At 71.1% G+C, this 113,687-nt stretch carries 102 protein-coding genes and 7 pseudogenes (1 of these 109 running past the window's edge); 69 read left to right on the plus strand and 40 right to left on the minus strand.

Annotated elements, in window-relative coordinates; genetic code table 11:
- The first annotated feature begins 580 nt into the window (after window positions 1-580).
- The 8 genes from PZB77_RS00005 (at window position 581) to PZB77_RS00040 (ending at window position 8,888) form a co-directional block, all read left to right on the plus strand.
- Complete coding sequence (locus PZB77_RS00005; protein WP_275490425.1) at window positions 581-3,109, plus strand: DEAD/DEAH box helicase; 2,529 nt, start codon at window positions 581-583, stop codon at window positions 3,107-3,109.
- A 50-nt stretch (window positions 3,110-3,159) separates the two neighbouring features.
- Window positions 3,160-3,522: a hypothetical protein gene (locus PZB77_RS00010; protein WP_275490426.1), complete on the plus strand. Its 363-nt coding sequence runs from the start codon at window positions 3,160-3,162 to the stop codon at window positions 3,520-3,522.
- Between the two features lie 143 nt (window positions 3,523-3,665).
- Entirely contained in the window at window positions 3,666-3,842 is a 177-nt protein-coding gene (locus PZB77_RS00015; protein ID WP_275490427.1) for a hypothetical protein, read from the plus strand.
- 338 nt (window positions 3,843-4,180) lie between these two features.
- A complete protein-coding gene (locus PZB77_RS00020) occupies window positions 4,181-4,624 on the plus strand; it encodes a lactococcin 972 family bacteriocin (RefSeq protein WP_275490428.1) in 444 nt (147 codons plus the stop codon).
- A 172-nt stretch (window positions 4,625-4,796) separates the two neighbouring features.
- A complete protein-coding gene (locus PZB77_RS00025; protein ID WP_275490429.1) occupies window positions 4,797-5,411 on the plus strand; it encodes a DUF6518 family protein in 615 nt (204 codons plus the stop codon).
- A 1,948-nt stretch (window positions 5,412-7,359) separates the two neighbouring features.
- Entirely contained in the window at window positions 7,360-7,509 is a 150-nt protein-coding gene (locus PZB77_RS00030) for a hypothetical protein (RefSeq protein WP_275490430.1), read from the plus strand.
- A gap of 369 nt (window positions 7,510-7,878) precedes the next feature.
- On the plus strand, window positions 7,879-8,061 hold the full coding sequence (locus PZB77_RS00035; RefSeq protein WP_275490431.1) for a hypothetical protein: 183 nt from the start codon (window positions 7,879-7,881) through the stop codon (window positions 8,059-8,061).
- Window positions 8,062-8,642: 581 nt separating this feature from the next.
- Entirely contained in the window at window positions 8,643-8,888 is a 246-nt protein-coding gene (locus PZB77_RS00040) for a helicase associated domain-containing protein (RefSeq protein WP_275490432.1), read from the plus strand.
- Window positions 8,889-9,377: 489 nt separating this feature from the next.
- Here PZB77_RS00040 and PZB77_RS00045 read toward each other — a convergent pair whose 3' ends face one another.
- The gene (locus tag PZB77_RS00045; RefSeq protein WP_275490433.1) at window positions 9,378-9,722 is read right to left on the minus strand and encodes a DUF2750 domain-containing protein; all 345 of its coding nucleotides are present in this window, start codon (window positions 9,720-9,722) and stop codon (window positions 9,378-9,380) included.
- Window positions 9,723-9,842: 120 nt separating this feature from the next.
- Entirely contained in the window at window positions 9,843-10,142 is a 300-nt protein-coding gene (locus PZB77_RS00050; protein WP_275490434.1) for a DUF6221 family protein, read from the minus strand.
- 40 nt (window positions 10,143-10,182) lie between these two features.
- Between PZB77_RS00050 and PZB77_RS00055 the strand changes: the two are divergent.
- The 5 genes and pseudogenes from PZB77_RS00055 to PZB77_RS00075 all read left to right on the plus strand — a co-directional run.
- Window positions 10,183-10,461: pseudogene (locus PZB77_RS00055) on the plus strand (transposase family protein); the annotation flags it as partial.
- A gap of 62 nt (window positions 10,462-10,523) precedes the next feature.
- Window positions 10,524-10,649, plus strand: a complete 126-nt coding sequence (locus PZB77_RS00060; protein ID WP_275496289.1) for a hypothetical protein — start codon at window positions 10,524-10,526, stop codon at window positions 10,647-10,649.
- 141 nt (window positions 10,650-10,790) lie between these two features.
- Window positions 10,791-11,697: pseudogene (locus PZB77_RS00065) on the plus strand (NAD-dependent epimerase/dehydratase family protein); the annotation flags it as partial.
- A 1,609-nt stretch (window positions 11,698-13,306) separates the two neighbouring features.
- Window positions 13,307-14,908, plus strand: a complete 1,602-nt coding sequence (locus PZB77_RS00070; protein WP_275490435.1) for an ISL3 family transposase — start codon at window positions 13,307-13,309, stop codon at window positions 14,906-14,908.
- Window positions 14,909-14,962: 54 nt separating this feature from the next.
- Window positions 14,963-15,400 (plus strand): DUF4259 domain-containing protein, encoded by a 438-nt coding sequence (locus PZB77_RS00075; RefSeq protein WP_275490436.1) that lies wholly within the window; start codon window positions 14,963-14,965, stop codon window positions 15,398-15,400.
- 92 nt (window positions 15,401-15,492) lie between these two features.
- On the opposite strand, the pseudogene PZB77_RS00080 reads toward PZB77_RS00075, so the two are convergent.
- Together PZB77_RS00080 and PZB77_RS00085 are read right to left on the minus strand one after the other, a co-directional pair.
- Window positions 15,493-16,261, minus strand: a pseudogene (locus PZB77_RS00080) (sulfite exporter TauE/SafE family protein).
- Between the two features lie 256 nt (window positions 16,262-16,517).
- A complete protein-coding gene (locus tag PZB77_RS00085) occupies window positions 16,518-16,973 on the minus strand; it encodes a hypothetical protein (protein ID WP_275490437.1) in 456 nt (151 codons plus the stop codon).
- Between the two features lie 522 nt (window positions 16,974-17,495).
- Between PZB77_RS00085 and PZB77_RS00090 the strand changes: the two genes are divergently transcribed.
- On the plus strand, window positions 17,496-17,702 hold the full coding sequence (locus PZB77_RS00090; RefSeq protein ID WP_275495851.1) for a hypothetical protein: 207 nt from the start codon (window positions 17,496-17,498) through the stop codon (window positions 17,700-17,702).
- Window positions 17,703-18,138: 436 nt separating this feature from the next.
- Here PZB77_RS00090 and PZB77_RS31200 read toward each other — a convergent pair whose 3' ends face one another.
- Window positions 18,139-18,867, minus strand: a complete 729-nt coding sequence (locus tag PZB77_RS31200) for an MFS transporter (protein WP_343299895.1) — start codon at window positions 18,865-18,867, stop codon at window positions 18,139-18,141.
- Here PZB77_RS31200 and PZB77_RS00100 point away from each other — a divergent pair.
- On the plus strand, window positions 18,772-19,023 hold the full coding sequence (locus PZB77_RS00100; protein ID WP_275496290.1) for a hypothetical protein: 252 nt from the start codon (window positions 18,772-18,774) through the stop codon (window positions 19,021-19,023). The genes PZB77_RS31200 and PZB77_RS00100 overlap by 96 nt on opposite strands.
- On the opposite strand, the gene PZB77_RS00105 is transcribed toward PZB77_RS00100, so the two are convergent.
- Both PZB77_RS00105 and PZB77_RS00110 read right to left on the minus strand, forming a co-directional pair.
- Window positions 19,010-19,303 carry an MFS transporter gene (locus tag PZB77_RS00105; protein ID WP_343299896.1) on the minus strand — a complete coding sequence of 98 codons (294 nt, stop codon included), beginning with the start codon at window positions 19,301-19,303 and terminating at the stop codon, window positions 19,010-19,012. The two genes, PZB77_RS00100 and PZB77_RS00105, sit on opposite strands and share 14 nt — an antisense overlap.
- Before the next feature lie 220 nt (window positions 19,304-19,523).
- Window positions 19,524-20,707: pseudogene (locus PZB77_RS00110) on the minus strand (M20 family metallopeptidase); the annotation flags it as partial.
- A 59-nt stretch (window positions 20,708-20,766) separates the two neighbouring features.
- Here PZB77_RS00110 and PZB77_RS00115 point away from each other — a divergent pair.
- Entirely contained in the window at window positions 20,767-21,921 is a 1,155-nt protein-coding gene (locus PZB77_RS00115) for an Lrp/AsnC family transcriptional regulator (RefSeq protein WP_275490439.1), read from the plus strand.
- 1,014 nt (window positions 21,922-22,935) lie between these two features.
- Window positions 22,936-23,181 carry a hypothetical protein gene (locus PZB77_RS00120; RefSeq protein WP_275490440.1) on the plus strand — a complete coding sequence of 82 codons (246 nt, stop codon included), beginning with the start codon at window positions 22,936-22,938 and terminating at the stop codon, window positions 23,179-23,181.
- A gap of 157 nt (window positions 23,182-23,338) precedes the next feature.
- Here PZB77_RS00120 and PZB77_RS00125 read toward each other — a convergent pair whose 3' ends face one another.
- Window positions 23,339-23,671, minus strand: coding sequence for an ankyrin repeat domain-containing protein (locus PZB77_RS00125; RefSeq protein ID WP_275495853.1), 333 nt, complete (start codon window positions 23,669-23,671; stop codon window positions 23,339-23,341).
- Window positions 23,672-24,353: 682 nt separating this feature from the next.
- Between PZB77_RS00125 and PZB77_RS00130 the strand changes: the two genes are divergently transcribed.
- Entirely contained in the window at window positions 24,354-25,037 is a 684-nt protein-coding gene (locus PZB77_RS00130) for a DUF1963 domain-containing protein (RefSeq protein WP_275490441.1), read from the plus strand.
- A 310-nt stretch (window positions 25,038-25,347) separates the two neighbouring features.
- On the opposite strand, the gene PZB77_RS00135 is transcribed toward PZB77_RS00130, so the two are convergent.
- Complete coding sequence (locus tag PZB77_RS00135) at window positions 25,348-25,872, minus strand: hypothetical protein (protein ID WP_275490442.1); 525 nt, start codon at window positions 25,870-25,872, stop codon at window positions 25,348-25,350.
- A 398-nt stretch (window positions 25,873-26,270) separates the two neighbouring features.
- Here PZB77_RS00135 and PZB77_RS00140 point away from each other — a divergent pair, with 398 nt between their 5' ends.
- Window positions 26,271-27,599 (plus strand): helix-turn-helix transcriptional regulator, encoded by a 1,329-nt coding sequence (locus PZB77_RS00140; protein ID WP_275495854.1) that lies wholly within the window; start codon window positions 26,271-26,273, stop codon window positions 27,597-27,599.
- A 295-nt stretch (window positions 27,600-27,894) separates the two neighbouring features.
- Here PZB77_RS00140 and PZB77_RS00145 read toward each other — a convergent pair whose 3' ends face one another.
- Entirely contained in the window at window positions 27,895-28,527 is a 633-nt protein-coding gene (locus PZB77_RS00145) for a TetR/AcrR family transcriptional regulator (protein WP_275490443.1), read from the minus strand.
- A gap of 101 nt (window positions 28,528-28,628) precedes the next feature.
- On the opposite strand from PZB77_RS00145, the gene PZB77_RS00150 reads away from it, so the two are divergent.
- The gene (locus PZB77_RS00150; protein ID WP_275490444.1) at window positions 28,629-29,537 is read left to right on the plus strand and encodes an NmrA/HSCARG family protein; all 909 of its coding nucleotides are present in this window, start codon (window positions 28,629-28,631) and stop codon (window positions 29,535-29,537) included.
- 281 nt (window positions 29,538-29,818) lie between these two features.
- Here PZB77_RS00150 and PZB77_RS00155 read toward each other — a convergent pair whose 3' ends face one another.
- From PZB77_RS00155 to PZB77_RS00165, 3 genes are all read right to left on the minus strand, one after another.
- Window positions 29,819-30,100: a hypothetical protein gene (locus PZB77_RS00155; protein WP_275490445.1), complete on the minus strand. Its 282-nt coding sequence runs from the start codon at window positions 30,098-30,100 to the stop codon at window positions 29,819-29,821.
- A gap of 562 nt (window positions 30,101-30,662) precedes the next feature.
- Window positions 30,663-31,196 (minus strand): hypothetical protein, encoded by a 534-nt coding sequence (locus PZB77_RS00160; protein ID WP_275490446.1) that lies wholly within the window; start codon window positions 31,194-31,196, stop codon window positions 30,663-30,665.
- Between the two features lie 284 nt (window positions 31,197-31,480).
- Entirely contained in the window at window positions 31,481-32,407 is a 927-nt protein-coding gene (locus tag PZB77_RS00165) for a DMT family transporter (protein WP_275490447.1), read from the minus strand.
- Between the two features lie 73 nt (window positions 32,408-32,480).
- Between PZB77_RS00165 and PZB77_RS00170 the strand changes: the two genes are divergently transcribed.
- From PZB77_RS00170 to PZB77_RS00190, 5 genes and pseudogenes are all read left to right on the plus strand, one after another.
- Window positions 32,481-33,434, plus strand: a complete 954-nt coding sequence (locus PZB77_RS00170; protein WP_275490448.1) for a LysR family transcriptional regulator — start codon at window positions 32,481-32,483, stop codon at window positions 33,432-33,434.
- A 308-nt stretch (window positions 33,435-33,742) separates the two neighbouring features.
- Window positions 33,743-33,904, plus strand: coding sequence for a hypothetical protein (locus tag PZB77_RS00175; RefSeq protein ID WP_275490449.1), 162 nt, complete (start codon window positions 33,743-33,745; stop codon window positions 33,902-33,904).
- Between the two features lie 449 nt (window positions 33,905-34,353).
- Window positions 34,354-34,623, plus strand: a complete 270-nt coding sequence (locus PZB77_RS00180; RefSeq protein WP_275490450.1) for a GlsB/YeaQ/YmgE family stress response membrane protein — start codon at window positions 34,354-34,356, stop codon at window positions 34,621-34,623.
- 905 nt (window positions 34,624-35,528) lie between these two features.
- Window positions 35,529-36,302: a TipAS antibiotic-recognition domain-containing protein gene (locus PZB77_RS00185; protein WP_275490451.1), complete on the plus strand. Its 774-nt coding sequence runs from the start codon at window positions 35,529-35,531 to the stop codon at window positions 36,300-36,302.
- Between the two features lie 160 nt (window positions 36,303-36,462).
- Window positions 36,463-36,591, plus strand: a pseudogene (locus PZB77_RS00190) (IS5/IS1182 family transposase); the annotation flags it as partial.
- 173 nt (window positions 36,592-36,764) lie between these two features.
- Here PZB77_RS00190 and PZB77_RS00195 read toward each other — a convergent pair.
- From PZB77_RS00195 to PZB77_RS00210, 4 genes and pseudogenes are all read right to left on the minus strand, one after another.
- Window positions 36,765-37,631, minus strand: coding sequence for a DUF3592 domain-containing protein (locus PZB77_RS00195; RefSeq protein ID WP_275490452.1), 867 nt, complete (start codon window positions 37,629-37,631; stop codon window positions 36,765-36,767).
- Between the two features lie 234 nt (window positions 37,632-37,865).
- A complete protein-coding gene (locus PZB77_RS00200) occupies window positions 37,866-38,975 on the minus strand; it encodes a hypothetical protein (RefSeq protein WP_275490453.1) in 1,110 nt (369 codons plus the stop codon).
- 364 nt (window positions 38,976-39,339) lie between these two features.
- Window positions 39,340-39,786 (minus strand): annotated as a pseudogene (locus tag PZB77_RS00205) (transposase family protein); the annotation flags it as partial.
- A gap of 325 nt (window positions 39,787-40,111) precedes the next feature.
- Window positions 40,112-41,359: an MFS transporter gene (locus PZB77_RS00210; protein ID WP_275490454.1), complete on the minus strand. Its 1,248-nt coding sequence runs from the start codon at window positions 41,357-41,359 to the stop codon at window positions 40,112-40,114.
- Between the two features lie 83 nt (window positions 41,360-41,442).
- Between PZB77_RS00210 and PZB77_RS00215 the strand changes: the two genes are divergently transcribed.
- Complete coding sequence (locus PZB77_RS00215; protein ID WP_275490455.1) at window positions 41,443-41,901, plus strand: helix-turn-helix domain-containing protein; 459 nt, start codon at window positions 41,443-41,445, stop codon at window positions 41,899-41,901.
- A 166-nt stretch (window positions 41,902-42,067) separates the two neighbouring features.
- Here PZB77_RS00215 and PZB77_RS00220 read toward each other — a convergent pair whose 3' ends face one another.
- Entirely contained in the window at window positions 42,068-42,946 is an 879-nt protein-coding gene (locus tag PZB77_RS00220; protein ID WP_275490456.1) for a helix-turn-helix transcriptional regulator, read from the minus strand.
- A 213-nt stretch (window positions 42,947-43,159) separates the two neighbouring features.
- Between PZB77_RS00220 and PZB77_RS00225 the strand changes: the two genes are divergently transcribed.
- The 4 genes from PZB77_RS00225 to PZB77_RS00240 all read left to right on the plus strand — a co-directional run bounded on the left by PZB77_RS00225 (window position 43,160) and on the right by PZB77_RS00240 (window position 46,465).
- Window positions 43,160-44,176, plus strand: coding sequence for a zinc-dependent alcohol dehydrogenase family protein (locus PZB77_RS00225; protein ID WP_275490457.1), 1,017 nt, complete (start codon window positions 43,160-43,162; stop codon window positions 44,174-44,176).
- Between the two features lie 26 nt (window positions 44,177-44,202).
- Entirely contained in the window at window positions 44,203-44,613 is a 411-nt protein-coding gene (locus PZB77_RS00230; RefSeq protein WP_275490458.1) for a cupin domain-containing protein, read from the plus strand.
- Window positions 44,614-44,979: 366 nt separating this feature from the next.
- Window positions 44,980-45,639, plus strand: a complete 660-nt coding sequence (locus PZB77_RS00235) for an SDR family oxidoreductase (protein ID WP_275490459.1) — start codon at window positions 44,980-44,982, stop codon at window positions 45,637-45,639.
- Window positions 45,640-45,697: 58 nt separating this feature from the next.
- Window positions 45,698-46,465 carry a glucose 1-dehydrogenase gene (locus PZB77_RS00240; RefSeq protein ID WP_275490460.1) on the plus strand — a complete coding sequence of 256 codons (768 nt, stop codon included), beginning with the start codon at window positions 45,698-45,700 and terminating at the stop codon, window positions 46,463-46,465.
- A 165-nt stretch (window positions 46,466-46,630) separates the two neighbouring features.
- On the opposite strand, the gene PZB77_RS00245 is transcribed toward PZB77_RS00240, so the two are convergent.
- Window positions 46,631-47,410, minus strand: coding sequence for an IclR family transcriptional regulator (locus PZB77_RS00245; protein ID WP_275490461.1), 780 nt, complete (start codon window positions 47,408-47,410; stop codon window positions 46,631-46,633).
- 110 nt (window positions 47,411-47,520) lie between these two features.
- Between PZB77_RS00245 and PZB77_RS00250 the strand changes: the two genes are divergently transcribed.
- The 7 genes from PZB77_RS00250 (at window position 47,521) to PZB77_RS00280 (ending at window position 53,519) form a co-directional block, all read left to right on the plus strand.
- Window positions 47,521-47,724, plus strand: a complete 204-nt coding sequence (locus PZB77_RS00250) for a putative leader peptide (RefSeq protein ID WP_275490462.1) — start codon at window positions 47,521-47,523, stop codon at window positions 47,722-47,724.
- A gap of 149 nt (window positions 47,725-47,873) precedes the next feature.
- On the plus strand, window positions 47,874-48,878 hold the full coding sequence (locus PZB77_RS00255; protein ID WP_275490463.1) for an ABC transporter substrate-binding protein: 1,005 nt from the start codon (window positions 47,874-47,876) through the stop codon (window positions 48,876-48,878).
- A 19-nt stretch (window positions 48,879-48,897) separates the two neighbouring features.
- A complete protein-coding gene (locus PZB77_RS00260) occupies window positions 48,898-49,920 on the plus strand; it encodes an NrtA/SsuA/CpmA family ABC transporter substrate-binding protein (RefSeq protein WP_275490464.1) in 1,023 nt (340 codons plus the stop codon).
- The gene (locus tag PZB77_RS00265) at window positions 49,917-50,801 is read left to right on the plus strand and encodes an ABC transporter permease (protein ID WP_275490465.1); all 885 of its coding nucleotides are present in this window, start codon (window positions 49,917-49,919) and stop codon (window positions 50,799-50,801) included. The genes PZB77_RS00260 and PZB77_RS00265 overlap by 4 nt, the downstream gene beginning before the upstream one ends.
- Complete coding sequence (locus PZB77_RS00270) at window positions 50,798-51,553, plus strand: ABC transporter ATP-binding protein (protein WP_275490466.1); 756 nt, start codon at window positions 50,798-50,800, stop codon at window positions 51,551-51,553. The genes PZB77_RS00265 and PZB77_RS00270 overlap by 4 nt, the downstream gene beginning before the upstream one ends.
- Window positions 51,554-52,441 (plus strand): ABC transporter substrate-binding protein, encoded by an 888-nt coding sequence (locus tag PZB77_RS00275; RefSeq protein WP_275490467.1) that lies wholly within the window; start codon window positions 51,554-51,556, stop codon window positions 52,439-52,441.
- A gap of 4 nt (window positions 52,442-52,445) precedes the next feature.
- Entirely contained in the window at window positions 52,446-53,519 is a 1,074-nt protein-coding gene (locus PZB77_RS00280; protein ID WP_275490468.1) for an LLM class flavin-dependent oxidoreductase, read from the plus strand.
- Between the two features lie 672 nt (window positions 53,520-54,191).
- Here the strand turns inward: PZB77_RS00280 and PZB77_RS00285 are convergent.
- Window positions 54,192-55,394, minus strand: coding sequence for an oxygenase MpaB family protein (locus PZB77_RS00285; protein WP_275490469.1), 1,203 nt, complete (start codon window positions 55,392-55,394; stop codon window positions 54,192-54,194).
- A gap of 259 nt (window positions 55,395-55,653) precedes the next feature.
- Window positions 55,654-56,601: an SDR family NAD(P)-dependent oxidoreductase gene (locus PZB77_RS00290; protein WP_275490470.1), complete on the minus strand. Its 948-nt coding sequence runs from the start codon at window positions 56,599-56,601 to the stop codon at window positions 55,654-55,656.
- Between the two features lie 108 nt (window positions 56,602-56,709).
- On the opposite strand from PZB77_RS00290, the gene PZB77_RS00295 reads away from it, so the two are divergent.
- Window positions 56,710-57,375: a TetR/AcrR family transcriptional regulator gene (locus PZB77_RS00295; protein WP_275495855.1), complete on the plus strand. Its 666-nt coding sequence runs from the start codon at window positions 56,710-56,712 to the stop codon at window positions 57,373-57,375.
- A gap of 825 nt (window positions 57,376-58,200) precedes the next feature.
- Here PZB77_RS00295 and PZB77_RS00300 read toward each other — a convergent pair.
- A complete protein-coding gene (locus PZB77_RS00300; protein WP_275495856.1) occupies window positions 58,201-58,959 on the minus strand; it encodes a hypothetical protein in 759 nt (252 codons plus the stop codon).
- Entirely contained in the window at window positions 58,916-59,779 is an 864-nt protein-coding gene (locus PZB77_RS00305; RefSeq protein ID WP_275490471.1) for a YncE family protein, read from the minus strand. The genes PZB77_RS00300 and PZB77_RS00305 overlap by 44 nt, the downstream gene beginning before the upstream one ends.
- A 2,146-nt stretch (window positions 59,780-61,925) precedes the next feature.
- Here PZB77_RS00305 and PZB77_RS00310 point away from each other — a divergent pair.
- Window positions 61,926-62,078, plus strand: a complete 153-nt coding sequence (locus tag PZB77_RS00310; protein ID WP_275490472.1) for a hypothetical protein — start codon at window positions 61,926-61,928, stop codon at window positions 62,076-62,078.
- Window positions 62,079-63,263: 1,185 nt separating this feature from the next.
- A complete protein-coding gene (locus PZB77_RS00315; protein ID WP_275490473.1) occupies window positions 63,264-63,488 on the plus strand; it encodes a hypothetical protein in 225 nt (74 codons plus the stop codon).
- A gap of 384 nt (window positions 63,489-63,872) precedes the next feature.
- Here the strand turns inward: PZB77_RS00315 and PZB77_RS00320 are convergent, their stop codons facing one another.
- Window positions 63,873-65,096, minus strand: coding sequence for an acyl-CoA dehydrogenase family protein (locus PZB77_RS00320; protein ID WP_275490474.1), 1,224 nt, complete (start codon window positions 65,094-65,096; stop codon window positions 63,873-63,875).
- Between the two features lie 28 nt (window positions 65,097-65,124).
- A complete protein-coding gene (locus PZB77_RS00325; RefSeq protein WP_275490475.1) occupies window positions 65,125-66,309 on the minus strand; it encodes an acyl-CoA dehydrogenase family protein in 1,185 nt (394 codons plus the stop codon).
- A 405-nt stretch (window positions 66,310-66,714) separates the two neighbouring features.
- Between PZB77_RS00325 and PZB77_RS00330 the strand changes: the two genes are divergently transcribed.
- The 9 genes from PZB77_RS00330 (at window position 66,715) to PZB77_RS00370 (ending at window position 74,093) form a co-directional block, all read left to right on the plus strand.
- A complete protein-coding gene (locus PZB77_RS00330) occupies window positions 66,715-67,869 on the plus strand; it encodes an isopropylmalate synthase (protein WP_275490476.1) in 1,155 nt (384 codons plus the stop codon).
- Between the two features lie 79 nt (window positions 67,870-67,948).
- Window positions 67,949-68,134, plus strand: coding sequence for a lysine biosynthesis protein LysW (locus tag PZB77_RS00335; RefSeq protein ID WP_275490477.1), 186 nt, complete (start codon window positions 67,949-67,951; stop codon window positions 68,132-68,134).
- 1 nt (window position 68,135) lies between these two features.
- A complete protein-coding gene (locus tag PZB77_RS00340) occupies window positions 68,136-68,987 on the plus strand; it encodes a RimK family alpha-L-glutamate ligase (protein WP_275490478.1) in 852 nt (283 codons plus the stop codon).
- Window positions 68,984-69,157 (plus strand): hypothetical protein, encoded by a 174-nt coding sequence (locus PZB77_RS00345; protein WP_275490479.1) that lies wholly within the window; start codon window positions 68,984-68,986, stop codon window positions 69,155-69,157. The genes PZB77_RS00340 and PZB77_RS00345 overlap by 4 nt, the downstream gene beginning before the upstream one ends.
- Window positions 69,154-69,276: a hypothetical protein gene (locus PZB77_RS00350; protein ID WP_275490480.1), complete on the plus strand. Its 123-nt coding sequence runs from the start codon at window positions 69,154-69,156 to the stop codon at window positions 69,274-69,276. The genes PZB77_RS00345 and PZB77_RS00350 overlap by 4 nt, the downstream gene beginning before the upstream one ends.
- Window positions 69,277-69,832: 556 nt before the next feature.
- A complete protein-coding gene (locus PZB77_RS00355) occupies window positions 69,833-70,042 on the plus strand; it encodes a hypothetical protein (protein WP_275490481.1) in 210 nt (69 codons plus the stop codon).
- Between the two features lie 954 nt (window positions 70,043-70,996).
- Window positions 70,997-71,464, plus strand: a complete 468-nt coding sequence (locus tag PZB77_RS00360) for a gamma-glutamyl-gamma-aminobutyrate hydrolase family protein (RefSeq protein WP_275490482.1) — start codon at window positions 70,997-70,999, stop codon at window positions 71,462-71,464.
- A gap of 59 nt (window positions 71,465-71,523) precedes the next feature.
- Entirely contained in the window at window positions 71,524-72,645 is a 1,122-nt protein-coding gene (locus PZB77_RS00365; protein WP_275490483.1) for a Glu/Leu/Phe/Val dehydrogenase dimerization domain-containing protein, read from the plus strand.
- A 1,097-nt stretch (window positions 72,646-73,742) separates the two neighbouring features.
- On the plus strand, window positions 73,743-74,093 hold the full coding sequence (locus tag PZB77_RS00370) for an AMP-binding protein (RefSeq protein WP_275490484.1): 351 nt from the start codon (window positions 73,743-73,745) through the stop codon (window positions 74,091-74,093).
- A 22-nt stretch (window positions 74,094-74,115) separates the two neighbouring features.
- Here PZB77_RS00370 and PZB77_RS00375 read toward each other — a convergent pair whose 3' ends face one another.
- Window positions 74,116-74,424 carry a hypothetical protein gene (locus PZB77_RS00375; RefSeq protein WP_275490485.1) on the minus strand — a complete coding sequence of 103 codons (309 nt, stop codon included), beginning with the start codon at window positions 74,422-74,424 and terminating at the stop codon, window positions 74,116-74,118.
- 61 nt (window positions 74,425-74,485) lie between these two features.
- On the opposite strand from PZB77_RS00375, the gene PZB77_RS00380 reads away from it, so the two are divergent.
- From PZB77_RS00380 to PZB77_RS00395, 4 genes are all read left to right on the plus strand, one after another.
- Window positions 74,486-74,680, plus strand: a complete 195-nt coding sequence (locus PZB77_RS00380; RefSeq protein WP_275490486.1) for a hypothetical protein — start codon at window positions 74,486-74,488, stop codon at window positions 74,678-74,680.
- A 130-nt stretch (window positions 74,681-74,810) separates the two neighbouring features.
- Entirely contained in the window at window positions 74,811-74,990 is a 180-nt protein-coding gene (locus tag PZB77_RS00385) for a hypothetical protein (protein WP_275490487.1), read from the plus strand.
- A gap of 777 nt (window positions 74,991-75,767) precedes the next feature.
- Window positions 75,768-76,019 (plus strand): hypothetical protein, encoded by a 252-nt coding sequence (locus PZB77_RS00390; RefSeq protein WP_275490488.1) that lies wholly within the window; start codon window positions 75,768-75,770, stop codon window positions 76,017-76,019.
- Window positions 76,020-76,195: 176 nt separating this feature from the next.
- Window positions 76,196-76,714 carry a hypothetical protein gene (locus PZB77_RS00395; protein ID WP_275490489.1) on the plus strand — a complete coding sequence of 173 codons (519 nt, stop codon included), beginning with the start codon at window positions 76,196-76,198 and terminating at the stop codon, window positions 76,712-76,714.
- Here the strand turns inward: PZB77_RS00395 and PZB77_RS00400 are convergent.
- Complete coding sequence (locus PZB77_RS00400) at window positions 76,678-77,103, minus strand: MerR family transcriptional regulator (RefSeq protein ID WP_275490490.1); 426 nt, start codon at window positions 77,101-77,103, stop codon at window positions 76,678-76,680. The genes PZB77_RS00395 and PZB77_RS00400 overlap by 37 nt on opposite strands.
- A 66-nt stretch (window positions 77,104-77,169) precedes the next feature.
- Here PZB77_RS00400 and PZB77_RS00405 point away from each other — a divergent pair, with 66 nt between their 5' ends.
- The gene (locus PZB77_RS00405) at window positions 77,170-78,384 is read left to right on the plus strand and encodes an MFS transporter (RefSeq protein ID WP_275490491.1); all 1,215 of its coding nucleotides are present in this window, start codon (window positions 77,170-77,172) and stop codon (window positions 78,382-78,384) included.
- A gap of 1,045 nt (window positions 78,385-79,429) precedes the next feature.
- On the opposite strand, the gene PZB77_RS00410 is transcribed toward PZB77_RS00405, so the two are convergent.
- On the minus strand, window positions 79,430-80,185 hold the full coding sequence (locus PZB77_RS00410) for a ScbR family autoregulator-binding transcription factor (RefSeq protein WP_275490492.1): 756 nt from the start codon (window positions 80,183-80,185) through the stop codon (window positions 79,430-79,432).
- Between the two features lie 294 nt (window positions 80,186-80,479).
- Here PZB77_RS00410 and PZB77_RS00415 point away from each other — a divergent pair, with 294 nt between their 5' ends.
- Window positions 80,480-81,388 carry a ScbA/BarX family gamma-butyrolactone biosynthesis protein gene (locus tag PZB77_RS00415; RefSeq protein ID WP_275490493.1) on the plus strand — a complete coding sequence of 303 codons (909 nt, stop codon included), beginning with the start codon at window positions 80,480-80,482 and terminating at the stop codon, window positions 81,386-81,388.
- The gene (locus tag PZB77_RS00420; protein WP_275490494.1) at window positions 81,385-82,311 is read left to right on the plus strand and encodes an NAD(P)H-binding protein; all 927 of its coding nucleotides are present in this window, start codon (window positions 81,385-81,387) and stop codon (window positions 82,309-82,311) included. Before PZB77_RS00415 ends, PZB77_RS00420 begins: the two co-directional genes overlap by 4 nt.
- Window positions 82,312-83,846: 1,535 nt before the next feature.
- On the opposite strand, the gene PZB77_RS00425 is transcribed toward PZB77_RS00420, so the two are convergent.
- Both PZB77_RS00425 and PZB77_RS00430 read right to left on the minus strand, forming a co-directional pair.
- Window positions 83,847-84,992 carry a cytochrome P450 gene (locus PZB77_RS00425; RefSeq protein WP_275490495.1) on the minus strand — a complete coding sequence of 382 codons (1,146 nt, stop codon included), beginning with the start codon at window positions 84,990-84,992 and terminating at the stop codon, window positions 83,847-83,849.
- 1,943 nt (window positions 84,993-86,935) lie between these two features.
- The gene (locus tag PZB77_RS00430) at window positions 86,936-87,592 is read right to left on the minus strand and encodes a winged helix-turn-helix domain-containing protein (protein WP_343299828.1); all 657 of its coding nucleotides are present in this window, start codon (window positions 87,590-87,592) and stop codon (window positions 86,936-86,938) included.
- Between the two features lie 419 nt (window positions 87,593-88,011).
- On the opposite strand from PZB77_RS00430, the gene PZB77_RS00435 reads away from it, so the two are divergent.
- Entirely contained in the window at window positions 88,012-88,695 is a 684-nt protein-coding gene (locus PZB77_RS00435; RefSeq protein ID WP_275490496.1) for a ScbR family autoregulator-binding transcription factor, read from the plus strand.
- Between the two features lie 958 nt (window positions 88,696-89,653).
- On the opposite strand, the gene PZB77_RS00440 is transcribed toward PZB77_RS00435, so the two are convergent.
- The gene (locus PZB77_RS00440) at window positions 89,654-90,457 is read right to left on the minus strand and encodes an MBL fold metallo-hydrolase (protein WP_275490497.1); all 804 of its coding nucleotides are present in this window, start codon (window positions 90,455-90,457) and stop codon (window positions 89,654-89,656) included.
- Between the two features lie 580 nt (window positions 90,458-91,037).
- Between PZB77_RS00440 and PZB77_RS00445 the strand changes: the two genes are divergently transcribed.
- The 3 genes from PZB77_RS00445 (at window position 91,038) to PZB77_RS00455 (ending at window position 93,870) form a co-directional block, all read left to right on the plus strand.
- A complete protein-coding gene (locus PZB77_RS00445; RefSeq protein WP_275490498.1) occupies window positions 91,038-91,406 on the plus strand; it encodes a hypothetical protein in 369 nt (122 codons plus the stop codon).
- Between the two features lie 465 nt (window positions 91,407-91,871).
- Window positions 91,872-92,216, plus strand: a complete 345-nt coding sequence (locus tag PZB77_RS00450) for an STAS domain-containing protein (RefSeq protein WP_275490499.1) — start codon at window positions 91,872-91,874, stop codon at window positions 92,214-92,216.
- A 748-nt stretch (window positions 92,217-92,964) separates the two neighbouring features.
- Window positions 92,965-93,870: an NAD-dependent protein deacetylase gene (locus PZB77_RS00455; protein WP_275490500.1), complete on the plus strand. Its 906-nt coding sequence runs from the start codon at window positions 92,965-92,967 to the stop codon at window positions 93,868-93,870.
- A 412-nt stretch (window positions 93,871-94,282) separates the two neighbouring features.
- Here PZB77_RS00455 and PZB77_RS00460 read toward each other — a convergent pair whose 3' ends face one another.
- A complete protein-coding gene (locus PZB77_RS00460) occupies window positions 94,283-94,672 on the minus strand; it encodes a cytidine deaminase (protein WP_275490501.1) in 390 nt (129 codons plus the stop codon).
- 17 nt (window positions 94,673-94,689) lie between these two features.
- Window positions 94,690-96,315, minus strand: a complete 1,626-nt coding sequence (locus tag PZB77_RS00465; protein ID WP_275490502.1) for a family 43 glycosylhydrolase — start codon at window positions 96,313-96,315, stop codon at window positions 94,690-94,692.
- Window positions 96,316-96,714: 399 nt separating this feature from the next.
- Here PZB77_RS00465 and PZB77_RS00470 point away from each other — a divergent pair, with 399 nt between their 5' ends.
- The 3 genes from PZB77_RS00470 to PZB77_RS00480 all read left to right on the plus strand — a co-directional run bounded on the left by PZB77_RS00470 (window position 96,715) and on the right by PZB77_RS00480 (window position 100,086).
- The gene (locus PZB77_RS00470; RefSeq protein ID WP_275490503.1) at window positions 96,715-97,977 is read left to right on the plus strand and encodes an amidohydrolase family protein; all 1,263 of its coding nucleotides are present in this window, start codon (window positions 96,715-96,717) and stop codon (window positions 97,975-97,977) included.
- Window positions 97,978-98,180: 203 nt separating this feature from the next.
- Window positions 98,181-99,017, plus strand: a complete 837-nt coding sequence (locus PZB77_RS00475; RefSeq protein ID WP_275490504.1) for a PP2C family protein-serine/threonine phosphatase — start codon at window positions 98,181-98,183, stop codon at window positions 99,015-99,017.
- A 58-nt stretch (window positions 99,018-99,075) separates the two neighbouring features.
- On the plus strand, window positions 99,076-100,086 hold the full coding sequence (locus PZB77_RS00480; RefSeq protein ID WP_275495858.1) for an MASE1 domain-containing protein: 1,011 nt from the start codon (window positions 99,076-99,078) through the stop codon (window positions 100,084-100,086).
- Window positions 100,087-100,102: 16 nt separating this feature from the next.
- Here PZB77_RS00480 and PZB77_RS00485 read toward each other — a convergent pair whose 3' ends face one another.
- Window positions 100,103-101,371: a D-arabinono-1,4-lactone oxidase gene (locus PZB77_RS00485; protein ID WP_275490505.1), complete on the minus strand. Its 1,269-nt coding sequence runs from the start codon at window positions 101,369-101,371 to the stop codon at window positions 100,103-100,105.
- Window positions 101,372-101,917: 546 nt separating this feature from the next.
- Between PZB77_RS00485 and PZB77_RS00490 the strand changes: the two genes are divergently transcribed.
- Complete coding sequence (locus tag PZB77_RS00490; protein ID WP_275490506.1) at window positions 101,918-102,118, plus strand: antitoxin; 201 nt, start codon at window positions 101,918-101,920, stop codon at window positions 102,116-102,118.
- A 311-nt stretch (window positions 102,119-102,429) separates the two neighbouring features.
- Window positions 102,430-104,250 carry an FUSC family protein gene (locus PZB77_RS00495; protein ID WP_275490507.1) on the plus strand — a complete coding sequence of 607 codons (1,821 nt, stop codon included), beginning with the start codon at window positions 102,430-102,432 and terminating at the stop codon, window positions 104,248-104,250.
- A gap of 63 nt (window positions 104,251-104,313) precedes the next feature.
- Here the strand turns inward: PZB77_RS00495 and PZB77_RS00500 are convergent, their stop codons facing one another.
- The 4 genes from PZB77_RS00500 to PZB77_RS00515 all read right to left on the minus strand — a co-directional run bounded on the left by PZB77_RS00500 (window position 104,314) and on the right by PZB77_RS00515 (window position 108,344).
- Window positions 104,314-104,655 (minus strand): hypothetical protein, encoded by a 342-nt coding sequence (locus tag PZB77_RS00500; protein WP_275490508.1) that lies wholly within the window; start codon window positions 104,653-104,655, stop codon window positions 104,314-104,316.
- 51 nt (window positions 104,656-104,706) lie between these two features.
- Window positions 104,707-106,434 carry a cytochrome c oxidase subunit I gene (gene ctaD / locus PZB77_RS00505; RefSeq protein WP_275490509.1) on the minus strand — a complete coding sequence of 576 codons (1,728 nt, stop codon included), beginning with the start codon at window positions 106,432-106,434 and terminating at the stop codon, window positions 104,707-104,709.
- Window positions 106,435-106,591: 157 nt separating this feature from the next.
- The gene (gene adhP, locus PZB77_RS00510; protein ID WP_275490510.1) at window positions 106,592-107,605 is read right to left on the minus strand and encodes an alcohol dehydrogenase AdhP; all 1,014 of its coding nucleotides are present in this window, start codon (window positions 107,603-107,605) and stop codon (window positions 106,592-106,594) included.
- A gap of 187 nt (window positions 107,606-107,792) precedes the next feature.
- Window positions 107,793-108,344: a glycoside hydrolase family 25 protein gene (locus tag PZB77_RS00515; protein ID WP_275490511.1), complete on the minus strand. Its 552-nt coding sequence runs from the start codon at window positions 108,342-108,344 to the stop codon at window positions 107,793-107,795.
- Window positions 108,345-108,509: 165 nt separating this feature from the next.
- Between PZB77_RS00515 and PZB77_RS00520 the strand changes: the two are divergent.
- Window positions 108,510-109,190: pseudogene (locus PZB77_RS00520) on the plus strand (NAD(P)-binding domain-containing protein); the annotation flags it as partial.
- A gap of 57 nt (window positions 109,191-109,247) precedes the next feature.
- Here the strand turns inward: PZB77_RS00520 and PZB77_RS00525 are convergent.
- Window positions 109,248-110,096: a pentapeptide repeat-containing protein gene (locus tag PZB77_RS00525; protein WP_275490512.1), complete on the minus strand. Its 849-nt coding sequence runs from the start codon at window positions 110,094-110,096 to the stop codon at window positions 109,248-109,250.
- 204 nt (window positions 110,097-110,300) lie between these two features.
- Between PZB77_RS00525 and PZB77_RS00530 the strand changes: the two genes are divergently transcribed.
- Window positions 110,301-110,795: a hypothetical protein gene (locus PZB77_RS00530; RefSeq protein WP_275490513.1), complete on the plus strand. Its 495-nt coding sequence runs from the start codon at window positions 110,301-110,303 to the stop codon at window positions 110,793-110,795.
- 92 nt (window positions 110,796-110,887) lie between these two features.
- Window positions 110,888-111,115 (plus strand): hypothetical protein, encoded by a 228-nt coding sequence (locus tag PZB77_RS00535; RefSeq protein WP_275490514.1) that lies wholly within the window; start codon window positions 110,888-110,890, stop codon window positions 111,113-111,115.
- Between the two features lie 38 nt (window positions 111,116-111,153).
- Here PZB77_RS00535 and PZB77_RS00540 read toward each other — a convergent pair whose 3' ends face one another.
- On the minus strand, window positions 111,154-112,224 hold the full coding sequence (locus tag PZB77_RS00540; protein ID WP_275490515.1) for an enoyl-CoA hydratase/isomerase family protein: 1,071 nt from the start codon (window positions 112,222-112,224) through the stop codon (window positions 111,154-111,156).
- A gap of 225 nt (window positions 112,225-112,449) precedes the next feature.
- Here PZB77_RS00540 and PZB77_RS00545 point away from each other — a divergent pair, with 225 nt between their 5' ends.
- Window positions 112,450-113,687 carry the 5' portion of a SpoIIE family protein phosphatase gene (locus PZB77_RS00545; RefSeq protein WP_275490516.1) on the plus strand. It continues 874 nt past the right edge of the window, so only the first 1,238 of its 2,112 coding nucleotides appear in the window; it begins with the start codon at window positions 112,450-112,452; its stop codon lies beyond the right edge, outside the window.

Raw genomic sequence — 113,687 nt, forward strand, 5'->3', positions numbered from 1 at the left:
CCCGCGGAGCGGGTACCTCGGCGCTGGCGCGCCGAGGAGCGGGAATTCGCTGCGCGAATTCTAAAAGGCGCTGCGCGCCTTTTGATAAACCGCTGCGCGGTTTATGAAGAATTCCCGCATGCGGGAATTCGGATTACCGCTGCGCGGTAATCGAGGGCGCCTCTCCGCTGCGCTGTGAGGCGGGGCGTCCGCTGCGCTCCCGCCCGACCGGCTTCGCCGGGCTGGCTACGGCACGGGGTGGCGGTGCATCAACTGTGCCTGCGGGTAGGATCCCGAATCGGTGAGTATTACCTACCGGGGCCGGCTCCGGGGTCCGGTACCACGAGGAGGTCGGGGCCGAGGGCTGGAAAGTCTCGTCCTGACGGGAAGTCAGGCCAGGGCCACGCTCGCACTCGGGAAGGGGTGTGATGCGCACTGCTCCCGCAATGTAGCACACTGATTGGCCACGGTGGGGCCGGAACAGGCCAATCGTCAGTCTATGTGATGCATCGTGCTGCATCAGATTCGTGCATCTCGTGATGCACGGGTAGCATCACGAGGGAACGGCTACCCCATTCCCCCGGATTTGGAGCGTCTCGTCATGACTGGTGGAATTCCGCTCTATCCGCATCAGGCGGAAGCGGTGGACGCTATCGTTGCCGGGCTGGGAATTCGGCCCGGGCAGCAGATTCCGAAGAATGGGCTGCGCGGTCAGGTGCACGCGGCGTGCGGCACGGGAAAGACGTTCATTGCCGCCGGCGCGGCGCAGCGTATTTCTCCGCATGGGCGGGTTCTGGTTCTTCTTCCGACGCTGGAGTTGCTTGCGCAGACGGTGCGGGAGTGGCGGTCTTTCGGGCGTTCGGGCTCGATGGTGGCGGTGTGCTCGATGGATGACGATCCGCGTCTGTACGACTTGCGGGTGCCGTCGACGACGAATCCCCAGCAGTTGGCGTTGTACTACGGCAGCGGGCCGGTGACGGTGTTCGCGACGTACGCGTCCCTGCCAGTTCTGGTGGAGGCTCACGAGGGCGCGTACGGGTTGCCGATGGACGTGTGGGACCTGGTCTGTGTGGACGAGGCGCACCGGACCAGTGGGTCGCTGGGTAAGGCGTGGGCGGTCGTCCACGACCAGGAGCAGCTTCCGGCGATGCGCCGGCTGTATCTGACGGCGACGCCGCGGATCTGGATGGAGCGGCCGCGTCCGCGCTGGCGGTCGGAGTTTCCGAAGGAGAGCGGGGCGGCGGGTCGCCGGGCGCCGGTGGACCGGTTGCCGAAGGAGATGGCCTGCTCGATGTCGGACGAGCGGATCTTTGGGCCGGTTCTGTGGGTCCTGGATCTGTCGGACGCGATCGGGCGGGGGCTTTTGGCGCGGTATCAGATTGTGGTGGTGGAGCTGCGGGATGAGCGGCTGACGCTGGAGAAGCTGTACGGCGAGGAGCGGTTCGAGGAGCACGTACGGGGCGAGCGGCTCGCCGTGCTCCAGGCGGCGCTGCTGGAGACGATGGCAGAGCACGGGCTTCAGCGGTGCATCACCTTCCACCACCGGACGGTCGAGGCGAACGCGTTCTCCGCCGGGCTGGGGCGGGTGGCGGCCCGGCTGCATGTGGCTGACCCGGACCGGCATCCGGCGGAGGTGTGGTCGGGGTGGCTGTCGGGCGAGCACGAGCCGGAGACGCGGGTCCGGGATCTCCACCGGTTCGGGGGACGGGCGGGACGGGCGGTGATGTCGAATTGCCGGGTTCTCGGCGAGGGTGTCGACTGCCCGAGTGTGGACTCCGTCGCTCTTATCGACCCGAAGGGGTCGGCGGTCGATATCGTCCAGGCTATTGGCCGGGCGCTTCGACAAAAGCCCGGTCAGGATAAAATGGCGACGCTGATCGTGCCGGTATTTCTCGGTCCGGATGAAACTCCGGAAGACATGCCGTATTCGGCGTCGTATCGGCCTTTGTTGAAGGTTCTTTCCGGGTTGCGTGCGCATGATGAGCGTGCGGTGGAAATGCTTGCTGCTCCGCAGGAGGACCTGCATCGGACGAAGCCGGTGTCGTCGTGGCTCGGTGAGGCACCGGAGGGTGACGACGCGGAGGAGCAGCGGTTGCTGCTGCGGTTCGGGGTGCACCGGGATCCGGCGTTGGTGGCCAGGATGGTGGAGTACAACCTGATCGAGCCGGAGCACGCGAACTGGCGGGCGGGGCACCGGGCGGCGGTCGCGTACCGGGAGCGGGAGGGGGACCTCGCGGTTCCGTACGGTCATGTCGAGGGCGGGAGCGGAGAGTTCGGCTCCGGTGAGGGTGGGAACGGCGAGTTCGGCATCGGGGAGGGCGGGGGCGGGGGCGGGTTTCCGCTGGGGCGGTGGCTGTCCGATCAGCGGAGGGCGATGCGGGCCGGGACGATGCTGCCCGGGCGGGCGGAGGATCTGGAGGCGCTCGGCGTCGTGTGGGACCCGGTGGACGCGGCGTGGGAGGAGAACCTCGGCGCGGCGAAGGCCTACTTCGCGGCGTACGGGACACTGGCCGCACCGGTCACCGCGATGATCATGGACCGGCCCATCGGGCAGTGGCTGGCCAACGCGCGGAAGAAGAACGGGCTCGGGAAGGACCCGGGGCGGGCGTCGCGGCGTGCGGCGGTGCTGGCGGCGATCGACCCGGACTGGGCGCCGGACTGGCCCGTCGACTGGCAGCGGCACTACGCCGCCCTGAAGGGCATCGTGGCGTCGGGGAGCATGGTCGGGGACGTGGAGCCCGGGGCGATGGTGAACGGGCTGGACGTGGGCCGGTGGCTCGGCGTTCAGCGGAACGGGTGGGAGGCCTTGCCCGGAGGGCAGCGCGAGCGCCTGGTCGAGCTCGGCGTCCGGCCGCCGGAGCCGGCCGCCGCGGTTCCGGCGCGGCCGCGGCGGGCGTTGGGTGGTGCGCGGGCCGGGGCGTTCGAGCGGGGCCTGGCCGCGCTGGCCCAGTACGCCGAGCGGGAGTCCACGGTGGTGGTGGCGAGGTCTTGGTCCGAGGAGTTGCCGGACGGGACGTCGGTGCGGCTGGGGGTGTGGCTGTCGAACGTGAAGAGCCGACGGGCGACGCTCACGGTTGAGCAGCTTCAGCGGCTGGCCATTCTGGGGCTGGAGTGGGCGAAGGCCGCATGAATGGGCGAGGTCGCTGAGGGGCGGGTCCGTGCGGCGGTCACCGTCCATGCTTGTCGGCGGGCGTGGGCGGAGTCAAGGCGGTGTTCACCGCGGTGCTGGGCGACTCGGCGGTACAGCGGATCGGAGCCTTGGTCGAGGAAGAGGAGGAGGAGTGCCGGGGTGGAGCTGACGAGTTTCAAGCACCAGCCTTCGGCAAGGTCTCTGCATCGGGCCGCACCGCAACAGGAATCCATTACCGCCTGCAGTCCGCCCATAGAAAGCAACACAGCAGCGCCCGTCCCCCCACCACAGCCCTGACCAGCGACAGGACAACCCACGCTGTAACGACCGGCAACCAGCTGATCTACACCATCACTATCAGCACCAAATCGACATTTCTGTCCCCATTCGAATCCCTAACCGCAGCAAGCTGAACAGCAGAAACCCGATCAATACCGCACTGACATCACGATGCGAACTTCCATCGACAAAAACCCGCAGATCATCACACGTGCTTGTGAGGCAGGGCGCCTGCGGTTTCCGAGCTGGGAAGCCCCTGAGAGGAGCTCAGGGGTGGATGTCGGACATGCTCGATGTCGGTGTACTCGACGAGGAGACCGGCGGCCCGGGGGCCGCAGTCCTTGAATTACCGCTTCTAGAGGATCTCGGCGATGACGGCCTGGAGCTGCGCGTCGGAAGCGCCGGCGACCTGGGCGGTGAAGAGGTGAGCCGCGTACTAGATGCCTGTTTCTGAACACAAGGTCGTCTGCCGTGCAACCGAACTTTTCACGGGCAGAAAAAATACGCCAAATTATGGCTTGAATCGTTCGGGGTGACCATATCTACAGCCCCGCTAATTCTGTTGCGGCATTCCCGAAAAATCTTCATATTTCCACCCTAGAGAACCATAAAGAAACCCGTGTCAGTTACACTTATATCGGACTTAGCGGGCACCCCATCAAACCCTGACCGCGTGCAGGGTTGCCTCCAAATGCCTTTACAGAAGCGTCCCAACTATGAAAGATGATCACACCGTCCACACTAAGTTGTCAGTCGATAAAAAATCGCACTGCAATCTCGAAGGAGTTTTTTATGAAGAAGCCCGGAAAATTCGCCCTCGCTGCCGTATCGCTGGCCACCGCTGCTGGCGCCCTTGCGGTCGCCGCCCCGGCCCACGCCACCGCGGCCCCGCAGGTACACGTCTACTCCGTGGCGAATGGCGACACGCCCCCCGATGTGCTCACCCTCCCGAACGGCGACAAGCCGACCGAGTGGGGAGCGGTTTCGTTCCAGGAGGGCTCCGGCCCGCTGACGAGGGCTTCCGTCGGTGGCGGCACTTGGAACTACGGAACTTCGGCCGCCGCGACGGGGAAGCACTGCTACTCCAACTACATTCACCCCAGCGTGAAGCACTCGGCCAGCGTCGCCATGGCGCAGCTCACCGACAAGGACATCCAGAACGCGGATGTCTGGGCCAAGGCTGTCGTCACGGCCGGCGTCGCCTACACCTGCAACGCGTACTGGGGCAAGTACTAAAGAATCGGCCTAGCCTTCTTGGCTGAAGTCTGGCCTCCAGTGACCGAAGACCTAACTTTCACCCAATTATGAGCAATAGTTAGGTTTTCGGTCACTGGGGAACCCCACGACATCCCGGGTGGTGCAGTAGGGTGAAGCCTGAACATCCCTCCCCCGCAAAGAGGTTGTACGCGTGCGCTCATCACTTTCGACTGTCACACTCCCGCTTGCGGTTGGGTTGTTCGTTGGGGTGGCTGGGCCACTCTTGGAATCGATGGACGGACAGCTGAGTCATGCTGTGAGCGTCACTTTAGTCGCTGGCTGGATGTACAGCCTATTGGCGTTCTTTGCGGGACTGATGGCTAAATCCATGAAGCAATCTGGCGTTATGGGTTTCGCGTCACTATTCGTCACCGTACTTGCCTACTACGTAACAAAGGCGATTCAAGGCGATTTCGTGGCGCCAGATTTTAGTGATCCAACTGGAAAGGCCACTCATTTTGCGTGGCAGGATTTCCTTTCTATGCTCGTATTGTGGTGGGCCTTCGCTCTTCTTTTTGGCTCTCTTTGCGGATTCGCTGGCTATTACTCGCGTAAGGCTTACCACCTGGGCCTCCGCCTGGCCTGTCAACTCGTAGTCCCAGTGGTAATTGTTTGTGAGACCACTATGCGGTTGTCTGTAGAAGCCAGCAGGCAGGACGCTTTGGTCGGTAATACTTGGGACATCACCCGCATGCTGGCCGTAGCTGCAATTGTGGCCCTAGCGGGTGGAACAGCCTTCAGTGCCCGTCGCCGACGTGCTTGCTGACGCCTCTAACACCCCTACCTGATCGACCATCACTGCCACCAGCCCACTGAAATGAAGCCGACACATCGCACTGGGTGACCCGGAGGTGCGGCGGATCGGGGCCTTTATCTTCCTGGCGTGCACGACTGTGGCGCCTCCCACACGGGAGGCGCCACAGTCGTTCTGCCCCGTCACCGGAGGCATCACGTCATGCTGCCCGCAGTACTTCCTAGATGCGCAGCGGGTAACCGGGGCGAGCGTCTCCTTCTTGGCCTTGCGGGCCATGTCCCCCTGGGCCCTGACCCACTGGCTGACATCCCTCCGCTGCAGTACCTGCGGCAGCTGGCCGGAGGGCCGGACCGATGTGTGCTCGGCGCGCTCCGCAGCGGGCCGGGAGAGAGGCCGCCGCAGCGGCGTACGCGTTCCCCGACGCCGTGTCACCGCCTCCACCGCCCACCTCCCAGTAGCCAGCCCCAGGGGAACAAGGGGAAGTCCGCGGCGGGGGCGCCACCGGCAGGTCGCGCCTCTGGTCGCGCTTCTCGTCGTACTCTGATCGCTCCCCTGGTCGCACCGGCCGGGCAGCCGCGGACCTGGTAAACACCAGGTCAGACCGCGTTTTCCGGGGCGCGGCGGCCGGCGACTACTTGCCTGGGGAGCCCGGCCGGCACTGGGCGAGTGCCTTCCGGCCTGTTGCCGGTCCGCTGGCGCGGGCCGGGCGGGCTGTGAGGGCTACGGCTGTGCTTGCGGCTGTCGGTGGCGTGCGGACCGATTGGCTGCGCGCCGCGGGCAGCGCTCCCCGGGCCCGGAAAGGGCTGCTGCGCGACCACCAGCTCGCTCCTCCGGGTGCCGGGCCGGCCGCCCGGGGCACCGTCACCCAGCACCGCCCAGCCCCGCCCGGCCACCGCCACCCGGTTCGGAGTGACCGCCACCCGCCACCCCGGGAGGCGGGTAGCCGAGCGGTCCCGGGTGGCGGTCCTGAACTGCACACACGCTGAAAACCCGCCCATGGTGGATTTCACGGCCGAACCCCGTTCCCTGGCGCATCCCCCGACATCCGTCCAGACATCCGCTGGGAAACCCACGGCCGGGCCCGGAGCAGGCCGAGGGCGTAGGAGCGGCGCCGGGGGCTGCTGTCCCAACCGTCCAGCACCTCAGCAGCCGCGCGGCCGCCGGCCGCCTGCGCCCTTGAGGACCCCCACCCGAAACCAAACATCCCGGCACACCAGAGGCGAACCAGAGGGAAACGGACCCCGTGGCCTCCCAGCTACCGCGCTGACCCTCTCACGATGCCGAACCGCCACCGAAGAAACCCGCAGGTCATCACTGATCGGCCAGGGGCTGCCACAGGTGCTGCCGCACCGACACCAGGGGCGGGGGCCGAGGGGGTCCGGTCCAGGTCAGCACCCATGGCAGCAACCCTGCGGGAGCACCTGCGGCAGCACCTGTGGCACCAGCTGCGGCAGGGGCGCGGGCGGTCCGCCAGGGGCCCGCGCGTGCTCGTGCACGGGTGCACGCCGAACGCGCAGGAGGGACTCCGCCGGTCTCCGGTCGGCCCACCTCCTCGAACGGCCGGGCGACCCAGTCGACGGACACCCCGGGAGCGCCGTACGCCGATCCGACGGGCCAAACAGCGCCACGGAAAGTAGCGGCGAAGCGAGGTTTTGCAGCAGCGGATCCCTTGAGCTGTCCCTGAGGGGCAGGGGGTCGAGGGGTTTCGTGCTCGTCTCGCCGCTGCCGTGCGTGACGGGCTGCTGAAGGCCGCGCCACCGGGATGGCCCGCGAGGGGCCGTCCGGTGCGCTTCCCCTGGCGCCTCAACGGCACGGCCACGACGGGGAAACGTCCACGTCACCGGCCTGGTCGAGGGTGGGGCCATGCCGACTACTTCTCCTACGGGGTGTCCGCTCCCTCCGCAACCTCGAAGGCGTCCGGGGGCGGGGCGTCGGCCGGCTCGACGGGCCGCTGCGCTTGGTGGTGCTCAACCAATCCGGGCCGGAGCTACTGCCGGGGCAGTCGTCGCCCTCCGTCGTCGTCGACCCCACGAACCTGCACACGTTCAGCCACGTGATCATTCTGATCGCCCAGTTCCAGACCACGGCAGGCCGCAGACCTGGCTGCTGACGAACTGCAAGGGGGAAAGGCAAATGGAGATCATGGATGCTGGACTCGCCGCACTGCTCGGCGCCACCGTAGGATCCCTCGCCACCATCGGCGCGGCGATGGTGAACGGGCGCGCGACCGCACGCTCGCAGTTCGGCCAGTGGCGCAGGCAGCACCGCAGGGACGCCTACGCGAACTACCTCGGTGCTCTTCACGCAATCGGGACATCGCCATGGACGCCGTGTTGGGCGCACTCCAGCCGGAGATTCCCGACCTGCGGGATGGACGAGAAGGTCCACCATTTCGTCGCACTGGCTCGGCAGGTCCACCGTGCCGTTGAAGTCGTCATCCTTGAAGGTCCGCTCTTCGATAGGGGAAGAAGCCGATCGTGTGGCTCACGCATCCGGCGACCTCTCCAACGTGATGCGGCGGATGCAGAAGAACGCCCATGCAGGAGACTCCTCCCAGAAGGCGGCGGACACCGCTCTCGCCGCCGAACGAGAGCGCGCCCTTTACCAGGCCGTGAAGGGTTTCCGCAGGGCAGCCGGTGATGTCCTCGGCAACACGAACTGACCACTCCGCCATTGCACCTGGGGAGTTGACCGCCTCATCGCGGTGTCGTTCGGCATAGTCCGGTCATCAGGTCGGTGCTGCCCACCACGGCAACCGTAGCTTCTCCGAGGACCTGGAGGCGCCCGGCGTCGTGTGGGACCCGGTGGACGCGGCGTGGGAGGAGAACCTCGGCGCCGCCCATGCGTACTTCGCTGTGTACGGGACTCTGGCCGCACCGGTCACGGCGATGATCGCGGACCGGCCGGTGGGGCAGTCACAATACAATGCGCGGAGAAGAAGAACGGGCTCGGGATGCGACCCGGGGCGGGCGTCGCGGCGTGCATCGGTGCCGGCAAGGACCGACCCTGACCGGGCGCCGGACTGGCCTGTCGACTGGCAGCGGCACTACGCCGCTCTGAAGGGAATTGTCGCCCCGGGGAGCGTGCTCGGGCATGTGGAGCCCGGGGCGATGGTGAACGGGCTGGACGTGGGCCGGTGGCTGGTCGCCCAGCGGGACGGGTGGGGGGAGCTGGTCGGGGGGGCCGCGCGAGCGCCTGGTCGCGCTCGGCGTCCGGCCACCGGAGAAGCCGGCTGGTGGTCTGGTGAAGGCGCGGCCACGACGGGCGGGCGGGGCGCGGACCGGCGCGTTCGAACGAGGGCTCGCCGCGCTCGCCCAGTACGCCCAGCGGGAGTCCACGGTGGTGGCGAGGTCCTGGTCCGAGGAGTTGCCGGACGGGACATCGGTGCGGCTGGGGGTGTGGCTGTCGAACGTGAAGAGCCGACGGGCGACGCTCACGGTTGAGCAGCTTCAGCGGCTGGCAGGCCTCGGACTGGAATGGGCCGCATGAGCGTCGGTCAGCACGACGTGGACGCGTACGGCCCCGAGGGAGGCTCCGGCGGGTGAGTCGGTCGTGGCCTCTGTGTGGGACGTGAAGGCCGTCCTGGCGGCGGCGTGGCGGTGGACGTGGGCGTTGGCCGATCCGAGCGGGTTCCTCGTCCTGACGCGTCGGAGGAGATCGCTGCCGTGGCGCTCAGCGCCGTACTCGAGGACGAGCGCGCCGGGTATGCGAGCGCCTGGAGGCATTCGAAGCGGCGGTGGTGGAGGCCTCGAAACGTCGGGGGCGCAGCTTCTCCGCGGCCTCAGGTCGGCCTTGAGCCGCCGGGCGGCCGCTGTGCGCGCCGCCTGGACGGAGCGGATCTGCTCCCTGCTGTACTGGTTCCGCCGGCTACGGATCCGCTGGGAGATCCGCGACGACGTCCACCGAAGCCTTCCTCACCCTCGGATGCGTACTCATGCGCCGGCGGCGCCTGCGCGCTCCGGTGACCGATGCTGTGAGCTAGCTGGCATCCGCCAGCCGGTTAAGGACTTCCCTGGGAGTGAAGCTCCAGCCGACCAGACGCGGCCCACTCCAGTTGATGCCGATCACGAGTCCGTCCCGGGCAGCATCGGGCAGTACAAGATCGCACCAGGTGTCCACGGGCATGGAATCGACGCGGAGCCCACGACCCCAAATATTCGCCGCCCTCTGAGCCCGGAGCGAGGTAGACCAGAAGGGAAAACTTCGCGTGCCGTCCGCGGAGAGGTGAGTCGGGCTTCCGTCGTCATCCCGGACAAGCCAGACCACTCCGTTTCCACGGACATCTCGGAAGAATGCCGCCGCCTGCGAACCGCTCTGACTCATGGCCACCGAGCCTAAGACCTGTCCCGTAAATGATCTTTAGTGGGTGTGGTTCGGTTCAACACGCGGCCTCGCTGGGCACCCTGTCCGTGGGCTGCGCCGCTTCAGGTCCGTGAGGGAAAGTCAGGGTGGCCGGTGTAGGGCGAGGCAAGGTCTCGCAGGTCGTGGCACGGCCATGGGTCGCGGGCGGGCCAGTATGCGCCGTTTGGCTTCGACCTCGCGCAGGACGCGGGCCGGGTCGTGCAGAGCCACATGCAGAGCAATCGTGGGGTGGAATCCGGAGAGGTCAACCTGACAGAAGTCGACCGTGTGTCCGTGGGCAGACCACTCCCCGCATCCGTCGCCGTCGCCGTCGCAGCGTCGTGCCAAGTCGGCCTCCTCGTCCAGCCGCGCCTTGAGAAACTTCACCAGCTCTTCAGTCATAGGAGCATTCTCGACGTTGTGTCGGCACCATGAAACGATCTTGTCTGGTGTGATCACGGCGTCGGAGTCGTCCTGGATAGCCCCGTTCACGGGGCTGAGCCCGGGTGTCTTCGGCAAGTTGGTGACTGCGCTGCGCCGTGAGGGTGCGGATCCGGTCCGCAAGGGCCGCCCATGGTCCCTTCCGCTGGAAGACCGGGTGCTGCTGGTGGCGGCGCACTGGCGCACGAACCTCACGTTGCGCCAGCTTGCCCCGCTCTTCGGCATCTCGAAGTCCGCGGCCGACCGCATCATCGATGATCTCGGCCCGTCGCTCGCGCTGTACGTGACACCGCCTGGACTGAGGACGCCTCCCGTGTGCGCACCGGCACCGCCCCTCGGGCCATGGCCAGCCTGCGCAACCTCGCCCTCGGGTCCCTCCGCCTGTCAGGGCACCGGAGTATCGCCGCCGGCCTCCGCCACCACGCGCGCAACGCCACCCGCCCCCTGACCACCCTCGGCATCACGTGATCAAACCGGACAACGCTCCCAACTGACGTCCAGCGCCCCGTGCCGCACGGCGAGGCTGACTGAAATCGCGGATCGTACCCTAGTTTTGAACATGTTCAACTCTTTGGTCTAGGCTCATCCAAGACGAAGGAGGGGTAGCCGATGAAGATTGTGATTCCTGGGGGCACCGGACAGGTCGGCGCGATCCTGAAGCGCGCACTCGACGCCGCCGGCCACGAGGTCGTGATTCTCACCAGACGCCCCAGGCGCGAGGGCGAGGTCCAATGGAACGGCCAGACCCTGGGGCCATGGACGGCGGCGGTGGACGGCAGCGATGTCGTCATCAATCTGGCCGGACGCACTGTGAGTTGCCGATACACGGCGGCCAATCTGCAGGAAATGATGGACTCCCGGGTCGACTCCACCCGGGTCGTGGGCGCCGCGATTGCGGGAGCTGCCCGACCGCCACGGCTCTGGCTGCAGATGAGCACCGCCACGGTGTACGCGCACCGCTTCGACGCCGCCAACGACGAGGCCACCGGTGTGATCGGCGGTACCGAACCGGGCGTGCCCAACTACTGGGCGTACAGCGTCGAGATCGCCAAGGCCTGGGAGCAGGCTCAGCAGCAGGCCGAAACGCCGGCCACGCGCAAGGTCGCTCTGCGCTCGGCCATGGTGATGAGCCCGGACCCCGGCGGGGTCTTCGCCGTCCTGCCCCAGGACTGGCCCGCCTGGTCTCGGCGGCCCGGTCGCCGGTGGAGCACGGTACGTGTCGTGGATCCACGTTTGCGGCTACGTGCGCGCGGTGGAGTTCTTGATCGACCGGGAGGACATCGCAGGGCCGGTGAACCTGGCTGCTCCCCATCCCCTGCCGCAGCGCGCATTCATGCGCACCCTGCGCTCCGCCTGGGAGGTGTTCCGGTGGAGGTTCCCTGAGGCCAAGTGGATGGCCGAGGTCGGCGCGTTCGCTCTGCGCTCCGACTGCACCGAACTGCTGCTGAAGAGCCGCCGTGTCGTCCCGGGCCGACGGGCCGAGGCAGGCTTCGACTTTCAGTACGCACAGTGGCCGCGGGGCGCGGATGAAGCTGGTGCGTCGGGTGCGCAAGCGGGTCGGAGACGGTTCCGCGGCACGCCGGTGAACGGATCCGGCACGGCGGCCGATCTGGCCGCTGCGCGCCGTCGGGCCCTGGGCAGCTTGCGCTGCACCGGCCACCATGCGCGCTGCGGCGCCTCGCCCTGGCCAGGCTTGGCCTCCTGTGCTCAAACCAGACAGACCCACTGAACGACGCCGCCCTGGGCAGCGGGCGCGGGAGGTTCAGGAGGCCCGCGCGCAGCTCAGCACCCGTGGCGGCAACAACGCGGCGAACCCTCCAGCAGGGGCTGCGGCAAGTAGACGGGCGGCCGCCGGCCCGGGGAGGCTGCCGGGGTGCTCCAGGCGGGTCCCGCCTCTGGTCGCATCCTGAGTCGCGCGCTGAGGCGTGCCCCGGGTCACGTCCTCCGGTGAAGACCGGTGTGCGTCCTCAGGCCTAGACGTTGCCGGTCAGGCCGCTCCCTCCAGGACGCGGCGGACGCCGACTACTTACCTGGGGAGCCCGTGCGTGCGTACCGGCCCGGTTCCGCCGGGTACCGGGGCCGCTCCGCTCGGACTCACCCCGTGGCCAGCGGCGAGGGCCACCGCCGGGAGCACCGGGTCGAGCAGCGCCGGGAGGCGGTGCGGCGTTGTGAGCGCCCGTCCCCTCGCATGAACATGAGCACGAGGACCGAAAAGTGGCTAGCGCAGCCGGGCCGCTCGGCGGCCTGTTCCGAGCACCGCCACCCGGCACCGCCCAGCCACCGCCCCGGCATCACCACCCGGGCCGTGGTGACCTCCACCACCGCCACGCACCCGGGGTGGCGGTGTCCGGGCGGTGGCGGGTGGCGGTCACGATTTCTACACCTGCCGGGAAACCCGCTCATGGTGAGTTCCGGGCCGAATGCGGATTCGCCAGGGCGTTCCGCGCACATCCGTCGAGACAGCCGCTGGGCATCCGCTGGCATCCGTCCGGCAGCCGCTGGTATCCGTCCGCCGGGCAGGTACCGGACGGATGCCAGCGGATCTTCGGCCGGACGTCCAGCTTATGGGTCACCGGTCTTGTGCCGGTGGCGCAGGTGCTGCCGCAGCACCTGCGGCGGGGCCTGCCGCGAGTACATTGCATCAGGCCGGGGGGGGGGGGGGGGGGGGGGGGGGGGGGGGGGGGGGGGGGGGGGGGGGGGGGGGGGGGGGGGGGGGGGGGGCAGCGCGCCCGGTCCCGCCATGCCTGATCAGCAGCTGCGGCAGGGGGCGCGGCACCCCGGTGCGGTCCGTACCGCGTCCGGCTGCTCGCCCCGTGTGCACCCGTGTGCCCGTGCATGGGTGCACGCCGAACGTGCGCGAGGGACTCCGCCGGTCTCCGGCCGGCCTACCTCTCGAACGGCCGGGCGGCCCGGTTGGCTTTGTCCACGGGCTCGGACAGCACTTCGACACCGAGTTGGGAGGCGGGAAGCCTACGAGACCCAAGGTGGAATGGTCACGAGATTCGGCTCTGGCTCAACTTCTGTGGAACGGCCACTCTCTGCGACTACTGGGCCTCTTCGAGCTGGGGGTGAAGTTGCCTGAAAATGATCCCTGGGTAACGCACTCGGGCTGAATGTTCAGGGCCGTGGAAGAGGTCCTGCTCCGGCTGAAGGAGTTGTTGTTCCCGTCGATCGCCGACGTCGCGGTGCTGTCGGTAGACGTGAACATCGCGATCGTGCGCGTTGATGCGCAATGTACGGCCGACGGCGCCGCGTGCCCGGTCTGTGGCACCTGGTCGAACCGGTTTCACGGTTCCTACCTGCGGTTTCCCGCTGATGTTCCCAGCGGAGGCCGACGGGTTGTCCTTCAATTGAAGGTCCGACGGTTCACCTGTGGAAACTCGGACTGCGCACGCCGTACCTTCGTCGAGCAGATACCGGGCCTGACGCGCCGGCACAGTCAGCGGACCGAACGGTTGCGCTCGACCCTGGTGTCGGTCGGCTTGGCGCTCGCGGGCCGGGCCGGGGCCCGTATCGCCGACGTTCTCGGCGTTTCCGCCAGCCGCAGCACGGTGCTTCGTCTGGTGGACGCGCTTCCCGAGCCCGAGGTGGCCGCACCACGGGTTATCCGCGTTGACGAGTACGCGGCCCGGAAGAGCCGCCACTACGGCACCGTCCTCATCGACATCGAGACCCGCCGCCCCATCGACCTGCTGCCCGACCGGGAGGCGTCCAGCCTGGCGGCCTGGCTCGCCACGCGGCCGAGCGTTGAGGTGATCTGCCGTGACCGGGCGCCGTTCTTCGCCGAAGGTGCCACCGTCGGCGCTCCACAGGCGGTCCAGGTCGCGGACCGCTGGCACCTCTGGCACAACGTGAGCGAGGCTGCCGAACGGGCCGTCGCTCAGCACCGCCGCTGCCTCCGCGCCCTTGTCACGCCCGCCCCCGATCCCGATCCGGAGCCTGCGCCGGAGAGAGATCCCTCTGGCTCGCCATGGCCGACCGGCCATCGTTTCGCCGACCGCACCAGGGCCCGGCACGCCGACGTCCACGCACTGCTGGAAGCCGGGCACAGCCGTCGCTCGGTCCAGCGGCAGCTCGGAATGACCTGGCGGACCGTCAAGCAGCTCGCCGAGGCCAAGGCTCCGGAGGAGCTGTTCACCGGCCAGTGGCAGAACCGGCCCTCGGTCCTCGATGATTACAAGCCCTACCTGGACGACCGGTGGAACGAGGGCTGCACCAACGCCTGGAAGCTGTGGGAAGAGATCGTGCCGCTCGGCTACAAGGGCAGCTACCAGCGCGTCCGCGCCTACCTGCACAAGAAGCGCACTTCCCCACGACCGGTAGTCGCCCGGCCGCCCTCACCCCGAACGGTCGCCGGATGGATTCTCCGGCGACCGGAAACCCTTCCCGAGCCCGAACAACTGCTGCTCAAAACCGTGCGCACCCACTGCCCCGAGATCGACGCGCTCACCAGACACGTCCGCGCTTTCGCCGTCATGCTGACCGAGCGCCAGGGCGAGCGTCTTCCGGACTGGCTCGTCGCCGTCCGGCAGGACGATCTGCCCAGTCTCCACACCCTTGCCGCCGGCATCGACGGCGACCGCGATGCCGTCATCGCCGGTCTCACCCTGCCCTGGAGCTCGGGCGCAGTTGAAGGCCATGTCAACCGCATCAAAATGATCAAGCGGCAGATGTACGGACGCGCTGGCTTCAACCTCCTGCGCAAGCGGGTGCTGCTTGACTCCTGAGCGCACTGTCAGTGGCCAGTGCGACGATCCCCAGCCGACCGCGCGAGGAGAGACATGGGCACCTGGGACATCGGCCCCTTCGACAACGACACCGCCGCCGACTTCGCCGGTGACCTGGACGAGGCAGCACTGGAAGAGCGCGAAGCCATGATCCGCGGCGTGCTCAAGCGTGCCGCCGGGCCCCCGGACTTCCTGGGTATCTACGACGGCGAGCGAGCCGTGGGCGCGGCGGCTCTGGTCGTTGCCCAGCATTCTGACTGCGATCGGCCGTGTTCGAACTATGGCCCTTCGGAGCCGCTACCGGAGTTGCCTGCAGACCTTCGAATGCTCGCCGTCGACGCCCTGGATCAAGTGGTTTCCAACCGGTCTGAACTCGCCGAGCTGTGGGCCGAAGCCGCGAACTGGTCGAAGTGGCGCCAGGACATCACCCGCCTCCGCGACGTCCTCGACCCTCCGATCCCGCCACAAGAGGAAGCCCTGTTCGAGATCTAATCGGTGACCCGCAGTCACGGACCACAGAACCTGAGCCAGAACCCGAGTTCCGACAGCACCCCGGTACCCCGGAACGGCTGGGTACTGCACGGTCACCGAAGGATCTGAACTGCGTAGAGCGCGCCGATTGCGGTGGTGAGGGTACCAAGCTGAGCCGGAGGGCCGTCTCGGGCAGGTGCGGCTGGAGGCGTGCGCCGAGGTATCCGCCCAGGAGGCCACCAGCACCGCGGGACAGGCCCAGTAGCCAGTTGGGGGCGACGTCGCCGGTGACGGCGAGGGAGAGCAGCGCGTAGGTGGCCGCGCCGACGATGGAGGTCACGAAGGTGGAGGCCAGGGCGGCGGGTGCAACGGTGGCGACCGGTGTTCCGCGGCCGACGAGGATCGGGCCGAGTAGCGAGCCGCCCCCGATTCCGTAGATGCCACCGACCACGCCGACGGCCAGGGCCAGCGGCGTCGTCGCGCGAGGCGAAGGATGGTCGCGGGTGCGGGGTGGGGCCGGGCGTACGGTCCGCAGCCACAGCCACAGCCCGAGCGGCAGGAGCAGCACCGCAATCAGGAGCCGGAAGATGCGCGGGCCAGGGACGGCATAGACACGGATCAGGGCGCCGACGACGACGCCGGGTACAGTGCCCGCGATCAAGAGCCTGGTCAGCGGGCCACCGAGCTGTCCGGTCCGCCAGTAGCGCAGAGGGCACCGGGGCCGGCCGCGACGTTGTAGAGCAGGTTCGTGGGTGTCACCGCTGGGCTGGGCACTCCCAGCACACTGACCTGTACGGGCAACAGGAAGACCGCTCCGGAGACGCCCACAGGAGCCGTGGTGACGGATATCAGGAACCCGGCGGCGAACCCGAGCGTCCCCATCAACCAGTCCACGACGTCCCCCTCGGCACTCTCCAATGGACACCCGGGACAGGCTCCGGATCAGGCGACGGCACGGCGGTGCGGGATGCGGAACAACCTCAAGGGCCCGTAGAGGGCGGCACGGTGGCGGGGAACACGGCGGGGTCCCGGGGCGAGTTGAGCGCCTCGGGGCCCCTTCTGTGTGGCGTGTGTGCCGGTCAGGCACACGCCGTCCCCGGCGCAGGCCGGGGTGACGTGGGCCGTCAGCCGGGACGAATCAGATGTGGCTCACCTTGTAGGCGGTGCCTACCTTGTCTTCCTGGGGTGAGTCCGCCTGGATCGCGAGACTCGGCCCGGCCGTGGTGAAGTCGAACCCGCTCGTCATCGGTTGCGTGCAGTCGACGCGCTGGGCTGTCTTGGCGGTGCCCGAGACGACCGTGAAGGTGACCGTGCCCTCCCCCGCGCACGCCACCTCGACCCGAAGGGCCGTGCCTGACTCGATGGTCTCGTCCAGGTTCTGTCCGGGCACCGCGAGGGAACCGGACGAGACGAAGCCCTCCTCGTCCAACGACGGGGGGTCGGTCAGGTGGAGCAAGTCGCGGGCTTCCTGGTCCAACCGCTCCGGGCCGGGCGGGGAGGACGGCTGAGCCGTGGGGGCCGCGGTGGAGCCGGCCGCCTTCCCGGACTGCGGAGGCTTGGGCGCCGCAGATGAGTCGGTACATGCCGATGCCATGCCGGTAATCAGCGCGACGGCGCTCAGAGCAGCGCCCGTGCGGCGGGTGAAGCAGTACGAGAGGTCCCAAAAGTACAGTCAGAAACCAAGCAGACGTGCCGAGCAAGGTGATCATCCCGTGTGGACACCCCGTCACTCCCGCTGTCAGAGTACTGGCACCAATTCGGTACACGGATGCGACGCGCTTCCCCGTGCGGGGCTGTTCGAGTGACGCAGATGTCCCGGCCGGGACATCTGCGTACCGGGGCAACCTACGAGAGCGCGTCGCATCAATTGCCGATTGGTGCGACAGCGCCGGGTGACGGGCCTGGCCAATTCGGTACACGGATGCGACGCGCTTCCCCCGTGCGGGGCTGTTCCTGGTGGCCGCAGATGTCCCGGCCGGGACGCTGCACCACCCCGGTCGGGGTGCGGCGATCTGCCGCCGCGACCACCTCGTGGGCCTGATCGCCGCCGACGCCCCGCTCGGACCTGAGCGAGCCGCCGCCCCGGCTGAGGATGCGCCGGGTCGGCGTGGACCACATGGTCCGGCTCCGGCCGGCTCCGCCCCCGCAGTCCGTCGAGGTCCGTTTCGGCTTCGGCCGGGCCGGAGCCGTCGGCGTACCGCTCCCTACCACGGCGTCCGTCGACGCGGTCATCCCCGCCCGCCCCGAAGTCGACAGGAAGCAGCTGCGCAGGGTGCGGAAGCGTCCCCCGGTCGCGGCGCTGCGACAGACGGCCCCGGCCTGACCCCGGGGACGCGGTCGAGGCGGTGAGCGGCCGGGCCGGTGTGACGGCTGTGCGGACAGGTCGTCAAGGCGCGGCGATGACGGGGGCGGCGATGGCGCCCTCGTCGCGCGGCCCAGGTCAGCGGCTGGTGGCGCAGGGCGCGGGCGGCGGCCGGGGGGACGCGGGGCGGTCGGGGTTTGTATTGCCGGCGGGGTGGTGCGGGTGTGGGGGTCGTGGTGAACATGCGTTCGGTGAGCTGGGACGGGGCGGGTGTGCCGAGGGCGGTGCCGGGGCGGGCTCCCGCCTCATGGGACGCCCCGCCCTTCCCTCCTCCCTCCGCCGAGAGAAGGCCGCGTGGGCCACCGCGCCCAGTCCGCACGCGGCGCAGACCAGCCAGACCGCCGTGTAGCTCGCCCTCGCCGGGCTCGTCGGCGCCGGTGAAGGTCAGCGCGCCGAGCTAGGAGGCGACAACACCGCCCGCGACAGCTCCGCCTAGTGTCTTCACGTTGTTGTAGAGGGCCGCCGAGATGCCGGTGCGGGTCAGGTCGGACGCCTCCACGATCACCGTGGGCATTGCGCCCAGCGCCAGCCCGATGCCGAGGCCGAGGAAGGTCGAGTCGGCCGCCATCTGCCACAACGCGCCGTGCGCGAGGGCGAATTGCAGGAAGGTGAGCGCCACCAGGCCGAAGGCGGTCATCAGGGTCGCCCGGTAGCCGATCCGCCGCGCCACCACCGCCGTGGCCAGCGAGCCGACGACGCTGCCGACGGCGCCGGGCAGCGAGGCGAGGGAGATAGCCCAGGGCGGTGAAGTCGAAACCGTAGCCGGTGGCCTCCGGGTCGGCCGCGTAGAAGGTGGCGTTGGGCGTCTGGCTGCCGAAGTAGAAGACGCCGAAGAGGAACGCCGCCAGGTGGAAGGGGGCGGTGGTGCGTGCCGCCAGGGCCCGTATGTCCACCAGGGGTTCCACGTTCCGCAGCTCGACCACCGCCCAGCAGGCGAGCAGCGCGAGGCCGAGCAGGAGCGGGCCGAGCAGCCGCGCCGAGCCCCACAGGCCGTCCGCCAGCGCCGGACACCCCGCCCAGCAGGGCGATCATGGCGGTGCTCAGCAGCGCCACCCCCACCCAGTCGACCCGCCCGGCCGCCCAGGTGCGCGGTTCCAGTACCGCCACGAAGGAGACGGGGACGCACACCACCGCGAGCAGGGCGGGCACCGGCGGCGTCAGCCGCAGGGAGCCGGAGGCGGAGTCGACCAGCCCCATGACCAGGCCGCCCGCCAGCGCTCCGGCGGTCAGCGCGCCGACGAGCCAGGCGATGGCCCGGCGGGCGTCGGTCACCGGCAGCTGATCGCGCACCAGGGCGATCTCCAGCGGCAGCAACGCGGCGATCGGCCCCTGGAGGACGCGGCCCGGCCGAGCAGCACCCCGTAATCGGGTGCGAGGAAGACGATCAGGGTGCCAGCGGCGATCACCGCGAGGGCGATCCGCTGTACCCTGCAGTGGCCGTAGAGGTCGCCGAGCCGGCCGAACAGCGGGACGCAGACGGCGGCGGCCAGCAACTGCACGGAGACGACCCAGTTCAGCGCGGCGGAGCCGGTAAAGAGGTGGTCGGCGAGGTCCGGCGGCAGCGGGGGCCAGGCCGACCTCCCGGAAACCGCTGGTCTTCTCGAAGAAGACGAGCAGTCCCACGACGGCGGTGACGGACGCGGCGGGCGGCTTCCGCCCGGTGGTGGTGTCGGCGGCGGGGTGGCGGTGTCGGTCGCAGCAGGGTCTCCCTCCTGACGGGCGGGCGCGGGGACGGCCCGGAGAGGGTCCGTGGGGGCGTCCGGGGCTGTTGAGCGGGCCGCCGAGGCGGCGCAGCGCCAGCCCGGCGAGCAGGGGGGCGGCGTGCGGCAGGGCGCCGTCGTCGTAGACCGCCCGAGCCGAGTGGTTCATCGGGGCGGTGGCCGGGTCCGTGCCAGGCGGGCAGGCGCCGAAGGCCACGAACGCGCCGAGAGCACCTCCTCCGGGACGAAGGAGAAGTCCTCGGCCCCGGCCATGGGGTGCGGGGCCTCGAAGGCGTGGTCCTCGCCGAGCACGGCGCGGGCGGTCTCCAGCGCGAACGCGGCCTCGCCGGCGTGGTTGACGGTGGCCGGGTACTGCTCGACGTAGTCGATCTCGGCGGTGACGCCGTGCGCCCGCGCCACCCCGTGCACGGTCCGTTCGAAGGCCGAGCGGACGGTGGCCCGCGCGGCGGCGGAGAAGGTACGCACGGTCGCGTCGAACCGGGCGGTGTCCGCGATGACGTTGGCGGCGGTGCCCGCCTCGATCCTGCCGACAGTGATCACTGCCGGGTCGAAGACGTCGATCTCACGGGTCACCGCCGTCTGGAGGGCGGTGACCGCCGCGCACAGCGCGGGCACCGGGTCGGTGGCGGAGTGCGGGGAGGAGCCGTGGCCGCCCCGGCCGCGCACCGTGACGTGCACGGCGTCGGAGGCGGCGAGCATCGGGCCGGGGCGGGTGGCGGCGTAGCCGGTGGGCGCTCCGGTGGACACGACGTGCAGGGCGTACGCGGCGACCACCCGCTCCCCGGCGGCGTGCAGCACCCCCTCGTCGATCATGATCCGGGCACCACCCATGCCCTCCTCGCCGGGCTGGAACATGAAGACCACGTCCCCCGCCAGTTCCCCGCGCCGCGCCGCGAGCAGCCGGGCGGCCCCGACCAGCCCGGTGACGTGCAGGTCGTGGCCGCAGGCGTGCATCCGCCCGTCGAGCACGGAGGCGTACGGCAGGCCGGTGTCCTCCGTGACGGGAAGGGCGTCCATGTCGGCGCGCAGCAGCACGGCGGGTCCAGGGCGGTTGCCGCGCAGGACGGCGGTGACGGAACTCAGCGCGCGGCCCGACCGGATCTCCAGGCCGAGGCCGTCCAGCGCGTCGAGGATCCGGGCCTGGGTCAGCGGCAGGTCCAGTCCGAGTTCGGGTTCCCGGTGCAGGGCGTGCCGCAGGGCGGTGAGCGAGGGGGCGAGCGCGTGGGCATCGTGGAGCAGAGACATGGGCGTATCGTGCGGAGCGAACCCCTCCGGGCCGGATCATCCGCAGGAAAGCGCCTCCGATGACACCCTCGACGCACGAATCCACCGGGTGGCCCACGCCGCCGGAACCGGCTGGCGCCGGGGCCCTGCTGGGCGCCGCTCACCCGCCGCTGTTGGACGAGCTGGACTACCTCCTGATCACCGCCCTGCAGACCTCGCCGCGCGCCGAGTGGGCCCAGATCGGCAAGGCGCTCGGAGTGGACGCCTCCACGGCGGCCCGCCGCTGGAACCGGCTCACCGAGGCCGGTCACGCCTGGCTGAGCTGCTACACGGTGGCCGTGGGACCGGCGGTGCCGATCATCGCCTTCATCGAGGTGGACTGTGCGGCGGGTTCGCTGCACGCGGTGGCGGCGGAGATCGCGGACGATCCCCACCTCATCACCATCGAGCACATGAGCGGCTCCAGGGACCTGATCCTGAACGCGGTTTTCCCCGACCAGGCGGCACTCACGCGGTACGTCGGCTTCCGCCTCGGCCGGCTGCCCGGCGTGTCCGCGACCCGGACGCAGCTCGCCACCGTCGTACACACTGAGGGAAGCCGCTGGCGGCTGGACCGGCTTGGGCCGGACAGCAAGGACGCGCTGGTGACGGACCGGCCGCCGGTGGCCGCGCCCCGCCGGGGGCTGGCCGCCCCCGACATGCTCGACACCCGGCTGTACCTGTTGCTCAGCGAGGACTTCCGGCAGCCCGCCGCCCGGCTCGCGGAACGGCTCGGCGTCAGCCCCACCACGGTCCGCCGGCGCCTGGACCGCATGCACCGGCAGGATGCCTTGGTCTACCGCTGCGAGGTGGCGCGTTACCTCTCCGGCTGGCCGATCTCCGTCACCCTCTGGGGCGCCGCACCGGCGGCCGAGACCTCACGGGTCGCCGCCCAACTGATCCGGATGCGCGAGACCCGGCTCTGCGCCTCGCTCTCCGGGCCGCACAACCTGATGCTCACGGTGTGGCTGCGATCCCCCGAGGACATCGCCGCCTTCGAAGCCCGGCTCTCCACGCGTTTCCCCGAACTCGTCGTCGCCGACCGAGCGGTGGCGCTCTGGCAGCTGAAGCTGGCGGGCCATCTGCTCGATCCGCGTGGTCGCCACATCAGGAGCGTGCCGGTCACCTTCTGGGAGGACGACGACGCGGAACGGGCGGAGAACGCCCTGCTGGAACGGCTGCGCGCGGGCCGCTGACACACCCCCCGTGCGTCAGCGGAAGAGATGTCCGCCCGGTCGGCTGCAGCAGATACGTTGCAGGCGCCGCCCCGCCGGAGGGATCCCATGGCCGCGCCCCGGACGGCCGCCCGTGCCGACCGGCGGTGCTCGCCGTCCTCGTCACCGTCCGCGGACGCGTCCGGGTCGCGGAAGGGGCGCGGGCCCTGGCCGGGGCCGCCTGCCTCGATGTCGAGCAAGGGCCCAGGAAGTTGAGGCGCAGGAGCACCTCGGCGAAGAAACGGCGGGGTCGCGGCGGCGCGGCACCGTCCGGGCGAAGGCGGTCGCAGTGATGGAGCAGCGGGCGCAGCGGCGGCGCGTGGCAGGGGGTGCAGGAGGACGGACACGGTTCGGGTGGCCGGGACGGTGCCGCGATGACCGGCACGGCGGGCCCGCAGACGTCTGCCGCCGCGAGGAACTCGCGCGAGCCTGATCGCCGCGCGACGACGACCACGAGCACGATGACGATCAAGGCGAGCGGGGACACGGAGGGTCTCCCGGCAGGTGCGCTCCGGTTGAGCGCGAGGTCTACAGTCCGCGCCGGCCGCCGGTCATTCGACCTCTCGCGAAAATCCGTTCCGCCCCGTCCTGGAGCGGGTTTTGACGGGGCGTGGAGCGGATTCGCGGGGGCTGGTCTACCAGGCGGTCGCGGGCTGTGGCAGCACACTGCGACGGCGTGGGGTTAGCTCCGCAACCCTGGCTACGGCGGGGTGCCCGGGTGGTGGGCGGCCGCGCCGGCACCACAAAGTCCACGGCCCGCCAGGTGGTGCCCGGGTGCACGAGCACGCGGGCACGCCGAAGGCGCGCGACGAGCTCCGGCGGCGAGGCCGGTCCCGGCTTGCCCTACCACGGGCCTTTCCTCTGCCCCCATGGTCGTCGATGTCCTGGGGGAAACCCCTTGACCATGGGGTGTGGTCAAGGGAGTTCATGCGGGTCTTCTATGGTGCGCCTGTCGTCGTCCGGGCCGGTCCCGGGCCGAAGTGAAGGGGTGGGGCCATGGAAAAGACCTGGTTCGAGAGAGTATTCCGCAGGAAAGCGCATCCAGGGTTGCGGCTGCTGGGCAATCTCGTGGGCATCGCGATCCACTGCGCCTGGATGGCCGGCGTGATCACCCACTTCGACACCGCGTGGCGGTGGCTCGCCCTCCCGATCGGACTCCTGGGGCTGCTCAACGAGAGCCGGGGCGCCGCCCTGGCGCGGCGAGACCTCCGCAAGGCCGCCGGCACCCCCGTACTCGACTGAGACACCATCCCGGCGGCCCGGACGGGCCACCGGGAGGTGCGGTTCCCCGCCCCCGCCAGGTCGAGGACGGGGGCGGGGACGCTGCCGGGGCACCACCGCCAGGTCGCACGTCCCGGGGACGCGGACCGAGGACCGTGCGGCATCCCGGAATCCTTCGTCAGAGATCACCCATGGCTTCTCCACGGGCGAGCCAGGCCTCGAAGAGAGCGCAAGCAAGCCAGTGCCGGTTGACGAAGGCCAGGTGATGCGCTGACACCCCCGCCCCACCGTGCGAACGACGAGTGGGATCCGCGCCCTGAGACAGCAGGAGACACGTGGCATCCACGTGAAGAGGTTCCCCGGTCTGAACGTGTCCGTCGATCTCCCCGTCGACGGCACTGTGCAGAAGGGTGAACCCGTTGTACTCCTCGTGGATATCGGCTCCTGCCACCAACAGATCGCGCAGTTCCTCCAGCCGATCCTGTTCGACGGCCAAGTGCGCCGGTGGCATCTGCACTACTGCACCTCCCCCTTCAGCGAAGATCCTCTCAGGCCACGGCATCCGATCCCGCCGACCGGGCAACCGCAGGACTGGTCAGCGCCAGGCCCGAGGGCCTTTTCGGGGGCGGGAGCCGGGCGCGCCGACTACTTCCCTGAGAGACCCCTTGGGCTCTGGGGAAGAGAAGGGTTCCGGGACGGATCCGGCCCGAGGTGGACCGCCGGCCCTTTCGATTCCCGAGGGGACCTCGGGGGTTCCGGACGCCCCGCCCCGGCGGACCGGTTCGGAACGAACGGCCCAGAAGCGCTGTACGCCGATCTCCGGACCCCACGGCCACGCCCCGGCCCCCGGGGGAGACCCGGGGCGGGCAACGGTCGCTCGGATGCCGTTCAGCTGTGCCGTTGTAGTTGGCCCGTCCGGCCAACTACAACGCTCGGGCGCCGTCTGGCAGGGTTCCTCCATGGATGATCATCTGATGGGCTCGGACCTCGGGACAGGCGTGGCGAGACGGCGGACGCCGCCACGTCCCGTGGACGTGGTGAGGTTTGTTCCAGGGCTCGCCGCGTGGGCGCGGGACACAGTGCGTCTGCATCCGAGGCGGGGGGTGCCGTCGAGCACTGAGAGCTCCGTGGGCGGGCCGTTGCTGTGGCCGGTAGACAAGGCCTGGCCGGTCTGTACTCAAACGCACCAAGACTTGGGCAGCGGCCTGCCGGGCAGCTCCAGGGTGCCGATGGTGCCGGTCGTGCAGGCCTTCCGCGCGGACCTGCCGTCCGGCGTGGTGTCTTTCCCCGAGGGCACGGATGTCTTGCAGGTGCTCTGGTGCCCGTTCAACCACGAGTTTCCCGCGTCACCGTGGCCGGTGGTGTTCTGGCACGACTCCGCCGCCGTACGGGCCGTGCTCCCGGCACCGCCAACGGATCCGGCAGCGGCCCGTGGGCATGTTCCGGCGCCGTGCGTGGTCCACCCGGAGCGGGTGACGGAATACCCGAGCTGGGATCTGCCGGAAGACCTGGCCGACGCATGGCAGGAGGACTTCCGCCGACTGCAGGAGGCGATTCCGCTGCTGCCCTTCTCCGGCTTCGCCGAGGCGCCGGGCATCAAAATCGGCGGGTATCCGTCCTGGTTCACAGGTCAGGGATGGGTGGACTGCCAGGGGTGCGGCCGCCGCATGGACCACCTGCTCACCGTGTCGAGCTGGGAATGCGACGGCGCCTCGTGGCGCATCTGGCTGCCCTTGGAGGACCGGGACGAGGACGACGGTCGGGCAGTCCCGGTGGACCCCACCGGGCTTGACGTGGGCAGTGTGGGCTCGGTGTACATCTTCGAGTGCCGTGGCTGCCCGGAGCGCCCCGTCGCTCACTGGTACGACTCGGACTGACCGCCCTCAGTCTCCTTCACGACCACCGTCTCGCCGCCGGCTCACGTTCTGCGGGCTACGGGTGGCAGTGCTTGGAGTCCCCCCTGCCTGCTCACAGTGCAGCTCAGCCCGCACGCTCCGCCTTCGCAGGGCTCCGTACGCCGACTGGCAGAACCGCATGTGGCCGGGCACGTGGGTGTGCCCGGGCGGACACAAGCGCGAGTCACGGCGCCGTGCCGTCGCCGGCTACCCGCGGCGCCGCTCCCACCGGGCCCCGCGTCCCGCCGTCGCTGCGGCGGGGCGCGGTGCCCGGACGGGAGCGGCGCCGCCGTCAGCGGGCGCTCGTGGTGGCGATGTCGGCGATGTGGTCGTACCGCTCCAGCAGTACGAAGAGCCTGGTCTTCTGTGTCGTCTCCCCGCTGCCGTAGGTCAGGGTGATGATGACCTCATGGCCGTTCCCCACGATGCCGTTGTCGGTCACACTCCACCGCGCCGGGATGTTCTGGGCACGCAGGATGCCGTCCGTCGCGTTCTTCTCCTCCCAGGCAGCAAGCCGCTCGGCGAAGTCGGGCGTCAGGTAGTGCCTGCGGAGCGCTGCGGCCAGCGTGACGTCCCGGTCCGTGCCGTCGCCCTTCGCGTCGATGTACGCGCCGTAGAAGTCGGCGACCCGGGTCACCGCTTGGCCGAACGTGCCGCTGACCGACTGTGGTGCGGCGGTGGACGCCGCTGCGGGGGCGCGGACGGACGCCTGCGCCGACATCTGTGTCGACACACCGAGTCCGACGGCCAGGGCGAGGCCGGCGGCGACGGCGGCGCGGCGGGCCGGACGACGGCGTGCCGGGAATTTCATGTTCATGAGCGACTTCTTTCTCTGATCCGTTTGTGGTTGCTCTCGGCCGGTTGCGGCTTTCGTGTCGAAGGCGCACGTGTCGGCATCCCGGCCGTGTCCGGTGCGGGGACAGGACGGCCCGGCTGCCCGATACGGAGACCGGCATCGTGAGGGTGGGTGATGACGCGTCACACCCCGGTGGCTGTGGAGGTAACCGTCGGTGGATGCGTGTCGGATGTCGCCCGACGCCGGCTGGTCCCTCCAGCCCTGGTCGGTGCGACACCAGGAGCATCGGCGGTCGCCGGAGCCCGGCGCAACGGCTGCCGCCCTTGACGCGACGGTGGAACCGTCCCAGCCCATCTGACGTGCAGGTATACGAGCGCCTGGGATACGGGATCGCGGGCGACGACGGGGGCACGGTGTCCATGCGGGACGATGTCGAGGAGTTCGCGGCGCTGCTGCGCGGGCTGAAGGAGCGCACCGACCGGAGCTACGGTTCTCTGGCCCGGCGCGTCCACATGAACACCTCCACGCTGCACAGGTACTGCGCGGGCGAGGCGGTACCGCAGGAATTCGCGCCAGTGGAACGGCTCGCGGTCTTCTGCGGGGCGACACCGCAGGAGCGGCTCGAGCTGCACCGGCTGTGGTTGTCGGCGGTGGTCGATCGGCAGCGTGCACGAACGGCCGGCTCGGCGGGCGCAACGGTACCGGAGCCAGAATCGGAACCGGGGGCAGACCCGGAGCCGGACGGGCCACTCGTCGAGGCAGGCAGCTCCGCAGAACAGCCCGGAGACGATCCCGACCCGCTTTCCCCCGCCCTCGCCGGCGCTCCCCGCCTCCCGAACCGCCGTCGGCGGGCCCTGGCGTCCGCCGCCGTCGCCTGCGCGTTGCTCGCCGCTCTCGGCATCGTGTTCGCCCTGTCGGACGACGGCTCCTCCGAGGCGGACGCCTCCCGCCCGGCGGCCCCCTGGACGACCGCCCCCGGCGCACCCCGGCACTCGGCGAAACCGCCGGCCTCCCCCTCCTCCCCTTCCCGGAGCTCCGCGTCGCCCAGCCCTCGGCAGCGCACCACTCCCCCGTCACCCACCAGCGGCGATCTCACCTCGGCCGTGAAGCCGGCCACCGACTTGCCCCTCACCTGGAGCACCGACTCCCTGGTCTGGGACAAGGGCTGCGGCCACGACTACGTCATCGACAAACCGCCCGCACAGGTGCCTCCGCCGCCGGTGGAGCAGGACGCCGGGGCGTGGGCGTCGACGCAGGGCGCGGTGCACGGGCGGCGGACGATGGTGCAGATCTCGGTGCAGGGGCGTTCATCCACGGCCGTGGTCCTGGAGGCGCTCCGCGTCCGCGTCGTCGGCCGCGGCAACCCGGCCGCCGGGAGCGCGTACTCCATGGAACAGGGCTGCGGCGGCGAGCTCACGCCCCGCCGCTTCACCGTGGACCTCGACGTCGACCGCCCTGTCGCCCGCCCGAAGGACGGTGCCGATCGCGGACGGACCATGCCGGCCGTGCGCTTCCCGTACCGCGTCTCCGCCGAGGACCCGGAGGTGCTGCTGGTCGACGCGACGACACAGACCTGCGACGCCCGCTGGTACCTCGAACTCGACTGGTCCTCCCAGGGCCGCACCGGCACGATCCGCATCGACGACAACGGCCGTCCGTTCCGCACCACCAGCATCAAAGGAATGCCGCGCTACTGGTACGGCACGAACGACGCGGACATGCGCGCCTGGGTTCCGGTGCCCAGCTAGCTGAGCCGATCGCTGCCCCAGCGCCGCCGTTGCCTGCCCAGCGAAGTCGTTGAACGACAAGCTAACGACTCTCCTCTTACGCCTGATCCTTCAGGGGGCCATGCTCCCGCCGGACACCCCGGGAGCCCCGGACCGACACGACCCACCCCGGAAGCCCTGTACGCCGATCTGACGGCCCAATCGCCGCGTCCCGGTTAAGCCGAAGCTCGGGAGTTGTCACCGGCGACGCCGGATGAGCCGGCGGAGAGGACCGGTCGAGGCACGTCGGTTGTCACCGATAAGGGCATCCCGCTTGTCACAAGCGCCCGTTCGGCAGACTTTCTGTCACCAGTACCGAAGAGTCTGAGTTCCCGGCTGCCCCAGCGATGCCGTGCTCGGGGCTGATTCCTTCCACAGCGAGGCGGAAGAGGCGGTCGGCCTGGGTCTCGGGGTCCTTGTGGTGCTCGGTGGCCAGGGCGATGCCGACGGCGAGGGTCAGCAGGTCGTGAAAGGTGACGTGTGGTGCAACCGCCTTGTCGCGAATGGCCCGCTGGAGCAGGGGAGTTGCGGCCGCTGCGATTCTGTTGCCACAGGAGTGCGGGGAGGGTTCCTCGGTGGGGGGCTCGTAGCTGAGGGTGTTGGCGAATCCGCGGGCTGAGACGGCGTAGAGGACGAGGGCGTGGAGCCACTCCAGGAGGGCGGTGCGGCCGTCCTCGGTCGCACTTAGCCGGTGGGCGCGCTCGCACAGGCCCTCGATGCGCTCCTGAAAGACGGCTTCGAGCAGGGCACGGCGGGTGGGGAAGTGACGGCGCACGGTCGCCGAACCGACGCCTGCGGTGCGGGCGATCTGCTCCTGGGATGCCTCGGCGCCGTGCGCGGCGACCTCGGCTTCGGCGACGGCGAGGATGCGCTGGTAGTTGCGTCGGGCGTCCGAGCGCTGACCGGGCATGATCTCCTCATTGCTAAACGGCGGGCACCGCCATATCTTAGCGGCAAGCAAAGCGGCGGGCCCCGCCGTTTTCTTTCTCCGGTCCGTCAGGAGCAGCAACCATGAACAGCGATACCGTCCTGGTCACCGGAGCCACCGGCCAGCAAGGCGGGGCCACGGCCCGCGCACTCCTGGCCGCCGAGGTGCCCGTACGTGCACTCGTACGCGATCCGCGGTCGAAGGCCGCCCAGGCGATCGAGGCGCTGGGCGCCGAACTGGTGCGGGCGGATCTTTCCGACCGGGCCTCCCTCGGCCCAGCGGTCGAGGGAATCCGCGCGGTGTTCTCGGTGCAGATGCCGCCGATGAACGAGACCGGCGTGGACTTCGCGGGCGAGCTCGCCCAAGCCGCCAACCTGGTGGACGCGGCGAAGGCTGGGGGTGTACGGCAGTTCGTGCAGTCCTCGACCAGTGGAGTCGGTGAGCACACCCGGGCCCCCGGCTGGGCCGAGAGCCGCTGGGCGGCGATGGCGGACTACTTCCACACTAAGCAGGCGATCATGGAGGCGGTGCGTGGTGCGGGCTTTGCCCGCTGGACGGTGATCAAGCCCGCCTTCTTCATGGAGAATCTGCCCCTGCTGGCGCCGAGAGGGCCCCGCGGCGGACTGCTGACGGTACTGAAACCGGACACCGAACTGGCCCTGGTGGCCGCGCGGGACATCGGCACGGCTGCGGCGCACGCCCTTCGAGACCCTGACCGGTTCCACGAGGTGGAACTGGAACTGGCCGGTGACCTGCGCACCATGGAGCAGATCGCGCAGACCTTGTCCGCCGCCTGGGGCGTGCCCGTGACCGCGCCCTCCATGAGCCTGGAAGAGGCCCTCGACGCGGGCATGCCGAAGTGGGGAGCCGGACACGAGTGGAACAACGCGGTCCTCCAGCCCGCCCGGCCCGAGTTTGCCCGGGAGTTGGGCATCCCGGTGACCACCTTCGCCGAGTGGGCGGATGAGCAGCTGACACCCGTGTCCGGCTAGGGCGTATCCGGCGCTGCGACGCTCGGCCGCGCCCGCCGGGGCGGACTGGGGCGAGAAGTTGGAGTGGCCCTGCCCCGGCATCCCCGCCGCGGTGGTTGCCGAATTCGCCGGGCACTCGTGGCCGGCCTGCCGTTCTTCGCTCCGGAGACGGTGACGACCGACCACCGATTCGTCTACCGCAACCTGGTCGAAACCAACGGTGACAGCAAGCCTGCCTATGTGACGACCAACGTGCTTCGGCTCACCGGACCTGGGGAGGCCCGGGACGGTTGGTGCGGGGATCAGAGCTGGATGTCGAGGTAGTCGATGTCGGTGAACTGGACGTGGAGGCCGGCGGCGCGGCGGCCGCCGTCCTGGAAGTACTGGTCCTGGAGGCCTTCGGCGATGACGGCCTGGAGGTCTTCGTCGCGGGCGCCGGCGGCCCGGGCGCCGAAGAGGCGGGCGGCGTAGCGGGGTGGCAGGGGCTGGGTGAGGCGGCGGATCCTGCCGTCGTCGCTGGAGCCCGCGGCGGCCGTGAAGCCGAACCGGGCACGGGTCTCGACCCTGATACCGGTGGAGGCCACCGCCCGCTTCCGGGCCCGTTCCCGGCCCCGGGGCTGCCAGTCCTTGCGGACCTCCTCGCCCAGGCGCGCGGCGAGGTCCGGCCGGGGCCGGCGGATCTGGCCCTTGAGGTAGTGGGTCTGCGTGCGCAGCGCGAGGAGCGGCCAGGGGCGGGTGCTGACGAGGAGGGTGGTGTCCTGCCCGGGGCCGAGGACGTCCTGGAGGAGGGGGCGGGGCGGGTGTTCGCGGCCGGGGTCGCGCCGAGTGGGTGCAGGGGGTTGCCCTGTCGATGAGGGTGCGGGCTTTCTTGAAGTGATCGCTGGCGGTGAGGTCCGTGACGCCGCACGTCTGCTCGATGTCGCAGCCGGTGCCGGTGGCGGAGGTCAGGAGCATCCGGCCGACCTTGCGGACCGCGCGCTCGCGGGTCTGGAGGCGGGTGACCTGCGCCCGGAAAGGGGGCGGACATGCAAACGGGGCCGGAGACGTGCTCAGCGCTTCCGGCCCCTTCGTTTCGAGCGCAGGCTGGTGCGGTGGCCTCGTCCCGGTCATGGTTCCCGGCGCGCACCCATGCCGCCAGCATGACGGCTACAGGGAGGTGAGTTCGAGGGTGAAGGTTCCGGTGCGGCTGCTGATCCCGTTGAGGACACAGTTCAGGGTGTCCAGCGTGGGGCCGACGTTGACGACGACCGCGCTGTCACCGGCGAACAGGCCGGTGGTGACCGCGCCCGTGCCGACGGAGACGATCTGGCCGGCGGCGTTGTTGTTGACGTAGTTCACCAGGAGGGTGCTGCTCTGGCCGTTGTTCCAGTTGATCGTCAGGGTGGCGGTCGACGGGGAGGCCACCGTGAGACAGGAACGGGTCGCGTCGAACGAGATGGTCATCGTCCCGGTGGTGATGGCCGGGTTGGTCGACACGCACGGACCGAGCTGCCTGCCCGTGTTGATGTGCACGGTCTGGGGTGTGAGCGTGACGGGTGGGCTGTAGGTCGTGGTCTCGGTGCCGAGCAGGCAGGTCGTGTCCGCGACTCCTGCCGAGGCGGGGGTGGCGAAGAGCAGGCAACTGGCCGCTGAGGTCACAGCGGCTGCCAGCAGGGCCATGGGGCGGTAACGCGGGCGCATCGGGGCCTCCAGTCTCAAGCCCTCGTGCGGAGGGCCACCTCTCCGTTGTGACAGGCACGGCAAGGAAGAGCAATAGCCCCATATGACCGGTTAGTTAAGGCTGAAGACGAGTGCCTGGTCTTCGTAGTCCGTCCAGGTCTGCGGCGCTCAGGGCGCTTTACCGTCCCGATCGAGGCCGGCGGACCCCACGCCGTGGGACCGGTGCACCCATCCTGCGGCGCCGGACGGACTCGAGACCTCAGGGGCGCGGGCGCACCGCCCGTGATCGGGCTGTCGGCCGGGGGTCAGGAGTGGTGGCGTGGGAAGGCGGTCTCTCCCGGTCGCGGTGCGGGGTCCGGCGTTGCGGGCCGCGGGGGCCGGGGGCGCTTGTTGAGGAGCAGAAGGCCGGTGATGGTGATGAGCCCGCCGAGGACGGCGGTGGGGTGGGGTTGTTCGCCGAGCCAGAGGTAGGAGGCGGCGAGTGCGACCGCGGGAACGAGGTAGAGGGCGGCGGTGGCGGTGGTGACGCTGAGCCGGGCGACGGCGTAGCCCCAGACGAAGAACCCGGTGGCCGAGGGGAGGAGGCCGAGGCAGACGGCGGCGGCTGTCGCTCCGAGGGGGGCGTGGGGGACGGCCCGGATGGTGGTGGGGGCGAGGGGGAGCAGAAAGGCGGTTCCGGCCCACATGGTGTAGGCGGCGACTTCCAGTCCGGTGTAGTGCCGGAGCAAGGGCTTGATCGTCAGGTGGTAGAGGGCTTGGCCGCAGGCCGCTGCGAGGACGGTCCATGCGGCCGCCGTGTATCCGCTCTCCGTGCCGGACAGCGCGATGAGTCCCGCGCCGGCGAGAGCGGTCAGTGAACCGCCGGCCTTGGTGGGGGTGAGCCGCTCGCCGAGGAAGCGGGCCGCGAGCAAGGCGCTCATCGCGGGGACGGCGGCCATGATCAGGCTGGCGGTACCGGCGGGGACATGGAGCTCGCCCCAGTTCAGCAGGAGTTGGTAGGCGCTCATCCCGGTGCCGCCGGCGAGGCCGATGCGCCAGAGGTCGTCGCGTGCGGGCCGCCGGATACTCAGCCACGGGGTGACGGCGGCGAGGGCGAGGGAGGCGACGGCGAGGCGGAGAAAGGACAGCTGGGCCGGTCCGTAGCCGTCCAGGGCCACGCGGATCGCGGGGAAGGCGGTGGCCCACAGCAGCACGGTGGCGGCGAGGGCGAGCGGGGTCTTGTCGAGCTTCACCCTGCCGACTCTGCCGGGTAGCATTCATTAGGTCTATTTATCTTTTTCTTATTGATCAGTTAGGAAGTCTTCCTTGTTGGATGTTCGCCGACTGCGGGTGCTGGCCGAGTTCGCCTCGCAGGGCACCGTCGCGGCCACCGCGCAGGCCCTGCACCTCACCGGCCCGGCCGTCTCCCAGCAGCTGGCGGTGCTGGAGAAGGAGGCCGGGGTACGGCTCCTGGAGAAGCGGGGCCGCACCCTTCACCTCACCGGCGCGGGACAGCGCCTGGTGGACCACGCCCACGTGCTCCTCGGCAACCTCGCCGCAGCCGAGTCGGACCTGACAGCACTGCGTCAGGGCGAGCGCGGCACCGTCAGGATCGCGGCGTTCGCCTCCGCCGCCCGCACGATCATCCCCACACTCTGGCCCACGCCCGGCACCGCACCCGCCCCGGAAGCGCCCACCCTGTTCCTGGCCGAACACGAACCCCCGGCCGCCGAGACCGCCCTCGCCCGGCACCAGGTCCATATCGCCGTCACCCACTCCTACAGCCTGCTCCCCCGCCCTCTTCCCGCCGGCTGCGAGCACCTGGCCCTGTTCGACGAACCCGTCCTCCTCGTCCTGCACACCGCCGACGCCACCGAGCGCCACCTGTCACCCGGCGCGCCGGCAGACCTGCGCCGCTTCTCCGACGCCCCCTGGCTCCTCCCGGGCCCCGAGACCGCGTGCCACGAAATGACACAGCGCGCGTGCGGCGCCGCCGGCTTCGTCCCGCGAACCGCGGCGGTGGCCGGCGACTTCACCGTCCTCACAGCCCTGGTCGCCCGCCGCGCGGGCGTCGCCCTCATCCCGCGCATGGCCCTCCCCGCCCCCACACCGGAACTGAGCGTCCACCCCCTGCACGTGCCGGTCCACCGCAGCATCCACGCCCTCTACCGCTCCGGAACCGGCCGGCACCCTGACATCCGATACGTCCTCGACCGCCTCCTCCCGCCCCCGACCACCGAACCCGGACCTCCCGGACGTCCACCAGCACGAACGGCCTGAGGGGAGCAGGACCAGGCCCGACCAGCTCCCCAGAAGCCGCCCGTTGAGCCACCAAGGCGCGGTGCCGCGCAGGCGCTGGCAGGCGGGTACGCAAACGGAGCCCCACCCGGAAGGTCCGAGGGGGCTCCGTCACCACACGGAGAACCGGTCCTGACCGCTGGCCGCCCGGCACCTGCCACTGAACCGCAACCCGGAGCGGCACAGCGTCGTGGGACGATGCCGCTGCCCGCTCGCCGGGGGAACCACCTCATGAAGTGGGCAGACACAGGGCGTAGGCCGTCACGGTCGCCGTTGAGGCACTTGTCGCGTTGAAACTCGGCAGAAGCTCGACCGTCCACGTTCTGGCCGCCGCGTCGGGATACTCGCTGGACACGCCGAGGACATCACTCGGCGTCGCACTCCATCCTCCGCCCGACCGCCTGCTGAAGAGCGGTACGCAGCTCGGCGATCTGCTCATCGCGGGCGTCTGAACGGTCCGGAGTCGAGGTCATGACCCTTCAAAACCCGCCGGGGACCGGAGGAGCGCGCTCGCCGCGATCGGCGTCGGCGGAGCGGCGGCTCTCACCTCGGAGCGGCGGCTCTCACCTCAGTCCGGACGTACAACGCAATGTCCCTCAGGTGTTGTTGTGGTCGCTGGTCACGACGGTGATGGTGAGTCGGCTCTTTGGGGTGCGGCGTGTGCGGACGGCCCGACGAAAAACAGGCCGCGCCCCTGGGCAGCAGGGGACCGGCCGTCACTGCGGGCGAACCACCGGGGGCCCGTCGCGGCGCGGACCGACGTCGCCCGGGATCCCGCGCCCTGGGGTGCCGCCCCGCCGGCCGATGCACAGATGTTTCGTGCGAACAGGGTTTGAAAACACCGGCACGGTAAACACGGCTTCTTGACACCGTCTTTATATGACCAGGTAGGAGAGGCAACATGGGCATCATTGCGTGGATCATCATCGGGTTGCTCGCGGGCCTCATCGCCAAGGCACTCATGCCGGGCAAGGACCCGGGCGGCATCATCATCACGATGCTCATCGGCGTCGCCGGCGGTCTCCTGGGCGGCTGGCTCGGCAAGGTCATCTTCGGCGTCGACTCGATCGACGGCTTCTTCGACCTCTCTACGTGGATCGCTGCCATCGTCGGCTCGCTGATCCTCCTCGTCCTGTACCGGGTCATTACCGGAAACCGTCGTCACGCCTGACCCGCACCCATGACCGCGAAGCGGCCCCGCCCGGGTGGGCGGGGCCGCTTCGCGTATGTCCGCGTATGTCGGAGGGCTTCAGGTCGCGGGCCGGCCCTGTGCGGAGCGGCCCCCTGTTCGGCCGGGAACGCGTCCTGGGCCCCGCCTCGACCACCGGGCCGTCGCCTCGGCACCGGCTCCCCCGCGTGCGCTGCGCCCTCATCGCCGTCATCCGCCCGCAGGCCACTTCGAAAACGCTCAGTGAGCCTCTTTCATCCTGTGCCGGCAGGTGAACGGGCTGGTCAGCAGGCGAGGGTGGCTCGTCCGTCACGCGCGGGCCACCCTCCCACCCGGCCGTGCACCGGCCCACCACGGCGGCGATGTCCGCGCCGTACTTGCGGGCGCGGGCGGTGAGCGTGGCCGGGCCACCCGGTCGGGCCGTCCCGTTGGCGGGCAGCGGGCTTTCGCCCCCGGGATCCGACATCCGCCCTGGTGGCGAAGTGCCCCCGCTGCGAACGACGCACCGGCCCCTCTTCCGGGCGGGTGCCTCGGTAAACAGTGGCCGGAGTCCCGAGTGCGCCGCTCGGGGGCAGGTTCACCAGCGAAACGGCCGGCCGCCAGCACGCCCGCCCCCAGCAGGGAGACGTGCGGCAGAACTCGCGGCCCGCAGAGGACCCGACGGCCGGCAGGGGCCGGCCCATGGAGGGCTGCGGGGGCGGACGGCAACCCGGCGGGCAGCGGCAGCCGGACAGAAACCGGCCTGGCCCGTTCTCCGCCGCAGTCCGGAGGTTTCTGTCTCCGAGGAGAGATGTGACGCAGACCACGATGCCGGCGACGGGATCCGGCTTGCGGTTGCCGCTGCGTCAACTTCTACGGTGATTGATGTCGGCGTGATCCGTCGAGGGTGATGGGCAAGGAAAGAGCAGGTGCACGTGGCTGAAGAGTGGTCGATCACGGCACTGGCGGCGATGTCCGGGCTGACCTCGCGGGCGCTGCGTCATTACGACGCCCTTGGTCTGCTCCCCGCGGACAGGGCCGGCAGTGGCGGTAAGCGCTACTACGGCGAGGCGTCGGTGCTGCGACTGCAGAGCATCCTCCTCCTGCGCGAGCTCGGTCTCGGCCTGGCCGAGATCGCCGAGGTCGTGGACGAGGAGAAGGACGCCGTCACGGCCCTGCGCGGGCACCTCGTCAAGCTCCTCGCCGAACGTGAACGGTTCGACCAACTGGCCAAGACGGTCGCCAACACCCTCGCTCACCTGGAAGGAACGACCCCCATGAACCCGGCAGAGCTGTTCGAGGGCTTGGACCCCGTCAAGCAGACGCAGTATGAGAACGAACTGGTCGACCGGCACGGAAAGAAGGTGATGGAGCACATCACGGAGAGCAAGCGCCGCATGGCCGGCTGGGATACGCCCCGGACCCAGAGGATCGGTGCCGAGTACGAGGCGATCGAGGACGCGGCCGTCGAGTTGGTCCGGGCCGGAGTGCCGCCGACGGACGCCCGCGCACTGGAACTCATGGGCCGGCAGTTCGAGGCGGTCTCGGCGTTCTGGACCCCCGGCCGTGCCTCGTTCACGGGCCTGGGTCAGACCTACGTGGACCACCCGGACTTCAAGGCCCGATACGACGCCAAGCACCCCGCGCTGGCCGAGTTCCTTCGCGACGCGATCGCCGTATACGCCCAGCAGCACCTGGGCTGATCACCCTCGCCGGCCCCCACCGGCCCGGGTTTCCCCTCGCGGTCGGGGACCCGGACGCGAAGGCACGGGTGGTGGCCGGCGACAGCCCGCTCAGCGGCTTGCCCGAGGTTGTGCCACAGATGCCGGCGGCCGGCCGGTCACTCCCCCGTCGTGCCGCACAGCCGACGCACCCGTCGAACGACGCGTGGCGCGGCTGAGGTCCTGGCGGCTCTTCCCCAGATCCCGCATCGGCCCCGACCGCATGAGCGTCATCACCGAAGCCGTCCTCGCCCTGGAGAGGCACCGCTGAAAACGCTCGTTCGGGCCTGATGGACGTCGCCCAGGAATCGCAGGACATCACCGAGAACGATGTTGCCGCACCGTCGAGTCTTCATCCGGGCATGCGCGAACACATCGATTCGGCGGCGGCTGTCACCTGACGTCGTGCCGGTCGCGGGGCCGGCTCGTCAGGGCCGGTGGGCGTCAGCCCGCGATCAAGATCCCTCCCGCCACGGCCGCGCCGACCCCCAAGAGAAGGGCCCCGGCAGCGAACGCGATCTCAGCGACGTGGGAGCGGTGTTCGGCAGCGAGGTCTGTGGTGAAGACGACCGGGTTGTCGGGGCGGTAATGGATCGTGAGGTCCCGGCCGCGCGAGCGGGCGGGATCGCTCAGCCCTACGGTGCGGTAGGCGGTGACGGCGGTGCCGTCGTGGGTGGTGAAGGCGACGACCGGGGTGTGGCTGGTGGCGGTTTCGCCGTCCGCTTCGACGGTGACGTCCTTCAGTACGGCGATGACGCGGCCCGGGACCGGGCCGCCGGAGGCGAGGCCCTCGATGCGTAGGCGTGAGTCGCGTACGGCCCCGGGCAGGTAGGTCGCGCCCAGCAGCGTCCAGGGCACGCCGAAGCCGATGAGGGCCCACGGCCAGCCCCAGTCGATCGAGGCGACGACGACCAGCCCGACGTAGATGAGGAAGACCGCGAAGTTGGGCCGGCCGAGGCCGCTCCGTCCGGCGTCCGGGTCGGTGGTGAAGCGGTAGGCGTGCGGGCGGCCGGGAGGGTAGCGGATGCCGATCTCCCGGCCCGTCCAGGCCGTGCTGATTCGGTCGCCGCACTCGCCGTCGTTGGTGACGGTGAACTCCTGCCCCGTGGCGGGATCGCGGAAGGTGACGACCACGGCGATCCCCTCGCGTCCCGAGCTCCCGTGCCGGGGCTCCGTGACCCGTTCGATCCGGCCCATGACGCGGACCGCCCGCTGGCCGCGGGTCACCCCGGCCAGCGACCGTCCGTATCCGACGAGCGCGACGGCGCCGAGGATGACGCACCACAACGCCAGATATCCGTGCCGGCCCATACGTGCTCCCTTCCCTGAGGGCTGTCCCGCAATTCGTGGTGGATCAGTGCGCGGCGTCAGATGCGGTGCATCGCAAGGCGGAGGGGCGCCCGCATACTGGATGTATGTGGACGTTCCGACAACGCGGCGAGGTGCCGTAGCTGTCGTCGCGCACCCGCCAGGAATTGCGGGACAGCCCTTAGCCTGCCCCGCCCGGCTCACCCGTTCCGTCCGGGCGCCCGTTCCGTCCGTCTGTCAGCGCGCCGGGACGCGCCGCACGATCTCGCCGTGGCCGTCCGCCTCCAACGAGGCGGCGCCGTCGGCGCCGGCCACCCCGACTCTGAGGGTGAGGACGCCGGACAGGCTCTCGGCGGTGAGCTGCCAGGTCTGCGGGGAGCGGACGCCGAGAGTGGCTCCGGCCTCCCGGACGAGGGCGGGGATACGCGGGTAGGGCAGCGCGTCCAGGTCGAAGCCGGGTACCTGCGAGCCCGCCGCGGTGAAGACGACGGTGAGCAGGTGGTCCTGCACGACGACGGTGAGGGCCTGGCGCTTTCTGCCGTCGCCCTTGGTGAGCGAATCGACCGCCACACGCAGTCGGCCCTCGTCAAACAGGGACTGTCCGGGGCCGAGGGCGACGGTGCCGGACGCGGCCGAGACGATCGTGGTGGACGAGGTGCCGGGGTCGGCGGGCGCAGCGGCCGAGGGGGGCCGGTCGGCAGGGTCTTCCGTGCCGAAGAGGTCGGCCCGGAAGACGAAGACCACGCCGGCCGCGCCGAGCAGCAGGGCGAGGAGGGTGAGGTAGCCGCCGACGGTGCTGTCCGGGGGCCGCTCGTCGGTCAGGGCGGGGCCGGGCGCTGAATCGATGCGGGCCGCGGTCGCGCGGTCCTCCCATTCCGGTGTGGGGCGCTTCACCAGCTTCACCGCCCACGGCTGGTGCGGTGGGTACTGGACGACGACGATGCCGCCTGGTTCGTAGTCGGGCAGGTCGACGAGATTGACGGACTGGGTGGACTCGACGCGGTACGCCGGTCCGCCGTCCGGGGCGACGGTGAGGTCCAAGCGGACGGGCACGTCGCTGGTCTCCCCGCCGGTGGCGCGCAGGCTCTCGATCTTGGCGAGCGTGGTACGGGGGACGATGGCCGCCTCGCGTGCGCGCTCGGGCGCCCCAGCGGCGAGGACCAGCAGTCCGTAGGCGAGGGGGACGGCCAAGCCGCCGGCCAGCAGGGGAACGCGTTCGAGGACAGTGCCGACGACGAGTGCGGCGAGCGAGCTCCCGATCACCGCGCCCGTGAGGATCCCGCGGGCGAGGTCGAGGGGGGTGCGGCGGGTCGGCGGTGCGCTCGGAGGGGCCGGCGTGATCGTCATACCGAGATTGTGGTGGCCCGGGCTGCGGCCCGGTAGGCGTCCGGGCGCCTTTCTCTCCCCCCAACGGCGTTTCTGGGGAGGGATGTTGGCACCTCCCAGGCATCACAGGCAGGTGGCCGATCACGATGACCGTTCCGGGTACCGGGAAACCGTGACTGCTCGGCCACGCCGGTGAGCGCGTCCCCGGGCCGGCCCCGGGTCGGCACCCCGCGGCCGCGCGACACCCCGATCGACGAGTTGATCGAAACGATCATCGCCCCTTCAGGGCGGTACGCCCCGCAGGCTCTGATCGCCCTGACGTTTATGTCAGCTGATCGGACATCCCGAGCACGTACGCACCCTCCGGGCGAGCGTCCTCGCCTCCGACGGGGACTCCCTGGCGTTCGCAGATCCGGATGATTCTGCGGGTGGGGGCCGAGGTCGGGTCTGGCACCTGTCGGGCAAGGCGGGAGAGATCCACACGACCTCGCCGACCGGGTCGGTCACGACCTGCACGTTCACGCCGTGGCGGCGGTGGTCGGAGGAGCAGTCGGCCCGGCCCTCGCCCGCTCGGTCGCGGTCGGCGAGCGTCCCGTCGGGCAGTACGTACTCCGGACCGGTCTCGCGCAGGACCTTCAGCGGGGCCGGCGCCCGGTCGGCCTGAAGGTCGATGACCGCACCGGTGCGGGCGTGAGCGGTGCCGGCCGATATGCCGAAGGCCGCTGCGAGTTGGGCCAGGGTGTCGCGTTTGCGCAGGTCCACCGGAGCGACCGGCGTGCCTGCGCGGCGGGAGCTCGCAGCGGCGGTCGGGCTCGCGGGTGACGATGAGCATGGTGACCCACTCGACCGGCGCATGAGGCAGGTCGAGTGCGGCCCGATAGGGAACCGGCGAGGCACCTGCGCTGAAGAGTCGAGAGGTCGGGCATCTCCCTCGGCGGCGCGGGCGCCTCGTGCGTGGCGACCCCCGTCGCCGTCACTCGATCGGTGGCCACTCTGAAAACGCTCGATGAACCGTCAGGTGGGTGAGTCGCCGCCCGGTCGTACACGAACACCCCTCGCGTGGGAGGGCCTTCACGGGGTGGCGCCGCCGACGGAGGCCACCGCATGCCGGTGGCGCGCCCCGGGACGGAGGCGCGCCACGCCGGCGGTGGAACGGGTCAGTGGGTGGAGGCCGCGCGCCCGGCCCGCTCCACGGCTTTCCCGTCCCCGACGGGGGTGGCGTCCGTGCCCTCGCCGGACGGGGTCGCGCCGTCGACGGAAAGCCGTCGGTTGACCGCCCAGACGACCAGCGCGCACGCGGCGAGGCCGGCCCCGAGGAAGCTGGACCCCGCCCAGCCGTGGGCGGCGAAGAGCGCGGTGGTGGAGGCCGCGCCAAGGGCGGAACCGAGCGAGTAGAAGACCATGTAGCCGCCGATGACGCCACTGACGCGCTCGGGGTGGGCGGTGGTGAGGAGATGCTGGTTGCTCACGTGCACGGCCTGGACGGCGAAGTCCAGCAGCACGATCCCGACGAGCGGGATCCACAGGGTCCACGTCAATTGCCCGATCGCCGCCCAGGAGAGGATGAGCAGGCCCAGCGCGAGACCGGTGACGGGCATCGCCCGCCCCGCATCCGCCCATCGTCCCGCACGTGCCGCGCCCAGGGCGCCCGCGAGGCCGACGAAGCCGAAGAGGCCGGTCTGCCCCTCGCTCAGGTGCCAGGGCGCGTCCGACAGCGGCAGGGACAACCCGCTCCACAGCGTCCCGAAGGACGCGAAGAGGAAGAAGGCGATGAGCCCCCGGGACAGGAAGAGCCGTTGCCGGAAGAGCCCGCCGATCGAGGTCACGGCGCGTACGTATCCCGTGGGGCGGCCGGACCGTTCCTCCGTCGGCAGGACGGCGAGGACGAGGGCCGCGAGTCCCAGGGACAGCACCGCGAGGACGACGTAGACGCTGCGCCAGCCCCACAGCTCGGTGAGCGCGCCGGTGACGGCCCGCGCGCCCAGAATGCCGACGACCACGCCCGAGGTCACCACCCCGATGTCGCGTCCGCGTTCTCCGGGCGACGACACCGACGCGGCGTAGGCCACCGTGGTCTGTACCACCACCGCGAACATCCCGGCCGCGGCGAGTCCGGCGAACGCCACCCAGGAGGCCGTCGCCGACGCCGTCAGGACCATGCCGGCCGCCGTGACGGCCAGGTGTACGGCGATCAGCCGGCGCCGGTCCGCCACGTCCCCGAGGGGCACCAGCAGCACGAGGCCCACCAGGTATCCGAACTGGCCGGTGGAGACGATCCAGCCGGTGAGCCCGGGCGCCACTCCGAGGTCGTGGCCCATCGGGTCCAGGACCGTCTGCGCGGCGTAGATGCTCGCCACGGCGACCCCACACACCATCGCGAGCAGCAAGCGCCGCCACGCAGTCATCACAGACCCCATTCAGTAGCAAATTGCAACCTATTCGACAGTACGGCATGATGGTTTCAATCCGCAACTCAATGGGAGGTGTCATGCCAGGCAGCACCGCGTGCTCCCCCGGGCCCCAGTGGACCGATCCCGACTGCCCCGTCGCCCGCACCCTGGACCTGGTCGGGGACAAGTGGAGCCTGCTGGTCGTCCGCGACGCGATGGACGGCGCGCGCTCGTTCACCGAGTTCCAGCGGCGCACCGGGATCGCGCGCAACATCCTCAGCGACCGTCTTCGCAAGCTGGTCGCGCACGGGCTCCTCGCCCGGACCACCGCGGCGTCGGGCCGACGCCAGGAGTACGTCCTGACCGAGGCCGGCCACGATCTCTTCCCCGCCGTCCTCACGCTCCGGCAGTGGGGGGAACGGCACGCCTTCGCGCCGGGCGAAGCGCACTCCATCCTCGTCGACCGGCACGGCGCACCCGTGCCGGAGGTCGTACCGACCGACGCGGACGGCGGGATCGTCGGCGTGGACAGTTCCCGGGTACGGAAGGCCGGATGACCGGCCGCCGCGCCCCGTCCGGCGGAACGGGGCCGGGCAGGGCGCGGCGGCGTCTGTGGTCCGTCCCGCCGACGACAGACCTCGGAGCGCCGGCCGCGGACAGGCCCTCACCACGTTTTCCGCGCGGCGCCCCCGGTCAGCCGGCGCGCTGTGCGGAGTCGTGATGTCAGTCGCCGAAGTGAGGTGTGAAGGGCTGGGACGTGGCTGCCCAGGAGGCGAGGAGGCCTAGGCCCTCTTCGGAGGATGAGCCGGGTTCGGCGGTGTAGATGGTGAGCGTGAGACCCGGGGCGGCGGCCATCTCCAGGCCCTCGTAGGCGAGGGTGAGGTCGCCTGCGGTGCGGTGGTGGAAACGCTTGGTGCCGGTGCCGTGGTGGCGGACGTTGTGGGCACCCCAGCGGGTGCGGAAGTCGTCGCTGCGGGTGGACAGCTCACCGACGAGGTCGTGCAGGCCCTTGTCGTGGGGGCTGCGGCCGGCTTCGGTGCGCAAGATGGCCACGGCCATGTCAGCGGCCTGCTCCCAGTCGGGGTGGAAACGGCGCGAGGCGGGATCGAGGAACTGGAAGCGGGCCAGGTTCGCCTGGTTGCCGGCCGAGGCGTAGACGTCGGCGTAGAAGGCGCGGGCGAGCTCATTGGTAGCGAGCAGGTCCATGCGGCCGTTGCGCACGAAGGCGGGACCGGCGGTGACGGCGTCCAGGACCCACTGCAGGCTCCGGTGCGCCTTCCACTGCGCGGTGCGGCGCCGGGGGCGGATGAGGGCGTCGGAGCCGTCGGCGGCGTGAGCGAGGTTCAGCAGGTGAGCGCGCTCGGCGTCGTCGAGCTGGAGCGCACGGGCGACGGCTTCGAGGACGGCCGGGGAGACGCCGGCGAGGCTGCCGCGCTCCAGCTTGGCGTAGTACTCCACGCTCACGTCGGCGAGCGCGGCGACCTCGCTGCGGCGCAGGCCCGGTACCCGTCGGCGGCTCCCGGGGGGCAGGCCGGCCTGCTCGGGGGTGATCTTGGCTCGCCGCGAGGTCAGGAACTCGCGGACTTCTGCTTGGTTGTCCACTCCTTCGACGGTACGTGCCGCCTGCGCCCCTGGGGATGTACTGGCGGTACACCCCTTGATGGTGTCTCGCTCCCCGCGGAAAGAGCGGGTTACCTGGATGACGTGGTGCTTTTCGCCCGGTCACCACGACGGGATCGTGCACCTGTCCCTGCATTCGGCGACGACCCCGGCATCCGGGACCGCCCGCCCCGGCACGCGAAAGGAAGCTCATCCATGCGCGGCGCAGTCATCCACGCCCCCGGTGACGTCCGCTTCGAGTCTCTGGACGACCCGAAGCTGCTTCACCCCACCGACGCGATCATCCGCACGGCCGTCACCTGCGTGTGCGGCTCTGACCTGTGGCCCTACCGCGGCGCCGAGCCGATCGGCGACCCGCACCCGATGGGCCACGAGTACGTCGGCTTCGTCGAGGAGGTCGGCTCCGAGGTCACCGCGGTGAAGCCGGGGCAGTTCGTCGTCGGCTCGTTCGCCACGTCCGACAACACCTGTGCGAACTGCACGAACGGTTTCCAGTCGCACTGCTCGCACCGCGAGTTCATGTCGACCTGCCAGGCCGAGTACGTGCGTATCCCCCACGCCCAGGGCACCCTGGTGGCCACCGGCGAGGTGCCCGGCGAGGAGCTGTGGCCCGGTCTGCTGGCCGTCTCCGATGTGATGGGCACCGGCTGGTGGGCCGCGGACGCCGCCGAGGTGGGGCCCGGCTCGACCGCCGTGGTCGTCGGCGACGGCGCGGTGGGCCTGTGCGGGGTGATCGCGGCGAAGGAGAGGGGCGCGGAGCGGATCATCGCCATGTCGCGGCACGAGTCGCGGCAGAAGCTCGCCCGGGAGTTCGGCGCCACCGACATCGTCACCGAGCGCGGCGACGAGGGCGTGGAGAAGATCAAGGAGCTGACCGGCGGGATCGGCGCCGACAGCGTCCTGGAGTGCGTCGGCACGGCCCAGGCCATGAGCCAGGCGCTGCGCTCCGCCCGTCCCGGCGGCAATGTCGGCTTCGTCGGTGTCCCCCACGAGGTCGCCGTCGACGGGCAGGAGCTGTTCTTCTCCCACGTCGGCCTGCGCGGCGGCCCCGCCCCCGTACGCCGCTACCTGCCCGACCTCATCGACCGCGTCCTGGCCCGCCGGATCGACCCGGGCAGGGTCTTCGACCTCACCCTGCCCCTGGAGCGGGTCGCCGAGGGCTACAGGGCGATGGACGAGCGCCGCGCCGTCAAGACCCTCCTCACGCCCTGATCCTCCCGACCGCACAAGGAGCAACCGTGCAGATCACCCGCAGCTCGCTCGACACCGTCAAGGGTCCGGCCGACTGGTTCACCGGTGACGTCTACATCGACCCGGTCGCCGCGGCCCCTGCCCCTTCCCGCGTCACCGCCTCCCTGGTGCACTTCATGCCCGGCGCCCGCACCCACTGGCACCGCCATCCGCTCGGGCAGAGCGTCTTCGTCACCGAAGGCGTCGGCCTGTGCCAGCGCCGCGGCGGCCCGGTGGAGGTCATCCGGCCCGGTGACCGCGTCCTGTTCGAGGCCGACGAGGAGCACTGGCACGGCGCCGCCCCGAACCGGCTGATGGTCCACGTGGCCATCAACGAGGGCGACGGGGACCACGCCGTCGTGCACTGGCTGGACCCGGTGACCGACGAGGAGTACACCGCCGCCCCGGCCACCGGCTGACACGGCGGTCCGCCCGGCCCCCGCCTCCGCACCGCCGTCACTCGAGAGGCTCACCGTGACCACGTTCGCTCCCGTCGGCGCGGGCCCTGGACGGGGGCCGGCCGCCCGCCGGTCCGGTGCCGTCGGCCACCACGTCGCTCTCCTGTCCCGCAACGCCGATCACCTCGACGCCCTGGCGGGCGAACTCGACGGTGAGGGCATCCGGGCGCGCGGCTTCAGCTCGGCCGGGCGACCAGCGTCACCGTCGAAGCCGCCCCCTGACCCGTGCCGCCTCCCCGCCGATACCGGCGCGCCGGTGCCCCCGGCGGCACCGACCCGCCTTGGGGTCCCCCGTCTGCGACCCGCCTTCCCGAAGGGAGAACAGACGTGCGCGTCACCTACGGCTTCCACGGCAAGGCCGCCTTCGTCACCGGCGCCGGCGGGGGCATCGGAGGGGCCACCGCCCTCGCTTTCGCCCGCGCAGGCGCACGGGTCGCCCTCGCCGACCTGTCCCGTGGCGGCCTGCACGAAACCGCCCGCCTCATCGAGGCAGACGGCGGCGAAACCCTCGCCCTCACCTGCGACGTCACCAGCGAGAACGACGTCCGAGCCGCAGTCGACCAGACTGTCGAGCGCTTCGGAACCCTGGATGCCGCCTTCAACAACGCCGGCGTCGAGCAGCCCGTCCAGTCGGCCGCCGACACCACGAGGAACGACGGGGACCGCGTCCTCGGCGTCAGCCTCACCGGAGCGTTCCTGTGCACCCGCGCCCAGATCCGCCAGATGCTGAAGCAGGACGGCGGCGGCGCGATCGTCAACGTCTCCTCCGGCGCCGGGGTCAAAAGCCCCGGGATCATCGACACCGAGATGATCCGCCGCTTCGGCGACACCCGCCCCGGGGGCCGCGAAGGACTTGTCGCCGACGAACCCGTCGGCCGCCTCGGCACGCCCGAGGAGATCGCCTCCGCCGTGCTCTGGCTGTGCTGCGCCGACGCCGCCTTCACCACCGGCACCGCCCTCGTCGTCGACGGCGGCCAGACCACCTGAACCCTCCGGCATCCCCGTCCGAAACCCCCGCCGAAACCCTGTCCGAGGAGACATCTCCATGAACCCCGTCTATGACTTCACCGGCCAGGTCGCCTTCGTCACCGGCGCCTCCTCCGGCATGGGCCTGGCCACCGCCCGCGCCTTCGCCGAAGCCGGCGCTGCCGTCGGCCTCGCCGACATCGACGAGACGGCTGTCGAGGCCGCGGTGAAGGAACTCACCGACGCCGGGCACCGGGCCCTCGCCCTGGTCTGCGACGTCACTGACGAGGACCAGGTCGCCGCCGCCGTCGACCGCACCGTGGAGACCTTCGGCCGCCTCGACATGGCCTACAACAACGCCGGGATCATGCCCCCGCCCACCGACGCCGCCGACGAGAGCGCCGAACAGTTCGACCGCGTCCAGAACGTCAACCTGCGCGGCATCTGGGCGGCCATGAAGCACGAACTGCGCCACATGCGCGGCCAGGGCAGCGGCGCCATCGTCAACTGCTCTTCCCTCGGCGGTCTCGTCGGCAACCCCGGCCGCGCCGCCTACCACGCCACCAAGCACGGCGTGATCGGCCTGACCAAGAGCGCCGCCCTCGAATACGGCTCCCGCGGCGTCCGCATCAACGCCGTCTGCCCCGGCACCATCGCCACCCCCATGGTCGACGCCATGGTCGAAGGCGGCGAACTCGACCGCACCCAGGCCGAAGCCGGCCAGGCCATCAACCGTCTCGGGACCGCCGACGAGATCGCCCAGGCCGTCCTGTGGCTCTCCAGCCCTGGCGCCGGCTACGTCACCGGCATCGCCCTGCCCGTCGACGGCGGCTATACCGCTCGGTAACAGCCCACTCGTGCCGGCCGGACGAGTGCTGCACCAGTCCCGAGACGTCCGGCAAACCATCGCGGTCGTCGCGCGCCGCCGACTGGTGACGATCGCAGGCGGCGACGGGATCGAACGTCCGGGTGAGGGCCCGGCTCCCCCACCGAACCGGTTCCGGGGGAAGACTCAGGGGCCGGGTGGCCGCCGCTCCCCCGGTGACAGCAGGAGCACCTCCAGAGCCCGTGCGCAGGAACGCGCCTGGGCCAGGAATCCGTCGGTGCGGGCCTCGGTGATGACGGACGGCGTGCCCCGTACCGCCAGGGCGAAACGGGCGTGCCCGGCGCCGTCCAGCACCGGCACCGCCAGTGTCCGTACCCCGTGGGCCGACTCGCCGTCGTTGACGGCGTAGCCGGCGGACCGCACCCGTGCCAGCTCCGCGTCCAGGGCCGCCGGTTCGACGATCGTGCGGTCGGTGAACGCGGGCAACAGGGGCAACGAGGAGGGCCCGCCCTCGCCGGGCGTCGCCCAGGCCAGCAGCACCTTCCCCAGTGCGGTGGAGTGCAGCGGCCGCCGCAGTCCCACCTTGGGGGTCACCGAACCGCCCGCGACGATCACCGCGTACGGTCCGCTGCGCAGGGCGAGGTCGGCGGTGGCGCCCGTGCGGTCGGCGAGATCGGCCAGCTCGGGGGCCGCCAGATGCAGGCCGCGCTGATGGTAGGAGAGCCGGCCCAGTTCGGTCACGGCGGGCCCGAGCCGGTAGCGGGACGTCCGGGCGTCCTGCTCCAGGAACTCGGCGCCGAGCAGGGTGCGGGCAAGCCGGTGGGCCGTGGAGACGGACAGGCTCAGGCGGCGGGCGAGGTCGGAGGCGCTCAGGTCGGGGCCGTTGTCGTGGAAACAGTGCAGGACGTCCAGTGCGCGCTGTACCGCCTGGGCCCCGCCGGGAGCGCGTGCTGCGGCGTCGGTCATGTGGGTTCACTCCCGCTGTCGGATGCGGACTTCGATGTTTCCACACTGTGGGAGGCCCCCTCGGTCACAAGTGCCTGGTGAAACAGTGCGTTCATACGTGATCCCACATCATGGGAAGCGAGTTGTGGGCGGGCACGGCTCCGTGGCAGGCTGCCGCCGTCATCACCGACGAGCTGAACCGACGAGCTGAGGGGAGCAGTGCCATGGCCGGCCGCCGAACCGCGACTCCCGCCCACGCCGCTCCGGTCCCGCTCGCCCTCACGCTGCGCCGTCACATCGACCTGGCCCGCGTGTCCAGCGCCGCCTGTCGCTGACCCTCTGCGCAGTTCCCCTCCCCGCTCCTTTTCGCACCCGGCGCGTCGGTCCGACGCGCCGCGGGCCCCTTCCGTACGAGCTGCCCGGACCGGGACGTACGTGCCGCGCCGCCGGCTCCCCCTGCTTCGTCGATCCCCGGAAAGACCTCATGACGCCTGCCGTCCTGCCCCGGACCCTCTGGTTCACCCGCTGTCCCGTACCCACCGCCACCGGCATCGCCGCCGACCGGCAGTGGTTCACCGACGAGTTCGCCGCTGACGGCATCTCCGTGCGTTCCCTGCAGGACGCCTCCCCCGAGGCCGACCGCGCCGCGCACTACACCCACGCCCTACCCGGCCTTTTCAGAGAAGGCGGCAACGTCCCCGCCCTGTGGGCCCGTTCGCGGGGCGAACGCACCCGGCTGATCGGACTCACCTGGATCGAGGAACGGCAGGCCATCCTGGTCGCACCCGGCTCCGGCATCCGGGGCGCCGGCCTCCTGCGCGGGCTGCGGCTCGCCCTGCCCCAGCACGACATCGCCATCGATTTCTGGCGTGCCATGGCCCTGCGCGGCTTCGAGGGGGCGCTCGCCTCCGCCGGACTCGCGCTCGAGGACACCTCGCTCGTGGACGTGGCCGCCGACGGGCACCGGGGCCAGTGGGCGGCCGAACTCGCCGCGCTGCGGCGCGGTGACGTCGACGCCGTGTACGTGAAGGGCGCGCTCGCCGTCGAGGCGGCCCGCCGTGCCGGTGCCGAAGTAGCCGTCGACCTCGACGGACTGCCCGACCGCCGCTTCCGCGTCAACAACGGCACGCCGCGCCCCATCACCGTCCATCAGCAACTCCTCGACGACCACCCCGGCCTCGTCGACCGTTTCCTCGCCGTCTTGCTGAGAGCAGCCGACTGGGCCGCCGGACAGCCCGACGAGGTCGCCCGCATCCTCGGCGCCGAGACCGGGGCGGGGGCCGACGGAGTCGCCGGTGCCTACCGGCCCGGCACCCATCTGACCCTCCACCCCGACCTGTCCGCCGAACGTCTCGGCCTGCTCGCCGCACAGGAAGCCGGGCTGCGTGCCCATGGCTTCCTGCCCGAGCCCGTCGACGTGGCGGCCTGGGCCGACCCCGGGCCGCTGCGCCGCGCAGCCGCACTGGGCCACCGAACCTCCGCCCCCTGAGTCCAGAGGAACCTTCATCGTGAACCTCCCCCGGCCACTGCGTACGACAGCCGTTCCGGCACTCCTCACCGTCTCCGCGCTCGTCGCTCTCACCGCCTGCGGTGCCTCCGAGGCCGACGACGCGGCGAAGGGCTCCGGCAGCAAGGCCACCGTGACCGTCCGCATCCCCGACCCCGGCAACTCCGGCGTGCTCGCCCTCGGCAAGAAAGACGGCAGCCTCGACAAGGCCCTGTCGAAGGCGGGCGCCAAGGTCGAATGGACCGGCAGCGCCGGCCCGTTCGCCCCGGCCGCCCAGGCGATGAACGCGGACCAGCTGGACATCGCCACCGGATCCATCACCTCCGGCATCACCTCGCTCGCCCAACGCCCCGGCTTCAAGTTCTTCACCGCCGTCGACCCGGACGCCGCGGGAGAGGGCATCCTCGTCCGGAACGGCTCGGACATCACCTCGGTGGCCGACCTGGCCGGAAAGAAAGTGGCCGTGAACCAGGGCGGCACGGGTGAGTACCTGCTGCTCAAGGCTCTCGCCAAGGCCGGCATCCCGGCGGACGAGGTCACCAGGGTCTATCTGCGGCCGGACCAGACCGCGGCGGTCTTCAACGCCGGCAAGGTCGATGCCTGGGCCGTCTGGGCCACCTACGCCGTCGCGGAGATCGGCAGCGGCAAGGCGCACTTCGTCGCCGACGGTGCGGCGCTCGGCTCCGACAACTACAGCCTCAATGCCGTACGGACAGAGTTCGCCGAGCAGCACCCGAAGGTCTTGAAGGCCCTCTACCAGTACCTCCACGAGGCCAGCGCCAAGGAGAAGCGGAACCCGGCCGCCTACCTCAACGTCTTCACGGACGCCGGCCCGACCGCCGTGACGGGGAAGGCCAAGGAGGTCCAGACGCGGTTCCTGGCACAGGGCGGCACCATCGACCCCATCGGCCCTGAGGACATCGAGCGCTTCAGGGCCGTCGCCGCGTTCTACGCCGAGCAGAAGGTCACCAGGACCCAGGTCGATGTCGCCCCCCACCTGCTCGACGTCGGGGAGCTGAAGTGAGCGACACCGCCGCCGCTTCCCCCGGACTCGTCCGCCGGGAAGCCGACTCCGGCGAGCCCGCGGCCCCGCACACCGGCCTCGTCCGGCCGCGCCCCCAGCTCCGCAGAGCCCGCGGTCGGGGCTACGCGCTCGCCGTCCGCACCGTCGGCCCGGTCCTGCTGCTGGCCCTGTGGTGGGTGGCGTCCGCCACCGGACTCCTCACGCCCGACGTGCTGGCATCGCCCGGCGCAGTGGTCCGGGCCGTCGGTGAGCTGTGGGGCAACGGGCAGCTGCCCGACGCCCTCACCATCTCGCTCACCCGCTCCGGACTCGGCCTTCTGATCGGACTGGCCGCCGGACTGACCCTCGGCATCACCACCGGGTTCACCCGCCTCGGCGACGAACTCCTCGACTCCTCGCTCCAGACCCTGCGCACCATCCCCTTCCTCTCGCTGGTACCACTGTTCATGGTCTGGTTCGGGATCAACGAGACGGCGAAGGTCCTCCTCATCGCCGTCGCCACCACCTTCCCGATGTACGTGTCCACATCGAGCGGAGTCCGCAACACCGACCCGAAACTCATCGAGGCCATGCGGAGCTTCGGCCTGGGACGGCTCGCCCTCGTACGCGAAGTCGTGCTGCCCGGCGCCCTGCCGTCCCTGCTCGCCGGGCTGCGCCTGTCGATGACGCTCAGCGTCATCGCGCTGATCGCAGCCGAGGAGATCAACGCCACCGCCGGCATCGGCTATCTGATGTCCCAGGCGCAGAGCTACGCCCGCACCGACGTCCTGGCAGTCTGCATCCTCGTCTACGGACTCCTCGGACTGACCGCCGACATCGTCGTCCGGCTGCTGGAACGCCTGCTGATGCCGTGGCGCACTCCTCAGGGAGCCACCCGATGACCGATTCGACATCCGCTCCCGCCGTACGGGTACGAGGGCTGCGCCGCGTCTTCGGCACCAGGGCTGTGCTGGACGATCTCCGACTCGACATCGCCCGGGGAGAGTTCGTCGCACTGCTCGGGGCCAGCGGCAGCGGGAAGACGACTTTGCTGCGGATCCTCGGAGCCCTCGACGCCGCCGACGAGGGAGAGGTACTCGTTCCCGAGGCGCGCACCATCGTCTTCCAGGAACCCCGCCTCGTCCCGTCGAAGAAGGTTCTCGCCAACGTGACGGTCGGGCTGCCGCGCAGCCGCTCCGCGGACGGGCTCGGAGCGCTGGCCGAAGTCGGCCTGGAACGCCACGCCGGGGCCTGGCCGACCACCCTCTCCGGCGGAGAGGCCCAGCGCGTCGCACTTGCCCGCGCCCTGGTCCGTCAACCCGAACTCCTGCTGCTGGACGAGCCGTTCGCCGCGCTCGACGCACTGACCCGGCTGAAGATGCAGGCGCTCGTCGGTGAGCTGTGCCTCAGGCACCGGCCCGCCGTCCTCCTGGTCACCCACGACGTCGACGAGGCCGTACGGCTGGCCGACCGGGTCGCGGTCCTGCGTGACGGCCGGCTCGTCACCGACGAGAAGGTCGGGATCGGCCGGCCACGCGACCCCGGCGATCCCGCCTTCGCGGCCCTGCGCCGACGCCTTCTCGCCGACCTCGGCGTCGAGGCCCCCGCACCTTCCCTTCCTTCCCCCGCCCGAACCGAAGCCGGAGTGACCTGAATGACCATCACCATCGGTGTCCACAGCAGCAACCCGTCCCTCTACTACCTGTACCACCTCTCCCGGCTCGGCTTCGCCCAGCAGGAGTTGGACCCGCTGGGCGAGAGCGTCGTCTTCCACCCGTACACCAACGGCGTACGCACCGGAGAGCTCCTGACCCAGGGCGTCATCGACTTCGGCGGTACCGGGTCCACCCCGCCCGTCACCGCGCAGGCCACCGGGCACGACATCGTCTACACGGCCGTCTCCGCACCACGCCCCGGACACGGCGCGCTCCTCGTCGCCGAGGACAGCCCCATGCGGACCGTCGCCGACCTCAAGGGCTCGACCGTCCACCTGGCGATCGGCTCCTGGCAGACCCATCTGATCGCCAAGGCCCTGGACGACGCCGGGCTGTCCTACGCCGACGACATCACCGCCGTCCGCAGCGACGCCGGCAGCGAGCACCTGCTGCGCACCGGCGAGATCGCCGCCTGGATCGCCCAGGGGGCCGAGCTGGCCGCCGCGCGGCGCACCGGCGGGGTACGGACCCTGGTCCGTACCGGCGACGTCATCAGCGACCGTTCCGTCTTCTTCACCCGCCGCGACCTCGCCGAATCCCGGCCCGAAGCGATCGAGGCCCTGACCCGGGCGCTGAAGCGCGCCGACGAGTGGGCGGCGGCCCACCCCCGGCAGGCGGCCGGGATCGCGGCCGCCGACCTCGGCGGATCGGCGGACGACTGGGAGACCGCGCTTGCCTCCCTGCCCTGGGCGATCGAGCCCGTCACCGACGCGTTCATCGCCGAGCAGCAGGAGGCCGCCGACATCTTCCACCGGACCGGATTCATCGACCGCCCGATCACCGTGGCCCACGCCCGTGCCCGTGCCGCGGTCGGCAAGGCGGTATGACGACATGGCGACCGAAGTCCTCTGGTACATCATTCCGCGCGAAGGCGCCTACCCCTGGGAGCCCGCGGGCAGACGCCCGGTCGACCTCGGCTACCTGGGCCAGCTGGCCGGGACGGTGGAGCGGCTCGGCTACAGCGGCGCGCTCCTCGCCACCGACCTGTACGACGTCTGGCCGCTGGGCAGCGCGCTCGCCGCATCGACGAGCACTCGGTTCAAGCCGCTGCTCGCCGTCCACCCCGGGCTCGTCTCGCCGACGCTGCTCGCCAAGATGGCGCTCAGTTTCGACACGCTCTTCGGTGGCCGGCTGCGCTTCAACGTGGTCAACGGTTCGACGAAGTCGCTCCAGGAGTACGGACTCCACGTGGAGCACGACGAGCGGTACGAGCTGAGCGCGGAGTACTGGTCGATCGTGAAGCGCCTGACGGCCGGCGAGGTCTTCGACCACAAGGGCCGCTTCTACGACCTGAAGAACGCCGGAGCTTCCTTCCGGGAGCTGAAGCCGGTCCAGGACGGGCACATCCCGCTCTGGTTCGGCGGCTCGTCCGACGCCGGCATCGAGATGGCGGCCGAGCACGTCGACGTCTTCCTGACCTGGGGTGAGCCGCCGCACCTGCTGAAGGAGAAGCTGGAGAAGGTCCGGGCGAGGGCCGCCGCGTACGGCCGCACGCTCAGGATCGGACTGCGGCTGCATCTGATCGTCCGGGACACGGAGGAAGAGGCGTGGGCGGCCGCCGACCGACTGCTCGACGTCACCAGCGACGCGACGTACGCCCGCCAGCTCGGCGACCGGGCGGGCGAGGAAGGTGTGGGCTGGCAGCGGCAGTTCCGCCAGCACGGCGGGAAGGTTCCCGCGCACGCCCGTGAGCTGGAGGTCCATCCCAACATGTGGCCGGGCATGAGCCTGTTCCGGCCGGGGCCCGGCACCGCGGTGGTGGGCTCGACCGCGCAGGTCGTCGAAAGGCTCAGGGAGTTCGAGGGCCTGGGTGTCGACACCTTCATTCTCTCCGGCAACCCGCTCCTGGAGGAAGCGTACCGGGTCGCGGAGACGGTGCTGCCGGCGTTGGGTGTCACCCGCTGACGCGGCCGGGCGGTGCGCCGGCCGGCGGGGCCCGGGGACGAAGCGCGCCTGCGCGCCTCGGTGACCGGCCCCCGGCGGGAACTCGTCCTCCTCCGGGAGCATGCGCCGCGCGGGCGGGGGTGCGGTCCGACGGCGTCGGCGAGGTCGGCGGCCTCCTCGATCGCCTCGACGGAAAGACCGCCCGGTGTACGGCTGACCACGTCCGCCGACCGGGGGACGTAGTCGCCGAAGCAGGGAGGGAAAGCGTGCACGGCCTGCGCGTCGGGGTACCGCTCGCGGAAGGCGCGGCCGGCCCGCAGGGTGGTGGAGGACCTCGCAGTGCCGGGGCGGGCCGCGACGTGGGACCGGGCCGTGCGGTCGAGGGATTGCGCGGCCCCGTGCCGGGCCCCGGGGCATGGAGTGGCTGCTCCACCGGGGTCCGGGGTGGTGCCGAAGCCGGCTACTGCACGAGCGCTGCGGAGGGCGGCCTCGGTCCGTCACGGCCGTGGCGGCGGCGGTGGCTGGGCACGTACGGGAAGGGCCGGCGCGGCGTGGGTCGATGTCCCGCTCGCGTCCGGTACCCCGCCGCCGATGGTGGCGGGGTAGCGGACGGCCCGTTGGTCTCGGCGCCCGTTCAGCGACGTTCCCCGCGGAGGCGGGGGCGGGGCTGGAGGGTCTGGGCGAGAGGTGTCGTCAGGTGCGTGCCGGTGCCTGCGTCGCGGGGTGTCCGGTGCTGGGTGCCGGGATCAGGCGGGTGTTCATGGGCAGGTCGACATCGCCGTGCTCGCGTTCGAGCCAGCGTTGGACGAGGGTGAAGAGGATGTCGTTGAATCCGCCCCTGGGCAGGCCGGAGGCTCCGACGGTGTTGATGGTGGTGAAGGCTGCCGGGACCGCGACTTTGACGGACGAGTCCAGGAAGGGGTCCCGGGCCAGGTGGATGTGGTCCGCTTCCTCATCGCCGATGACGTAGCGGACGAAGGCGGTGACGAAGGGCCGGGCCGCCGGCGCCGCCGGTCCGGAGACGATTTTGGCCACGGCGTCGATGGCCTGCTGGGACTGGGCGTCGGCTTTGGCGGAGTCCTCGCTCAGGTGCTGCTTGAGGACCGCGGCGATGTGGAGCGAGTCCGCGACGGTGGTCGGCAGGATGTCGAGCGGCATGCCCAGCATCGCTCCGTAGACGCGCCACAGGTGCAGGTGGTCGGCCTGTTCCTGGGGCGTCATCGTGGTCCCGAATTTGGGCAGGGTGTCGTAGGCGGCGTTGGTGAACATCGTCCAGTTCTGCAGGAACGTGATCTGGTTGATCGGTGTCCCCCACCGGCCCTGGTCCCAGTGGTCGGCCTGGAGCAGGTGCCGGACGGCCGAGTGCATCATCCGCGTCTTGAGGAGGTCGACGAGCAGGTTGCTCGAAGGCCCGAACGGTTCGGCCTGGTAGAAGCCGACCAGGAGCTGTGCTGCTTTGCCTGCGAACAGTTCGGCGTCGTTCAGGTCGACGGCGCGGTCGATGGCGCTCATCTCCATCGGCATACGGACCCGGCCGATGGTGGTGTGCAGGGCCGCGGTGATGCCTTCCTCGATGGCGTGTTCCCGCTCGAACCGCTGGGCGCGGCTGACAGCGGCCCGGTCCGCCCAGGCCGGCACCACCAGACCCGCGGTCAGGAAGGAGACGACCTTGTCCGGCAGGCCGTCCGGCAGAGGTTGTCCGTTGACCTTCCAGTCGTGCAGGAGCTCGTTGACGCGCTCGACCTGCCCGTGCGCGAACAGGTCACCGACCACCGCGTCGGAGTCCGGGTCGCCGACGTTCATGAGCCGGTCCAGCAGAGCGAGGTCGGCGGGGGTCGGAACCACCGGACCCGCCCCCACCGGCGTCATCACCTTACGAAATCGTTCAGTCACCATGAGTGGCCACCCTAGCCGGTCCGGGACAGGGCCGGCCGCCTGCCCGGTGAGGCCGCCTCGCACCCCGTGCGGGAGCGGACGAGGAAGGCGGCCGATCCGGCAGGGCAAACCCTGGCTCGGACGCGACCACCCCTGTCTCGCTCGGCTGTGGCCTCGCGCTCGCGGGCGGTGGGCGGGGCAGGGGCAAGGCTCGCTCAAGGGCGGACGCACTGTTCTTCGGCCCAGGCCGGGAGGGGTCAGCGCCTGTCACCAGCGCGGGCTACTGGGTGGCGGCCGATCCGGAGGGAAGCGGCTTCCGCTGGGAGCCGGCGGTGGGGAACCTCACCCCGGTGAGGTCTTCGGAGACGGCCCACAGCCGCTGCTGGACGGCTGCGTCGTACGACTGCGGGCTGGAGGTCACCAGCCGGGGGTGGCCCATGATCTCGTTGCGTCCGCCGGGGCCGTAGTACTGGCCGCCGAGCACGGCGGCGTCGGTGGCGGCGCGCAGGGTCGGCAGCGCGCCCATCGCCGGCGTCTGGGTGATCAGCGGCGCGAGCCGGGTGAGCGGAAGGCGGAGGGCCGCGGGGCTGTTGCGGGCGAGTTCGGTGCTGGACATGCCGGGGTGTGCGGCCACCGCGACGGTGGTGCCGTACGTGGCAAGCCGACGCTGCAGCTCGTACGTGAACATGAGGTTGGCCAGCTTGGACTGACCATAGGCGGCGACCCGGCCGTAGGACCGCTCCCCCTGCAAGTCGTCGAAGTGGATCGCGGCCCGGATGCGGTGGCCGGTGCTGCTGACCGTCACCACGCGCGAGCCGGACACCGGCAGCATCAGCTCCAGCAGCAGCCCGGTGAGCGCGAAGTGACCGAGGTGGTTGGTGCCGAACTGCATCTCGAAGCCGTCGCGGGTGGTCTGCTTCGGGGTGTACATCACGCCCGCGTTGTTGATCAGCAGGTCGATCCGGTCGAGCCGCGACCGCAGCGACGCCGCCGCGGCCCGGACGGAGTCGAGGGAGGTCAGGTCCAGCTCCTGGACGGTCACGTCACCGGTCATGCGCGCTGCGGCTCGCTCGCCCTTCCCGACATCGCGCACGGCGAGCACCACGGAGGCGCCGCGCCCGGCCAACGCCTTGGCGGTCTCGTAGCCCAGGCCGGTATTGGCCCCGGTCACCACGGCCACCCGCCCGCGCTGGTCCGGGATGTACGCCGTCGTCCACTTCTCGCCCATGCCGGACTCCCACCTGGTTAAGTACCGAAGGTATCTTGTTTCCACGAAGCTAAAGTACTCTCGGTACGTTGTCAACGTACCGGGGGTACTTAAGTTAGGCTGGTGACCGTGACTTTCCAGCGGGCGCGCACCGAAGAGCAGCGGGAGATCCGGCGACGGGCGATCCTCGACATGACATCGGCGATGCTGGACGAGATGCCGGTGGCCTCGGTCACCCTGAACGAACTCAGCCGCCGGGTGGGCCTGGCGAAGCCGAACGTGCTGCGCTACTTCGAGTCCCGCGAGGCGGTGCTGCTGGAACTGCTGGACCGCTTCCTGCAGGAGTGGCTGACGGAACTGGCAGGAGAGCTGACCGCCGACGTCGACGAAAACCTGCCCATGGCCGAGCGAGCGGTGGCGGTGGCCGAGATCCTCAGCCGCTCACTCTCCGGCCGAGCGGTACTGTGCGACCTCTTCGGCGCTCAGGGCAGCGTCCTGGAACACAACGTCTCCGTCGAGGTCGTCGCACGGTACAAGCGCGCCTCTCTGGACCGCCTGGCAACCATGACCTCACTGCTCCTGACGTACCTGCCGGAGCTGGGCGAGAACGCGACGATGTTCAGCCTGCAGACCATGGTCCTGGCCGGCGCGCTGTCGGCGTACAGCACTCCCCCGGCCAGCCTGCAAGCGGCCTACCGGGCCGAGCCCGACCTCGCACGCTTCCACCTGGAGTTGAAGGACTCCCTGAAACTGGCCCTGACGACGACCCTCCTGGGCGCGCTCCCCCGCAGCTGACCCGCGGCGTTCCGAGCCTCTTGCGACCTGAGGGCGCGGGTCGCGTGGGGCGGAGCCGCGGAACGGCGAAGCCCTTGGTGGACGGGTCCGCGGCCAAGATCCACCGTCCGCCCTTGACCCGTCGTCGATCGACCTTCCAGACGCCCCCTGCGGTACCCGACCGGACGACTCGCCGCACGGCGGGGCGAGGTCGGGACCCGGTGGCGGTGTCTGACCGCCGGCGTCCGGCAGCGTGCCGCCGGGCGCGGGGGTGCTCAGGCAGTCGTGGTGTGCGGCGGCGCAGGTCCCCACGGCGCGGCCGAGGCCCTGCCGCCGAGGGAGCCGGTCAGCGGCCTGCGAAGCATCGGGGGCACCGGGCGGGTGCCCTCGGCGCAGACACCCACCCGGACTCGGCAAACCCGGACCTAGGGACGGCGCCGGGAGCTGTTTTCCCAACCGTCCAGCACCTCAGCAGCCGCGTACGCCGACTGCCTGCACCTTTGAGTACCCCCCACGCGGAAACCAAACATCTCGGCACTTGTGGGTCGGAACCGACGGAAATGCTCGGGGACCCCACGCCGGCGGGCGCTGCCGCCGGGTCCGCGAGCCGGGCCGCCTTGTCACGGTTCCGGTTTGGTGGTCGGGGTCACCGGGGCGGGGCGGGTATCAGGAGAGGGGAAGACCGACGCCCGCTTCTGGCCGGCCGCGCCGGCGGCCGGCGTTCAGGGCACGGCCCGGGTCCCGGGGCGTGTTTCCCGTGGGCTGGCCGGCACGGTTGCCCCCGCCGGCTTGTGGGCCGGTGGGGGCAACCGTGCCGGGTGGTCCGGGTCCGGCGGCCGGCCGGTGTCAGGGGCAGGTGACGAGAACGATGGACAGCGCGTTGCAGGTGACGGCGGCGGTGTCGTTGGCGGCGCTGGTGTCGGCGGGTGCGGAGGCGGTGCGCTGGCCGGTGACGGTGACCGGGCCGAGGCTCAGCAGGCCGAGCGGGACGCGGAAGGTCTTGTTGACGCTCGCGCCGTTGGCGATGGCCCCGTAGGAGCAGGTCACCGTGGTGCCGCTGGTGGTGCATCCGGTGGAGAGGCCGGTGGCCGAGGCGCCCGGCGGGAGTGCCGCCTTCACGGTCGCGGAGGTGACCGGGTGGGGGCCGGTGTTGCGGGCGGTCAGGGTGTAGGTGATGTAGGGCGCCAGGATGCCCAGCCGCGGCTGGGCGGTGAGGTCGACATCGACGTCCGCGGTCGGCGGGGTGGCGACGGTGGTGGACTGGGCTGCGGTGTTGTCGCCGGGGACCGGGTCGGTCTCGGTGGCCGCGGCGGTGACGGTGGCGGTCAGGGTGCCGGCCGCGGTCGGGGTCACGTTCACGGTGAGGGTGGCCGACGCGCCGTCGGCGACCGTGCCCAGGGCGCACGTGACGGTCGGCGCGGTGACGGTGCAGGAGCCCTGGGAAGCGCTCGCCGAGGTGATGGTGCGGGCGGCACCGGAGAGGGTGATCGTGGCAGTGGTGCCCGTGGCGGCCTCGGAGCCGTTGTTGCCGACGGTGGCAATTAGGTGAGGGGGTCGCCGGCTACGGCCGGGCTCGTCGCGCGTATCGGCGACGGCGACGGTCAGGTCCGCGGTGGGTACCGCGGTGCCGGCAGGGGCGAAGGCGACCGCGTACGGGAAGGGGCCGAGGGGAAAGGTCGCGGTGACGGTGTTGGTGGCGGTGTCGATGACCGACATGGTGCCGTTGTAGCCGTTGGGGACGTACACCGAGGTGCCGTCCGGGGGTTTTTTTTTTTTTTTTTTTTTTTTTTTTTTTTTTTTTTTTTTTTTTTTTTTTTTTTTTTTTTTTTTTTTTTTTTTTTTTTTTTTTTTTTTTTTTTTTTTTTTTTTTTTTTTTTTTTTTTTTTTTTTTTTTTTTTTTTTTTTTTTTTTTTTTTTTTTTTTTTTTTTTTTTTTTTTTTTTTTTTTTTTTTTTTTTTTTTTTTTTTTTTTTTTTTTTTTTTTTTTTTTTTTTTTTTTTTTTTTTTTTTTTTTTTTTTTTTTTTGTGACGTTGGGTTTCAGGCCGGTGCCGACGGTCGCGACGACGGTGTCGGTGGTGGTGTCGATCACCGACACCGTGTTGCCGTTGTTGTTGGAGACGTAGGCGCGGGTGCCGTCCGGGGACAGTGCGATGCCGAACGGGAGGGCGCCGACCGCGACGGTCCCGGTGAGCGTGTTGGTGGCGGTGTCGAGGACGGAGACGGTGTTCGCGCCGGAGTTCGCGGTGTAGAAGGTGGCGCCGTCCGAGAGCACCGCGAGCTTGATGGGGCCGTTGCCGACCGCGGGGGTCGCGGTGACGGTGTTGGTGGTGGTGTCGATCACCGAAACGGAGGACGAGCCGTTGTTCGCGACGTAGGCGCGGGTACCGTCCAGGGACACCACCACCCCGATCGAGGAAGCTCCCACGGGGATGGTCGCGACAGCCGTGTTGGTGGCCGTGTCGAGCGCCGTCACGGTGTTGCCGCTCAGGTCGGCGACGTACGCCACGGGGGCGGGCAGCATGCCCCTGCGCGGCCGGGGGCAGCGCGACCAGTCCGGTGACGGCGAGTGCGCCGGCGGGACCTGTGCGGAGAATCTGCGCCTGCGGACGCGACGGGCGTAACACGGAGCGTGAGGATATCAGGTGCCTCGACCCTTCTTCGAGGTCCGCCCCGCGTCGGGGTGCCGGGCAGAGGCGGTCCCTGGGCGCCGGAGGAACGCCTGCCTCCAGGCCCCGCCGCGCGGGACGTACCCGCCGCGGAGCAGAAGGATCCCTGGCGGCCAACGACGTTGGCCCCACCGACGCCCCGAAGGCCTGGCATCACCGGCCTACCCGCACCGGTTCCGAACCGGCACATCCGCACGCGGTGGCCCACAAGTGACACCGCCGCCCCGCGACAGGCGCGTGCGGGCGGGCGCGCCGGGGGCCCGACCAGCCGCCGCGCCGGTGATCATGGCAGAGACGACGATGGGGGTGAACGGCGGGAGCAACGCAAAGAGACGTGCGGCAGACCGGGCGCCCAGACGAGGGGGTGAGGGCGGACCGATGGAGGAGCGGAGGGCTGCGCTGGCGCGCTCCCGGGCCGGCGGTGCAGGCGAGAACCCCCGGTCCGGGCGGCCGAGAGGGTTCGGCCTGAATTATTCTCCGAGGACCGGCCCGGCGCGGCCGGAATCGGTGCTCGCTGCTCGAACGTTAGGTTGTCTGGCCCGCGCCGAGGGTAGCAACGAGAGGCGCGGGGAAGTCCTACCGTACTTGCTGGATGAGTTTTTATATTTGTCAGTGGGCCGCCCAACCACCGCTTCGGCGCCCGAGAGACAGACGGTGCCGAAAGCATCTCCTCGCAGGGTCCAGGGATCGTCAACAAGACTCCTGAGTCAGCAGGAGCGGCGACTGCCGCCGACGCGCTCCCGAACGTCGGTGCCGGGGTCGGATTCGGCATTTTCCATAGTTCCCGGCTGGCCGTCAGAAAGTCCCTGGGGGGGTGCGGTCATCATGGCGTTTTTCGCGGTAACCGGTGACCACGCCGAATGTGAAGATTTACAGCCAGGGCGTTGGGCGGAATACGTCACCGGCAAGAGAGCTGGCTCGACGCCCTGATCTTGCCGCTACATGTCGTGGATTCCTTCAAAAAAAACACCCGGTATTTTCCAGGTACCAGCGCCCCGGTCCCCGGCAGCCGCAGGACATCCTCGGTATTCGTCGATCACCGCCGGGGATCCTGAACGGCCTGTCCCTGGTCGAAAAAAAATAAACTGGTCATTACCTTGTTGGAAACGCGGCGCAGTTCGGTGGTGGCTCGCCGTAAGGCCACCAAACGTCTCGACTTCGCAAATACCAAGACTGAGTTGAGCCGGAAATGCGTCAGCAAGGTTTTGTAGGGCAGAAGTCAAACCGTGGAAGGCCAACGCAGGCGCCAGGACGCTACTTCCATACCAGCGGCATCCCCGGCCAGTACCTGGCCCAGGTGGCGGCCGGCATCTGCCGCGGGACACTGATCTGCCAAGGCCGTTGGTTTGGTTCGCCCCGCGATAAAATTGGCGAACGCGTCCGCGCCGAGATGGGTGCGGGGCAGATATGCCTGGTACGCCCTGGTATCCGGTGACGGCTCCTGAGCGACGGGGCGTCGCGGGGCGCGAAAAAGGAGGGCAGCACGCAGCAGACCGGTGGTCAGCGAGCGTGGTCACTGCTCGGCGGGGCGAACGCGGTGGCGGCGACCATGGGCCGCGCGCCAAGCTCCGATCGCAATTCCCAGCGGAGTGCAAGGCGAGCTGCACTGACTCCGGCTGCGGGATGGAGGAGGTGTTCGTGCTCAGGTCTACGGTGGGGTGCGCCGCTGCCGTTGCGGAGTGGTTCCCGCGAATGGGGCCGAGATACCGCGCGCCCGACGGCGGAGGTAGCGCCCCGGGCGCCGGGGGCGGCTGGAGATGGACGACGATGATGCGCACCAGGCGCGCGCCGCGCCAGCGGAAAGAGTCGACCTGGGGGGGGAGCCTAGGGAGGAAATCGGGCGAGCAGCAGGGGCGCCACGTGCAACGGCCCAGGAGCGGGCGAAGCGGCAAAGGGAGGCGGTGCATGACCTTCCGCAAAAACTTCCTTTCCGACAGCGTCGCCTTCAACCCGGCGGCGACCTCGGTCGTCCAGATCCGCTCGATGGACCCAGCGACAGAGCATCTGGGTCGGCTGATGCGCAACAACCGCGACCCGCTCGACGGCGATTTCGCCTGATGCCCAGCTACCTGAGTGGCTGACCCTTGGCGCGCCCGCTTGTAGCTAGTACGTGACCCTACGCGCATCGCCCCCTTGGCGCGAGGGACCCGTCGGGACTCGTCATCGCGCGGCTCGATATTCGCGGCCTGCTCGCCCTGGCCGAGCTTTTTATGGCCGCCGCCGAATACATCTCCGCTTTTTCCTGACCGCCCAAAAGGGGGCTAGGATGGCGAGCGCTCCGCGGAAGAGACCATCGGGGAATTCGACTGTTCCGATGATCTTGCCGTCCTTCCTCCGCTCCCTGGCCTGCCGCCAGTACCCCGCACTGCTGATGAGCGCCGCCGGTGCTGCGGGAGCCGCTGACCCATAGGGCAGCGGGCAAGCCTGCTCGACGATCCTGACCCTGGCGCTCCGAAAAGCAGCAGCGGACAGGAAGTCCGGGGAGATTGACCTGGAACGGGTGAAGTCGGAGCTCACGCCGACCGTCTGGAGGCAGAAGGAAATTCGAGCATAATAGGTGAAGAAAAGCCGCCGCCAGCCGCCGAGCAGTGCTCAGCGGACGGTACCGGGGAGCCCCTGGCCCGGAACCCAGCACCCCGGCCGAGCGCCGCCGCTCGGCTTCGCCCGCGCAGGCTCGGCGCAGCAACCCGCGAGATGGTCGCCAGCCTGGCCGGACTCCAGCGACCGGTGCTGGTGGCGGAGCAGAGGAAACCCGGTCAGGGGCGTGCCGACGCGCGATTTTCTTCACCCCTTTCCCGTACCTGCTCGAAGTACGACGCGATCTACGAACAGCCGTTCCGTCATCCACAGTCCTGCAGGCTTCTGTCCGATCACCGAGCCTGATCCCGAGCCTGCCACCGCGCCGCCGCGTTCGGCTGGTTCGCCGCCTGCGCGAGGGAAAAGGGAACGGGGCTGGGTCGCCGCCGGCCGCGGCGAGCTAAAGGGGACTACGGGCTGGTCTCGACCTGAAACTCGAACGCAGGACCATCGACGAGGAGGTCCGGATCCAGCCGGGCCTGGCAACTACCTGTTGGCTCCGATGCACCTCCTCCAACACGTCTTCGTCACCCGCCCAAAACGCCATGGACCGCCGACGCCGCCCGCCTCGCGCACCTGGCCAGACCTGACTTCATCGGCCACCTGATCCGGGAGAGGGGGTACGCGCCCTCGCAGCGGCCTGATCCCACCCTGCCCGGACCACCGGTGGACGACGCCGACGAGGGGGTGCGCCGGGCCGCCGCCGCCAACCCGAGCCTGACACCGGAAACCCTGGAGATCCTCCTCACCGCCCCCCGCACCGCGGAAGGCGCCGCGGCCAACCCGTCCCTCCCCGTACCCCGTATGCACGCACTTCTGGACCGCTGCCTCGGCGGAGCCGCCGCCCCACCGACCGCGGTGGGACGCCGGGAGGCTTCGCCCGCTTGGTGATCGCAGGCGGGGCAGCCCCGTCGCTGCCCGGCTACCCCGGCGCGCCGGAGTGCGGCGCCGCCGGGGCGGGAGACTCCGCGGCGATCCGTCCGCGGCCTTCTCCCGAGGCGCCGGCCCGTGACTGCCGTCGGGCGGGCGCGGTGGTTCCGGTGAGGGGGTCCGCCGCCCCGTTGACGCTGTCGATCACCGGGCTGTCACGTGGGCCCGGGTCTCCTCTCCGTGGGGCCGGTGTCGTGCGTGGTGTGTCCGCGGTGACGGGCGGGGTGTCCCGGGTCCTGTTCCGGGACCCGGGACACCCCTGTGCCTGGTCTGGTCCTGTTCCGGGACCTGGGACACCCCGGTGTCTGTGCGCGCCGGGGTGCGTTCGCGGCTCGGGGGGGGGTGTCAGACGGTTGCCGCCGGCGGCCGGGAGAAGCCGTCGAGTCCGGCGGGGTGCTGTCGCAGGCCGGCCGGGGTCAGCCAGTCGAAGGTGTCGTGGACCGCGGGTCCCAGGCCCAGCCCTTCGGTGATCTGTTCGCGCAGGCGGTTGGAGGCGAAGGCGCCGATGACGTTCATCTGGGCGTCTCTGTAGTGGCGTTCGACCTCGTGGCCGGAGGTCACTCCGAAGGCGCCGTGGATCTGTACGGCGCGTCCGGTGACCTGGACGGCCATTTCCGTGGCGTACACCTTCAGCATGCCGATCAGGTGCTGGGCGGATCTGCCCGCCGCGCGCTCGTCGGCGGCGCGGCGGGCGAGTACCCAGCCGGCGTCGATCTGTGCGCGGGACTCGGCCAGTTGGGCCTGGACGCCTTCCATGTGTGCCAGGGGGCGGCCGAACGAGACGCGTTCGTGGGCGTGCCGGACCGAGGCGGTCAGTGCGGATTCGGCGGTGGCGAGGGCGGCGACCGAGACGAGGAGCCATCCCCAGGTCATTCCCTTGGCGAGTTCGCCGAACGGGACGGGTACGACGTCTTCCCGGGCGACGGGTACGTCGGAGAGGACGAGGCCGCCCCAGGGCATGCCCCGCAGTCCCATGTGTGCTGTTTCGTAGCGGTGGACGCCGGGCTGGTGCAGATCGACGAAGGCCAGGCACCATTCCGGGCCGGTGTCGCCGTTCTGTCGCTCCCTGCGGGCGAGTGCCACGGCCACGTCGGCGGTGGGCGCGTTGGTGATGCGGGATTTCTCCCCCCGGATGACGAAGCCGCCCGAGGGCCCGCCGTCGGGGCGCACGGTGGTGCGGTACGTGCCGGCGTCGCTGCCGGCCGTCGGCTCCGCGATGGCGAAGCAGGCCGTCTTCTCGCCCGACAGCAGGGAGCGGAGCAGTTTGTCGTGGTGGCGCAGGTCGCCGTAGGTGGAGACGAGTTTGCCGCAGAGCAGCGCGGAGACGGTCGCCGACCAGTAGGTGCCGGAGCAGGCGCGGGCGAGTGCGTGCATCGCGTCGATCTGGGTGGCTGCGCCGGCGCCGGTGCCGCCGTGCTCCGGGGGGTGGAAGAGCCGCAGGTATCCGCTGTCGACGATCTCTCTCCAGTTTTCGGGGGGTATGTGGCCGGTGGTATCGGTTTGGGGGGCGCGGGCGGTGATGCCGGGGAAGTTCAGCGCGGTGCGGTAGGGGTTGCGTTCGGTGTTCATCGCGGTGACGACTCCTCGTTCCTGGTTTCTAGCCGATTCCGAGCAGGTGGGCGGCGATGACGGGTTGGAGTACGGCGGGGCCGCCGCCCGTCTCCGAGAAGAAGAGGGCGTCGCGGAAGGCGCGTTCGGCCAGGCGGTCGCCGGTGGGGGTGAGGGGGCCGGTGATGCGGGCGGCCGCCTCGGTGACGGCGCGGGCGCAGGAGGCGACGAACAGCCGTGCGGCTGCGGCTTGCGGGAGGGTGGGGCGGCCGCCGGCGTCGAACAGGCCGGCGGTGCGGCGCAGCAGGCCTTGGGCCAGTTCGGTGCGGGTGGCGAGGTCGGCCAAGGCGAATCTGGTGCTCTGGGAGTGGGCGAGGGGGCGGCCGAAGAGGGTCCGGTCGCGGGAGGCTCCGATGGTGTCGCGCGCCAGTGCGCGCATGATGCCCAGCCAGGGGGCGGCGGCGAAGACCCAGTCGAGGGCCGCCAGGAGGGGTTCGACTTCGGCGGAGGCCTCGCCGGGGGTGCCCAGGACGGCGTCGGCGGGGGCGGGGCAGTCGTCCAGGACCAGGCGGCCCCAGGGGCAGGTGCGCATGGCGGTGGGGGCGCTGTCGCGGAGCAGCAGGCCCGGTGTGGTGCGGTCGAGGACGAATGCGGTTCTGGTGCCGTCCTGGTGGGCGGCGACGACGAGGAAGTGGTGGGCGTGGGGTGCGCCCGCGACGAGGTCGAGTTCGCCGGTGAGGACCCAGCCGTCGTGGTCGGAGGTGCTGGGCCGTGCGGTGACGGCGGGGGTCAGGGAGGCGCCCTGTGTCTGGTGGAGGGAGAGTGCGCCGAACCACTGTCCCGAGGCCATCGGGGGGAGGTAGTGCTCGCGTTGGGCGGGGGTGCCGAAGGCGCGCAGGGGCACTGTCACCAGGACGGCGTGGACGGTGAGGGCGAGGGCGAGTCCGGGGTCGCGGGAGCCTTCGGCGAGTCCTTCGAGGAGTTCGCAGGTGTCGGCGGCGGAGAGTCCGCGGCCGCCGAGGGCCCGTGGGACCAGGGGTCCGGTGAGGCCGCGGCCGTGCTGTGTGTCGGCGAGGCGGGTGAAGAGGCCGGTGTCCCACCGGCGTTCGTCGTCGCGGGCCGCGGTGGTGGGCCATGCGAGCCGGCCGGCGAGTTCCCGGCTCTCGGCGAGCAGTGAGGTCCCGGCGGTGCCGTCGTCTGTGCGGGGGCCGGCCGGGGATTGCAAGAGCGCCATCAGATCTCCCCTGTTCTTCGCTCGGCCGCGTGGTCCGGGCTTTTTCGAGGTCTTGTTTCCTCGTCCGTCGCCGCGTTGCCGAGAAATAGCGGGAACAACATGTCAAGTGCATTCGCTTCGCACACTCTAGCGAGGAATTCTTTTCGGGCGGCGGGTGTCCTTTCACAACGCGGGCGAGGATTGTCCTACGTCAGCGGGTGTGACGCGGCATGACGGTTCCTGACATCGTTCTGACATTCAGGTCGTTGCCTGTCGCCGCAGGGGGGAGCAGGATGTGGTTCAGCGCTCCGCACCGGTCCCGTTGCTCCGAAGTGTGTGCCGGGGACCTTGCGGGCCTTCTCCTTCCCGGATCTTTGCCGAGCCGGTCGGGAATTCAATTCGAATACGCCGAGGGAAAGGAATGCCATGCCTTTCGATGCCGGAGAGGACAGCCTGCCGGGGCTTCCCCGCATATCCGACGCGACCCTGCGGGACTCAGCGCACATGGCGGGGGTCGAATTCGGTCCCAAGGATGCCGCAGCCATCGCGGAACGGCTGGTGAGGACCGGTGTCGAGCTGGTCGAGGTGGGCATGGTGTCCGGTCCGGACTCCAAGGACGCCGATCTCGTCCTGGCCACCCATGAGGCCGTCGGCCCGGAGCGCAGCATGACGCTCGTCGTGGTGCGGGACCGGCGGCAGGTGGCCCGGGCCCTGGACGAGGCGGAGCGGCTCGGGGTGCGGCACATCATGTACTCCATTCCCACCTCCGAACAGCACGCGCAGCTGAAGCTGGACTCGCCCAGTCTCAAGTTCCTCCAGGCGCTGGCCCGTTCGGCGATCGTTCAGGCCAAGGAGCGTGGCTTCCATGTGACGTTCAGCGGCGAGGACGGTGCCCGCACGCCCCGGGAGCGGCTGGTTCCGTACGTGACGTCGGGGTTCGAGGCCGGTGCCGACCGGTTCCGGCTGGCGGAGACCGTGGCGTGTCTGTCGCCGTGGCGGATGCAGTCCGTGATCGGTGACCTGACGGCCATCGACGGGTCCGAGATCGAGATCCACTCGCACAACATGCTGGGTATGGCGGTGGCCAACTCCCTGGCCGCGGTGCGGGCCGGTGCCCAGTGGGTCTCGGCGACCGTCGGCGGGATCGGTGAGCGCGGTGGCAACGCCCCGCTGGCGGAGCTCCTGACGTCGTTGCGGGTGATGCACGGTGACACCCGTTTCGATCTGACGCACCTGACGGAGCTCTCGCGGCTGGCGCTGAAGGGGGCGGGTCTGGGCGACGCCTTCCAGTCGGGTCCCACCGCCCCGCACGCTTTCGCGTACGAGCTTCCCGGCCAGCTGAGTTTCCCCGAGGCGTACGAGACGTTGCCCGCGGAGGTCGTCGGGAACCGGCGGGAGCTGCGGGTCCGCACCCGGCTGACGACGGCGCTGGTCGCGTGGGCGCTCGAAGGGTCCGGTGTCGGGACCGACGTGGGCGCTTTCACCGACTGGCTGAGCGAGCGCCAGAGGGACGCCGGCGGCCCGTTGCTGGACCGGGACGCGGTCCGCAAGGCGGCCGTGGACTTCCAGGCCGTCGTCTGACCTTCTCTTCCGCGGGCCTTCCGGCCCCGGCCCCTCCCCCCCTTTTTTTCCGTTCCCTCTTTCGAAACCGGAGTCGTCCATGAGCACCGCAACCCTGACCGGCACCTGCCCCGAGTGCGAGACCGGTCTGACCGTTCCACCGCTCGTGCGGGGCGAGACGCTGTCGTGCCCCGAGTGCATGCTGACCCTGCGGGTCGAGGACATCGAGGACGGCGTCCTGACCCTGCAGATGGTGGAGGTCAAGCTCCGCGACTGGGGCCAGTGACATGGCCGGCAGCATCGCCGTCGTCGCGGACCGGATCGGCTGGGAGGAACGCCGGCTGATCGAGGCGGCCCCGCGGTTCGGTCTGCGGATCGACTGGGTCAACGACGAGTCCCTGTGCCTGGGGGCGGCGCACGCCGTCTCCTCCCTGGAGGGGTACGACGCGCTTTTGGTCCGCAGCCGCAGTTACACCCGCGGCGGGCTGATCGCGACGATGGCCGAGGCGAACGGGGTGCGGGTCCTCAACTCGGCCGCCTCGATCCACGCCTGTGAGAACAAGCTCGTGCTGCGCGCCGTGCTGCGCGCGGCCGGGATACCCGTGCCCGATTTCCGGCTGGCCCTGTCGCGCAAGGACTTCGAGCGGGCGCTGGGGGAACTGGGCACGCCCGTGGTGCTCAAGCCGGTGTACGGGGGGATGGGCAAGCGCGTCACCCTGGTGCGCGACGGTGACCTGGCGCACTCCGTGTACGACTACGTCGAGGATCTCGGGCACGCCTTCGAGCAGGCCTGCCTGGTCGAGCCGTATCTGGGGGGCGGGTCGGTGCGCTGCCTGGTCGTCGGCCGGGAGATCGTGGCGGCCGCCGAGTTCGAGAGCGCGGGTGCCGACTGGCGCAGCAACGCGGCGCTGGGCAACCGGAGCCGGTCCCTGAGCGAGGATCCCGAGGTCCGCAAGAGCGTCGACGGTGTCGTGGACCGGCTGGGCGCCGGGATCTACGGGGTGGATCTCTTCAGGACCGCGACGGGCCCCGTCGTCAACGAGGTCAACCACGCCCCCGCATGGCGGGGTGTGGCGTCCACGACGAGCACGGACATCTCGTCGGCCGTGCTCGGACATCTGCGGGAGACACTGGGATGATACGTGTGGGAATCGTCGGGGCTTCGGGGCTGGCCGGAGGCGAACTTCTCCGGCTGGTCATCCAGCACCCCGATGCAGACCAGCCTTTCCTGGGCTGGAGTTCTTGTGCAGGCCGGCGCCCTGCGCAGGCTCCATCCCGGAAAAGCTGCGCCTCGATCTCGGGCTGGTGATCGAGCCGGTGGACGCGGACGGGGTGGCCGAGCAGTACGGCGTGATATTTTTTTTTGCGCGCGGCGCGGTATCCGCCCGGCTCGCCGCTGAGCTCGCCGATCGTGTGGCGACTGCGTGATCGACCTCTGGGGTGCTTTCCGGATCAGCGGCCAGGAGCTGCACGAGCAGTGGTATCCGAAGGCCGGGCAGTCGGAGGAACTTGCCGGCGCGCACTTCGTGTACGGGGTGCGGGTGATCGTCGGCGACGCGCTCGAGAGTGCCGCGCTGATCGCCGTCGCCGGTTGGTACGCGAGCGGCCATTGCGCTCGGGCTGGTCCCCCTGGCCACGGGGGCTGGAGTCTGCGCCCTGGAGGACCGTGGTCGTGGATGGCAAGAGCAGTTACGGCGGCCGAGGTCTGCAGTTGCGCGGACGCGAAGGCCTGCACCCCTTGCCCCGTGGTGCCGTCGCCTTCCACGCGCCGACCGTCCACCATCATAACGCGGAGGTCGCCACGGTTCTCCAGCGGCAGAGGACGGGCGGGATCGAGCTAGCTGGCGCCACGTCGGCGTGCGAGGTCTTCCACGTGTCGCAGGCTTCTCGTCAACTGCTACGTGTTCACCGACGAGGAGGTGGACCTGCGGGAGCTGCATTCTGCGTACGCCGCGGTTCTGCAGGGGCCGTTCCTTCGCACGAGGTGCGCCGCAGCGACGAGACGCTGATCCCCGTACCCGACCCCCAGGCGGCGCTGGAGTCCAACTACTGCGACGTGACGGTCCTGCACGATGCGGACGGTGGTCGCATCGTCGTCCTGGCGGCGCTGGACAACCTGGTCGAGGGTGCGGCGATGTCGAAGCGGTGCAGGCGCTCAACCTGCGCTACGGGCAGCCGGAGGGGCAGGAGCTGACGGTGTTGCCCCTCTTGCCGGCATGAGCGCCGAGTCGGTGTCGCCCCTCAGGGTCGAGCTCGGCAAGAGTAGCCTGGAGGGCCTGGACGGCACATCGATGGGGCGATCTCGCCCGGCACGCCGGGCGACGCCCCGCTGGTCCTGGTGCACGGCCTGGTCCAAGCCCCTCAATTAGCTCCAGCCGCGTTGCTCGCGATCCTCGGCGGTCGGCAATGACCAGTACGGCAACCAGAGACGGTGGACCACGCCGGGGGTCATCGAGGACATCGAGGCCGTCAGCGCGCAGCTCGACGAGGACGTGCTGGGGCGAGCTGGAGCGCAGCGATGCCGCGGCAGGCCAGTTGGTGGGCGGCGAAGGCCTGGTGAGCGCCGAGGAAGGAGTGAGCGGTGGTGGTGGCTTGAGGAGCGGCTCGTCGACTTGAACAGCTTCGTCGGGCCGATCACCGGGGTGGATGCGGCGTACCTGAAGAACGTGGTGACCGGTCATGCCTGCCTCATCGCGCCGCTGGCGCGCAACGCGGGCGGCCACGAGGTCAGCACCGATGCCGACCGGGCCGCCGCGGCAGGTAGCCGGGGCGATGGGTGCGGCCGATCTCGTGCTGGTCTACCGCGCGTTGCCGCCGGTGTCGCGCACGCCGCTGGTCGAGGACCGTGCAGTTGGCACGGATCACCGACGCGGCGGCGGCCGACACACTGGACTGAGGTGCTGCGGGCTTTATGCGCGAGCAGCTTAGGAGCGGGGACGGAGGCGCAGGAGCACGGGGCAGAACAGGTCGTCGTCGTTTGCGGGCCTTCCTGCCGGTCTCTAGGCGGCCGGCGCGACTTGCCCCGTCGTCGCGGGAAGCACGAGGATTGCCGGCGGCGAAATTCCGACTGCCCGTAGTCGTCGGCGGTGCCTGATCGCTGAAACGGCTGCGCGAGCAGTTCGAGGATCTGGGTTCGGACACGGACGCCGTGGACGCGGCGTCGGTGCCCGCCCGTCTCGGCGGCCGGTACCAGGCGATCGCGCTGAGCGGCACCAAGGTGCGGGCCTACGACAGCGGTTACTACCGGCCGCTGATCGACTTGGTCATGAGCAGTGACGTCCCGGTCCTGGGGATCTGCGGAGGGATGCAGATCCTGGCGGTCGCGGCCGGCGGCAGCCTCGTCGAGGGCCCGCAGCGGGTCGGGGGGTACGAGGCGCACGTCGACGAGGAGGAGCCGCTCTTCTCCTACGTCAAGCCCACGGTGACGGTCTTCCACCGCCACACCCTGTACTTGCGCGAGGCGCCGGCGGGTTTCCGGTCCATCGGCCGCTCGGAGCTGGCGCCCGTGGAGTTCCTGCGCTCCGAGGACGGCCGGATCCTCGGCTCGCAGGCGCACCTGGAGTTCCGGCCCGACGGCCTGGAGATCATGCGCGGCTTCGCCCAGCTCTACCGGTGAGCGCTTTCGCGCGCGAGCCGGTCTCCTTTTTCCGCCCACCCACCAGAAGGACGTGTCCCATGAGTGTTCCGGAAGAACCGCAGGCCCCCGCGTTCGTCACCCGTCTGCACGGCAGTGGCGGCAGTCTCCGGGGGTGGGTCGTGGTCGATTCGCTGGTCGACGGGCTGGCGATGGGCGGTACCCGGATGACCGCCGGTGTGAGCGAGGAGGAGGTGGCCGGGCTGGCCCGTGACATGACCGACAAGTTCACCCTGGCGGGCCTGCGCATCGGTGGTGCCAAGGCCGGCATCGTGGCCGACGGCGCGGCGGACCGTGAGGAGACGTTCCGCACGTTCGGGCGGACGGTCAAGCCGTTGCTGCACGGGGGCATCCACCTCGGTATCGACATGGGGGTCACCCCCGCCGACCGGGCCGTCTTCTTCGCCGAGGCGGGTTACGACCCGCGCTTCAGGGCGGGCGCGCCGGACATGCCCATCGACTGGCGTACCTATTACGAGCCGTTGATCGATGCCACCGGGCACGGTGTCGGGGTGGCGGCGGTGACCGCTCTGGAGGCGCGTGGCCACCAGGGTCCGGCGCGGGTCGTGATCCAGGGCTTCGGCGCGGTGGGCCGGGCCGTCGCCCGGTTCCTGGAGGCGCGCGGGCACGTCGTGGTGGGTGTCGCCGATGTGGAGGGGACCATCAGCGCGGACCGTCTCCCGGTGGCGGCGCTGGTCGCCGCGACGGACGAGTTCGGGCGTATCGAGCGTTCGGGTCTGCCGCAGGGGGTGACGCTGTCGGCGGGGGCGGACGCCTGGCTCGACGTCGACGCCGACCTCCTGGTCCTCGCCGCGCAGAAGCACGCGCTCACCGCGGAGAACACCCACCGGCTGCGTTGCGGGGTGGTCGTCGAGGGTGCGAACCTCGCGTCGAGCGGCGCCGCCAAGGAGAAGGCGGCCGGTGCCGGGGTCACCCTGGTGCCCGGTGTCATCGCCAACATCGGGGGGGCGGCCTCCGCGGCGCTGGCGGTCACCCGGGTCGTTCCCTTCGGGCTGGCGGCGGACGCGCGCAAGGCGTGGGTCTTCGACTGGGTCGGGGACCGGGTGCGGCAGAACACGGTGGACCTGCTGGAGATCGCGGCGGGCCGGGCGGGCGACCCGCTCCCGGAGCTGCTCGCGGCCCGACGGGCGGACCGGCGGTGAGCGCGGAGCAGGGGGCGGTGTACCCCGGTCCGGCGGTCGCGACGTCCGACGAGAACGCCGCGGAGTACCGCAGGCGCGGGTGGTGGCGCGAGGAGACGTTCCTGGACGATCTGCGGCGTCAGGCGCGGGAGCGGCCGCACAAGCTGGCTGTCGCGGGCCGGCGGCTACCACGAGGCGCGTACGGACTTCCTCGACTACTCCGAGCTCGCCGTTTTTGACGGAGCGTCTCGCCAGGTGCGCTGCTCGAACTCGGTGTGGAGCGGGGTGACTTCGTCGCGGTCCAGCTCCCAACCGGTGGGAGATCGTACCGTTGATGTTCGCCTGCATCCGGGTGAAAGCGGTGATCCGCCCCACCGCGCCGATCTGCCGGGAGAACGACCTGCGCTACCGCCTCTCGCTGACCGAGGGCGAAGGTCTGCGTCACGGTCGACGAGTGGGAGGGCTACCCCTGGCGAAGACGCTGATCGCGCTCCAGGGCGGGAACTGCCCCTCGAGCACGTCGTGGTGGTCAGGGGGCACACCCCCGAGCAGGCCGTGGACTTCCACGACCACTTTCGTCGCCGAGCCCTGGGAGCGGAGGTGGGCCGGCCGGGATCCGGCCGGCCGTGAGCTGGGTCCCGACGATCCCTTCATCCGTGCTCTTCACCTCAGGTATCCATGGGCGACTCCAAGGGGGTGCTGCACAGCCAGAACACCATCCACTCGGCGGTGCGCGGCTACGTGGACACTTTCCTGCTGCGGGGCGAGGATCTCGTCGCCGCGCTGACGACACCCCGATCCACTACTCGGGCTTCTGCCAGGGTGTCCTGGCCGGGGTCATGCCGAAGGCGGCACCGTCGTTCTGCCGGGACCTGGACCGGACAACAGTCTCCTGCCCGCCCTGATCGAGGCAAGTACAGGGCGACGCTCCCTGTGCGGGCCGCCGCCCACCCTCACCGTGTCGCCGAGTCTCAGCGCGCGGAGCCGCGGGACGTGTCCTCGCTGCGGCATGTCGTCACCGGTGCCGCGCCTGTCCTGCAGCAGCTGGGGGGCGATTGTTGCTGGAGATGTTCGGGGTGCAGACCTACTCAGGGTGCGGGATGTCGGAGTTCTGTCCAGTGACCATCACCCGGCTGGACTACAACCAGGACCGGGCGGCGTACAGTCACGGGCGTCTGATCTACTGTTTGGCGATCCGGATCGATGCTTGCCACGATCCCGGGCAGCGTGCCTCGGAGGGCCGGCTGCGGGTGCGCGGGGCGCGCCTGGCGCTCGGCTACTACAAGCGGGCCGACGCGTTCGACGCGGAGATGAACGCGGAGGGCTGGTTCGCCACCGGTGATGTGGCCCGTGAGGACGTACGCGGCGGGATCCGGCTGCTGGGCCGGGCGAAGGACGCGATCCTGCGGGACGGCATCGTCGTGCTGATGGCCGAGCTGGAGGCCATCATCGCCCGGCATCCAAGGTGACCGAGGTGGCCGTGGTCGGCACTCAGCAAGGCGGCTGGACGACCTGATCCTGGCGGCGGTCGTGCCGCGGGGCGACGACCCGCCCTCCCTGGAGGAGGTCCGCGCCCAACTGGCGGCCGCCGGCCAGGAGGCGCGGTTCCTCCCCGACCGGCTGGAGGTGCGCGCGGCGCTGCCGCGAGACGCTGACCGGCAAGGTCCGCAAGATCGAACTGCGGGAGCGGTACGCCGCCAGGAGCCGGTGGAGGCCGGCGACGCAGGTAGGGCGGCCGGTCCGCAGTCCCCTCCCCGACCCGTAGGAGAGAGCAAGGTTCGATCGCGCGCCGGTGGCCATGTCGGCCACCTCGCCGCCGACGAGGAAGCCGATGCGGCGCCGGGCGGCTGGGGAGCGGGTCGTGTCCCTGGCCGCGGTGGATCGGCTGCTGGCCCTGCCGGTCCTGGCGCAGCGGTTCGCCGCGGCGGCCGCCGCGGCCTACGGTCCGGTGACCGGGGACCGGGCGCTGCGGGTGGCGGCGGCCGGGCTGGGGGCCGGCGCGGTCTGCCGACCGATCCGGGCCTGGTGGTCTGCAGGCCGAAGAGCAAGCCGTTGACTGCTCGCGCTGATGCTGGCGGTCGACTGTGACGTGGTGGTGCCGGTGCCGAGCTGGGTGAGTCACTGGGCGCCGGCCGCGCTGGCGGTGGCGTGCCCTGCCGGCGGCCGTGCGCCCCTGCGAGGGCGGCGTGCCCGATCCCGACGCCCTGGTCGGGGCGGTGCGGCGGGCACGGGCCGCGGGCGGGATCCGATGTGCGTGGTGGTCACCCTGCCCGGACAACCTGAGCGGCACGATCGCCCGGGCGGCCACCGTGAGCCGGCTCGCCGAGGCCGCCCGGGAGCTGGACCTGGTCGTCGTCCCTGAGTGATCACTGCGACCTGGTCTTCGATGTCGCCGACCGGGCGCTCTCCCCGGCGGTCTTCGCACCCGAGAGGAGCGGTGGTAACCACCGGCCTCACCAAGAACCCGGCGCTGGGCGGGTGCGCGGACAAGCGTCGCCCGCCTGCCCGACAGCGACCTGGGGCGCACGCTGCACGTGCGGCTGGCCAGCGTCGCCAGCCAGGACCTGGTCGAGCACCGCGGCCCGGTGCACGCTGCCGCGGCCTACGCCTTCGAGGAGCCGCCCGAGGTCGTCGCCCGCGTGGCCGCGAGCCTGCGGCTGCACGAGGTGGTGGTGCGGGCGGCGCAATGGCAGCTCACCGCCGCCGGCGCCCGCCTGACCCCAGGTGCGGGCCACCTGCTACCTCTACCCCGACTTCGGAACCCTGCGCCCGCACCTGGCCCGTGTCCTCAACGTGGGGGGCAGCGGGGAACTGGCGGAGCTGCTCGCGCGCCGGTACGCGGTGGGGGTGCTGCTGGCCACGGCGTTCGGTGAAGCGGAGCGCCTGCTGCGGATCAAGGCTGCCACCGGCCTCGCGGCTGTACGGGGAGAGCGACGCCGAGCGCGGCATTGCGCTGAGCGTGGCCGACCCGTTGCGCCTGCCGTGGGTGAGCGCCTGCCTCGACCGCGTCGCCGAGGTCCTGGGCGAGTCCCGCCCTCCGTACCGGACGCGGCCGCTTCTCCGCTGAACACGCCGCCCGGCGCGTTTTTCGACACCGTCTGGCGCACCGCCGGATCCCACCGACCTGCAGGCCAGCGACAGCCATGTCCGTCTTCCTCGAGTGCGAGTACAAAGGCCGGCGGTACGCGGGGCTGGACCTGCCCGCGGACGGCGCGTTCCACGAGCTGTACGCGGTGCGGGAGGGGCAGTTGCGGGATGCCCTGGTCGCCGGTTCGGGCCCGGCGGATGTCGCCAAGGCCCTCAGGGCGGGCGGGGAGGTGCTGTCGGTCGCGGTGGGGGACCGTGAACTGCGTTTCCTACGCCCCCGTTGCCCACGTCGACGAACAACTGACTGATCAACGGCTCTACGGGGACCCACCGGGCCCAAGTTCGACGTTGCAGCCTGGACCTGGACGAGGCGTTCGCCGCGCCGAACTACTACATCAAGGGCTTCTGGTCCTGGCTGCGCACGCCGGACGAGCCGCTCGTCACCCCGGTCGATCCGCTCTGGCTGCTGGAGGAGCCGGAAGTCGTGCTGGTCTACGTCAACGACGACGAGGGGATCCCGCACTACGCGGGCTACACGTTCGGCAACGACCTCAACGACATCGGGCTCCACCTGGAGAAGCCGTGGGCGTGGACCCCCTACGCCAAGCTGTGCGAGACCTCCATCGCCCCCTGGCTCTTCCTGGAGGACCCCCCGGCGGCGGTGAGCGGCCGGGTCGTCATCGAGCGCGGGGGGGCCACGGCGTGGGAAGGCGCGTTCTCCTGCGGCGCGGACTCCATCTTCCAGCGGTTCGGCGACATGACGCAGTACCTGTTCTCCTACCCGGCGCTCCGCCGTCCGGGCCTGGTGAACTACCTGTTCATGGGGGCGGACAAGGCCACCTACCACGACGGTTTCCGGATCGAGGACGGTGACCGCATGGTCATCGACGTGACCAGCCACGGGGTGTCGCTGCCCAACGTCGTCCGCTTCGGCCCCAAGGCCCCGCCGGCCGTCCGCTTCGGCCCTCAGGCCGCCTCGGTCACCGCGTCCGCCCTGCCGTAGCGGATCGCGGGGACCTGGGTGCGGGGCTGCTGGTCGCGGCGGACCGCCTCCAGGTAGCCGACGATCGCCTCGTGGCTGCGGAGCAGGCACTGGAGGCGGTGCGCCATGCTGTCGCGTTCGCGCTCCAGGGTGGCGATCGTCTCGGGCGTGGCGCCGGAGATGTGGATGGCCGCGGGGTCGTCGATGCAGGGCAGGACCTGCTTGATGACCCGTGTGGGCAGGCCGGATTCGAGCAGTCCCCTGATCTGCAGGACCCGGTCCACGCACCCCGGGGCGTAGTCCCGGTATCCGTTCGACGCCCGTGAGGGCACCAGAAGTCCCTGTTCCTCGTAGTACCGCAGCATTCGGCGCGGCGTTGCCGTGCGCTCCGAGAGCTCACCGATCCGCATCTGGATCCACCCCGTTCTCCCGCCCACTTGACATTCACACCAATGTGAAGGTTTGAGGATACCGTCATGTCAGCTTCTCAAACAGAGCTCCCCGGCACGTCCTTGCCGGCAGAGAGCCGCAAGCTCCCCATGTCCCCGCTCCTGGCCCTGTCGACGGCGGCCTTCATGGGGATCCTGACGGAGGCCCTTCCCGCCGGGGTGCTCCCCGAGATGGCCCGGGACCTCTCGGTCAGCGAGTCCGCGATGGGCCAGTCCCTCACGATCTACGCGATCGCCACCGGCCTCTCGGCCATCCCGCTGTCCGTCACCACGGCGGCCTGGGCCCGCAAGAAGCTGCTGCTCCTGGCGGTCCTGGCCTTCGCCGTCGCCAACACGGTCACGGCACTGTCGTCCAGCTACCCCCTGACGATGGTGTTCCGGTTGATCGCGGGCGTCGCCGCGGCGGCCGTGTGGGCCGAACTCGTCGGCTACGCGCGGCGGCTGGCCCCGCCCCATCTGCAGGGCCGGGCCATCGCCATCACCATGGCCGGTGTCCCGCTCGCCCTGTCGCTCGGCATCCCGCTGGGCACCTTCCTGGGCGGCCTGTTCGGCTGGCGCCTGACCTTCGGCCTGGTGACCCTGGTCTCCGTGGCCCTGCTGGGGTGGATCTTCGTCTCCGTCCCCGACGCCCCCGGCAAGCGGCCCGAAGCCCGTGAGCCGATCCTGAAGGCGCTGGCGCTGCCCGGTGTCTCGGCGGTGCTGTTCGTGGTCGCGGCCTACGTCCTCGCCCACAACATCCTGTACACGTACATCGCCACCTTCCTCGACGAGAACGACATGGGCGACTCCCGTGACGTGGTGCTGCTGGTCTTCGGTATCGCCTCGGTGGTGAGCATCCTGATCACCGGTGCGCTGGTCGACCGCAGGCTGCGCCAGCTGACGATCGTCAGCAGCGCCCTGTTCCTGGCCGCGGCGGTCCTCCTGGCCCTGCTGGCCGGCAACATCGTCGTGGTCTACGGCGCGATGGTGCTCTGGGGCCTGGGCTGGGGCGGTGTCACGACCCTGCTCCAGACCGACGTCACCGACGCGGGAGGCGACCGGGGGCAGGCGCTGCTGGTCACCACGTGGAACTCCTTCATGGCCGGCGGCGGCGCGGTGGGCGGCATCCTCCTGGGCGGTATCGGCCCCGACTCCTTCGCCTGGAGTGTCCTGGCACTCATGGCGCCGGTGCTGGTCGTGGTGGTCCTGGCCCGCAAGCACGCGTTCCCCGCGAAGCGGCCGGACATGGTCGAAGCGGCCTGAGGACCGGCCCGCGGCCCGCGCCGCGCCGTGCGCGGCGCGGCGCGGCGCGGCGCACCGGTCTGGAGCGGCGCGGCGCACGGCGCGGCGCGGCGCACAGCGCGGCGCGGCGCGGCGCACAGCGCGGCGCGGCGGTCTGAAGCGGTGCGGCGCGCGGTGCGGCGCACGGTGGAAAGGCGTCCGTATGCGGGTGTGTGCGGATGCTCCGGCAACGCGGCGTGGCGCCGTGGCCGTCGTCGTGCACCCGCCAGGAACCGCCGGGGCCGGGCCACCCCAGGTTCGTGCCGGGCCCCCCTCCCGGCCGGAGGGGGCCCGGCCGCGATGCGTGGCGTCCGGTGCGCGGCACCGGCCGCGGCGTGCGCCACGGCCAAGGGGCGTGGCGCACGGCCAAAGGGCGTGGCGCACGGCCAAAGGGCGCGGCGCGTACGGGATGTGTGGGGACGTTGCGGCAACGCGGCGAGGTGCCGCAGCAGCTGCGCATCCGCCGGGAACCGCCGGGTCACGGAGCTGCCCCTGGTCCGGTGCCGGGATCTCACGTCCGGGCGGGAGCCCGCCCGGATGGGAGCCCGCCCGGGTGGAGGGCGCCCGGGTGGAGGGCGCCGGGGTGGAGGGCGCCCCTTCGAAGTCACCGCACGGACCCACTGCCGGGCCCCGGCGTGCCACCGCCCCCGGGCTGGCCCGCCCGGGGGCGGTGTCCGTACCCCACCAAGCGGCTCCCCCGGGCCGGCCGTGGGGCGAGGCGGGACTCCGTGCCCCGCGCAGCCCCTGCGCGGGGCACGGAGTCCCGCACGTGAACACGGCGGGCCCGGACACCGCGGTCCGGGCCGCCCGGGCCGGGCGCGGCCCGGACCGCAGAGGCGGCACCGCGCGCAGGTGCGGCACGGACCGCAGGAACGACACCGCGCACAGGCGCGGCCCGGAGTGCGGAGGTGACCCGGCCGCCGCGCGGCCGGCGTCCGGCGCGCGGGGAAAAGATTCCTCCCGGTACGCCGCGGGACGCGGCCGGCGGGTGCCGGAGCCTCCCGCGGCCGGGGGACCTGTCGCCGCGTCATCGCTCCCCGGGCGCCGGGCTCTTCCCGGCCGCGGCCGGTGCGTCCCCCGATGCGTCCGCCGGTGTGTCCGCCGGTGCGCCGGCCGGGGTGGGCGCTGCCGCGGCGGCGGCCCGGGCCTCGGCCTCGGCGATGAGGTGGGCGCCGCGCTCGGCGCACAGGTCGAGCTTGCCCAGGACCGGGGGGACGGCGATGCTGGGCAGCACGGTGCGCAGCAGTACGGAGATCCGCCGTGGCAGGTCCGCGTATCCGGACAGGACCTGCGACATGTGCTGGAGGCCGGCGAAGGAGCCGACGAACAGTTCGGCGGTGGCGGCGAGGTCGACGTGCGCGAGCAGTTCCCCGCGCCGCCCGGCCTCCTGGAGGATGGCGAGGTTGACTTCCGTCCAGGTACGGAAGGGGCTGCTGCGGTCGAGTTCGCCCGCTTGCTGGTCCAGGCTGAGCCGGACGCTGGCGCGCACGAGGCCGTCCGTGTGGAGCCGTTCGGCGAGCACCAGGCCCGAGTCCACTATCTCCTGCAGTTTCACGGCCTGCGGCAGGAGTGCCTCCTCGGCGCCGCGCTGCTGTTCGTCGAGGATGACCTGGGCGAGTTCCTCTTTACCGCTGAAGTGGAAGTACACCGCTCCCTTCGTCATGCCGGCCGCCGCGGCGATCTCGTTGACGGTCGTCGCCCGGTAGCCCTCCCGGTCGAAGACCTCCGCCGCCGCCTCCAGCACCCGGCGCCGTGTACGTACCGATCGATCCTGTTTAGCCACCGTGCTCCCTGCGGGTACTGCCGATGCGTTTTAAAGACTGAACCGTATGAATTTAACAGCCCGTACGTCGTCAGAGGCCGTCGCGGGCCCCGCACCGTCCGGCCGAGGGGGCCCGTAACGGGGAAACTCGACCGAAAAGGCCCGTGCCACATGCCTTCCACCTGCACGTGTATCGAAGGATCCGGAGGAAGGCTGGCTACTTTCCAGGGGCCATTGCAAAACATACTCCGGCGTACGTATCTTGTCGGCGCGGGCTGCGTGGGGCAGTCGGCCACAGACGGAGGAGCGTGCAGCGTGTCGGACACGTATGCCCTGGTAGAGGGCACGACGAGAGCCGCCGTACCGGGAGAACTCGTCCACCGGGCGAGACCGCGGGACGTCGTACCCACGGGATGGGAACGCAGAGCGGAGAACCGGTTCCTCGTGAGCGGGATATGGCCCGCGGACCACGGCTTCTTCGCTCCGGCGGACGGCCTGCACGACGCCCTGCTGCTGGTGGAGTCCATGCGGCAGAGCACGATACTGATCGGTCACGGCGCCTACGGCGTGCCGCTGGACCATCACTTCCTGATGGGGTCGCTGGACTTCACCTGCGACCCCGCGCACCTGCGGGCCGCGGGGAGCCACGAGGTGGAGCTGGAGGTGTCCCTCTCCGCGACGACGTGGCGGGCGGGCCGCCTCTGCGCGATGGACAGCCGCGTCACGGTCCGCAGGGAGGGCGGCACGGCCGGCGTCGGCGTCAGCAGCATCAGGATCCTGAGCCCGCGGACCTACGCGAGGCTGCGCGGCGGGCGGACGGGGGCCCTGCGCACGCTCCCCCCCGGCGCCGGGGTCCCCCCGCACACCGTGGGACGGACCCGCCCCCAGGACGTGCTCCTGGCCCCCGCCTCCCGGAGCGACCTGTGGCAGCTGCGCGTGGACACCGGCCACACCACCCTCTACCAGGGCCCCAAGGACCACATCCCGGGAATGGTGCTCATCGAGGCGGCCAGACAGGCGGCGTACACCTTAATGGGCCCCGCGGCGTTCCACCCCGCGGCGGCGACCAACTCCTTCGCCCGCTACGCCGAGTTCGGCGAGCCGATATGGATCGAGGCACGGCCCGGACAGCGCCGGAACACGGTCGTGGTCACCGGACGCCAGGAAGGGGAGGAAGTCTTCCGGTCCTCGGTGACCGCCCCCGAAGGCGGAGCGGTCCGTTGATCCTCGTCACCGGCGCCACCGGCGTCACCGGCGCGCTCGTCGCCCGCCGGCTGGCCGCGCACCGCGTGCCCGTACGCCTGATGGCCCGGGACCCCCGCCGGGTCGGCGCGGACGTTCCGCGGACCGAGACCGTCACGGCCGACTACGCCGACCCCCCCGCCCTGCGGCGCGCACTGCGCGGGGTGCACGCCGCGTTCCTCGTGACGAACCACCCCACCGCCCCCCACGACGCGCACTTCCTGGGGGCCGCGGCCGCCGAAGGCGTCGGGCACGTCGTGAAACTCTCCGCCGCGGCCGTCGCCGACGCCACCGACGACCTCCTCACCCGCCGCCAGCGGGAGATCGAGGAGGAAGTCCGCGCCGCACCGCTCTCCTGGACACTGCTCAGGCCCCGCGCCTTCATGTCCAACACACTGGCCTGGGCGGCCGGCATCCGCGCCAAGGAAACGGTCGGCGCCCTGTACGGGGACGCCCCCAACACACCCGTCGACCCCCGCGACGTCGCCTCCGTGGCGGTACGCGCACTGACCCGCCCCGAACACCGGGGCAAGACCTACACCCTGGTCGGACCGCAGACCCTGACAGCCCGGCAGCAAACCGCGATCCTGGGCGAACTGCTCGGCACACCCGTGGAGTTCCGGGAACGGACCCGGCAGGAAGAGACCGCGGCCCTCGCCCGGCGCCACCCGCCCCACGTGGTCACAGCACTCCTCCAACGGGCCGATCTCCAAGCTGCCGGAAACAAACGGCGCACCGGCGACGACCTGGAACGGCTGACAGGACACCGCCCCCACTCCTACCGCGACTGGGCATCGGACCACCTCCACCACTTCAGCAACCGCCCCGACAACCAAGACGGCCACAGCCAGGACGGCCAGGAGGCCGGAACAGCCGGGACGGCGAAGACGACCGGCAGAGCATGACGGCATGACGGCCAGGAGAGCATGACGGCCGGGGACGGCATGACGGTCGGGGACGGCATGACGGTCGGGGACGGCATGACGGTCGGGGACGGCATGACGGCCGGGACGGCATGACGGAGACGGACGGGGCGAACACCCCGCCCTCCCCCACGCACCGCCCCGCCCCCGCCCCCGCCCCCGCGACGGGCCACAACAGGTCGCGGATCCTTTTTCTCACGCGAGCCGTGCGGGACACGGAACCCACGAACGACCCGCACGGCCCTCCTTTGTCATGCCCTGCACACATCAGGGGGTGTTCCCCGGGCCCTCCACATCCCCCGGGGCCCACCACGACGCCACCCACCTCCCCGCACGCCTCCACCCGCGCGCAGGACACATCCCCGTCCCGCAGGGGGCGACGCTCCGCATCCACGGGGCGATCTCCTCGCCCCCGGGGCGACGCTCGCCGTCCGCAGGGCGAGGCTCGCCGTCCGCAGGGGGGCCATGCTCTGCGTGCGTGTGGGCAACGTCGGCGCGTCGGCGTGGGCCCGGGCCCGCTGCTCGGGTCGGGCACCCTGTCGGCGAGGGTGCCGTCGAAGTCGACCGCCACGCCGGCACGGCCCCGACCGCCCAGGATCACGGCACGGCCGGCACGGCCCGCCCCTGTGGTCACCCGCCATCAGCGTGAGCGACGCTCGTCGTCCGCGTGGACCACGCCCGCCAGCCGTGGGGGCCATGCACCTCGTCCGCGACGGCGACGCTCCTCGTCCGCGAAGACAACCCTCCTCGTCCGGGGGGGCCGTGCTCCTCGTCCGCGAGGGCCGTGCGCTCTCGCCCGCGAGAACAACCCTCCTCGTCCGTGGGTGCCGTCGAAATCGACCGCCACGACGGCACGCCCCGACCGCCCAGGATCACGGCACGGCCAGCCCCGGTGGTCACCCGCCATCAGCGTGGGCGACGCTCGTCGTCCGCGTGGGCCACGCCCGCCAGCCGTGGGGGCGGACGCTCTTCGTCCGTGGACCACCGTCCGTGGGGGGCAACGCCCGCCGTCCGTGAGGGGGGCCATACTCCTCGTCCGTGGACCACGCTCACCGTCCGTGGGGGCGACGCCCGCCTTCCGCCGGGGGCCGTACTCCCCGTCCGCGTGGGCGGACGCTCCTCGTCCGTGGACCACCCTCACCGTCCATGGGGGCAACGCCCGCCTTCCGCGGGGGCCATGCTCCTCGTCCGTGGGGCGACGCTCACCCCCGTGGGGGCAACGCCCGCCGTCCGCAAGGGCGGACGCTCCTCCCCCGTGGGCCACGCTCACCGTCCGCGTGGCGGCGACGTCCGCCGTCGGTGGGGGCGACGCTCCGCGTTCCGTGGTGTGAAGGGGTGCTTCCCAGGCAGGTCCGGGGCGGGCACGGGGAGGGGTGCGGGGCCGTGGACCCCGCATCCCTCAGCCTGGCGGGGCGGACCTTGTTCGGGCCGGCCCCGGCCGGCCCGGACGGTGGTGGCCGGCCCGGACGGTGGTGGCCGGCCCGGACGGTGGTGGCCGGCCCGGACGGTGGTGGGGCTCAGGCGTGGAGCAGTACGGGGAGGCGGAGGTGGCCGTTCGAGAGGAACGACGGCAGCGGCGCCAAGGGCTGCTCCGGCTCCGCGAGCCGCAGGCCGGGGAACCGGCGAAAGAGGGCTTCGAGGGCGACGACCGCCTCCATCCTGGCCAGTGGGGCCCCCAGGCAGTGGTGCACCCCGTGGCCGAAGGTGAGGTGGGTCCGGCGCGTGCCGCGGGTCACGTCGAACACGTCCGCGTTCCGGCCGTGGACCTCGGGGTCGCGTCCGGCCCCCGCCGGCGAGACGAGTATCGCGTCCCCGGCCGCGACGACCACACCCCCCACCTCGATGTCCTGGACCGCGTACCGCAGAGGGACGTGGAAACCGGGAGGCTCGCACCTGAGGGTCTCCTCCACGACGTCGTCCCAGCTCGCGACGCCCTCACGGACCAGCGCGAGCTGTCCGGGATGGCGCAGCAGACTGTGCACGGCGTGGTCCAGCAGGTTCACCGTCGTCTCGTAGCCCGCGGAGATGATGAGCAGGACGGTGTCCACCAGCTCCTCCTGGGTCAGGCCCCCCTCCACCTCCTCGTCCCGCGCGGCGATCAGGCAGGTGATCAGATCGTCGCCCGGCGTGGCGCGCCGGGAATCGACCAGGGCGTTCAGTGCCGCGTAGAGCTCACCGACGTTCCGCTCCACCGTCTCGGGCGGCACGTCCGTGAGAAAGGTGAGGCCGATCGTGTCCTGGAGCCGGCGGCGCGCCTCCTGCGGAATACCGAGCAAATCGCAGATGACCTGCACGGGCAGAACAGCGGCGAAGCCTTCTCGTATATCCACCACCTCGCCTTCCGGGGCGGCGGCGAGTTCCTCCAGCAGCAGACCGGTGAACTCCTCGACCCTCGGTCTGAGTCCACCGATCCTGCGCGCGGTGAACGCCTTCGCGGTGAGCTTTCTCAATCGCTTGTGATCCTCGCCGTACGCGGTGATCATGCTGCGCACCGAAACCCAGAGAGAAAGGGGCCAGCCGGCCGGGACATCACCGTTGATCCAGACCGGCCAGTGCTGTTCCGCGTCCTTCGAGACCCGCGGGTCCGCCAGCAACTGCTTGATCTCCCGATGGCCCGTGACCGACCACACCACGACACCGCCGGGCAGCACGACCCGCGCCACGGGACCGTACCCGCGTATACGCGCGATCTCCCCGTGCGGATCCGCACCCAGAGCGTCGATCCGGACGAGATCGGAAGAGAGGACTGAAGACTGGACGGACTGGACGTTCACCGGTGTTCCCGCTCTCGATAGGAGGATGACAAAGCACGCACAGCATCCGGCCCCGCCAATTCCCAGAGAACGGCGCGGCCGATGTACGGGCCGACGCCCAGCAGACTCCATTTCCCGGCCCTCGTCAACAGGGCCGGGATTCCACCCGATATTACCCGGGGCACGAAATAGGGAAAACCCTTTTCGAGCAGAAAGACAAGCGTCCGGAAAACACCTCCTGCGTCACAGCAGAACACTCACGCACCACCCCACCCGGGCGGAAAACAACCCGACGGCCACCCCCCACTCCCCCGCCATCCCCATTCCTCACGAACAGCCCGCCCGGAGGACCCGGGACAACGGGCCGGCCCCGCGATGAACGCGCGAACACACCAGCCACCCACCCCTCGCCAAGCACACACGCCCCACCCGGCAGGACCCCGGGAAATCCCCTCCCGCCCCGGTCACCACAAGGATTTCCCCACCCGGCCGGCCACCGGGAAGGTCCCTCCCCCCACAGCCACCAGCAGGGTCCCTCCTGCCCACACCCACCAGCAGGGTTTCACCGCCCCGCGGACACCAGGAGAATCACTCCTCCCCCGCAACCGCCGAGAGGGTCACTCCCCTCTCCCGCGGCCACCGGGAGGGTTGCTCCTCCCCACGACCACCAGCAAGGTTTCACCGCCCCGCAACCACCGGGAGGGTCCCCTCCTCCCCACGGCCACGGGCTGCTCCTCCCCCGCGGCCACCGGGCGGGTCGCTCCTCCCCTCCCCCGGCCAGCGGGGGGTTGCTCCTCCCCGCGGGCCGGGGAGGGTTGCTCCTCCCCCGTGGCCACCGGGGCGGGCAGTGGGTGGAAGGGCTCCCGCCGCGTGCGGCCGTCGACATCCGCACCCCCTCGCCACCGTCTCCACGCGCCGCTCACCCGGTTCGGGTTCGCCTCCTTCGGCGGCAGCCACCCGGCCCGGCACTGCGCCGGCACGTCACGGCGACCACCGTCCCGCCCCCGGCCCCCGGCATCCCGGCATCCCGGGCTGCCCGAGGAGCTGTGGCAGCTGCTCGTCCAGTGCCTGACCAGAGCCCCCCGCCTCCCGGCTGCGCGCCTCCCAGCCCGGCGGCCCCGCAGCAAGTAGTCCGGCCGGCGATGATCCGGGCGGCCCGGGTGCGCAACAGGGTGCCGATGACCTTGTCGACCCGAAGTCGGTGACCGCAGGGCGGTGCACGAGCCGCCGGGGCCGAGCGGACCCCGTGGCGAAGGGAGACCCCCTGCGGATCACCGACGACCGGCCATGACAGCCGCGCCCAGACACCGATCACCGACCGGACCCGACAACCGCGCCCGGACGGCGGCGGGCATCCCGGCGCGAGACGGCAGAGCGGGGCGGGGTGTCGCGGCGGTACCCCCCGGGCCGGCCGACGGGATGTCGCGGCGGAGGGGGTGGGGGGTCGTGGCGGGTGCCCCCGGGCGGGCCGGCGGGATGTTGCGGCGGAGGGGGGTGGGGTGTCGCGGCGGTACCGCCCGGGGCGGGCCGGCGGGATGTCGCGGCGGAGGGGGGTGGGGGGTCGCTGCGGTACCGCCCGGGCGGGCGGCGGGGTGTCGCGGCGGAGGGGGGTGGGGGGTCGCGGAGGGGGTGGGGGGTCGTGGCGGGTACCCCCGGGCCGGTCGGCGGGGTGTCGCGGCGGAGGGGGTGAGGTGTCGCGGAGGGGGTGGGGGTCGCGGCGGGTACCCCTGGGCCGGCCGGCGGGGGTCGTGGCCAAGGGGGGTGGGGTGTCGCGGCGGAGGGGGGTGGGGGGTCGCGGAGGGGGACGGCGGGGCCGGCCGGCTGCGCCGTCGTGCCGTGGGGTTGTCGTGTTGTCAGCGTGGTCCGATCTGGAATCCGACCCCGCGGACGGTGAGGATCCAGTCGCCCGAGCCCAGCTTGTTCCGCAGGCTGCACACGTGGGTGTCCAGGGTGCGCCGGGACCAGGAACCGGCCCAGACCTCCTGCATCAGCAGCTTGCGGGGCACCACGCCGCCGCGGTGCGCGGCCAGCAGGTGCAGGAGGTCGAACTCCTTGGGCGTCAGATCCAGCGGCCGGCCGGCCAGGGTCGCCCTGCGTCTCTCGGTGTCGATCCGCAGCCCGCCGCACGCCGTGACCCCACCGCCCGGCCCGCCCGGGACGGGAGCGTGCGGCCGGAAGCGCCGCATGACCGCCTCCATGCGCGCCATCAGCTCCTGCAGCCCGTAGGGCTTGGCCAGATAGTCGTCCGCTCCCGCGCGAAGGCCCAGCACCCGGTCGAGTTCACTGTCCCGGGAAGTCACCGCGATCACGGGGATGTCATCCACCCGGCGGATGCTCCGGCACACCTCCAGACCGTCCAGATCGGGAAGATCCAGATCGAGGAGGACCAGATCCGCCTGCCCGTAAGCGCGAAGAGCCGCCGTCCCCGTCACCGCACCCGCCGCCCGGTGACCATGACGGCGCAGAGCCCGCATCAGGGGATCCGCCTCGGCCGGATCACTCTCCACCACCAGAACGCGCCAGCCCCCGCCCCCTCGGCGCCCACCGGCACCACGTCCGCCCGGCCCGGAACACCACCCGGCACCCCGCCCGGCCCGCCGCGCGCCTCACCCTGACCCCCACGCACGCCGGGAACACGGTACGCAAGCAGGCCTGTGTCGCCAGCCATGGCTTCATTTCCCCTCGAGTGGATCACCACGCAACCCGTCAACCGATTATAAGACGCCGAAGAATGTTTTTGTCAAAGGTCCTGACGCGGACGAAAAGTACACTCTGCGGGTTTATCAACCCATCAGCAACGGGCATTCTTCCTTTTCGCCTCAAAACGACTTCCGGCCAGCCTGGCGCGAAAGTCCCTATAAAATACTCATAAGGGACATAGGCCTCGGCGGGCTGGCATCAAATGATTCTTCTTAGTACTGATGTCTTCATGTTGCCGTCACAGCCGATGGACGATCCCGGACAGCCCCCCGCCCACCGCACCGGAAAAGGACGACAGGAACGCTCCCTGCGCACCCGCGGAGCCCTCCTGCACGCCGCCGCCGAACAGTTCGAGACCAACGGATACGAACGGACCCGCCTCAGCGAGGTCACCGCCGCGGCCGGCGTCACCAGCGGAGCCCTCCACTTCCACTTCCCCAACAAACAAGAACTCGCCGACGCCGTCGAGGAAACAGCCCTCCACCACCTCCACCAAGCAGCCCGGCAAACCCCCCACACCCCCCACAACGCCCTCCAGACACTCATCGACACCACCCACGCCCTCGCCCGCACCCTCCACCACGACGTCATCACCCGCGCCGGCCTCCGCCTCAACAGCGACGCCCGCGAACGCACCTGCCTCAACCTGCGCCACACCTGGCAGAGCTACGTCCAAACCACCCTCACCCACGCCGCGACCCAAGGAACCCTCACCCCCCACACCACACCCTGGCAACTCGCCCAAACCATCACCGGAGCAACCATCGGCTACGAAACCCTCGCCCGACACAACAAAAACTGGCTCACCCCACCCACCATCACCAACCTCTTCCACCACCTCCTCCACCACACCGTCACCCCCACCACCCTCACCCACCTCCACCTCAACGGCACCCCACCCACCCACCCCTAACCACCCACCACCCCGCACCCCCGCCCCGCCCCCGCACCACCACCCACCCACACCCCCCACCCACACCCCCCAACACTCCAGGACCCGCACCCACCCCCAACCCACCACGAACACCCACCCACACCGCCCCCCAACCCGCCGAGACACAACCCGCCGGACCACACCCAAGGGACACCACCACCGGCCACGTCCTACCGGAGTCGCGCCCATCCCACCGCCCGAGATCGCGTCCTGCCGTGCCGCGCCAAGGGAGCACCGTCCCAGGGCGCGTCCCGCCGGGACGAGGACTGCCCGCCCGGTTCGCGTCCCACCGCCCGGGATCGCGTCCTGCCACGGAGCACCGAGGAGGCGCCGCGCGGTGCCGGGACACGTCCCCAACGCGCTACAGACCGCGTCCATGCCACAGGCCGGGGCGCGCCCGGCCAGGCGAGTCGTTTCCCGCAGGCGGACCACCTCGCGTCACGAGCCAGGCAGCGGCCTACCGCGCCCCGCCGAGGGAATACCGTCCCAGGGGACGCCGCGCCGTGTCACAGGCCGCGTCCCGCCATGCGGCGCCGAGGAGATGCCGTCCCGGGGCACGTCCCGCCGGGACGAGACCTGCCCGGTAGGTTCGCGTCCTGCCGTACCGCGCCGAGGGAATGCCGTCCCGGGGCACTTCCCGCCGCAGGCGGACCGCGTCCGTGCAACGAGCCGTAACGTGTCCTACCGCGCCGCACCCCGCCGGGCCGAGGCCTACCGCGCCCCGCCGAGGGAATACCGTCCCGAGGCGCGTCCTGCCGTAGCGCGGACCGCGTCCGTGCCACGGGCCGTAGCGCGTCCCGCGGTTGACGCGATCCTCCGCGAGGGCACGAGGCGGATGCCGGCCGCCGACAACTGGACCCACCGGGGACCCCGACCCCCATCGAGTCGACCTTCGCCACCGCCACGCCACGGTGCGAAGCGCTCTCCTCGAGCACCGTCACCTAGTCGAATGCCCCGAAACGTTCGCGGCCTGACCGATCACGAAGGTGGCACCGGGGGCGGCATAGTCGGTGGGTCCGTCGAACCGGGTCGAGGCGCGTGTCACCGCTTGCTGCGGCGTGAGGAAGCGGCCGACGTGCGTGACGATCAACCGTCCCGCGCGGGCCGCGCTGGCCGTGTCACCGGCGTCCTCGGGTGTGTGGTGCACCTGTTCGCCCGGATCCGGCGCCTGCGCGCTCTCGGCCTCACACAGCAGCGCATCACATCTCTCAGCCAGATCCGTGAGGCCGGTGCACGGCGCTGTATCTCCGGAGTAGACCAGCGACCTCCCCGCGCCCTCGATGCGGACAGCGAAGGCCGGAAGCCCATGCGCCACCGCACGGCTGGTCAGGGTGAGTCCACCGACTCGGACCTGATGCCCATCATGCAGTTCGTGGAAGGCGAAGGCCGATTCGACCGGGCTGCGGGTCGAGGTATTGGTGAGGTAGTGAGCCAACCGGTCAGCGATGCCTGGTGGGCCGTACAGGGGGATCGGTTCGGTAAGTTCCACCTCCGCGAAGAGGACGGCGTAGTAGGCCGTGAGAAGGTCTGCGCTGTGATCGGCGTGCATGTGCGAGATCCAGATCGCGTCCAGGTCCTCCAGCCGAACATGCCGTTGCAGCTGGGCCAGCGTCCCGCTGCCTGCATCCACCCACACCCGAGTGCCACCGTCGGACACCAGATAGCCGGAGCAAGGGTTGTCCACACACGGATAGGGCGTCGCGCTCCCCAGGACAGTCAGGCGGAGGAGATCACTGGTCATCCTCGGAGCCTAGAACACTTGATCCACAGGCAAGGACGACTTCTCCGCCACGACACCGCCCTGCCGCAACCCGACGACCATCATCAGGACCACGAGCGGCACCCCACCGACGGCGACCACCACCCTCCGCTGCCCACCGAGCAGCGACTCGCTGCACCCAGGGCGAGCAGCCCGACCAGGAGCAGCGACAACGGTCCTCCGACAGGCGACCCCGGACCGTCGCCAAGCGATCATGACCGGTGCGGGGGTCTTCGGTGGTCGCCGTGTTGGTGTGCGGATGAGGGCCTGCGACGCTGCGGGGGGACCACGTTTGCCCCCGGCAGGTGCGGAGGGCTCCGCCCGCAGGGCTGGGGAGGGTAAGCCGGGTGCAGGCCGTGCCACCAACACCGTCACCGCCGGCATCACACCGGCTCGCACCAACAGCCGGGGGACTCGCTGTTCCCGACGGGGACGAGACCCTGACGAGCGGGCTTCGTTCCCCGGTCACGACCACAGGGGCAGAGCCCTGGCCGCCGGTCAGGACTGCGCGGCCGCAACGGCCGGGGCGGTGTCTCGCGTGCGAGACAGGCAGGGGCCGACTGTGACCGCGCCGTGGATTGCCGCCGCCAAGGCGCGGACGACACCGAGCAGTTGGTACGCCTGCGCGGCTGAGGGCGAACTCCGCCTCGCAGTACGCCTCCCCGAAGCGCGGTCCAAGGGGAGCCAGACCTTGGCAGCATGGGCGTCCCGGACCCGGGGCGGCGCACACCGCCACGGAGTGCCGCACATCGTCAGGTCGGCGGAGGTGCAGGTGTCCTTCGTGCCGGGCCGGCGGTCGGTCAGCGTGCAGGTGCCGGCGCTGTTCTTCACCAGGTCCCGGCAGTATCCGGCGCGGGTGGCGAGGGTGCCGTCGCTGTTCTCCGCGAAGGACACGGTGGTCCCGCTGGAGTCGTACTGCACCGACACCTGATTCGCGACGCCGCGCACCGCCCCGTCTCTTCAACTGCCCGCCTCCACTGACGATGACCGGGGCATGCTCCGTCGGCGCACCGGTGTGACCACCACCTGGCGTGAGCCGCAGGTGGTGGCAGCGTGAACATCGACGTCGCTGCAGCCCTCCTCCCCCCGCCTCACTGGGCAAGGGCCGAACGCGCACGAACCATCCTCCGGGGAGTCCGTGGCGGAGCGCGTGTGACCGGGCTCGACCGGCGCGCAACAAGTCACGGTAGTTGCGGGTGGGAAGACCGCCCGGCGGGGTGGCCGAGCATCATCCGGAGCAAGGGGCCCGACAGTCGGTAGACCGTGAAGCGTTCCCCGTGGCGCCGGAGCAGCAGGAGCAGACGCCGGTTCCGGGATGCCGGAACGGGCCGCACCGGCGAGCGGAAACCGGCCGGATGCGGAGGGGTCACCCGGTCGGCCAAGGCAACCTGCGACGATGACCCACATGACAGTCCGTGAGCCCTATGAATCCGCAGCCCCGATACCGGTGCTCACCTGGTCCGGCGACCTCGACCTCGACTCTCTGCCGCTCCTCGAGGATCAGGTGGCCGCCGCGCTCGCCCGGCACGACACCCTGATCCTTGAGACGAGCGGCATCACCTTCGCCGACTCTTCGTTCCTGCGCCTGCTCCTCACCCTCCACGACCAGAGCGACCTGAGGATCGCTGCCCCCTCCCCCACCGTCCGCCGACTTCTCCGGATCGTCGGCGCCGACACCTTCCTCCACCTCTACCCCACCCTCGATGCCGCCCACCAACCCCGCACCGGACACCCCGCGTGAGATGCCCGCCAGCGGACCGACGCAGGCGGCCAGGATGGGGGGCGGGGGTGAAAGGCCGACGCGGAGATCGGGTGGACGCCGACCCGCCACTCCGCAGGCGTATCCGCTGAGCGCCGGTCCCAGCATGCTGCGCAGGTCGGACGATCGCTTCGCTTCCGCAACCGAGTGGGACGCGGTGTGCGCCGCTGGCTTCGAAGCCGTCACGAAGCCGGTCGAGGAGTCGACCGTGCACGGCTGGGGGAAACACCGCTGGACTCCGGCCCGGGCGCAGGAGCAGCGGCCCGGGAAGGTCAGGGTGGGTCGAGGTCGCCGACGTCGACGAGGTGAGGCGTGAAGAGGGCGGCGGTACGCGGGAGAGGGGTGTCGGGAAGGTCGTTCTTCACGAGGCAGGGGCCCTGACGGGACGCGGCCGAGCCGCGCGGGGACGCTCCGACGGGGGCTCGCTGCCGCGATCGGCCGAGTAGCTGCTCAGGGGGTCGGATTCAGGGCTGCGAGGGCTCCCGGGCGGATGCCTTACGGCGCGCTCGGTGCAGGGCGAGGAGAGCCATCAGGAAGGGCGTGCGGACTCCGCTCCCCGTGCACGCCCCGTCTGACCGGGGCCCGCACCCGGATATGCGTGGGGTGAACCCCCTGCGCGGTCGTACTGAAAAGTCCTGACCGGTCCACGCGCCCGGAACCCGGACCCGGTGCTCCGGGGCGGGCGCCGGTGCCCGGCACCTCCCGCACCGCGCCGCCGTAACCTGGGGGCATGCGCATGCGCCCCACCCTGACCTGGACCCCTCCCGAAGACCTGCCGCCGGGCACCACCGACCCGTCCCCGGTCGCCGATGCGCTGAGCGTCGGCGGAGTGCTGGTACTCAGCGGGGCCGGCATCTCCACGGAGTCGGGCATCCCCGACTACCGGGGCGACGGCGGGAGCCTGAGCCGGCACACCCCGATGACGTACCAGGAGTTCACCGCCGACGCCCTGGCCAGGCGTCGTTACTGGGCGCGCAGCCACCTCGGATGGCGTACCTTCGGCCGCGCCCGCCCCAACGCCGGGCACCGGGCCGTGGCGGCGTTCGAACGGCAGGGTCTGCTCTCGGGTGTGATCACCCAGAACGTCGACGGTCTGCACCAGGCGGCCGGCAGCCGAGACGCGGTGGAACTCCACGGGAGCCTGGACCGGGTCGTCTGCCTCACCTGCGGCACCTTCAGCGCGCGCCGCGAACTCGCCGCCCGCCTGGAGGCGGCCAACGCGGGTTTCGCGCCGGTGGCCGCGGCCCTCAACCCGGACGGTGACGCCGATCTCACCGACGAACAGGTCGGCGACTTCCGGGTGGTGCCTTGCACGGTCTGTGGCGGTGTCCTCAAGCCGGACGTGGTCTTCTTCGGTGAGACCGTGCCCCCGGAGCGGGTCGAGCACTGCCGCGCCCTGGTCAGTGACGCGCGGACGCTGTTGGTACTCGGGTCCTCCCTGACGGTGATGTCGGGCCTCCGGTTCGTCCGCCAGGCGGCTCAGGAACACAAGCCCGTACTGATCGTCAACCGGGATCCCACGCGGGGCGACCGGCACGCCGTCACCCGCGTAGCGCTCCCGCTGGGACCGACCCTCACGGATGTCGCAGGCCGGCTGGGCGTCACCCTCGACGACGGTGACGCCGGGCCTCGTTGACTCCCGGCGCACACCACCGGGGGGCTCGTACGAGCTCTGGAGTTGGCGTGAGCCGAACCGTCGGGCCGGGCCCCGGCGTGGCCGAGCGCTCCTCGGTGGGGCTCGTCGCCCCGCACCGGTCCCGCGCCGATGCCGTGGGACGCCTTCACGTGGAGGAAGTCCTCGCACCTGGCCCGCGCCGCGCCGCAGTGTGCCGCAGGCGCCGAGCACGGCGTCGTGTTCGCTCCGCACCCCGGTCGGCACTGCGGTGAACGGCAGTCGGCGGTGAACGGCCGTCGGCCACAGCGCGTGCGTGCCGCGCGAGCGTCACACCGCGTCTCTCGACGGAGGCTGGGCTCCCACTGCCGAGGGCTCGTCGGTCGCGGTACGCGGAGAGGTGGCTCACGCCCCTCCCCCGCCTCCGCGTAGCCGCTCAGTCGGCCCAGACGTAGGTTTCGGGAAGCAGCTCGGCGACGGCGCGGACGCGGTCGCCCGCGCCGACGATGACCTCGATGCCCGGGAAGTAGTCGAGAAGCACCTGCCGGCAACGGCCGCACGGCGGAAGGATCCCCCGGCCGCGATCGCCCACGGCGACGACTGTGTCCAGCTCGTACGCGCCCTGGGCGGCTGCCGCACCGATCACGACCAGTTCCGCGCAGGGTCCGCCGGTGAAGTGGTAGGCGTTCACCGCGGTGATGATCCGGCCGTCCCGGACGCGCGCGGCGGCGGCCACGGTGTGGTTGTCGCCGTGGCAGCGGGTGCGCGCGACGTGCTCGGCCGCCCTGACGAGTTCGCTGTCGACAGGGCGGGGCCGCTCGGTCATCTTCTGCGTTCGTCCGTTCAGTTCTCGGCGTGGAAGGTCGCCTGATCGTAGTCGGCGTGGTGTCCGTGCCCGGAGAGGTCCCAGACCCACAGCCCGACGAACGCCCCGGTGAAGCCCATGGCTCTGATCTGCCCTCCGTGGAGCTCCTGGGCGTGCTCGTCGGAGAGCACGGTGGCGTCGTACACCTCGCCGATGGGGCGCCGGCCGGAGCCGGTGTCGTAGTGGAAGCGCAGGTCGCCTCCGCGCACCTCGCAACCGAGCCGCAGTCTCGTGACGCCGTCATGGGCGATGCCGTCGAGGGGGACGCTGCCGGCCTCGTCGACCGTCAGGTCGCCCCGGTCGCTGCGCGCCGTGCGCAGTACGGGCCGGCCGTCGTCGTCGGCGGTGGCGTAGAGGTAGTACCAGTTCTGGGTGTTGTAGTACGCGGTGATCCCGGCGAGGTGCTGGAACCCCGCGGGGCGGTACTCCATCGTGGCTTCGAAGGAGCAGCGGGGCGCGGTCACACGTTGGGCCACGAGGCTCGGTCCGACGAGGCTGCGCGGGGAGCGGCCTCCCCGGATCCTCAGGTGGGAGGGGCGGTCGGTGAGGGACAGCCAGTCGGGGGCCGCGGGCCGGCGGAGGGTGGACCACCGCGTCCCCAGGACGGCGTCGTCGAAGTAGTCGTGGACGGCGGCGCCCGGTGCCGGGGTACTCGGCGGGCAGGATTCCTCTCCGGTGGTCCGGTCGGTCGCCCGGGACGCGGGGGCCGGGATCTCGGCGGCCGGTTCGCCCGTGGGGACCCGGGGCCAGTCGTCGGAGGTCCAGGTCACGGGGGCGAGCGCGGTCTCGCGACCCAGTACGCACGGTCCGTGGCGGCCGATCGGGCGGGCGACGAGGTAGGCCAGGTAGGACTCTCCGGCGGGCGTGGTCACGAGGCTGCCGTGGCCGGCCTTCTGGAGGGGGAGGTCCGGGCGGTGGCGGGCGGTGATGAGCGCCCCGTTCGGATCCCGTTCGTAGGGGCCGGTCAGGGTGCGGGAACGGGAGGCGGTCACCTGGTGGTCGTAACCGGTTCCGCCGTCGGCCGTCAGCAGGTAGTACCAGGGGCCGGCGCGGTAGAGGTTCGGGCCCTCGATCCACTCCGCGCCGGAAGGCAGCTGGAGGCGGACGGGGTCGCCGCTCAGGGCGCGGGCAGCGCGGTCGAAGCGGGTCGCCTCCAGGCCGGCGGACCCGCCGTGGCCGGGGCGCCAGTCGTGGACGAGGTTGACCAGCCAGCTGTCCTGACCGTCGTGGAAGAGGGACGCGTCGAAGCCGCGTGCGTGCAGCGGGACCGGATCGGACCAGGGACCGTGGATCGAGGACGCGGTGACGAGGTGGTTGGGACTGTCGGTGAACCCGCCGGTGTAGGTCGACACGTTGCTGTAGACGAGGTGGAACACTCCGTCGACGTGGCTCAGATGGGGAGCCCACACGCCGGCGGAGTCCGGGCAGCCCGTCAGGTCGAGGCCCGTCGGGCCGTCGAGTGCCCCGCCCAGCGCCTCCCAGTGGATCAGGTCCCGGGAATGGTGCAGCCGGACTCCCGGGCACCACTCGAAGGTCGAGGTCGCCAGGTAGTAGTCGTCGCCGACCCGCACGATCGACGGGTCCGGATGCGAACCGGGCAGCACGGGGTTCCGGATGACTCGCGCGGTTCCGTCTCGCACGTGTGCCGCCGCTCCCGCCCTGCGCCAGGACCCTCGCCGCCTGACGATCAAGGGGACCGTAGCGTCGAACACCCGGATCGACAAGCGTCATCCGGAGGGCGGTGGAGTGGCTCGCGGGAGGCCGGACGGTGTGCCCGCTCGGGCGTCGTGGGTGGCCCGGCCCGTCGCCGGGCCGGACGTTTCCCGGCGGAGGGCGCGCGGTAAGCACAGTGATCGGCACCGGTCTCCGGGACGCGTTCCCCGGAACCCCGGGCGCCCCCGCTTTCGGGCGCTCGGTTCGCCGTGAGAGTGCCCTCCGCTCGCCGCGAGAGTGATGTCCGTGCGCCGCGAGAGTGATGTCCGCGAGAGTGAGGAAAGGAACCCATGAACTCCGAGACGGTCCTGATCCGTGACGTCCGCGTCTTCGACGGGCTGGACGGTGAGCTCTCGGCACCCCGGTCGGTGCGCCTCGAAGGCCGCAGGATCGCGGAGATCGGGGAGGACCTCCCCCCGCGTGGGCTGGTCATCGAGGGCGGCGGACGGGTGCTGATGCCCGGCCTGACCGATGCGCACGTCCACCTCTTCGCCGTCGGGAACACGGAGGCGGGGCTCGCCATGGGAAGCACCGGCTCGGGGTATTACCAGGCGCTCGCCGAGGCCGGGCGGATGCTGATGCGGGGCTTCACCACCGTGCGGGACATGGGAGGGGACGTCACCGCGCTGCGGCAGGTCCTGGACGCGGGCACCTTTCCCGGCCCGAGGATCTATCCCAGTCAGGCCGCGCTCTCGCAGACGTCGGGTCACGGCGACTTCTCCTGCGTGCACGACGCCGCCACCACCTTCCGGGGTGCCCCCTCGCGGGCGGAGGCGATCGGTTTCATGAGGGTCGCGGACGGCCGTGACCAGGTCCTCGCGGCCGCCCGCGAGCAGTTGAAGAAGGGGGCCACCCAGATCAAGGTCATGGCCGGCGGCGGAGTGACCTCCGCGCACGACCCGCTGGACGTGGTGCAGTACACGGTGGAGGAGCTGCGGGCGGCCGTCGAAGCCGCAGCCGACTGGGGCACGTACGTCAGCGCCCACGTCTTCACCGACGAGGGGATCCGCCGCGCGGTCGCGGCCGGGATCACATCCATCGAGCACGGCCACCTCGCCTCGAAGGAGACCATCCAGCTGCTGAAGGACGAGGGGGTGTGGCTGAGCACCCAGCCGTTCCTGGAGAGCGACCACTCCTTCGCCTCCCCCGAGTCCACGGCGAAGCACAAGGAGGTGTGCGACGGAGTGGCCCGTACCTACGAGTGGGCCCGGGCCGTCGGAGCGCGGATCGCCTTCGGTACGGACCTGTTGCTGGAACCGTCCAGGGCCGACCACCAGAGCGAGATGCTCACCCGGCTCTCCACCACCTTCGGTTTCACGCCCGTCGAGGCGCTGACGATGGTCACCTCGCAGAACGCCGCCCTGTTCCGGCTCGCCGGCGAGCGCGACCCCTACAAGGCCGCCCGTCTCGGCGAGATCACCGTCGGCGCGTGGGCGGACCTCCTGATCGTGGAGGGAGACCCGCTGCGCGACCCGCGGGTGCTCGGCGCACCCGAGGAGAACCTGGCCGTCATCGTCAAGGACGGCCACGTCCACCGGAACCGGCTGGTCTGAGAGCAGAGGGCTCCGCAGGCCGAGGGATCCCACCCCCTGACCGGAGAAGCCGGTCCTCCGGGTCCGGCGGCCGGTACTACCGTCTCCGGAGGGCTTCGGCGCCGGCCCCGCCGCCGACGTCCGGTCGCTCGCCGCTCCTGCCGGGTCGCCGGAGCTCCGTGCGCGAAATACTCTGCAGTGACCGATTCGTACTGGAGCAGCCGATGACTCGCCGGAGGAATCCCGCCCCAGCGAGCGCCGCCGACCTGCTCAGCACCCTGCACCAGCTCACCGCTCGCGCCCGGCAGGAAGTGGAGCTCCACCAGGCCCGTGTGGAACTGGCGGAAGCGCTCCAGCGCACGATGCTCCCGGGTGCGCTGCCCTCCCTTCCCGGCCTGCGGACCGCCGCCCGCTATCAGCCGACCCTCCACGGGCTCGACATCGGCGGCGACTGGTACGACGGATTCGCGCTGCCGGACGGCGCGCTCGGTTTCGCCATCGGCGACGTCCAGGGGCACGACGTCGAGGCGGCGGCCGTCATGGGGCAGATACGGATCGCGATACGGGCCATCGCGGGCAGCACGTCGGATCCGGGCGAGGTCATGCGCCGTACGAACGATCTCCTGGTGTCCGTCACGGCGCCCCTCTTCGCCACGTGCACCTTCCTGCGGGTCGATCCGGTCGCCCATGAGCTCCACTCCGCCCGGGCCGGCCACGTCGCGAGCGTGTGGGCCACCGTGGACGGACGGTCCGGGATCGCGGAGAGCCCGGGCGGCCTGCCGCTGGGCATCCAGAGCGGGGAGACCTACCCCGTCACGCGGCGGCGGCTCGACGTACCCGGCGCGATCGTCCTGCTGACCGACGGGTTGGTGGAAGGGCCCTCCCTCGATCTGGACGACGGACTCGAAGCGGTACGCCGACTGGTGAGCGCACAGGTGCACGCCTCCGCCGAGGAGCTCGCCCAGACGGTGCTCAAAGCCGCGGACATGACAGGCCATGAGGACGACGTCGCCTTCCTCGTCATCCGCCACGGTGGCGATCCGGCCGGGAGCACCGCCTGACGGCCCACCGTGCGTGTCACGGCGGGGGCGGTGCGGAGGTCGGTGTCTGATGGCATCTGTGATCCGCAGCGAGAAGGCCCGACGTCGCACCGTGGCCGCCGCACAGCTCCTGGGCGTCGCCGCCGTGTACTACCTCTCCGGGCGCCTGGGGCTGCTCCGCAGGGTGGAGGCCTACCAGTCGGTGGTGACGCCCCTGTGGCCGCCCACCGGGGTGGCTCTGGCAGCGCTGCTGCAGTTCGGCGGACGGATCTGGCCCGGCATCGCGCTCGGTGCGCTGTTCACCACTCTCTCGATCAGCGGCTCGTTCTCACCTCTCGGGATCGGCATCCTGGCCGGCAACACCCTCAGTCCGCTCTGCGCCTACCTGGCGCTGCGGGCGGTGGGCTTCCGGGAGGAGCTGGACCGGCTGCGGGACGGACTCGCGCTGGTCTTCCTGGGCGCCTTCGCCGGGATGCTGATCAGTTCCACCCTGGGCAGCATCACGCTCGTCGTGACGGAGAAGCTCCCTCCCGAGAGGTTCTGGCCCATCTGGGCGTGCTGGTGGGCCGGGGACGTGATGGGCGTGCTCGTCGTGACGCCCATGCTCCTCGTCCTGCGCCGGGCCCGGATGCCGCGGGTCACGGACCGGTGGCTGGAGGCGGCCGGGCTCTTCGTCGTCGTGACGGGCGCGACGATCCTGGCGACGACGAGCACGCTCGCCATGCTCTACGTCGTCTTTCCCGTGCTGATCTGGGCGGCGCTCCGCTTCCAGCTGCCCGGCAGCGCACCGTGCGCCCTGCTCGTCTCCGTCGTCGCGGTGGTCGCGGCGACGCACCGGATCGGGCCGTTCCAGGGGCACGCGGTGCTGGAGGTGATGCTCAACCTGGCCGTCCTGAACGGCTCGGTGACGCTCACCTCACTCCTGCTGTCGGCGGTCATCACGGAGCAGCAGGACATCCGCCGCGAGATGGAGCACGCCTGTACGGAGCTGGCGGAGCTGGTCGAGGAGCTGACGCCGCGCTCCAGCGCCCGCGCCCGCAGGCCGGCGGCCGGCGGGCGCGTGGCGGCGGTACGGCCCGACGCCGGGTGAGGCGGGGACCGGTGTCTCACTCCCCCGGCCGGGGGAAGAAGCGCCGCAGGAAGTCGTTGCGGAATATCCCCTCGGGGTCGTACCGGGCGGTGAGCTCCTCGAAGCGGGCGAAGTCGGGGTAGAGACCACGCAGGTCGCTGGGGCCCATGGGGAAGACCTTGCCCCAGTGGGGCCGCGCGCCGAAGGGGGCGAGCGCCTCCTCGACGGCGTGCAGCACCGGCGCGACGGCGGCCGTGTCGGGCTTCCAGGTGAAGTGGAAGGCGACGCAGTCGCGGCCCTGGGCGGGGCTCAGCCAGAGGTCGTCGGCCGCGACCGTCCGGATCTCCGCGATCAGCAGCAGGGGCGCCACACGGTCCCGCAGGCGTTCCAGGGCCTCGAAGGCCGCCGGAGCGTCGTGCCTGGCCACGAAGTACTCCGACTGCAGTTCGTCGCCGCTGCTCGGGGTGAATTCGAGGCGGAAGTGGGGCAGCCGCTCGTGCCAGGGGCCGCGTACCCCCTGCTGCACGGTGCAGTGGGCGGGCGGCATACCGGGAACGGGGTGGCGGGGGCCGTCCGCGAGCACCGCTCCGCGCCACTGGGCGGGAGCTTCGTGCGCGTCGCCGTCCTCGGCGGCCCGCTTGACCCACACCTGGTCGACCGGTCCGTCGCTCCAGCTCGTGAAGAGACTGACGCTGTAGCCCTCGGCCATGATCTCCTCGAAGCCGCCGAGCGCGTGGTCGCGGGGCATGGCTTCGTAGACCCACTGCCGGACGTCGAAGGTGGGCACGAGGTCGAGGGTCAGCCGTGTGACGATGCCGAGCGCGCCGAGCGAGACCACCGAGCCGGCGAAGTCGGGGTGGCCCCGCTCCAGCGTGATCAGCGAACCGTCCGCCCCGACGAACTCCGTCGCGCGGACCGCTCCGGCCAGCGAGCGGTTGGCGACGCCCGAGCCGTGGGTCCCGGTCGCGCAGGCGCCGGCGACCGAGATGTGCGGGAGGGAGCCGAGGTTGTGCAGGGCGTAGCCGCGCTCGTGCAGTACGCCGGTGATCTCGCCGAACCGGAGCCCGGCGCTCACCGTGGCGGTCCCCGCGGCGGGATCGATGTCGACCGCGCGGGGCAGCCCGGCGACCGACACGAGGTCGCCCCGTGTGTCGGCGATGTCGTTGAAGGAGTGGCGGGTGCCCAGGGCGCGGATCCCGGAGGACGATCCCACGACGTGCCGCAGCTCCTCCACGGACGTCGGTGTCAGCAGTCGCTGGGCGCCGAAGGTGATGTTCTTGGCCCAGTTCCGATGCGGCGCGCTCACGCGGCGCTCCCCCGCCGTACGGCACGGGAGACCGTACGACGCGAGAGCCTCGGGTGTACGGGCGTGAACGCGACGGGTGGCGGCGTGGCGGGACGGAGACGCGGACGAGAACGATCGATCATGTGTACGGAGCTTAGTCATCGGCTCCGGGCGGCGGGAGGCCGCCGGGGGTGGCGTCCGGCACCTTCACGCTCCGGCACCTCCGCGGGGGCGTACCGGGGAAGCGAAGTGTTGCCTTCCCGCACGCCTGCGCGGCACCCGAGCGGCTCGCGCCGGAGTGTCGTCAGTAGGGGAGCGGTCGCCCGGAGGGCGTACGCAGATCGAGCGGGGGCGGCCCCGAGGGCTGCGGCGGACGGCGGACGATCCTGATGCGGCCCATTGCCACCACCTCCTGTTGGTCAACCGGTATGTGCCCATGGGGGCGGTGTTCACACTTCCGCGCCCGTGCGGGCTTCGCATCCCGGCCCCTCCGCGGGGATGCGGAGCGGGCCGGGTGCGGCGAACCTTGAGGGGACCTCGGGGGGACCACGACGGAGAGGACGCGTCATGTCGGCGATGGACAAGATCAAGAAGATGCTCAAGGGACACGAGGAGCAGGCGGGCAAGGGCGTGGACAAGGCCGGCGACATGGTCGACAAGAAGACCGGTAACAAGTACGAGGGTCAGGTCGACTCGGCTCAGGACCGGCTGAGGCAGCAGTTCGGCGCGGAGGGCGAGCGGGACGGGGGCAACCCGCCGCGCTCCTGAGGGAATCGCGACCGGGGACGGCGGCGCGCGCCTCTGCCGCGTCCGGCGCGGGCCGGGTCCCGCTCCCGTCCCCCTTCGAGTGGGCCCCGGAACGGCCCTCGCGTGCCGGCCTTCACGTGCTGGTAACGGCGGGGTAGCACGACCTCCTCGCCGCTCCCCTACCCTGGTCCCCGAAGCCACGGCCGAGGACGTCCACCGGCGCACCATGTCACCGCTGGACGGGAGCCCCGTTGTTCCGACCCCCTTTTCCCGCCCTCCCTCTCCCCGCCCCCGCGCGTCCGCTGCCCCGCTGGCTGGGCCATGTGCTGAGCATGCAGCGCGGCCCGCTGCCCTGGGGCGCCGTCCTCCGGGGCGGGCTCGCGATGTTGCCGCTGCTGCTGTCGGTGCTGGCCGACCGTCCCTCGCTCGGGGTTCCCGCCGCGCTGGGGGCCATGCTCGCGGGTTTCAATGACCGGCCCGGCAGCCGTCGCGGCGCCGTTCTGCGGCTCGGTCTCCCCGCGCTGATCGGTGCCCTCGGGCTGTTTCTCGGTGCCTGCCTGGGAGAGGTGACCGGCGGCGGGCGTTCTCTGGTGGTCCTGCCGCTCGCCCTGGGCGTTCTGGGGTTCGTCGCGGGCGCGATGAGTTCGACCGGACCCGTCGCCTCCTCCTGCGGGACCCAGCTGCTGGTGGCGGCCGTGATCGGCGCCGGGATGCCCCTGCCGGAGCCCGGTTGGCACCGCGCGGCTCTCTTCCTCCTCGGCGCCGGGTGGTTGCTCACGCTGCGGCTGGTACTGCCCTCCCCCGTCCGCAAGCGGGGCGGGACGGGTGCCCCGTATCTGCTCGACGGGGAGCGCGAGGCCGTGGCGGCGGTGTACGTGGCCGTCGCGGAACTGCTGCGCGCCGCTGGGAGTGATCGGGCACCGGGCCGGCGGGCTGCTCTGAGCGCCGCACTCGACCACGCGCAGGACACCCTGGCCGGGCCCCGGCTCACCCGTCGCGCCGGTTCGGCCGCCGAGCGCCGACTGCACGCCCAGTACGCCGCCGCGTTTCCGCTGGTCGAGGCCGCGACCGCGCTGGCCTGGGCGGGGAAGCCCCTTCCCCCGCGCATCGCCGAAGGCCCGGACCGGCTGGCGAGGGCGGTGCTCACGGGCGCTCCCTGCGGTGCGCTTCCCGCGCCGGCGCGGTCCGGGGCGGGGCTGCGCGCGCTCGACGAGGCGTTGCTGCGCGCGGCCGCCGATTTCGACCGTCGCGAGGGCGGACGGCTGCGGACGACCGGCACGGCCGACCGCGTGCCCCTGGTGCGGCGTGCCTTCGGCCCGGCGGGACGGGCGTACGGGATCAGGGTCGCCCTGTGCTGCGGCGCGAGCGCCGTGCTGGCGCAGTTGCTCCGCCACGATCACTGGTACTGGCTGCCCGCGACCGCGGTCTTCCTGGTGAAGCCCGATCTGGGGCCGCTGGCGTCGCGGGTGCTGTGCCGGGCGGCCGGAACGGTGGCGGGGGCAGCTCTCTACGCCGTGCTGCCGGCTGCGTTCGGCGGTCCCGGGGTCGCGGTGGCCGCGGTCGTCGTGTGCGGCGCTCTGGTGCCCGTGTCCACCCGGCACTTCGCGGCGCAGACCGCGGTGGTCACGGTGCTCGTGCTCTCGCTGGTACGGCTGTCCGGTGAGCCGGCCGCCGGTGCCGGACGCGTCGTCGAGTCGCTGCTGGCGTGTGCGCTGGTGCTGGTGATCGGTCACGTACGGATGCCGGGGCAGCGGATGCACGCGGTGCGCTCGGCGCTCGACACGGCGTCCTCGGCCGCCCACCGGTACCTGCGTCACGTACTGGACCACCCGGGGGACGGGGACCGGCGCGGCGACCTGAGGCGTGATGCCTACCGCTCCCTCGCGGTGGCCCGTCACGCGATCGAGCTGTCGGCGGCGGAACTGCCGCCGGTGGCCCGGCGTACGGCCGGTTCCGCCGAGGTCGCGCAGGCCCTGGAGATGCTGATCGACACGACGACCGCCTGCGCCGTGCACCTCGACGGGCGGCCGACGGGGCTCTCCCGCTCCTACGCCGACCGTCTGACCGCGCGGCTGGCCGCTCTCGACGCGGCGCGGGCGGGGACCCTCGGGCCGGAGCGGTCCGGGGCGGGCGCGCCGGTGGCGGTGGGGTGAGGTCCGGGGGTCGCTTTCGCGGGCGGGGCGTCCGCGGCGGCTCCCGCGGTGGTCGGTCGTGGATCAGCGTGTGAGCAGGGTCAGCGCGGTGCAGACCCCCGTGACGGCGCCCGTGACGGCCACCGAGAGGGCGACGCAGCGGTTCCTGAGCTGTTCGTAGCGCGCGGTGTACTCGGCTCGCAGCTCCACGGCGCGCCCGGCGACGCGGCTGAACGAATCCCGGCAGACCGCCACCCGGTCGGTGACGTAGACGCGTTCCACGTCCTCGCGTTGGGCGGTGGTCAGCCAGGGGAGCTGGTCGGTGAAGCGCCCCGCGTGGCGGCGTGCCTCCTGGACCTCGGCGTTCCACAGGAGGTAGCCCTCCATGCGGGCGATGCCCCGGGCGCAGTCCGGATCGGGTTTCACGCGTTCCTCTTCTCGTGGCGGCATCGGGTCTCGCGGGCCGGTCACCGTCTTCTACTGCTTGTCCCCGGGGGCGACGGTCACGGACGCGGCCGGGACGTTGGCCGCGTCGTCGAGCGCGCGGAGATCCGGGTGGTGCAGGTCGAACGCCGGCGATTCGGAACGGATCTTCGGCAGCGCCACGAAGTTGTGGCGCGGGGGCGGGCAGGACGTCGCCCACTCGAGCGAACGGCCGTAGCCCCACGGGTCGTCGACCTCGATCTTCTTGCCGTACTTGGCGGTCTTCCACACGTTGTAGAAGAACGGCAGGATCGACAGGCCGAGCAGGAACGAGGAGATCGTCGAGATCGTGTTCAGCGCGGTGAAGCCGTCGGCCGCGAGGTAGTCCGCGTAACGACGCGGCATGCCCTCGGCACCGAGCCAGTGCTGCACCAGGAACGTGCCGTGGAAGCCCACGAACAGCGTCCAGAAGGTGATCTTGCCGAGCCGCTCGTCCAGCATCTTGCCGGTGAACTTCGGCCACCAGAAGTGGAATCCGGCGAACATCGCGAACACCACGGTGCCGAAGACGACGTAGTGGAAGTGCGCGACGACGAAGTACGAGTCCGAGACGTGGAAGTCCAGCGGCGGCGAGGCCAGCAGGACACCGGTCAGACCACCGAAGAGGAAGGTGACCAGGAACCCGAACGCCCAGAGCATCGGCGTCTCGAACGAGAGCGAGCCCTTCCACATCGTGCCGATCCAGTTGAAGAACTTCACCCCGGTCGGTACCGCGATGAGGAACGTCATGAAGGAGAAGAACGGCAGGAGCACGCCGCCCGTCACGTACATGTGGTGCGCCCACACCGTCACCGAGAGGCCCGCGATGGCGATGGTGGCCGCGATCAGGCCGACGTAGCCGAAGATCGGCTTGCGGCTGAAGACGGGGATGACCTCGCTGATGATGCCGAAGAACGGCAGCGCGATGATGTACACCTCCGGGTGCCCGAAGAACCAGAAGAGGTGCTGCCAGAGGAGCGAGCCGCCGTTGGCGGCGTCGAACACGTGAGCCCCGAATTTTCGGTCCGCCTCCAGTGCGAAGAGGGACGCGGCCAGGACCGGGAAGGCCAGCAGGACCAGGACGCCCGTCAGCAGGACGGTCCAGACGAAGATCGGCATCCGGAACATCGTCATGCCGGGCGCGCGCATGCAGATGATCGTGGTGATGAAGTTGACGGCGCCGAGGATCGTGCCGAAACCGGAGAAGGCCAGACCCATGACCCACAGATCTCCGCCCACGCCCGGCGAGTGTTCCGCGTTCGAAAGCGGTGAGTAGGCGAACCAGCCGAAGTCGGCGGCCCCGTTGGGGGTGAGGAAGCCACTGACCGCGATGAGCGAACCGAAGAGGTACAGCCAGTAGGCGAACATGTTCAGCCGCGGGAACGCCACGTCGGGCGCGCCGATCTGCAGCGGCATGATCCAGTTGGTGAAGCCGGCGAACAGCGGCGTCGCGAACATCAGCAGCATGATCGTGCCGTGCATCGTGAACATCTGGTTGTACTGCTCGTTCGAGACGATCTGGATGCCCGGACGGGCCAGCTCGGCGCGCATGATCAGGGCCAGCACGCCGCCGACGCAGAAGAAGGCGAAGGACGTGATGAGGTAGAGGGATCCGATCGTCTTGTGGTCGGTGGTGGTCAGCCACTTGATGACGACGTTCCCCGGCTGCTTGCGCCGTACCGGCAGTTCGTCCTCGTACGAGTCGTCCGACTCCACCGGTTCTGAGGTACTGCTCGTCGTCACTGCGACGCTCCTTTGATCGACGGCCCGTTCCGGACTCGCCGACCAGAATGGCCCGGGGCGGATCGGCCACGTGGGACATCCTCCCGGGTGGAGCGTCACCGGACACCAAGGACACTCGAACGGCCCAACGAGGGGGCGCTCCGCCCGCGACGAACGGTCAGCGGAGGTCGAAGACGAGGCGGCCGGAGACGGTGCCGGCGAGCACTTCAGCGATCGAGTCGTTGATGTCGGCGAGGCTCCGGGTCTCCCGGACGACGCGTGTGCGGCCGAGGCGGTGCAGCCGGAAGACCTCCGCCAGATCCTCGCGCGTACCGACGATCGAGCCGAGGACGGTGATGCCGTTCAGGACGGTGTCGAACACGGGGAGTGCGAGGGTCCCCTCGGCGGGCAGCGCGACGAGGACCAGGGTCCCGCCCCGGCGGAGCGCTCCGTACGCGGAGGAGAAGGACTCGTTGCTGACGGCGAGGGAGATGGCCGCGTCGGCGCCGCCCAGCCGGTGGGCCTCCTCGGTGACGTCCTGGGTACGGGCGTCGATGACGTGGTCCGCGCCGAGGTCCCGGGCGAGTGCCAGCTTCTCGTCGGTGACGTCGACCGCGATGGTCTCCGCACCGAAGATCCGGGCGTACTGGAGGGCCAGGTGGCCGAGGCCGCCGATCCCGGAGACCAGGACCCGGGAGCCCGGCCGGGCGCCGGAGAGCTTCACCGCCTTGTACGTGGTCACGCCCGCGCACGTCAGTGGGGCGGCGTCGAGCGGGTCGATCCCCTCCGGCACGGGAACCACGTAGGTTCCGTGGGCCAGGGCGTACTCCGTGTGGCTGCCGTCGACGGAGTAGCCGCTGTTCCGCTGTTCCAGGCAGAGGGTCTCCCAGCCCGACACGCAGTGGTCGCAATGCCCGCACGCCTCGCCGAGCCAGGGGATCGCCACCCTGTCGCCCACCGCGAGGTGGTCCACCTGGCCACCGACCGCTTCGACCACGCCGATGCCCTCGTGGCCGGGTACGAAGGGGGGCGCCGGTTTCACGGGCCAGTCCCCGCGGGCGGCGTGGATGTCGGTGTGGCAGAGTCCGGAGGTCTCCATCCGCACCAGCACCTGAGGGGGTGCGGGGTCCGGGACGGGCCTCTCCTCCACGACCAGGGGTTCGGTGAAACTGCGGACCACGGCGGCTTTCATGGGCCCTCCTCCGTTCACGCGGTGGGCCGGAGGCGTCAACGGCCCTCGCCGCACCGGATCGGACATATGCCTCAGATCATCCTAAGTCACCCCCGTGGGATCCGGAGGGCGGTGGCGGGACGGCGCGGTGCGGTGGTGGGGTGCGGCGCTGCCGCGTGCTGCGGACGGGGACGCGCGGCCCGGGGACTCATCCCCCGGCCCATGCGCGCATCTCGGCGGCCGAGGCGAAGGCGGCCACGTTCTTGTCCACCGGATGGTCGGTGTACTGGTGGATCCGCCACGGGGCCTCGATGCGCGGCTCGCCCGGCGCGACGTAGTCCGCGATCCAGAGGCCGTCGCCCGCGTAGGAGGTCGTGTCGTGCTCGCGCCAGAAGGAGCGGCCGCAGTAGAGCAGCGCCCGGTGATCGGGGCGGAGCCGTTTCAACTCGTGGAGGAACCGGTCCTTGTCGGTGTTTCCGGCCCTGCTTCCGTCCCCGGTCGTCTCCCAGTCGACGGCGAGCAGGTCTCCCGGTTCCTCCGGGGTTTCGGCGAGGAAGAAGCGGACTTGTTCCGCCGCTTCGCCGGGCCAGAGGAAGTGGTAGAAGCCGACCACACAACCGGCGTCCCGCGCGCGCTCCACCTGCCCGGCGAGGTGCGGATTGACGTACGAACTCCCTTCCGTCGACTTGATGAAGACGAAGTCCACTCCGGCCGTGTCGAACGTCTCCTGATAGGAACTGATATCGATGCCGTGCAGCATGGGGACCACCTTTCGGTGAGGTCCGGCGCGTCCGTCCTCGTTCCTTTCCCATGCCCCTGCCGGCCCCGCCTCATCTCCGCTTCGGCTGCAGTATCGATTCGTCAGCGGGAATAGCGTGCGGAATCCGCGAGTTGGGGCTGTGCACGCGACCGTTCGCCTTCGTGGCGCGACATGAGAAGGACAGATCACATGCAGATCGGCATCATCGGTGCGGGCAATATCGGCGGCAATCTGACCCGTCGCCTGACCGCACTCGGCCACCGGGTGACCGTCGCCAACTCGCGCGGCCCCGAGACCCTCGACGCGCTCGTCGCGGAGACCGGTGCCACCGCGGCAACGGCCTCGGAGGCGGCACGCGACGCGCGGATCGTCGTGGTCACCGTGCCACTGAAGTCCGTCCCGGACCTGCCGTCCGGCTTTCTGGACCACGCGGCCGACGGCGCCGTGGTCATCGACACCGGCAACTACTACCCGCAGCGGGACGGCCGGATCGCGGAGATCGAGGACGGACTTCCGGAGAGCCGCTGGACGGAGAGCCGGATCGGCCACCCGGTGGTCAAGGCGTTCAACGGCACCTACGCCCAGGACATCCTGGACCGGGGCCGTCCGCAGGGCACGCCCGGCCGGCAGGCGCTCCCTGTCGCGGGGGACGACGCGGAGGCGAAGAGGGTCGTACGGGATCTCATCGACGAGCTGGGCTTCGACACGGTGGACGCCGGCGGCCTGGACGAATCGTGGCGCCAGCAGCCCGGCACACCGGTGTACGGGAACAGGGGCGATCGCGAGACCATCCTCAAGGCCCTGGCCGCCGCCTCTCCCGAGCGCGCCCCGGAGTTCCGGGGCTGAGCCGTGCCCGCGCGGTCGCGGGTGACGCGAGGCCCCTGGCGCCGTTACGGCCCGGTCTCATGGGGCCCAGTGGGCGGGGCGGGTGAGCGACGGGGGGATCCTCGTCGCCCCGTCCCCCTGAGCCGCGTTGAGCTGGACCTGGGTCAAAAAGAGCGTGGTCGTCAGGTCGGCGCGTGCGAGGCGGGTGTCGCGGAAGTCCGCGCCGATCACGTCCGCCAGCCGCAGGTCCGCGCCGGTGAGGTCGGCCGCGACCAGGCAGGCGCCCCGGAGTTCCGCGCCCCGCAGGTCCGCACCCCGGAGCCGGGCTCCGAAGAGGTCTCGGCGCCGGCGACCGGCCCCGGGACGCGCGGGCACGGTGGCGCGGACGAGAGCGCCGGCACGGCGCAGCAGGGGTGCGACCGTCTCCCGGTGCGCCTCCACGTCGTAGGCGGCGAGTTCCGCGGCGGGTCGCACGGTGAGGCGGTCGGTGGCCTCCAGGGCCAGGCGCAGTTCCTCGTGCACCGGCCCGGCGGCGGGGAGGGTCAGGGCCTCCGTCAGATGGGCCAGTATCTCGTGGAGTTGCCGCATCACCCGGAAGACCCGGAACATCTCGTCGGCGGATTCGGGACGGGAGCGCCAGTCCTGCCCCGCGTACACGCCCTGCGAGACCCTCTGGCCCGCACCGAAGCAGTCGTACACGGTGCATCCGGGGAATCCGGCGGGTCGCAGGCGCCGGTGGATTCCGCAGCGGAAGTCCTCCCGGAGGTGCGAGCACGGCTCGCCCGCTTCCTTGTCGGCCGCGAAGTCCGCGGACGCGACGAGGGTGAGGGCGACGCAGCAGAGTCCGAAGCAGGCGGCACAGTCGGCGCGCAAGGCGTGCGGCGCGCGGCCGGGAGCGGAGACGGGCGGTCGGACGGGCTGGGCCATGGTCGGTTTCCTAGGTGATCCTCATCGTGGGTGATGGCGCACGCAGGCTAGCCGCGCGTCTGTCGGCGTGTCACCGGGATTTGAGGCCGGCCGCTGCGCATCGGTTCCCGCCCCGTCGGCCGCCCGATCCCCGCGCCGGCACACTGTCAGCGCCGCACGGCACACTGGTCGTACGGGAACGGGGACGTGCGAACGGGGTGAGGGATGACCGCCGCTGCGGAATCGGGGTTCGAACCGGCGACCGGGGACGGGCCGCCCCTGGCGGAGTCCGCCGCGCACGCCCGGGCCGCGGCGGTGGCCACCGCTCACGAGGGTCTGCTGCAGATCCGGCGCCTGACCAACACGGAACACCTCGACCCCGGGTCGTCGCCCGCGGCCTGGGAACTGGTGCGGCCGGTGCGGGCGGTGGCACTGGCGCTGGAGGCGGCCGGTGTGAGGCCGTCCGCGGTGCACCCCTCGGGGAAGCGGGCGTCGGCGGGGTACCGGGTCGGAGCGGGCGCCGGCCCGGGCACGGTGCGGGTGGAGTGGGTGGGCCCGCCCGGCAGCGGTGCGTCCCACGACGAGGAGGGAGAACTCACCCGGTGTGCGGACGTCCTGCGCGGGCTGGGGTGGACGGTCCTGCTCTACCGGGGCCCGCGGCGTCGCAGGTTCCTCGAGGTGGAGCCGCCGTCCGGTCTCCGGCGGGTGACCGGACGGTGACCGGTGCGGGTGGCCGTGACGCCGGGTCGCCGCCGTTGTCGGACCCGTGGGAGATGCTGAGGGACCGACACATCTGACCGGGAGAAGCTGAGATGGAGAAGGACGAGCTCGCCGCGGCCCAGGCCTACGTCAGGCTGCTGGAGGCCACTCGGGCGGCGCTGACGGAGCCGGGGGACGCGCCGTTGCACCTGCCACTGCTCACCGCGCCCATGGAGGAGGCGGACCGGGCGCTGGGCGACGCGGACCTCCGCGGCAACGAGGAGCGGCTCTTCGCTCTCGTACGGGCACTGCGGCCACGCCTCTCCGCGAGCAGCCGGTGAGCCTCGCCGGGCGCCGCCGCGGCCGGCGGCGCCCGGCGTCAGGCGTCGGGTCCGGTGGCGGCCAGCCCGAGCTCCCCTGCGCCGAGGGGCGCGAAGTACCGGGCCACGTCGGTCCCGCGCACCTCCCCGGGACGCGCCGGTGACCAGCGGGGAGCGTGGTCCTTGTCCACGATCCTGGCGCGCACGCCCTCGACGAAGTCGGGGTGCGCGAAGGCGCGGGTGGAGACGCGGTAGTCCTGGTCGAGCGCCTCCTCCAGGCTCCGTGATGCCCGGGCGCGGCGCACGGCCTCCAGGGTGACCGCCAGCGCGGTCGGTGACAGGGTCAGGAGGTTCTGTGCCGTCTCCTTCGCCGCCGGGGCGCCGTGGTCCTGCAGGCGGTCCACGATCTCCTCCACGCTGTCAGCGCTGTAGCAGGCGTCGATCCACTCGCGCGCTCCGTCGAGCTCCCCTGCCCCCGCGTCGGTGGCGTGGCTCCGGACGGTGCGCGCCACATCGGCGGGGGTCGCGCACCCGGCGAGCGCGGCGGTGAGGGCCGGGAGGTCCTCGGAGTGGACCCGGTGGTCGGCGAGGCCGCACAGCAGCGCGTCGGCCGCGCCGATCGACCGGCCGGTGAGCGCGAGGTGGGTGCCGAGCTCGCCGGGGGCCCGGGCGAGCAGGTGGGTGCCGCCGACGTCGGGCACGAAGCCGATGGCGGTCTCGGGCATGGCGACGCGTGAGCGTTCCGTCACGATGCGTACGCTCCCGTGGGCCGAGATGCCGACGCCGCCTCCCATCACGATGCCGTCCATGTAGGCGACGTACGGCTTCGGGAACCGGTGGATCCTGGCGTTGAGCCGGTATTCGTCGCGCCAGAAGTCCAGGGACGCGGTGCCGCCGGCCCGGGCGTCGTCGTGCAGGGCGCGGATGTCGCCGCCCGCGCAGAGACCGCGCGGTCCGGCGCCCGAGACGATCACCGCGGTGACCGCGTCGTCGCGCTCCGCGGCCACGAGCGCCGCGCCGAGAGCCCGCACCGACGCGTGGTCCAGGGCGTTCAGCACCCGGGGCCTGTTGAGGGTGAGGTGGCGGACGTGGCCCTCGGTGTGCACGAGGACGGGGGTGTCGTCGTTCATGGGTGCGCTCCGGTACGTGTTCCGCGGTGGTGCCGCGGGTGCGGACGATCGGTGCCCGTCATTCTGCGACCCCGTGTGCCTCCGCCCGCGCGCGGGGGCGGCCCCGCTCCCGGGGGCGTCGGCCGCCTTCTGTGGCACACCCACCGGACCGGCTCGACAATTGGACGACCAGGGTCTTGCCACGCAGCCCGTCGGGCCCGCCGCCGGACGACCTACGGAGCAGCGATGAGTGAGTACGCAGAGTCAGCGGACGGAGCGTCCAAGCCGTCGCGTCCGTCCCGCCCGGGGCGCCACGGCGGGATCGGCACGATCCAGCGGCTGGCGATGAACCGGACCGGCAGCTTCGACTGGGACCTGGAGACCCGGACCATGAACGTGGACGCCGCCGGACTCGCGGTGTTCGGCGTGGACCCGGGGACGTTCGACGCGAGCTGTCCGGGGTCCCTCGTCGAGCTGCTCGACCCCGAGGAGCGGGAGCGGCTGAACCTGGCCGTCGACGAGGCCGTCTCCAGCGGCGCCCATTCGTACAGCGTGCACTTCCAGGTGCCGATGCCCGACGGTGAGAGGCAGTGGACGCATGCCCAGGCCCGGATCCTGCGGCATCCGGACGGTACGGTGCACCGGATCGTCGGCGTGGTGCGGGACGCGACGGCCGAGGTCGCGCACTCGGCGTTCGTACTGGATCTGGAGAAGAGCCGGGAGCGTCAGACGAGCATCGTCGAGCGGACGACCAGCGCCATGTCGCGGGCGGTGTCCGTGGACGACGTGACGGCGGCGCTGGCCGGGCCCGGCGGCACGGCGCGGCTGGGGTGCGAGGGGGTGACGCTCGGGCTGATGGAGAACGCGTCGCTGAACGTCGTCGCGGTGAGCGGACGGACGCTGGAGGCGTTCGACGGGCTGGGGTCCGGTGGCCTCGACCGCAAGCTGCCGCTGGTCGACACCATCCTCAGCGGGCGGCCCCGGTTCATCACCTCCCCCGCCGACCTGGTCCGGCGTTATCCGGCGCTGAAGGCCCACGAGGAGCAGCTGGGGTTCTCCTCCGCCGCCTACCTGCCGCTCGTCGCCCAGGCGCGGTCGCTGGGCGGGCTGGCGATGTTCTACACGCGGCGGATGGCGTTCGACGCGGACGAGCGGATCCTCTGTCTGGGTCTCGCGGCCATCGTCGCGCAGAGTCTGCAGCGAGCGACCCTCTTCGACGAGGAGCGCGAGTTCGCGACCGGATTGCAGTCGGCGATGCTGCCGCGGCGGATCCAGGAAGTCGAGGGCGGCGAGATCGCGGTGCGCTACCACGCGGCGCGCGACGGGCGGCAGGTCGGCGGCGACTGGTACGACATGATCGCCCTGCCCAACGGGCGGTACGGCCTGGTGGTGGGAGACGTGCAGGGTCACGACACCCACGCCGCGGCGATCATGGGGCAGCTCAGGATCGCGTTGCGGGCCTACGCCGCCGAGGGGCACCCGCC

Origin of the sequence: Streptomyces sp. AM 2-1-1, from assembly GCF_029167645.1 — a bacterium.
GTDB lineage: Bacteria > Actinomycetota > Actinomycetes > Streptomycetales > Streptomycetaceae > Streptomyces.

Excerpts from the sequence above, each read along its gene's own strand:
- PZB77_RS00005 (WP_275490425.1), top strand. The coding sequence starts at position 581 with ATGACTGGTGGAATTCCGCTCTATCCGCATCAGGCGGAAGCGGTGGAC.
- PZB77_RS00015 (WP_275490427.1), top strand. The coding sequence starts at position 3,666 with ATGTCGGACATGCTCGATGTCGGTGTACTCGACGAGGAGACCGGCGGC.
- PZB77_RS00020 (WP_275490428.1), top strand. The coding sequence starts at position 4,181 with ATGAAGAAGCCCGGAAAATTCGCCCTCGCTGCCGTATCGCTGGCCACC.
- PZB77_RS00045 (WP_275490433.1), bottom strand. The coding sequence starts at position 9,722 with ATGAGTCAGAGCGGTTCGCAGGCGGCGGCATTCTTCCGAGATGTCCGT.
- PZB77_RS00050 (WP_275490434.1), bottom strand. The coding sequence starts at position 10,142 with ATGACTGAAGAGCTGGTGAAGTTTCTCAAGGCGCGGCTGGACGAGGAG.
- PZB77_RS00060 (WP_275496289.1), top strand. The coding sequence starts at position 10,524 with ATGGCCAGCCTGCGCAACCTCGCCCTCGGGTCCCTCCGCCTGTCAGGG.
- PZB77_RS00075 (WP_275490436.1), top strand. The coding sequence starts at position 14,963 with ATGGGCACCTGGGACATCGGCCCCTTCGACAACGACACCGCCGCCGAC.
- PZB77_RS00085 (WP_275490437.1), bottom strand. The coding sequence starts at position 16,973 with ATGGCATCGGCATGTACCGACTCATCTGCGGCGCCCAAGCCTCCGCAG.
- PZB77_RS00090 (WP_275495851.1), top strand. The coding sequence starts at position 17,496 with ATGGTCCGGCTCCGGCCGGCTCCGCCCCCGCAGTCCGTCGAGGTCCGT.
- PZB77_RS00100 (WP_275496290.1), top strand. The coding sequence starts at position 18,772 with ATGGCGGTGCTCAGCAGCGCCACCCCCACCCAGTCGACCCGCCCGGCC.
- PZB77_RS00115 (WP_275490439.1), top strand. The coding sequence starts at position 20,767 with ATGACACCCTCGACGCACGAATCCACCGGGTGGCCCACGCCGCCGGAA.
- PZB77_RS00120 (WP_275490440.1), top strand. The coding sequence starts at position 22,936 with ATGGAAAAGACCTGGTTCGAGAGAGTATTCCGCAGGAAAGCGCATCCA.
- PZB77_RS00125 (WP_275495853.1), bottom strand. The coding sequence starts at position 23,671 with ATGCCACCGGCGCACTTGGCCGTCGAACAGGATCGGCTGGAGGAACTG.
- PZB77_RS00135 (WP_275490442.1), bottom strand. The coding sequence starts at position 25,872 with ATGAACATGAAATTCCCGGCACGCCGTCGTCCGGCCCGCCGCGCCGCC.
- PZB77_RS00140 (WP_275495854.1), top strand. The coding sequence starts at position 26,271 with ATGCGGGACGATGTCGAGGAGTTCGCGGCGCTGCTGCGCGGGCTGAAG.
- PZB77_RS00145 (WP_275490443.1), bottom strand. The coding sequence starts at position 28,527 with ATGCCCGGTCAGCGCTCGGACGCCCGACGCAACTACCAGCGCATCCTC.
- PZB77_RS00150 (WP_275490444.1), top strand. The coding sequence starts at position 28,629 with ATGAACAGCGATACCGTCCTGGTCACCGGAGCCACCGGCCAGCAAGGC.
- PZB77_RS00160 (WP_275490446.1), bottom strand. The coding sequence starts at position 31,196 with ATGCGCCCGCGTTACCGCCCCATGGCCCTGCTGGCAGCCGCTGTGACC.
- PZB77_RS00180 (WP_275490450.1), top strand. The coding sequence starts at position 34,354 with ATGGGCATCATTGCGTGGATCATCATCGGGTTGCTCGCGGGCCTCATC.
- PZB77_RS00195 (WP_275490452.1), bottom strand. The coding sequence starts at position 37,631 with ATGGGCCGGCACGGATATCTGGCGTTGTGGTGCGTCATCCTCGGCGCC.
- PZB77_RS00200 (WP_275490453.1), bottom strand. The coding sequence starts at position 38,975 with ATGACGATCACGCCGGCCCCTCCGAGCGCACCGCCGACCCGCCGCACC.
- PZB77_RS00210 (WP_275490454.1), bottom strand. The coding sequence starts at position 41,359 with ATGACTGCGTGGCGGCGCTTGCTGCTCGCGATGGTGTGTGGGGTCGCC.
- PZB77_RS00215 (WP_275490455.1), top strand. The coding sequence starts at position 41,443 with ATGCCAGGCAGCACCGCGTGCTCCCCCGGGCCCCAGTGGACCGATCCC.
- PZB77_RS00225 (WP_275490457.1), top strand. The coding sequence starts at position 43,160 with ATGCGCGGCGCAGTCATCCACGCCCCCGGTGACGTCCGCTTCGAGTCT.
- PZB77_RS00240 (WP_275490460.1), top strand. The coding sequence starts at position 45,698 with ATGAACCCCGTCTATGACTTCACCGGCCAGGTCGCCTTCGTCACCGGC.
- PZB77_RS00245 (WP_275490461.1), bottom strand. The coding sequence starts at position 47,410 with ATGACCGACGCCGCAGCACGCGCTCCCGGCGGGGCCCAGGCGGTACAG.
- PZB77_RS00250 (WP_275490462.1), top strand. The coding sequence starts at position 47,521 with ATGGGAAGCGAGTTGTGGGCGGGCACGGCTCCGTGGCAGGCTGCCGCC.
- PZB77_RS00255 (WP_275490463.1), top strand. The coding sequence starts at position 47,874 with ATGACGCCTGCCGTCCTGCCCCGGACCCTCTGGTTCACCCGCTGTCCC.
- PZB77_RS00270 (WP_275490466.1), top strand. The coding sequence starts at position 50,798 with ATGACCGATTCGACATCCGCTCCCGCCGTACGGGTACGAGGGCTGCGC.
- PZB77_RS00275 (WP_275490467.1), top strand. The coding sequence starts at position 51,554 with ATGACCATCACCATCGGTGTCCACAGCAGCAACCCGTCCCTCTACTAC.
- PZB77_RS00280 (WP_275490468.1), top strand. The coding sequence starts at position 52,446 with ATGGCGACCGAAGTCCTCTGGTACATCATTCCGCGCGAAGGCGCCTAC.
- PZB77_RS00285 (WP_275490469.1), bottom strand. The coding sequence starts at position 55,394 with ATGGTGACTGAACGATTTCGTAAGGTGATGACGCCGGTGGGGGCGGGT.
- PZB77_RS00290 (WP_275490470.1), bottom strand. The coding sequence starts at position 56,601 with ATGGGCGAGAAGTGGACGACGGCGTACATCCCGGACCAGCGCGGGCGG.
- PZB77_RS00310 (WP_275490472.1), top strand. The coding sequence starts at position 61,926 with ATGACCTTCCGCAAAAACTTCCTTTCCGACAGCGTCGCCTTCAACCCG.
- PZB77_RS00320 (WP_275490474.1), bottom strand. The coding sequence starts at position 65,096 with ATGAACACCGAACGCAACCCCTACCGCACCGCGCTGAACTTCCCCGGC.
- PZB77_RS00325 (WP_275490475.1), bottom strand. The coding sequence starts at position 66,309 with ATGGCGCTCTTGCAATCCCCGGCCGGCCCCCGCACAGACGACGGCACC.
- PZB77_RS00330 (WP_275490476.1), top strand. The coding sequence starts at position 66,715 with ATGCCTTTCGATGCCGGAGAGGACAGCCTGCCGGGGCTTCCCCGCATA.
- PZB77_RS00335 (WP_275490477.1), top strand. The coding sequence starts at position 67,949 with ATGAGCACCGCAACCCTGACCGGCACCTGCCCCGAGTGCGAGACCGGT.
- PZB77_RS00340 (WP_275490478.1), top strand. The coding sequence starts at position 68,136 with ATGGCCGGCAGCATCGCCGTCGTCGCGGACCGGATCGGCTGGGAGGAA.
- PZB77_RS00345 (WP_275490479.1), top strand. The coding sequence starts at position 68,984 with ATGATACGTGTGGGAATCGTCGGGGCTTCGGGGCTGGCCGGAGGCGAA.
- PZB77_RS00365 (WP_275490483.1), top strand. The coding sequence starts at position 71,524 with ATGAGTGTTCCGGAAGAACCGCAGGCCCCCGCGTTCGTCACCCGTCTG.
- PZB77_RS00375 (WP_275490485.1), bottom strand. The coding sequence starts at position 74,424 with ATGGCCACCGGCGCGCGATCGAACCTTGCTCTCTCCTACGGGTCGGGG.
- PZB77_RS00390 (WP_275490488.1), top strand. The coding sequence starts at position 75,768 with ATGTCCGTCTTCCTCGAGTGCGAGTACAAAGGCCGGCGGTACGCGGGG.
- PZB77_RS00400 (WP_275490490.1), bottom strand. The coding sequence starts at position 77,103 with ATGCGGATCGGTGAGCTCTCGGAGCGCACGGCAACGCCGCGCCGAATG.
- PZB77_RS00405 (WP_275490491.1), top strand. The coding sequence starts at position 77,170 with ATGTCAGCTTCTCAAACAGAGCTCCCCGGCACGTCCTTGCCGGCAGAG.
- PZB77_RS00435 (WP_275490496.1), top strand. The coding sequence starts at position 88,012 with ATGTTGCCGTCACAGCCGATGGACGATCCCGGACAGCCCCCCGCCCAC.
- PZB77_RS00440 (WP_275490497.1), bottom strand. The coding sequence starts at position 90,457 with ATGACCAGTGATCTCCTCCGCCTGACTGTCCTGGGGAGCGCGACGCCC.
- PZB77_RS00450 (WP_275490499.1), top strand. The coding sequence starts at position 91,872 with ATGACCCACATGACAGTCCGTGAGCCCTATGAATCCGCAGCCCCGATA.
- PZB77_RS00455 (WP_275490500.1), top strand. The coding sequence starts at position 92,965 with ATGCGCATGCGCCCCACCCTGACCTGGACCCCTCCCGAAGACCTGCCG.
- PZB77_RS00460 (WP_275490501.1), bottom strand. The coding sequence starts at position 94,672 with ATGACCGAGCGGCCCCGCCCTGTCGACAGCGAACTCGTCAGGGCGGCC.
- PZB77_RS00470 (WP_275490503.1), top strand. The coding sequence starts at position 96,715 with ATGAACTCCGAGACGGTCCTGATCCGTGACGTCCGCGTCTTCGACGGG.
- PZB77_RS00475 (WP_275490504.1), top strand. The coding sequence starts at position 98,181 with ATGACTCGCCGGAGGAATCCCGCCCCAGCGAGCGCCGCCGACCTGCTC.
- PZB77_RS00490 (WP_275490506.1), top strand. The coding sequence starts at position 101,918 with ATGTCGGCGATGGACAAGATCAAGAAGATGCTCAAGGGACACGAGGAG.
- PZB77_RS00495 (WP_275490507.1), top strand. The coding sequence starts at position 102,430 with ATGCAGCGCGGCCCGCTGCCCTGGGGCGCCGTCCTCCGGGGCGGGCTC.
- adhP (WP_275490510.1), bottom strand. The coding sequence starts at position 107,605 with ATGAAAGCCGCCGTGGTCCGCAGTTTCACCGAACCCCTGGTCGTGGAG.
- PZB77_RS00515 (WP_275490511.1), bottom strand. The coding sequence starts at position 108,344 with ATGCTGCACGGCATCGATATCAGTTCCTATCAGGAGACGTTCGACACG.
- PZB77_RS00525 (WP_275490512.1), bottom strand. The coding sequence starts at position 110,096 with ATGGCCCAGCCCGTCCGACCGCCCGTCTCCGCTCCCGGCCGCGCGCCG.
- PZB77_RS00530 (WP_275490513.1), top strand. The coding sequence starts at position 110,301 with ATGACCGCCGCTGCGGAATCGGGGTTCGAACCGGCGACCGGGGACGGG.
- PZB77_RS00535 (WP_275490514.1), top strand. The coding sequence starts at position 110,888 with ATGGAGAAGGACGAGCTCGCCGCGGCCCAGGCCTACGTCAGGCTGCTG.
- PZB77_RS00540 (WP_275490515.1), bottom strand. The coding sequence starts at position 112,224 with ATGAACGACGACACCCCCGTCCTCGTGCACACCGAGGGCCACGTCCGC.